This is a genomic window from Sphingobacterium sp. BIGb0116, assembly GCF_024808035.1.
GTDB lineage: Bacteria > Bacteroidota > Bacteroidia > Sphingobacteriales > Sphingobacteriaceae > Sphingobacterium > Sphingobacterium paramultivorum.
Genome location: NZ_JANUDT010000005.1, coordinates 57,672 through 173,014, shown reverse-complemented (window position 1 = coordinate 173,014; position 115,343 = coordinate 57,672). Strand labels below are relative to the sequence as shown.

General features: G+C 40.1%; 101 protein-coding genes, 1 tRNA gene and 1 riboswitch (2 of these 103 cut by a window edge). Of the genes, 51 read left to right on the top strand and 51 right to left on the bottom strand.

Annotated features, from left to right (window positions below; genetic code table 11):
- The 4 genes in view from M2419_RS13775 to M2419_RS13760 are tightly spaced (at most 40 nt apart) and all read left to right on the top strand, a layout consistent with a single transcriptional unit that may run on beyond the window.
- A protein-coding gene (locus M2419_RS13775) for a hypothetical protein (RefSeq protein ID WP_153847383.1) crosses the window boundary here: on the top strand, positions 1 to 656 show its final stretch. 736 nt of this gene lie to the left of the window's left edge; the window shows 656 of its 1,392 coding nt (coding positions 737-1,392); its start codon lies beyond the left edge, outside the window; its stop codon occupies positions 654 to 656.
- Complete coding sequence (locus M2419_RS13770) at positions 637 to 2,202, top strand: SLC5 family protein (RefSeq protein WP_153847384.1); 1,566 nt, start codon at positions 637 to 639, stop codon at positions 2,200 to 2,202. The genes M2419_RS13775 and M2419_RS13770 overlap by 20 nt, the downstream gene beginning before the upstream one ends.
- A 40-nt stretch (positions 2,203 to 2,242) precedes the next feature.
- Positions 2,243 to 3,454, top strand: a complete 1,212-nt coding sequence (locus M2419_RS13765) for a M20 family metallopeptidase (RefSeq protein ID WP_259255258.1) — start codon at positions 2,243 to 2,245, stop codon at positions 3,452 to 3,454.
- Entirely contained in the window at positions 3,447 to 4,418 is a 972-nt protein-coding gene (locus M2419_RS13760; RefSeq protein ID WP_227550280.1) for a Gfo/Idh/MocA family oxidoreductase, read from the top strand. The genes M2419_RS13765 and M2419_RS13760 overlap by 8 nt, the downstream gene beginning before the upstream one ends.
- A gap of 13 nt (positions 4,419 to 4,431) precedes the next feature.
- On the opposite strand, the gene M2419_RS13755 is transcribed toward M2419_RS13760, so the two are convergent.
- Genes M2419_RS13755 through M2419_RS13745 form a run of 3 tightly spaced genes read right to left on the bottom strand, consistent with a single transcriptional unit; the run spans position 4,432 to position 6,575 of the window.
- On the bottom strand, positions 4,432 to 5,109 hold the full coding sequence (locus M2419_RS13755) for a YiiX family permuted papain-like enzyme (RefSeq protein ID WP_153847386.1): 678 nt from the start codon (positions 5,107 to 5,109) through the stop codon (positions 4,432 to 4,434).
- Between the two features lie 15 nt (positions 5,110 to 5,124).
- On the bottom strand, positions 5,125 to 6,081 hold the full coding sequence (locus tag M2419_RS13750; RefSeq protein ID WP_153847387.1) for a hypothetical protein: 957 nt from the start codon (positions 6,079 to 6,081) through the stop codon (positions 5,125 to 5,127).
- A gap of 2 nt (positions 6,082 to 6,083) precedes the next feature.
- Positions 6,084 to 6,575, bottom strand: a complete 492-nt coding sequence (locus M2419_RS13745; RefSeq protein ID WP_153847388.1) for a hypothetical protein — start codon at positions 6,573 to 6,575, stop codon at positions 6,084 to 6,086.
- A 704-nt stretch (positions 6,576 to 7,279) separates the two neighbouring features.
- On the opposite strand from M2419_RS13745, the gene M2419_RS13740 reads away from it, so the two are divergent.
- The 5 genes from M2419_RS13740 to M2419_RS13720 all read left to right on the top strand — a co-directional run bounded on the left by M2419_RS13740 (position 7,280) and on the right by M2419_RS13720 (position 12,171).
- On the top strand, positions 7,280 to 8,092 hold the full coding sequence (locus tag M2419_RS13740; RefSeq protein WP_153847389.1) for a ribose-phosphate pyrophosphokinase: 813 nt from the start codon (positions 7,280 to 7,282) through the stop codon (positions 8,090 to 8,092).
- Positions 8,093 to 8,102: 10 nt separating this feature from the next.
- Positions 8,103 to 9,593, top strand: coding sequence for a nicotinate phosphoribosyltransferase (locus tag M2419_RS13735; RefSeq protein WP_227550281.1), 1,491 nt, complete (start codon positions 8,103 to 8,105; stop codon positions 9,591 to 9,593).
- Positions 9,583 to 10,365, top strand: coding sequence for an NAD(+) synthase (nadE, locus tag M2419_RS13730; RefSeq protein WP_153847391.1), 783 nt, complete (start codon positions 9,583 to 9,585; stop codon positions 10,363 to 10,365). The genes M2419_RS13735 and nadE overlap by 11 nt, the downstream gene beginning before the upstream one ends.
- A 186-nt stretch (positions 10,366 to 10,551) precedes the next feature.
- Positions 10,552 to 11,463, top strand: a complete 912-nt coding sequence (locus tag M2419_RS13725; RefSeq protein ID WP_153847392.1) for a hypothetical protein — start codon at positions 10,552 to 10,554, stop codon at positions 11,461 to 11,463.
- A 3-nt stretch (positions 11,464 to 11,466) separates the two neighbouring features.
- Positions 11,467 to 12,171 (top strand): NrtR DNA-binding winged helix domain-containing protein, encoded by a 705-nt coding sequence (locus M2419_RS13720; protein WP_153847393.1) that lies wholly within the window; start codon positions 11,467 to 11,469, stop codon positions 12,169 to 12,171.
- A 121-nt stretch (positions 12,172 to 12,292) separates the two neighbouring features.
- Here M2419_RS13720 and M2419_RS13715 read toward each other — a convergent pair whose 3' ends face one another.
- Both M2419_RS13715 and M2419_RS13710 read right to left on the bottom strand, forming a co-directional pair.
- On the bottom strand, positions 12,293 to 12,853 hold the full coding sequence (locus M2419_RS13715; RefSeq protein ID WP_159728789.1) for a hypothetical protein: 561 nt from the start codon (positions 12,851 to 12,853) through the stop codon (positions 12,293 to 12,295).
- 48 nt (positions 12,854 to 12,901) lie between these two features.
- On the bottom strand, positions 12,902 to 13,459 hold the full coding sequence (locus M2419_RS13710; RefSeq protein ID WP_153847395.1) for a hypothetical protein: 558 nt from the start codon (positions 13,457 to 13,459) through the stop codon (positions 12,902 to 12,904).
- Positions 13,460 to 13,633: 174 nt separating this feature from the next.
- Here M2419_RS13710 and M2419_RS13705 point away from each other — a divergent pair, with 174 nt between their 5' ends.
- From M2419_RS13705 to M2419_RS13695, 3 genes are read left to right on the top strand one after another with little or no spacing between them, the layout of a single operon-like run.
- Entirely contained in the window at positions 13,634 to 16,111 is a 2,478-nt protein-coding gene (locus tag M2419_RS13705) for an SEL1-like repeat protein (RefSeq protein WP_259255257.1), read from the top strand.
- Positions 16,112 to 16,136: 25 nt separating this feature from the next.
- Positions 16,137 to 18,686, top strand: coding sequence for an SEL1-like repeat protein (locus tag M2419_RS13700; protein ID WP_153847397.1), 2,550 nt, complete (start codon positions 16,137 to 16,139; stop codon positions 18,684 to 18,686).
- A 3-nt stretch (positions 18,687 to 18,689) separates the two neighbouring features.
- Positions 18,690 to 18,917, top strand: coding sequence for a hypothetical protein (locus M2419_RS13695; RefSeq protein WP_153847398.1), 228 nt, complete (start codon positions 18,690 to 18,692; stop codon positions 18,915 to 18,917).
- Between the two features lie 77 nt (positions 18,918 to 18,994).
- On the opposite strand, the gene M2419_RS13690 is transcribed toward M2419_RS13695, so the two are convergent.
- Positions 18,995 to 19,525 (bottom strand): YfiT family bacillithiol transferase, encoded by a 531-nt coding sequence (locus M2419_RS13690; RefSeq protein WP_153847399.1) that lies wholly within the window; start codon positions 19,523 to 19,525, stop codon positions 18,995 to 18,997.
- Between the two features lie 202 nt (positions 19,526 to 19,727).
- Between M2419_RS13690 and M2419_RS13685 the strand changes: the two genes are divergently transcribed.
- Positions 19,728 to 20,393 (top strand): DUF2625 domain-containing protein, encoded by a 666-nt coding sequence (locus tag M2419_RS13685; RefSeq protein WP_153847400.1) that lies wholly within the window; start codon positions 19,728 to 19,730, stop codon positions 20,391 to 20,393.
- Positions 20,394 to 20,505: 112 nt separating this feature from the next.
- On the opposite strand, the gene M2419_RS13680 is transcribed toward M2419_RS13685, so the two are convergent.
- Both M2419_RS13680 and M2419_RS13675 read right to left on the bottom strand, forming a co-directional pair.
- A complete protein-coding gene (locus M2419_RS13680; protein WP_182332758.1) occupies positions 20,506 to 21,822 on the bottom strand; it encodes an NYN domain-containing protein in 1,317 nt (438 codons plus the stop codon).
- A 406-nt stretch (positions 21,823 to 22,228) separates the two neighbouring features.
- Complete coding sequence (locus tag M2419_RS13675; protein WP_259255256.1) at positions 22,229 to 23,002, bottom strand: AraC family transcriptional regulator; 774 nt, start codon at positions 23,000 to 23,002, stop codon at positions 22,229 to 22,231.
- 109 nt (positions 23,003 to 23,111) lie between these two features.
- Here M2419_RS13675 and M2419_RS13670 point away from each other — a divergent pair, with 109 nt between their 5' ends.
- Positions 23,112 to 24,320, top strand: a complete 1,209-nt coding sequence (locus M2419_RS13670; RefSeq protein ID WP_159728771.1) for an MFS transporter — start codon at positions 23,112 to 23,114, stop codon at positions 24,318 to 24,320.
- 84 nt (positions 24,321 to 24,404) lie between these two features.
- Here the strand turns inward: M2419_RS13670 and M2419_RS13665 are convergent, their stop codons facing one another.
- Entirely contained in the window at positions 24,405 to 26,264 is a 1,860-nt protein-coding gene (locus M2419_RS13665) for a CocE/NonD family hydrolase (RefSeq protein ID WP_182332756.1), read from the bottom strand.
- A 637-nt stretch (positions 26,265 to 26,901) separates the two neighbouring features.
- Between M2419_RS13665 and M2419_RS13660 the strand changes: the two genes are divergently transcribed.
- The 6 genes from M2419_RS13660 to M2419_RS13635 all read left to right on the top strand — a co-directional run bounded on the left by M2419_RS13660 (position 26,902) and on the right by M2419_RS13635 (position 32,643).
- Positions 26,902 to 28,230, top strand: coding sequence for an inositol-3-phosphate synthase (locus M2419_RS13660; protein WP_153847405.1), 1,329 nt, complete (start codon positions 26,902 to 26,904; stop codon positions 28,228 to 28,230).
- 182 nt (positions 28,231 to 28,412) lie between these two features.
- On the top strand, positions 28,413 to 29,123 hold the full coding sequence (locus tag M2419_RS13655; RefSeq protein WP_153847406.1) for a sugar phosphate nucleotidyltransferase: 711 nt from the start codon (positions 28,413 to 28,415) through the stop codon (positions 29,121 to 29,123).
- Between the two features lie 13 nt (positions 29,124 to 29,136).
- Positions 29,137 to 30,021, top strand: a complete 885-nt coding sequence (locus M2419_RS13650) for a hypothetical protein (RefSeq protein WP_227550282.1) — start codon at positions 29,137 to 29,139, stop codon at positions 30,019 to 30,021.
- Positions 30,002 to 30,952, top strand: a complete 951-nt coding sequence (locus M2419_RS13645; protein ID WP_153847407.1) for a CDP-alcohol phosphatidyltransferase family protein — start codon at positions 30,002 to 30,004, stop codon at positions 30,950 to 30,952. Before M2419_RS13650 ends, M2419_RS13645 begins: the two co-directional genes overlap by 20 nt.
- Positions 30,933 to 31,934: a lysylphosphatidylglycerol synthase transmembrane domain-containing protein gene (locus tag M2419_RS13640; protein WP_259255255.1), complete on the top strand. Its 1,002-nt coding sequence runs from the start codon at positions 30,933 to 30,935 to the stop codon at positions 31,932 to 31,934. Before M2419_RS13645 ends, M2419_RS13640 begins: the two co-directional genes overlap by 20 nt.
- A gap of 1 nt (position 31,935) precedes the next feature.
- Complete coding sequence (locus M2419_RS13635; RefSeq protein ID WP_153847409.1) at positions 31,936 to 32,643, top strand: HAD family hydrolase; 708 nt, start codon at positions 31,936 to 31,938, stop codon at positions 32,641 to 32,643.
- On the opposite strand, the gene M2419_RS13630 is transcribed toward M2419_RS13635, so the two are convergent.
- The 7 genes from M2419_RS13630 to M2419_RS13600 form a co-directional block, all read right to left on the bottom strand.
- Positions 32,626 to 33,507, bottom strand: coding sequence for a helix-turn-helix domain-containing protein (locus tag M2419_RS13630; protein WP_159728767.1), 882 nt, complete (start codon positions 33,505 to 33,507; stop codon positions 32,626 to 32,628). The two genes, M2419_RS13635 and M2419_RS13630, sit on opposite strands and share 18 nt — an antisense overlap.
- A gap of 11 nt (positions 33,508 to 33,518) precedes the next feature.
- On the bottom strand, positions 33,519 to 34,199 hold the full coding sequence (locus tag M2419_RS13625; protein WP_200845597.1) for a M15 family metallopeptidase: 681 nt from the start codon (positions 34,197 to 34,199) through the stop codon (positions 33,519 to 33,521).
- A gap of 124 nt (positions 34,200 to 34,323) precedes the next feature.
- Positions 34,324 to 36,393 (bottom strand): polyphosphate kinase 1, encoded by a 2,070-nt coding sequence (ppk1, locus tag M2419_RS13620; protein ID WP_153847411.1) that lies wholly within the window; start codon positions 36,391 to 36,393, stop codon positions 34,324 to 34,326.
- A gap of 247 nt (positions 36,394 to 36,640) precedes the next feature.
- Entirely contained in the window at positions 36,641 to 37,018 is a 378-nt protein-coding gene (locus M2419_RS13615; protein ID WP_153847412.1) for a hypothetical protein, read from the bottom strand.
- Positions 37,019 to 37,027: 9 nt separating this feature from the next.
- On the bottom strand, positions 37,028 to 37,606 hold the full coding sequence (locus tag M2419_RS13610) for a DJ-1/PfpI family protein (RefSeq protein ID WP_153847413.1): 579 nt from the start codon (positions 37,604 to 37,606) through the stop codon (positions 37,028 to 37,030).
- Positions 37,607 to 37,684: 78 nt separating this feature from the next.
- Positions 37,685 to 38,248, bottom strand: coding sequence for an NADPH-dependent FMN reductase (locus M2419_RS13605; protein WP_153847414.1), 564 nt, complete (start codon positions 38,246 to 38,248; stop codon positions 37,685 to 37,687).
- A gap of 188 nt (positions 38,249 to 38,436) precedes the next feature.
- A complete protein-coding gene (locus M2419_RS13600) occupies positions 38,437 to 39,384 on the bottom strand; it encodes a 1-aminocyclopropane-1-carboxylate deaminase/D-cysteine desulfhydrase (protein ID WP_259255254.1) in 948 nt (315 codons plus the stop codon).
- An 18-nt stretch (positions 39,385 to 39,402) separates the two neighbouring features.
- Between M2419_RS13600 and M2419_RS13595 the strand changes: the two genes are divergently transcribed.
- Both M2419_RS13595 and M2419_RS13590 read left to right on the top strand, forming a co-directional pair.
- On the top strand, positions 39,403 to 40,449 hold the full coding sequence (locus M2419_RS13595) for an RluA family pseudouridine synthase (protein ID WP_182332752.1): 1,047 nt from the start codon (positions 39,403 to 39,405) through the stop codon (positions 40,447 to 40,449).
- Between the two features lie 19 nt (positions 40,450 to 40,468).
- A complete protein-coding gene (locus tag M2419_RS13590; RefSeq protein WP_159728763.1) occupies positions 40,469 to 41,335 on the top strand; it encodes an aminotransferase class IV in 867 nt (288 codons plus the stop codon).
- A gap of 33 nt (positions 41,336 to 41,368) precedes the next feature.
- On the opposite strand, the gene M2419_RS13585 is transcribed toward M2419_RS13590, so the two are convergent.
- The gene (locus M2419_RS13585) at positions 41,369 to 41,944 is read right to left on the bottom strand and encodes an NADPH-dependent FMN reductase (protein ID WP_153847417.1); all 576 of its coding nucleotides are present in this window, start codon (positions 41,942 to 41,944) and stop codon (positions 41,369 to 41,371) included.
- 213 nt (positions 41,945 to 42,157) lie between these two features.
- Here M2419_RS13585 and M2419_RS13580 point away from each other — a divergent pair, with 213 nt between their 5' ends.
- Positions 42,158 to 42,700, top strand: coding sequence for a hypothetical protein (locus M2419_RS13580; RefSeq protein ID WP_259255252.1), 543 nt, complete (start codon positions 42,158 to 42,160; stop codon positions 42,698 to 42,700).
- 270 nt (positions 42,701 to 42,970) lie between these two features.
- Positions 42,971 to 43,897 carry a polysaccharide deacetylase family protein gene (locus M2419_RS13575; RefSeq protein ID WP_153847419.1) on the top strand — a complete coding sequence of 309 codons (927 nt, stop codon included), beginning with the start codon at positions 42,971 to 42,973 and terminating at the stop codon, positions 43,895 to 43,897.
- An 84-nt stretch (positions 43,898 to 43,981) separates the two neighbouring features.
- Here M2419_RS13575 and M2419_RS13570 read toward each other — a convergent pair whose 3' ends face one another.
- Positions 43,982 to 44,563 (bottom strand): alkylphosphonate utilization protein, encoded by a 582-nt coding sequence (locus tag M2419_RS13570; RefSeq protein ID WP_075991939.1) that lies wholly within the window; start codon positions 44,561 to 44,563, stop codon positions 43,982 to 43,984.
- A gap of 280 nt (positions 44,564 to 44,843) precedes the next feature.
- Here M2419_RS13570 and M2419_RS13565 point away from each other — a divergent pair, with 280 nt between their 5' ends.
- Positions 44,844 to 45,713 (top strand): neutral zinc metallopeptidase, encoded by an 870-nt coding sequence (locus M2419_RS13565; RefSeq protein WP_153847420.1) that lies wholly within the window; start codon positions 44,844 to 44,846, stop codon positions 45,711 to 45,713.
- Positions 45,714 to 45,841: 128 nt separating this feature from the next.
- On the opposite strand, the gene M2419_RS13560 is transcribed toward M2419_RS13565, so the two are convergent.
- Complete coding sequence (locus tag M2419_RS13560; RefSeq protein WP_153847421.1) at positions 45,842 to 46,822, bottom strand: acyl transferase; 981 nt, start codon at positions 46,820 to 46,822, stop codon at positions 45,842 to 45,844.
- Positions 46,823 to 46,988: 166 nt separating this feature from the next.
- Positions 46,989 to 47,732, bottom strand: coding sequence for a 3-oxoacyl-[acyl-carrier-protein] reductase (gene fabG, locus M2419_RS13555; protein ID WP_075991942.1), 744 nt, complete (start codon positions 47,730 to 47,732; stop codon positions 46,989 to 46,991).
- 512 nt (positions 47,733 to 48,244) lie between these two features.
- Here fabG (M2419_RS13555) and M2419_RS13550 point away from each other — a divergent pair.
- The 4 genes from M2419_RS13550 to M2419_RS13535 all read left to right on the top strand — a co-directional run bounded on the left by M2419_RS13550 (position 48,245) and on the right by M2419_RS13535 (position 53,248).
- A complete protein-coding gene (locus tag M2419_RS13550) occupies positions 48,245 to 49,744 on the top strand; it encodes a malate:quinone oxidoreductase (RefSeq protein ID WP_259255251.1) in 1,500 nt (499 codons plus the stop codon).
- A 14-nt stretch (positions 49,745 to 49,758) separates the two neighbouring features.
- Positions 49,759 to 49,903, top strand: a riboswitch (TPP riboswitch).
- A gap of 55 nt (positions 49,904 to 49,958) precedes the next feature.
- The gene (gene pnuC / locus M2419_RS13545; protein WP_159728759.1) at positions 49,959 to 50,576 is read left to right on the top strand and encodes a nicotinamide riboside transporter PnuC; all 618 of its coding nucleotides are present in this window, start codon (positions 49,959 to 49,961) and stop codon (positions 50,574 to 50,576) included.
- On the top strand, positions 50,563 to 51,642 hold the full coding sequence (locus M2419_RS13540; RefSeq protein WP_259255250.1) for an acyl-CoA dehydrogenase: 1,080 nt from the start codon (positions 50,563 to 50,565) through the stop codon (positions 51,640 to 51,642). The genes pnuC and M2419_RS13540 overlap by 14 nt, the downstream gene beginning before the upstream one ends.
- Positions 51,643 to 52,024: 382 nt before the next feature.
- Positions 52,025 to 53,248 carry a M1 family aminopeptidase gene (locus tag M2419_RS13535; RefSeq protein WP_182332749.1) on the top strand — a complete coding sequence of 408 codons (1,224 nt, stop codon included), beginning with the start codon at positions 52,025 to 52,027 and terminating at the stop codon, positions 53,246 to 53,248.
- Positions 53,249 to 53,503: 255 nt separating this feature from the next.
- Here M2419_RS13535 and M2419_RS13530 read toward each other — a convergent pair.
- The 23 genes from M2419_RS13530 to hutH form a co-directional block, all read right to left on the bottom strand.
- A tRNA-Arg gene (locus M2419_RS13530) sits at positions 53,504 to 53,575 on the bottom strand.
- Between the two features lie 201 nt (positions 53,576 to 53,776).
- Positions 53,777 to 55,066: a phenylacetate--CoA ligase family protein gene (locus M2419_RS13525; protein ID WP_153847424.1), complete on the bottom strand. Its 1,290-nt coding sequence runs from the start codon at positions 55,064 to 55,066 to the stop codon at positions 53,777 to 53,779.
- On the bottom strand, positions 55,063 to 56,730 hold the full coding sequence (locus M2419_RS13520) for a C45 family autoproteolytic acyltransferase/hydolase (RefSeq protein ID WP_227550285.1): 1,668 nt from the start codon (positions 56,728 to 56,730) through the stop codon (positions 55,063 to 55,065). The genes M2419_RS13525 and M2419_RS13520 overlap by 4 nt, the downstream gene beginning before the upstream one ends.
- Positions 56,684 to 58,225 carry an NAD(P)/FAD-dependent oxidoreductase gene (locus M2419_RS13515; protein ID WP_159728744.1) on the bottom strand — a complete coding sequence of 514 codons (1,542 nt, stop codon included), beginning with the start codon at positions 58,223 to 58,225 and terminating at the stop codon, positions 56,684 to 56,686. The genes M2419_RS13520 and M2419_RS13515 overlap by 47 nt, the downstream gene beginning before the upstream one ends.
- Positions 58,218 to 61,844, bottom strand: a complete 3,627-nt coding sequence (locus M2419_RS13510) for a 1-acyl-sn-glycerol-3-phosphate acyltransferase (RefSeq protein ID WP_259255249.1) — start codon at positions 61,842 to 61,844, stop codon at positions 58,218 to 58,220. Before M2419_RS13510 ends, M2419_RS13515 begins: the two co-directional genes overlap by 8 nt.
- A gap of 1 nt (position 61,845) precedes the next feature.
- Positions 61,846 to 63,018, bottom strand: a complete 1,173-nt coding sequence (locus tag M2419_RS13505; protein ID WP_259255248.1) for a DUF2062 domain-containing protein — start codon at positions 63,016 to 63,018, stop codon at positions 61,846 to 61,848.
- A gap of 2 nt (positions 63,019 to 63,020) precedes the next feature.
- Positions 63,021 to 63,398, bottom strand: coding sequence for a hypothetical protein (locus M2419_RS13500; RefSeq protein WP_259255247.1), 378 nt, complete (start codon positions 63,396 to 63,398; stop codon positions 63,021 to 63,023).
- Between the two features lie 132 nt (positions 63,399 to 63,530).
- The gene (locus tag M2419_RS13495; RefSeq protein WP_153847430.1) at positions 63,531 to 64,142 is read right to left on the bottom strand and encodes a hypothetical protein; all 612 of its coding nucleotides are present in this window, start codon (positions 64,140 to 64,142) and stop codon (positions 63,531 to 63,533) included.
- Positions 64,123 to 64,755 (bottom strand): outer membrane lipoprotein carrier protein LolA, encoded by a 633-nt coding sequence (locus M2419_RS13490; protein WP_153847431.1) that lies wholly within the window; start codon positions 64,753 to 64,755, stop codon positions 64,123 to 64,125. Before M2419_RS13490 ends, M2419_RS13495 begins: the two co-directional genes overlap by 20 nt.
- Positions 64,745 to 65,488: a polysaccharide deacetylase family protein gene (locus M2419_RS13485; RefSeq protein ID WP_194932911.1), complete on the bottom strand. Its 744-nt coding sequence runs from the start codon at positions 65,486 to 65,488 to the stop codon at positions 64,745 to 64,747. Before M2419_RS13485 ends, M2419_RS13490 begins: the two co-directional genes overlap by 11 nt.
- A 20-nt stretch (positions 65,489 to 65,508) precedes the next feature.
- On the bottom strand, positions 65,509 to 66,504 hold the full coding sequence (locus tag M2419_RS13480; protein ID WP_159728734.1) for a beta-ketoacyl synthase chain length factor: 996 nt from the start codon (positions 66,502 to 66,504) through the stop codon (positions 65,509 to 65,511).
- Complete coding sequence (locus M2419_RS13475) at positions 66,497 to 67,678, bottom strand: beta-ketoacyl-[acyl-carrier-protein] synthase family protein (protein ID WP_259255246.1); 1,182 nt, start codon at positions 67,676 to 67,678, stop codon at positions 66,497 to 66,499. The genes M2419_RS13480 and M2419_RS13475 overlap by 8 nt, the downstream gene beginning before the upstream one ends.
- Positions 67,679 to 67,681: 3 nt before the next feature.
- Positions 67,682 to 67,939 carry a phosphopantetheine-binding protein gene (locus tag M2419_RS13470; protein ID WP_075991965.1) on the bottom strand — a complete coding sequence of 86 codons (258 nt, stop codon included), beginning with the start codon at positions 67,937 to 67,939 and terminating at the stop codon, positions 67,682 to 67,684.
- Positions 67,940 to 67,942: 3 nt separating this feature from the next.
- The gene (locus M2419_RS13465) at positions 67,943 to 68,542 is read right to left on the bottom strand and encodes a 3-oxoacyl-ACP synthase (RefSeq protein ID WP_145328533.1); all 600 of its coding nucleotides are present in this window, start codon (positions 68,540 to 68,542) and stop codon (positions 67,943 to 67,945) included.
- Positions 68,543 to 68,544: 2 nt separating this feature from the next.
- Entirely contained in the window at positions 68,545 to 69,699 is a 1,155-nt protein-coding gene (locus tag M2419_RS13460; protein ID WP_159728729.1) for a beta-ketoacyl synthase N-terminal-like domain-containing protein, read from the bottom strand.
- On the bottom strand, positions 69,696 to 70,145 hold the full coding sequence (locus tag M2419_RS13455) for a thioesterase family protein (RefSeq protein ID WP_200845595.1): 450 nt from the start codon (positions 70,143 to 70,145) through the stop codon (positions 69,696 to 69,698). The genes M2419_RS13460 and M2419_RS13455 overlap by 4 nt, the downstream gene beginning before the upstream one ends.
- A gap of 2 nt (positions 70,146 to 70,147) precedes the next feature.
- Positions 70,148 to 70,606, bottom strand: coding sequence for a hypothetical protein (locus M2419_RS13450; protein WP_259255245.1), 459 nt, complete (start codon positions 70,604 to 70,606; stop codon positions 70,148 to 70,150).
- A 136-nt stretch (positions 70,607 to 70,742) separates the two neighbouring features.
- Positions 70,743 to 71,624, bottom strand: a complete 882-nt coding sequence (locus tag M2419_RS13445; protein WP_182984258.1) for a lipid A biosynthesis acyltransferase — start codon at positions 71,622 to 71,624, stop codon at positions 70,743 to 70,745.
- Positions 71,625 to 71,638: 14 nt separating this feature from the next.
- Entirely contained in the window at positions 71,639 to 71,875 is a 237-nt protein-coding gene (locus tag M2419_RS13440; protein WP_075991971.1) for an acyl carrier protein, read from the bottom strand.
- Between the two features lie 9 nt (positions 71,876 to 71,884).
- Positions 71,885 to 73,111, bottom strand: a complete 1,227-nt coding sequence (locus M2419_RS13435; protein WP_259255243.1) for a beta-ketoacyl synthase — start codon at positions 73,109 to 73,111, stop codon at positions 71,885 to 71,887.
- Positions 73,112 to 73,115: 4 nt separating this feature from the next.
- Positions 73,116 to 73,847, bottom strand: coding sequence for a 3-oxoacyl-ACP reductase FabG (fabG, locus tag M2419_RS13430; RefSeq protein WP_259255242.1), 732 nt, complete (start codon positions 73,845 to 73,847; stop codon positions 73,116 to 73,118).
- A gap of 15 nt (positions 73,848 to 73,862) precedes the next feature.
- Positions 73,863 to 74,978, bottom strand: a complete 1,116-nt coding sequence (locus M2419_RS13425) for a WG repeat-containing protein (RefSeq protein ID WP_159728715.1) — start codon at positions 74,976 to 74,978, stop codon at positions 73,863 to 73,865.
- A complete protein-coding gene (gene hutH / locus M2419_RS13420) occupies positions 74,971 to 76,500 on the bottom strand; it encodes a histidine ammonia-lyase (RefSeq protein ID WP_159728713.1) in 1,530 nt (509 codons plus the stop codon). Before hutH ends, M2419_RS13425 begins: the two co-directional genes overlap by 8 nt.
- 127 nt (positions 76,501 to 76,627) lie before the next feature.
- On the opposite strand from hutH, the gene M2419_RS13415 reads away from it, so the two are divergent.
- Positions 76,628 to 77,872 carry an NAD(P)/FAD-dependent oxidoreductase gene (locus tag M2419_RS13415; RefSeq protein WP_259255241.1) on the top strand — a complete coding sequence of 415 codons (1,245 nt, stop codon included), beginning with the start codon at positions 76,628 to 76,630 and terminating at the stop codon, positions 77,870 to 77,872.
- Here M2419_RS13415 and xerD read toward each other — a convergent pair whose 3' ends face one another.
- Positions 77,873 to 78,775 carry a site-specific tyrosine recombinase XerD gene (gene xerD, locus M2419_RS13410; protein WP_159728709.1) on the bottom strand — a complete coding sequence of 301 codons (903 nt, stop codon included), beginning with the start codon at positions 78,773 to 78,775 and terminating at the stop codon, positions 77,873 to 77,875.
- A 248-nt stretch (positions 78,776 to 79,023) separates the two neighbouring features.
- Between xerD and M2419_RS13405 the strand changes: the two genes are divergently transcribed.
- Entirely contained in the window at positions 79,024 to 81,879 is a 2,856-nt protein-coding gene (locus tag M2419_RS13405) for a pitrilysin family protein (protein ID WP_259255240.1), read from the top strand.
- A gap of 136 nt (positions 81,880 to 82,015) precedes the next feature.
- Here the strand turns inward: M2419_RS13405 and M2419_RS13400 are convergent, their stop codons facing one another.
- Entirely contained in the window at positions 82,016 to 82,876 is an 861-nt protein-coding gene (locus M2419_RS13400; protein ID WP_028068906.1) for an RNA polymerase sigma factor RpoD/SigA, read from the bottom strand.
- A gap of 390 nt (positions 82,877 to 83,266) precedes the next feature.
- On the opposite strand from M2419_RS13400, the gene M2419_RS13395 reads away from it, so the two are divergent.
- On the top strand, positions 83,267 to 83,488 hold the full coding sequence (locus tag M2419_RS13395) for a helix-turn-helix transcriptional regulator (RefSeq protein WP_046675813.1): 222 nt from the start codon (positions 83,267 to 83,269) through the stop codon (positions 83,486 to 83,488).
- On the opposite strand, the gene fmt is transcribed toward M2419_RS13395, so the two are convergent.
- The gene (gene fmt / locus M2419_RS13390; RefSeq protein WP_259255239.1) at positions 83,485 to 84,402 is read right to left on the bottom strand and encodes a methionyl-tRNA formyltransferase; all 918 of its coding nucleotides are present in this window, start codon (positions 84,400 to 84,402) and stop codon (positions 83,485 to 83,487) included. The two genes, M2419_RS13395 and fmt, sit on opposite strands and share 4 nt — an antisense overlap.
- A 150-nt stretch (positions 84,403 to 84,552) precedes the next feature.
- Between fmt and M2419_RS13385 the strand changes: the two genes are divergently transcribed.
- From M2419_RS13385 to M2419_RS13330, 12 genes are all read left to right on the top strand, one after another.
- Entirely contained in the window at positions 84,553 to 85,770 is a 1,218-nt protein-coding gene (locus M2419_RS13385; protein WP_120334705.1) for an ABC transporter permease, read from the top strand.
- 115 nt (positions 85,771 to 85,885) lie between these two features.
- Positions 85,886 to 88,009 (top strand): cation:proton antiporter, encoded by a 2,124-nt coding sequence (locus M2419_RS13380; protein WP_259255238.1) that lies wholly within the window; start codon positions 85,886 to 85,888, stop codon positions 88,007 to 88,009.
- 25 nt (positions 88,010 to 88,034) lie between these two features.
- Positions 88,035 to 89,297, top strand: coding sequence for an NADP-dependent isocitrate dehydrogenase (icd, locus tag M2419_RS13375; RefSeq protein ID WP_259255237.1), 1,263 nt, complete (start codon positions 88,035 to 88,037; stop codon positions 89,295 to 89,297).
- 56 nt (positions 89,298 to 89,353) lie between these two features.
- Positions 89,354 to 89,611 (top strand): hypothetical protein, encoded by a 258-nt coding sequence (locus tag M2419_RS13370; RefSeq protein WP_182984269.1) that lies wholly within the window; start codon positions 89,354 to 89,356, stop codon positions 89,609 to 89,611.
- Between the two features lie 186 nt (positions 89,612 to 89,797).
- Positions 89,798 to 90,868, top strand: coding sequence for a 3-phosphoserine/phosphohydroxythreonine transaminase (gene serC / locus M2419_RS13365; protein WP_259255236.1), 1,071 nt, complete (start codon positions 89,798 to 89,800; stop codon positions 90,866 to 90,868).
- A 144-nt stretch (positions 90,869 to 91,012) separates the two neighbouring features.
- Positions 91,013 to 91,960 (top strand): D-2-hydroxyacid dehydrogenase, encoded by a 948-nt coding sequence (locus tag M2419_RS13360; protein WP_075991985.1) that lies wholly within the window; start codon positions 91,013 to 91,015, stop codon positions 91,958 to 91,960.
- 125 nt (positions 91,961 to 92,085) lie between these two features.
- On the top strand, positions 92,086 to 93,399 hold the full coding sequence (locus M2419_RS13355; protein WP_259255235.1) for an aspartate kinase: 1,314 nt from the start codon (positions 92,086 to 92,088) through the stop codon (positions 93,397 to 93,399).
- 15 nt (positions 93,400 to 93,414) lie between these two features.
- Positions 93,415 to 94,575: a diaminopimelate decarboxylase gene (lysA, locus tag M2419_RS13350; RefSeq protein WP_259255234.1), complete on the top strand. Its 1,161-nt coding sequence runs from the start codon at positions 93,415 to 93,417 to the stop codon at positions 94,573 to 94,575.
- Positions 94,576 to 94,712: 137 nt separating this feature from the next.
- Positions 94,713 to 95,465, top strand: coding sequence for a prolipoprotein diacylglyceryl transferase (locus tag M2419_RS13345; protein ID WP_182332723.1), 753 nt, complete (start codon positions 94,713 to 94,715; stop codon positions 95,463 to 95,465).
- A gap of 5 nt (positions 95,466 to 95,470) precedes the next feature.
- Positions 95,471 to 95,710, top strand: a complete 240-nt coding sequence (locus M2419_RS13340; RefSeq protein ID WP_046675824.1) for a hypothetical protein — start codon at positions 95,471 to 95,473, stop codon at positions 95,708 to 95,710.
- An 11-nt stretch (positions 95,711 to 95,721) separates the two neighbouring features.
- A complete protein-coding gene (locus tag M2419_RS13335; protein WP_182332721.1) occupies positions 95,722 to 97,125 on the top strand; it encodes a radical SAM protein in 1,404 nt (467 codons plus the stop codon).
- Positions 97,126 to 97,240: 115 nt separating this feature from the next.
- Positions 97,241 to 99,577: a mechanosensitive ion channel family protein gene (locus tag M2419_RS13330; protein ID WP_259255233.1), complete on the top strand. Its 2,337-nt coding sequence runs from the start codon at positions 97,241 to 97,243 to the stop codon at positions 99,575 to 99,577.
- A 55-nt stretch (positions 99,578 to 99,632) separates the two neighbouring features.
- Here the strand turns inward: M2419_RS13330 and M2419_RS13325 are convergent, their stop codons facing one another.
- A complete protein-coding gene (locus tag M2419_RS13325; RefSeq protein WP_153847458.1) occupies positions 99,633 to 100,463 on the bottom strand; it encodes an AraC family transcriptional regulator in 831 nt (276 codons plus the stop codon).
- A gap of 107 nt (positions 100,464 to 100,570) precedes the next feature.
- On the opposite strand from M2419_RS13325, the gene M2419_RS13320 reads away from it, so the two are divergent.
- Together M2419_RS13320 and M2419_RS13315 are read left to right on the top strand one after the other, a co-directional pair.
- A complete protein-coding gene (locus tag M2419_RS13320) occupies positions 100,571 to 101,485 on the top strand; it encodes an AEC family transporter (protein ID WP_153847459.1) in 915 nt (304 codons plus the stop codon).
- Positions 101,486 to 101,763: 278 nt separating this feature from the next.
- Complete coding sequence (locus M2419_RS13315; protein ID WP_075991990.1) at positions 101,764 to 102,210, top strand: DoxX family protein; 447 nt, start codon at positions 101,764 to 101,766, stop codon at positions 102,208 to 102,210.
- 38 nt (positions 102,211 to 102,248) lie between these two features.
- Here M2419_RS13315 and purL read toward each other — a convergent pair whose 3' ends face one another.
- Complete coding sequence (gene purL / locus M2419_RS13310) at positions 102,249 to 105,980, bottom strand: phosphoribosylformylglycinamidine synthase (protein WP_153846875.1); 3,732 nt, start codon at positions 105,978 to 105,980, stop codon at positions 102,249 to 102,251.
- Between the two features lie 510 nt (positions 105,981 to 106,490).
- Here purL and pheT point away from each other — a divergent pair.
- The 4 genes from pheT (at position 106,491) to rny (ending at position 111,486) form a co-directional block, all read left to right on the top strand.
- Complete coding sequence (pheT, locus tag M2419_RS13305) at positions 106,491 to 108,887, top strand: phenylalanine--tRNA ligase subunit beta (protein WP_153846876.1); 2,397 nt, start codon at positions 106,491 to 106,493, stop codon at positions 108,885 to 108,887.
- 40 nt (positions 108,888 to 108,927) lie between these two features.
- A complete protein-coding gene (locus tag M2419_RS13300; RefSeq protein ID WP_153846877.1) occupies positions 108,928 to 109,233 on the top strand; it encodes a hypothetical protein in 306 nt (101 codons plus the stop codon).
- Between the two features lie 54 nt (positions 109,234 to 109,287).
- The gene (locus M2419_RS13295; protein ID WP_046675831.1) at positions 109,288 to 109,578 is read left to right on the top strand and encodes a cell division protein ZapA; all 291 of its coding nucleotides are present in this window, start codon (positions 109,288 to 109,290) and stop codon (positions 109,576 to 109,578) included.
- A gap of 354 nt (positions 109,579 to 109,932) precedes the next feature.
- Entirely contained in the window at positions 109,933 to 111,486 is a 1,554-nt protein-coding gene (gene rny / locus M2419_RS13290) for a ribonuclease Y (protein WP_088161054.1), read from the top strand.
- A 235-nt stretch (positions 111,487 to 111,721) separates the two neighbouring features.
- Here the strand turns inward: rny and M2419_RS13285 are convergent, their stop codons facing one another.
- Complete coding sequence (locus M2419_RS13285; RefSeq protein ID WP_153846878.1) at positions 111,722 to 112,372, bottom strand: HAD-IA family hydrolase; 651 nt, start codon at positions 112,370 to 112,372, stop codon at positions 111,722 to 111,724.
- A gap of 141 nt (positions 112,373 to 112,513) precedes the next feature.
- Between M2419_RS13285 and M2419_RS13280 the strand changes: the two genes are divergently transcribed.
- Complete coding sequence (locus M2419_RS13280; protein ID WP_075991994.1) at positions 112,514 to 113,041, top strand: Mpo1-like protein; 528 nt, start codon at positions 112,514 to 112,516, stop codon at positions 113,039 to 113,041.
- Between the two features lie 143 nt (positions 113,042 to 113,184).
- Here M2419_RS13280 and M2419_RS13275 read toward each other — a convergent pair whose 3' ends face one another.
- Positions 113,185 to 114,510: an ABC transporter permease gene (locus tag M2419_RS13275; RefSeq protein ID WP_153846879.1), complete on the bottom strand. Its 1,326-nt coding sequence runs from the start codon at positions 114,508 to 114,510 to the stop codon at positions 113,185 to 113,187.
- A protein-coding gene (locus tag M2419_RS13270; RefSeq protein WP_153846880.1) for an ABC transporter ATP-binding protein crosses the window boundary here: on the bottom strand, positions 114,503 to 115,343 show its 3' portion. The gene runs 95 nt beyond the window's last position; only the last 841 of its 936 coding nucleotides appear in the window; its start codon lies off the right edge, out of view — the gene reads right to left on this strand; it ends in the stop codon at positions 114,503 to 114,505. Before M2419_RS13270 ends, M2419_RS13275 begins: the two co-directional genes overlap by 8 nt.

Genomic DNA, 115,343 nt, shown 5'->3' with positions numbered 1-115,343 from the left:
GCGCATCAGGTGATTTAGCTCCACGGAGACAGTATGTAAAGGATCCAGCACTGGTCGAAGCCAACGGAAAGCAGTTGGGTTATGCTGTTCTCGCGACGCTGGCGCAGGAACAGCATAGTCATAAAAACTGGGTTTTTAAGGAATCCTTGATTTCGGGGGCTCCATTGGCTTGTTGGGGATTTCGGGAACAGACCGCTCCAATCGATTTTAAGCAAAGGGTATTATCCGTCAAAGTGCCTTACAAAAAACTGCCTAGTCCCGAAGCAATTTTGAGTGAATACGAACGCTGTACGGATCGTGTTATGAAAGATCGCCTTTGGCGGAAATATAATACCCGTAAATCCATTGGAGATCAACAGGAAGCTATTATTCCGGTGTGGATCTGGAAAATGGGAGATGCTGTGTTGGTGGCGCAGGCCAATGAAGCCTATTCCCGTTATCAAATCGAAGTGAGAGCCCAATTTCCAGATCATACGATCGTTTTTATCAATATCGCGAATGGCTATGTGGGGTATCTCGCACCGAAGGAGCTTTATGATAAGGATATTTATGCTGTGTGGCAAAGCCCCTATGCCAGCGGCGGTCTTGAAATACTTATTGAACAAACTAAATTAGGAATTCAAACATTATTGACCGATGAAACTCGATTGGATTGATGTCGTTATTTTTGCCGTATATATTATTGGTATAGTGGTATTGGGCTTATACGCTTCGAAAAAAAACTCCGCCTCGAAGCGGGATTATTTTCTTGCGGGTGATAAGCTGCCCTGGTGGATGATTGGCGGAAGTATCATCGCCGCAAATATCAGCAGCCATCATCTCGTTGGCGCTATGGGGGCTGCTTATAGTCGCGGTTTTGTCGCGATTACCCTGGAATGGGGAGCGATTCTAATCGGTTTTAATGCATTATTATGGATCTTTCTCCCTTTTTATATCCGCAACGGTTTCTATACGATTCCTGAATACCTCGAAAAAAGATACGGCAACGCTACCCGCGTGTTGTACGCTATTTTGATCTTGTTTACCTATGTTTTTGTGGAGATTGGGGCCGTTCTTTATTTGGGCGGTCTGTCGCTGCACGCTTTATTCGGCATTCCTATTTTATACAGTATTTTTGGAATGGCAATTTTGACCGGTTTATATACCGTTTTAGGCGGCCTAAAAGCGGTGATATGGACGGAGATGGTACAGCTTGTCATTTTGGTGCTGGGTGGAATAGTGTTAACTTTTGCTACCATTGATGCGGCAGGAGGTTTTCAGTCTGTGGTAGAATCCTCCAAGGATTGGAAAATGTTTTATCCTGCATCTGACCCTGACTTTCCCTGGACCATGTATTTAGGCGGACTGTTGTGTATCAGCGTGTTTTATTGTGCTACGAACCAATTTATTGTGCAGCGCGTATTGGCGGCAAAAAATGAATGGCATGGGCGCATGGGTGTCATCTTTGGTGACTATCTTAAATTTTTGGTTCCCTTGATTATTACTATTCCAGCATTGGTGGCTCCAAAATTCCTGCCGCATCTCGATCAGCCCGATTTACTGTTTGCGACACTCGTGGAAATCTTATTGCCCAAAGGTCTTGTTGGCTTGGTGATGGCAGGGTTAATTTCGGCCATCATGTCCCATATTTCAGGAGCGATCAATTCCTGTACAACGATTCTGACCGTCGATATCTATAGCCAGTATATTAATAAAAATGCAAGTGACTACGAAGCAGTCCGTTTTGGTAAGCGCGCCGGAGTCGCTATTATCGTGCTCGGAATCATGAGTGCGGTTGTACTGATCAGTTATTCGGATAAACCAGTTTTCCTTTATTTGATGAATCTATACGGTCTTTTTACGCCAGGTATTGCAACGATGTTTTTAATGGGGGTGTTTTGGAAAAGAACCACATCGCAGGGTGCTTTGACAGCAGGTTTATTGACAATTCCCCTTTCTTTACTTTTGGAATACACCTTACCTGAAATGCCGTTTTTTAATAGAACAGGTATTGTATTCTGGACTTGTATGATTGCTTGCGCAGTAGTCAGTTTGTTGACACCTGCGGTCTCAGAAGCAAGGTTAAAAAATCTTGTGTTGACGGGCGAGTCTTTTCAGGTGCCGGATCAAGATAAAGCCGCTTACCGTGGATTTCGAAATCCGACCCTATGGTGGATAATTATAACGGTGTTGGTGCTCTATTTTTATGTACGTTATTTTTAGCTTAACTTGTTGAAGTGTTATACTTTTAAAACTTACCCAGATGATCGACCCAATACTGAAAGAATTAAATGCCAAGATAGAGAACATTTTTCCGAAAATCGTTGCAATACGCCGACATATCCATCAGCATCCTGAATTGTCTTTTCAAGAATATGAGACAAGCGCCTATATTCAGCAACAACTCAGTGAGTTGGGTATACCATTTGAGATTGTCGCTCAAACAGGTGTTGTGGCTGTACTGACCGGTCAAAAATCGGCGAGTGATGATATTGTGGTATTACGGGCAGATATTGATGCTTTACCGATAGACGAGCAAAATGATGTGGGATATAAATCGAAGAATAGTGGTGTCATGCATGCTTGTGGCCATGATTTTCATACGGCTAATCTATTGGGGGCAGCGTCTATATTAAATGATTATAAAACGGAGTTTTCCGGTAAAATTGTTTTGCTATTTCAGCCTGCTGAGGAAAAGATTCCTGGCGGAGCGATTCAGGTTTTGGAATCCGGGATTCTGGAATCTTTTGGTGGAACGATTAAAGCTGTGCTGGGTTTACATGTAAGTCCCCGTGTTTCTGTAGGAAAAGTCGGTTTACGTTCCGGGCGATTTATGGCCTCGAGCGACGAGTTCTATTTCACCATTAAGGGACGTGGCGGCCATGCTGCGGAGCCACATCGGGCTGTTGATCCCATTATGATCGGCGCGCAGTTACTCACCACATTACAGCAAGTTGTCAGTCGGAAAGCCAACCCTGATGTACCGTCTGTATTGACCTTTGGTCGTTTTATTGGAGATGGCGCTGCCAATGTTATTCCTGAGGAAGTTAAATTAGCCGGAACATTTCGTACAATGGATGAGGTATGGCGCAAGGAGGCGCTGGAAATGGTTGCTGAAATAGCGGCAACGCTTCCCGTGTCGCTTGGTGCAAAGGTAGAAGTTGAAGTCCGGCATGGTTATCCCGCGCTTTATAATGATCCCGCGTTAACGCAAAAAGTCAAAACAATTATCGCGGAGACGATGGGGAATAGTGTGCCACAAGATCTCGAAATCTGGATGGCAGCGGAGGATTTTGCTTATTATTCTTATCGTTATCCCGCATTGTTTATGTTGATAGGTACAAATAATGACGATTCTACCACACAACATGGCCTTCATAATCCACAGTTCAATCTGGATGAAAAGGCTTTCGAAACATCAATAGCTGTTTTGGTCAATGCAGCTATTTCTCTTTTGAATGAATCAAATGAATAGAAAAAAATTCTTGATGTCCTCCTTTGCATTTGGATTATCCTATGCCGTTAATGCGAATAACACGGTGTTCTCGAGGCATGATAACGTAAAAAAGATTGGGATCATTGGGCTAGACATTACACACGCTGTTGCTTTTACAAGAGCGATTAATACAGCTGCTAGCAATCATCCCTACGGAAAATACAGGGTTGTTGCGGCTTATCCCTATGGAAGCAAAACAATTCCCTTAAGTATCGAGCGTATTCCGAAAATTACAGCGGAAGTGCAACAGCTCGGTGTTTCGATTGTATCAAGTATTGCCGAGCTATTGAAAAAAGTAGACTATGTGTTTTTGGAGACAAATGATGGAAATCTTCATCTGGAGCAGGCACTTCAAGTAATCAAAGCTAAAAAACCTTTATTTATCGATAAACCAATAGCGAATTCCTATAGGGACGCTTTTAAAATTTTTGAAGCGGCAAAAAACTACGGTTGCCCTGTTTTTTCATCAAGCTCCCTGCGTTATATTACCGGTCTTCAGGAGTTGGATAGGACTAAGGTAATAGGCGCAGATGTCTATTGTCCGGCAGTAACGGAACCTTCGCATAAGGATCTGTATTGGTATGGCATCCATGGGGTCGAAATGTTATTTGCATTGATGGGACCGGGATGCCGCTCGGTAAAAACTATTCAGGAACAGGGTACTTCGTTTTATGTTGGGGAGTGGGCGGATGGAAGAATTGCCTCACTTCGGGGTATTCGCGAGGGGAAGGATGATTTTGGTGGAACGGTTTTTTTGAAAGATCAGATTGTCCATTTGGGACAATTTATGGGGTACGGCCCATTGTTGGATAAGATCCTTCCGTTTTTCGAAACGGGTGTAAGTCCGGTTGACGAAATGGAAACCCTGGCAATATGCGCATTTATAGATGCAGCCGAAGAAAGTAAATTTAATGGTGGAAATGCCGTTCAGCTTCAAAAATAGGAGGCGAGCTCGCTTAATAATTACTCGTCACCGTAATCAACAATGGACTATTAAAAATTGAGGCGGGTGATATGACCGTTTCATTCAGCGGAACATTGTTACCATAACGTTCTTTCAGCTTAGTTTTCACTTCGGGGCTGCTTAAATCAAAATCTTTCAGTTTTTCAAGCTTCCCAACTTCGATGCCTACTCCACGCTGGTATATTTTCCAGATCAATTCCGAGCAGTAGATCTTATCGTCTGACCATTCGAATGTCGCGTCGTAATTTTTTCCGAGAAAATCTTTGCCGATTGCTTTCATTTTGGCTAGTTTCGAATTGGTCAGTACCTGGTCAGCATTTTTGAGGCGCTTGACCGCGTAATGCTGCTTTTCGCCACGCTGAATCCAGTGTTCTAACTTAGTTACAGTTACGGGCTGTACGGCTTCCAGTACGTAAGGTTTGCCCTGCTCGTAAAAAATAATCCCACAATGGGAATACGGAGAACGCGTTGCTAATTGGATGGCCTTGCATTGCGGTGAAATAGAAGACTGAAAGATCATATCGCCATCGTTGAACTGGGGTAGTTTTGAATTAGCATTCGATTGCTTGGGAACCACTGGCTTTTTTTGCGCATGAACTGGCAATGTCAGCGCTGCGGTGATCACAAGATAACTAACAAGAGATATCAGGTAAATAAGTGTCTTTTTCATTGTTTTATTTATGATTTACTGAAATAGTTTAATGATTTTCTTTGATTTGCTCCTTTCGGCGAGTTGAAAAGCAGATAATACGTCGGATTCATACTGATATACTTTATCTTTGGCGGCACCTTTCTGCAAAAGATACTCTATGGCTATGTTGTTTTTCATTAAGATCGCTTTTCCTAGTAGTGTACATTGTGTGAAGCTATAATCCGCTTTAACTTCATCTATACCCAGACGGTTCAGACTATTTAAAGAGCTTTTACGGATAAAATCCATGTCGTTTTTTTCTATTGCCGCCTTCAGTATTTCGAAATCATCGACTTGTCTGTTTCTGGTCAGAAATAAGTGATGAAATTGTTTGGCAATAGCATACTGATCCTTTTCTAAAATCCGATGAATGGCATTGCTGCTAAATTCTTCTACCGTGGAAAATCCATGCAGCTGACTAAAAAATAAAAGTATATTTTCAAAAGGGAGCTTGGTTGCTTCCACCTGCATTAGGCCGTCCAAATCGTTCGTGTCGAATAAGTTCTCCATGTGTCTGAGACTGTCCAAAGCGATGAATTGAAATTCAGGTTGATAGTCCGCGAGCCAATTGGAGGATTTGGATATGACAAAGTTGTTATCAGTAACCCTATAGTTGATGGCGGTAGCCGGTTCGGCATAGTTGATTATTGTTATTGTGCTGTCTGATAGTTCATAATATTTTGAACGAAGATGCTCTGCCGTTGCGGTCGGGAAAAGTCTGTTGAGATTGATCTGTATAGCGTATACGCCCATCGTGTCGACAGGCAAATTATAACAAAGCGTCCCTTGGTCCGTAATGTAAAAGGGTAGTCTGTTTCCTGTCTGCTGCTGTGACTGAAAAGAGATCTTGTTTTGATATGCAAACAACGATGTTGCAAGACCGGCTAGTAAGTAAAGAAGGCAAAGACCTGTTTTTAACCCTAAGCGATTCATTGGATAAAATGATAGCATGACTAATCGTGGTATTGTTCTAAAAACTGATTGATCTGATTGGTTAATCCAAACGATTCGGTTTCCAGTAAGTTGATCTCAGCTTGTATCTCAAGTGTAGTCGGCGATAAGATTTGTTTTTGATAGACCTGAATATCCAGTTCCAAAACCGCTAATTGTAATGCTAGAAGCTGTTTGCCTTCTGTTGTATGGAGTTGTAGTTCATTAAAAGCATGTTTTAATCGTTCTAATTCAGCGATTGATTTTTGGACGTCATTTTCATCGGCCTTGCCAAAGTTTGGATAAGCTTCTCCTAATGTACGAAAAGCATCCAGGTATTCTTCCTCCGACATTTCGTAAATATTCGAATATAACATATTGTACGCATCGATGGCGTCATAGGTCTCCGCATCCATTAAGTCTTCGCGATAGTCCTCGACCAATTGTCTGATGTCTTGAGATTCAATCTGTAAAATTGACTCAATATCCTGTTTGATAAGATTGGCTAATTCCATGCTTTATGCTTAAGTAATTCAAATTCTTTGTTAGCACATTGTGGGCTGACAAAGAATTTTGTGACTTTGGTATAGACAAAGATCATGTTTTATCGCAAAATTTCAATCCCTATAATCAGCTAATTTTTATTGAAACTGTCTCTCAGCGGTTTTTTATCACCTGAACATTTCCTATAGGCCTGTGCAGTCAACATTTCCATCACATTTTTCTGTCTTGTAGTACGTGTTTTTCTTTCTACCCGTTAATCAAACAAAGAGCGGGAAGCTGTACTAGCAAACAGGGATCCGAGTGGTATCAAATTTTACTTTTTAACATTGTTTGTTCAGTGCTTGTTCAGTGATCGTTCAGTGCTTGTTCAGTGATGACTCAGTATATACTGTATAATCAATGAATGATCACTGTCTAAGTATTGATTAAAAATTGTTATTAGATACAACTTGGTATGCGTATGTTTCGATCTAATACTTATCTTGATTAGCTATACGCTAATCAGGAAATCAGTTTCATGTTCACTATTTAGAAATGGGGGATGAATTTTGCGTCACGCAGTTTTATTTAAATTATTTAACTTATAGTCAGTATTTTATGTATTGTTTTTTGATTTTATGAGTAAAAAGTACTCAATATATTTTGCAAGCTTAAATTTAATCTTCATATTTGTTGAGTAAAAAGTACTCAATAGTAGAAAGCAAAATTAAAAGCTATGATTGTATTAAATAAGCATCAGATAGTCACAGAGCAATTTCCAAATGGGGAGACAAAAGTGAAAGATTTTGATCAGTTGATCTTAAAGAACAATCTCATTGAATTTACTTATCAGGAGGATGGGGATTTAATCCGCTTGCTTTTTGTCAAAAAGCGATTGGATGAAACCGAAGCTGAAACTTGTCGGTTACTGATCCGTTATATGCCTTATAGCCGTATGGATCGCAAAATTGAAGGTGATTTATTCACATTGAAATATGTGTCGGAGTTTATCAATAGTTTGCAATTTGATACGGTATCTGTTGTCGAACCACATTCCAATGTGACGCTGGAGCTACTGGCGAACAGTGGTGGGCTTTATCCGGCATTGGACTGGTTGCCACAATTAATGGAAAAACTTGATTTTTCGGAATCAGATCGGATTGTTTTCCCGGATAAGGGAGCCGCGGCACGTTACATCAACAGTGGCTATGAAAATAGCTGTGTTTTTGAGAAAAAGCGGAACCCACAAACAGGCCGGATCGAAGGGATGGAACTTAAGGCCGGAGATATTCCGCTCGGCGCAAAATGTATTATTGTCGATGACCTGTGTTCGGCAGGGGGAACATTTCTTTGGGCCGGGAAAATATTGAAAGAAATGGGAGCCAGTGCAGTCTATCTTTTGGTCACACATTGCGAACCCCGAATTTTTAAAGGGAATCTGCTGGATGATGATTCACCGATAACCAACGTCTTTACCACCAATTCTATGATGGATACCAAGCACCCCAAAATAAATTATATCAACTTAACGACTGAAAGCTATGTTTAAATCAATGAGCATGAATCCAATACTTTGGACAGATGGTTATAAATTGTGCCATAAGGATCAATACCCTGCGCATACGCAATGGGTTTATGAGACTTGGACGCCACGCATGTCCCGCATAGAAGGCATTAGTCATGTTGTATTTTTTGGATTACAGGGGGCCTTGGCCGAAATCACGAATTCATTTGATGCAAACTTTTTTGCTCAACCGGAAGAAGAGGTCGTGGCGGCTTACGAAGAGGCAATCGCAGCCGTTTTTGAAAATACAAACGCAAAGTTCGCATCGATGCATGAATCGAAACATATTCGCGACTTACATCGGCTGGGGTACCTTCCAATTAAAGTAAATGCTTTGCCGGAAGGTAGCCTGGTGCCTATTGGCGTGCCAATGTTTACCATTGAAAATACACATCCCAATTTTTTCTGGCTTCCGGGTTATCTGGAAACACAATTATCGGCCTATATCTGGTCACCGATGACAGCAGCGACAATCGCAGATCGCTATAAAAGATTATTGACGGGTTTTGCCGAGAAAACGAGCGACGTCAATAAAGTCTTTACCCAAGCTGGTGATTTTTCCATGCGTGGCATGGGCTCTCCTGAAACGGCTTATCGTACAGCTGGGGGGCATTTATTGAGCTTCGGTGTCTCAGCTACGCTTTCCGTTAGGGAATATCTGAAATCCTACTATCATGCAAAAAGTGATGTGATGATGTACACCCCGTCTACGGAGCACAGTGTGATGTGTTCTTATGGCGAGGATGAAGTGGAAGCATTTCGGCATCTGATCACCAAGGTATACCCAAGTGGAAATATTTCCATCGTATCGGATACCTATGACCTCTGGAATGTAGTTGACAACGTATTGCCGAAACTGAAAGATCTTATTATGGCTAGGGAAGGAAAAGTTGTTATTCGACCCGATAGTGGCGATCCTGTAAAAATTATCTGTGGTGATGTGGCATCTGATCGCAGTACCGTTCGGAAAGGTATCGTCGAACGTTTATTTGAACTTTTTGGCGGTACGACCAACAGCAAGGGATTTAAGGAGCTGGATCCACATATCGGAGTGGTTTATGGCGATTCCATTACGGTGGATAGAGCCGACAAAATATGTCAAGGTCTGCTCGATAAGGGCTTTGCTTCCACCAATACCATATTGGGAATAGGCTCTTATACCTATCAATATGTTACACGCGATACTTTTGGTTTTGCGTTAAAAGGAACTGCCGAAATTGTCAATGGAGAATTTAAAGCAATTCAGAAACGTCCGGCTACAGATACCGGAAACTTTAAGAAGTCACAAAAGGGTATGGTGGCTGTGGTATTCGAAAATGATGAATTTCGTTTAATAGACAACCTGAATCCAAAAACTATAGCTGAACTGGAAAGTAGAAACCTACTCCAAACCTGTTATTTGGACGGTGAATTTACACACACAACGCGTTTTGAAGAAATAAGGAATAGATTGAAAACTGAAACAATTCGAGTATATGGAAAATAGCGTAAACAAACCGTTTTTCATCCAGGATGAAAACGTTGCACAGTATGCACAATTGATGGCATCCTGGATTGCTCAGAAAGTGAAATCTGCAGGCCGTCAGGGACTTGTATTAGGAATGAGCGGTGGTATCGACTGCAGTGTTGTGGCCTGCTTATGCCGTCTGGCACAAGTAGATGTTCACTTGGTCATGATGCCCTATGGCAGCGATATGAATAATAGTAAAAGTCATCATCATGCGATGGAGCTTATTCAGAAGTTTGATTTTCCGTTTCATGTGTTTGACATTCAGTCTGCTGTTGATGCGTTGGCAATTCATCAAGAACAATTTGTCGCAGAAGCCACAGCCGCTAACCGCGCCTTGAGCCTTGCAAATATTCGCCCACGTGTTCGCATGACGTATTTGTATCAATTTGCGCAACTGGGCAGCAGATTTGTTATTGGTACGGGAAATATGGCCGAAGCTACAGTCGGTTATTTTACGAAATGGGGCGACGGCGCCTACGATCTGAATCCGTTGGCAATGGTTACCAAACAGGAAGTATATACCTTGGCAAAATACCTGGGCGTACCCGAATCTATTCAGTATAAAAGTCCGTCTGCAGGCCTTTGGGAAGGACAGACAGATGAAGATGAACTGGGAATGACTTATGCGCAAATCGATGGGTTTATTTTGAAAGGTACATCGGGCAACCCGGTTATAGATGAACTTATTCGTAAACGTATACAACAATCTGCGCACAAGTTTGCAGCAGTGCCTACGTTCAAGGGTTAATTTTAACTAGTTAAGGCAATCGGCTAGTTATGGCAATCGACGCAAGCACTCCATAGCGGCTAACAGGAGACAAAAACTATGCTTTAATGAAGATGATTTTTAACTGGAAGAAAAGTTTAATGGCTTCATCGTTTTGCGTAATAAATGCGGCGTTGAAATAAATATTGATGAAAGAAAATGAATAGCATGATAACACCATTTGATCAGATTGTCGATGTGCAGCATATTGCCAGCGGCAAAAGTGATAATATCCCGGCAATGCTGGCATTGGCAGAAAAGGAGCAGGTCCGGCCTGCAGCTTTGGACGTGAAACGGACGCTGCTTTTGGCAATAGATGTTCAGAACGATTTTATGGAATCTATTGGGAGTCTTGCGGTCAATGGTTCCAAAGCAGATGTTCAGCGTCTAACACAATGGATGTACCATAATTTGGGCTCCCTGACACAAGTGATGTGCAGTCTTGATTGTCATTCGATGATGCAGATTTTCCATGCCGACTGGTGGCTGGATACGGAAGGAAATCATCCGGAGCCATTTACCATCATTCGCTATGCTGATGTCCGCGACGGTATCTGGCGTGCTGTGAATGGCCATACAGCCTTAGCGCTGGATTATCTTCAGCATTTGGAAGCCGAGGGAAAAAAACAATTGTGTATCTGGCCATATCACTGTCTGGAGGGGACCTCTGGCGCACAGCTTGAGAGTCAATTTACGAATATGCTCTATTTTCATAGTGCTGTGCGTCAGGTAAAACCGATCTTGGTTTACAAAGGACAGGATCCGAATACGGAAATGTATGGTATTATTAAAGCCGAATATGATGGTAATAAATTCGTAAACCATGCTGTACTTGAAGCAATACGGGCACACGATGCCATTTATATCGCGGGAGAGGCATCAAGCCATTGCGTATTGGCTTCGGCGGTGCAGATTTTGGAATATTTTGAACATGATCGGTCCATCACCTCCCGTATTACCTTATTGATAGACTGCATGTCGCCAATTGCCGGATTTGAAGAGCAAACCCTCCTGCAGTTTGATGCTTTAAAAGAAAAATATGGGATACAGATCAAATTGTCAACCGAAGTAAATTTGTAGCACATGACTGCCTCTGTAAAAAAATATGTATATGAATATCCGAGGCCTGCGGTAACGGTTGACTGTGTGATCTTCGGCTTTGATAAAAACCAACTTAAGGTATTATTGACCAAACGGGCAATAGAACCTTTCTTGGGAAAATGGGCTTTTCCTGGCGGTTTTATTCAGGAAGAAGAAACCGCCGACGACTGTGCGCTTCGTAAACTGCAGGAGGAGGCCGGTCTAAAGGATATTTTCCTTGAACAGCTTTATACATTTTCAGACTTAGCACGTGATCCGCGCGGAAGAGTGATCAGCATTGCTTATTATGCGCTCGTCAAGCCTGAAACGTATATCTTGGAAGCGGGTGCGGATATTGAAGCTGTAAAATGGTTTGGCATTGATGAAAACAAAGACCTCGCTTTTGACCATAAACAGATCTTGAATACCGCCATCGAAAGGCTCAAAGGGAAAATACGTTATCAGCCGATCGGTTTTGAGCTTCTGCCCGAACAGTTTACCTTGCCCGATTTGCACAATTTGTATGAAACTGTTTTGCAACGGTCAATTGACCGTGGGAATTTTCGAAAAAAAATCCTCAGCATGGGTTTATTGATCGACCACAGCGATAAGCAGAAAGATCGGCGTGCCAGGGCTGCGAAGATTTATAGTTTTGACAGGGTAAAATATAAAGAACTTACTGAATCGGGGTTTTATTTTGAAGTATAAGTAGAACAGGTGGAGCAGGCAGAAATGAAATAATTCGTATAAGGTCATTTATTAATAATCGGGATTGTTTTATTCTCCTGATCTGTTGCTATTCGTGAACAACAACGAAATCAAGCCGGTGCTAACCCTGAAAATCACCACAATCATGTACTTCAAATTGATCGATCAAAGATTTCTGGGTGTAGTATTTTGCGATACGTTTATTCTTTAGCAACAACGAATCCCCTTTGATTTGTAATTCGAAAATAGGCTCTTTCTCTACTCGCTTGAAGATAAATTCATTGTGCTGGGTCTTTATGATTAGGCCTGTGTCGTTGCTGATAGCGGTAAATTCTTTAATCTGATAGATTTCATTGGAATCACAGACATTGACCAAAAGCAGCTGTTTTTTATTTATTTTGATTTCTGCAAGATCACAGGCATAACATATTCCTGAAAATTCGATACCATATTTCTTGAAACTATTTTTGCTCTCCGGCTGAAGAATATCAATCGGATAAAGCTGATTAAAAAGAGCCAAGTCATCATTGGATGTGGATTTCATCGCCTCCTTTTTCTGTAAAGTGTCTATACTGGCGGGGGTACTAACTGCAATGGCTGTTTTTTTAGCCTCATTCTTTTGTTGGCAGCTAAAAAGCAATGCTATACAGGGTAGAAAAATAGTTTTTATAGTGAACTTCATGGTTATTTTAGGTTAGTTGTACTTTTTTGAAATTGGTTATACTTGTTTTTATTCGATCTCGACCCATTTTTTTTCGAAATAGATCGTGCATACCGGTATATCGGTCGAATCGATGAATTTAGCTTGCACAAAATCACCCTTTGTGTCCACATATTTTAGTTTTGAGCCTTTACTGTCTAAGCCAGAGGTATCGTAATATGCACCCAGTTTGAGTTGAAATGGATTGTGTTCCACATCGTTGGTAAAGATAGAAAACAAAAGCAGCTTCTTAGCCTGTGTGTCTGCCCGCTCATAGCCAAAGAAGCGATGGTCTAAACGTATATTGGAATGTAGGCGTATGATGCTGTCTCGAGAAGTTAGGTTTACATAAGCTGTGGTGACTTCATCAGATTCCAGTACACTTTGCGCATTGGCATGGTCAATGCTATCCAGTTTGGCGTGTTTTGGCAATGCGGTGTCTTTTAAGACAGTATCTTTGACTGGCCTTTCCGTCGTTTTTGCGGGTGCTAGGTGTGCTTCCTGTGGCTTTGATTTTTCCTGACAGGCAATTTGCAATGAAAGAAGTATCAATGCGCCGATATAATAACTGTATTTGAAATGATTCATTGTTCTTTCTGTTACAAAATCCAAACCAAAGTTGCCTAAAATAGGCTGAGAAAAAAATCCCTGTTTTCCGCTAAATAAAAAAAATGATAAATACGGTATTTTTACAGCATTCGCATGATTCTTGTCGTATGGAATGGATTACTGCGATACAACGACAAACAGAAAAATTAGCGCATGGGACATCGTATTTATATCTATAATGTAAATCTCAAAACCAAAGAAACATATCCTTCTTATCTGGCCGAATGGAATTATGAAATTCCTATCCTGATGCTACCTTTATTTTCTGCTCATATTCGTTCCAAAGGCTCACAGCTTTATGCAAACAAGGAAGATGGGATCGCACGACTGCGCTATTTTTATGCGTTGTTGGCTGATAGGTATCAATTGCATTATAAAAAAATATATTTTGAGCCTGTCAACCGGATGTTTGAATTTTTGGAAGAGCTACCTTTTGATGCCTTTCAGATCGATGGACGCGATGTTTTTACCATGAATGAAGAAAATGACGCGGAGCAGGCCAAAGATTGGGTGGCGGAAATAAGAATGAAGACCGCTTTGTATGAACAAGCGGTCGAAGAACAGTCCTTAGATCCGCTGGACCCGCTTGTGAAAGAATCTGGTTATACTTCTTTTTTAGATGCTCTTCAAACCGATTGGATTGATTATGGCTTGGGCTTATGGGCAGAAGGGCTTGTGCAGGAGAAAGGAGCAGAGGTTTTCGAAGCGGAAGGAAAACAAGGATTAAAAAATGCCAAAGGTGATATTTTGGTTGAGGCGATTTACGATGAGATATTTGAATTCAATGACCAGGGGATTGCGGTAGTTCAATCAAATGGACAATATGGCTATATCAATGCTAGCGGCGCTGAACTGCTGTCCTGTCAATATAGCGACGCTTTCGATGCCCGGCATATCAATGGGAACAATTACGCTGAAGTAGAAGTGGCAGGAAAACGTGGGGTACTGCATATGGATGCCAAACAGCTGAGTATACCTGCAATCTATGATGAACTCGACTGGATCGCTTATGGTTTTATAAACGCAAGACAAGGGGATAGCCACATTCTCCTTTCGGCTGAAGGACGATTGATTATTTCAGAACCTGTACCCGAGCCGTTTATGTATGATTATAACAAGTTGTTCTATAACCAACAAAAAGGAACGATAAAAAGGAAATATTACCTAATGGACGGTCAGTATTTAGGGACTTTTCTGGAAGGTAGCCTGGAGCCACTAGCCAATCGATATTTTTGGATTAAACCCAATAAGCTACATCCAAAAATTGCCGTCATTCAACCCGATGGTAATATCTTGGATGAAGGAATTGATCGGATTATAGTCTTGGATGGCTATCAAAGTATTGCCTATCTCAAAAATAAAAGATGGCAGATTTACTCGCTTGAACAGGGGGTATTTCGACTGATGGATAGCCGGATAGATAAAGTAGCTGTAGATAGCATACAGCAATACCGTAAAGATATTTTTGTCGTAGGCTGTGCTCAAGGACAGGGGATTTATGATGCTCATCGAGGGGAATGGTTACTTGAACCTGCTATTGACCATCAGAAAATCGAACATTGCTTTTTGGATTTTATGCGCATACACTGTCCTGCGGGAATGCGCTATTTCGATACGAAGCTTAACTTTTGCAGTGAGCATTACGATTATATTTGTTCGCCTTTTCATTATCCAGCACCTGAGGCAATCTCAGGCGAACTCCTGTTGCTTTTTAAGGGAGAGAAGATCTTTCATCTCGACCTAAGTCGGAATGTGATAGAGATACCCGAAACAGCATTCGGGCATTTATATACAGAACGTTATCAGCTACAGGGGCGTGATCAAAGCTATTTTGTGCAATTTTATCAAGCCTGGACGAAACGCACGGGTGATGGATATGAACAGTATTTCGATAATGACACACTGCTTGAAAGGGGGAAGAAGCTCGATGCTGAAGGGAAGGTCCCCGAAGCCATTCGGCTGCTCAAGATAGCGGCCGATCGGGGCAGTGCAGACTGCCAATATTTCCTTGGAAATATATATACAGATGCAGGCTACGATGGAATGGATATCGCAAAGGGAATGTTCTTCTATGAACAGGCAATGGCGCAGAACCATGCTCAGGCATGGAATAACTGGGCCTTTCTATATGCGACAGCGCATGGTGTTGAATTGGATATTTCGAAGGCCTTAAAAGGGTATCAGCAAGCTGTTGCGCTTGGAGAGGCGCAAGCCATGAGCAACTTAGGGAATTGGTATTACGAAGGAGCCTATGTGGAACAGGACTATGCCTTAGCTTTAGATTACTTTAAACAAGCTGAAAAAGCGGGTATCCCCAACGATGCGCAAATGGCAGAAATCTATTATCAAAAACAAGATTACGCGAACTTATTACGTTATTTAAAAAGGGATACCACAAATCAATTTGCCGCTATCTATTATGGGATTTTGTATGAGGAAGGACTGGGTGTTAAACAAAGTTTGCCAAAAGCCATCCGTTACTATGAACAAGCCAATGAAGAAAACGTGTACGCCTATGCTGTCAATCGTTTGCTGCAGCTGTATGCTGCGCATGGAGCTGCAGCAAACGCGGATAAATACGAGTTTTGGTTAAATTTTGCTAAAGAAAATACTGTTGAAATTGATCAATAGTAAGAGAATTATTATCGCATAGAAAATGGCTCATCGCATATATATTTACAATACAGATAAGAAGGATCAAGATTACTTTCCGCATTATTTAGGGGAATGGAATTATGTGATTCCGCCGCTTTTTTTACCCTTATTTGCTGCTAATCCGAAGGCAAAAGGTACCTTAGTTTATTCCGAAAAGGAGCCTGGAATCCGTAAGCTTCGAGCTTTTTATGATTTGCTCATTCATGAATATAGGTTAAATTCAGAAGCGTTGGCCATGGCAGCTATCGGAAAACTGTTCGATTTTTTGGAGGGTTTGCCCTTTGATTACTTCCAACTGAACGCGAGTGATGTATTTAACATGAGCGATGTTAAACATAGTCAACAGGCAAAAGATTTTGCATTTGAAATCTATGAGAAGAATTTGCCCTATGAAAAAGCAATCGAAAAACAGTCCATAGCTGAGTTCGAATCTATTTTGGCACCCGCTGGTTATACTTCTTTTTTAGCGATGCTCGAGCTAGAATGGGGCAACTATGGCTTGGGCTGGTGGAATAGAGAAGCGATTGATAGTCTGGATAATCAATTTTTTGAAGATCAGGGGCTTTGGGGGATACGCAATGCAAAAGGGGAGGTGAAGGTCGAAGCAAGCTATCAGGAAATTGGTGATTTTGACTATGAAGGGATCGCAGTCATAAAGAAAAATGACCTGTTTGGCTATTTGAATAGGGGCGGAGAAGAAACTATTCCCTGTATTTATTCATCGGCAGCGCCAGCCCAATATGGAGTTGGATCAACCGTTGGTAAGGTGAGCTTAGCTAAAAAATACGGATTGATCAACGTCGGGAACGGAGAAATAATCATACCACTTGAATATGATGAACTCGAAGATTTTGCTTACGGTTATTACCAGGGAAAGAAAGATCAGCAATACTACATTATCGACGCCCAAGGTCAGTTCTTTAATGTTGTTGGTACAGACAAACCGTTTGGCATAGATTATGATGGATTTATCTATCAAGATATTCCCGAAAATAAACTGCGTCATTATTATTCCAACAGAGGTATTTTACTTGGTGCTTTTGCCAGTGGTGCACTGAGCGAACTGCTGTTTGATTTTTATGCGGTCAATTTGAATAACAAAAAGAAAAAATCCGTTTTGTCTCCCGATGGAACTATTTTGGTCAAAGATGTTGATATACTCAATGCTGGAAACGGTCGAGGTGCATTATTCTTTGCGGATTCCGGTAGCATTCGTTTGTATAATCTGGAAGCCCGGGCCTATGTACTGCAAGACTTGGTAATGCAATCCGTTAAAGGGGGGACTGATTTCGGTAATGGTGCCTGGGATTGCTATGTCATCGAAACAGCCACCGGTAGTGGTATCTATCAGGCTGCTGAAAAGGCCTGGCTTATCCCGCTCTCAACGCACTATGTGAAGATTGTATATGCTGCTGTGATGGATTATTTTATTCTGAAAGACCATGCGGGAAGATATTACTATTTTGACGCAGTGCAAAGGGCCCTCAGCTCCGCCTATGATTATGTCTGTGCAAGCGTTAATCACTATCAGGATCTGATGTTATTGCAAGGTGACCTCTTGTATAAAAAAGGCTACGATGGTGTGGAAGTAATTCAGGAAGAACAATATGGGCAATTTCTGAAGAAGCTGGATCAATTGTCAGGGGAAGATTTTGATGTATGTAGTCGTTTTTTTGAACGATGGAAGACTGCAAAGGGCGATAATTTTGAATCCAGCTATGATAGTTATACCTTGTATCATATGGCCTTAGACTGCTACCGACAGGGCGATGTTGAAAAGGCGATGCGCTATTTTACCTTTTCTGCCGACCAGGGAAATGAAAGCAGCATGCATGAACTTGGGAATATCTTTACGGATACCGATAGCGAAGACAATCGTTTTTTAGATTTGGACAGGGGAATTCAATATTATGAACAGGCCGCCCAAAAAGAATATGCCCCTGCCTGGAATGCAATTGGCTACCTCTTTCAGTATGGAATCGGCTATAACAAAGACTTGAAAAAGTCATTTGACGCTTACATGAAAGGAGCCAAATTGGGGAATGGCTATGCTTTGTCCAATTTAGGTTACTTTTATTCAAGTGGGACCTATGTTGAAGAAGATCTGGAAATAGCCCTCACTTATTATCAGAAAGCGGAATTAAAATTAGTTGAAAACAACAGCAATATAGCCTCTATCTATTACAGTTTGGAAGATTACGATCGTCTATTGGTTTACTTGAAAAGAGATAAGGACAATAGTTATTCCAATATTTATTATGGATTGCTCTATGATCAGGGACTGAAATTTAAAAAGGACAGTAAAAAAGCGATCCACTATTTTGAGCGTGCCAATGATTATGGCGTTTACGAAAGCGCCACAGCTCGCTTATTGGATTATTACAAGAATGATCCTACATTTAGAAATCAGGAAAAATTTGTCCATTGGTTAGGTTTTGCAAAAACCAATGAACTGGATATCGAACAGGATTTATTGCAATGGGATAATCAGTCCGAAGATTCACATGCAAGTTCTTCCTTTTTTAGTAAACTATTTAAAAAGAAAAAGTAAATCATGTTATCATCAGCAAATATAGATTTTAGTGGCATTCTGATCGACTTGATCATGATTGTTTTTTTTGGATTTGGAACGATTTATACATTAACGGTAGGTATTGTTCATTTCGTAAAGAAAAAAACACGAACCGCGGGGTATTATTTTCTGTCGTTTTTTCTGTCGGGCCTTATTGGACTCCTGATTGCAGGATTGCTGGCCTTTTTGTGGGCGATGTCATTGTCGTAAAGTGAAGGCAATAAAGTGAATTTAGCACAATGATCCTTTGACTGCCAGTCAAAAGATCATTGTGCTATGTAATTCCATCAATGGTTTTTGGCGTTGATAATATGCATGAGGTGGTGGTTACAATGCCATGCATACAGGCCTATATTGACCTTTAAAGAAATTAGTCTTTTGGTAACGGGGTGGATAAAACCCCTTTCAAGTTGTTCGGCTGAAAGGCTTTTCAGCAGTATGACCCAACGTTCATGTAGACCTTCAAGCAATTTTACCGAACTTTCTATGGGAATTATTTTGGCGTCGGGAAGTTCGGCCCACAATTTTTCTTCATATAATTTGATGGTTGGATCTTCTTCCGTTAGGGCCAATTTGAACCGGACAAAGCTATTCATATGGCTGTCGGCACAATGGTGAACGACCTGACGTATCGTCCAGCCGTCAGGACGGTAGCGCTTCTCTAGCGCACTGTCCGTAAGGTCGCCGACTTCGGATTTTAACCGAGCCGGAAAATCTGCAATTGTCTTGATCCAGTCATTCAACAGGGAGCTGTCAATTACATCGGGTATCGCGAAACGACCTATGGGGTATCTGAGTTTTTCTAATTCATGTTGCATAACCTAAAATTACTTAAAATAGATGCAAGGTTCCTAATCTTTATGTTCATGTTTTCGATGAATATTTTTTTTCGATAGGTTCTTGTGCAAGCTGTAATTTGGATGCGATAAAGAATTGTGTTAATTTCGGCAAAAATGCTAAGATCAAGATCCTCCCGTTTGTGTGGAGGATCATTGATCTTAGCATATAAAAGCACAAGAAATGAAAAGTCTAAAAGAACTGATTGATACAAGTAATTCGGCGTGGAAGCTGGTTGAGGGCTGGTTGAAGGAAGCGACAAATTCATATGAAGTGCTCCCTCAAAACCCTAAGCGGGCTGATGAGGAACTTTTAAGGGCACAAATTACGACAAAATCTCCGATGGGGGCCATTATTTATCAAAGCGGTGGTATACTGATCGATGGTGGCTGGTTACGGATTTTAGGCTCCGGTTCGCCGCAGCTGAATCGCGGAATTATGGAGTGGAATAAGGGTAAGAGCTTTGACAAGGAAGGCGAAAAAGGAGGATTTCTACTTATAGCTGATGATGTTTTGGGTGGTTATTTTGCCATCAATGCCGGCGCTCTGGGAGATGCAATTGGACAGGTCTATTATTTTGCTCAAGATACCTTGCAATGGGAAAGTTTGGAATGTGGCTATTCGGACTTTGTTTTTTGGGCTTTGAAAGGGGATATCAGACAGTTTTATGAAACATTTAAATGGAAAGACTGGAGTGAAGACGTCAAATCCTTGACTGGTAATCAAGTTTTTTCGTTTTATCCTTTTCTATGGACTGAAGAAGCTCGGGATTTTCGTAAAGTAGATCGCAAGCCAATGGCAATCGATGAGAACTACCACTTTACGATGGAATTTGCAGGCAGACGCTAATCGTTATTTTAATACGACAAACCTTCAGCTTAATGCTTTAATAAGGTGATAGGACAATATGTATATTGTCCTATCACCTTATCGTAGCGGGAAGAATAACCCTGAATAAGATTTAAACGGATTTATTTTGAAGGCTAAAGCTAACTTCATTCAGTTTGATCAGTTGTATTTGTATTCCTTCTGCAAGACCAAGCTGCGTAGCGGCTTCTTTTCCCAGTTTAAGTACATGAAATCCTCTGCCTCGGTAGGTAAAATTGCATTCATATTCTCCGGCATTGATCATAATCCTTAATTTTTGGGATTTAGTGGGAAATAAAGGTTTAAATTCTTTTGTAATCCTTATTTGCGATTTCTTAACATCATCTGCAGTAATCTTGTTGCCCTCTGAAGGAAAAAGCATGTTTGTCGGTAGTGTCTGTACTGTGGAGGCTTGGGACTCGGCTTTTTGCTCCTGAATTTCCTGAACTTTTGGAGACTCATTTTGTATCGGTTCAGAACTTGTTTTATCTTGACGTTGCTTCTCTTGGCGCCCTTTCTTTCTATTGTTTTGATTTGCAGTTTTTCCCGCAGTTTCTGTAGGAGGTACGGAAGGAGTAGAAGGAGTTTTGTGCTCGGTTTCCGCTGCTGTAGCCGGGCTGGTCATTGCTAAAGGCCGTTTAATGATATTGCGGATGTAGTAGTGTTTTATACGCGATTTGTCGGTGTTCCGCTCTTCAATTTCAAAATCTTCCTTGTAGGCTTTAAAAAGGTGGGACATCTTGTCGTATCCGTAATTTCGCGCATCAAAATCAGGTTTCCTTTTATTGAAAAGACTTCCGATTTCGCCTAGGAAAGCCCAGCCATTTTCATCAGCTGTATCATCGACAGTGTCTTTTAAAAGTTCCAGGGTTTCTTCATCCAGTACCGCTATACTTGCCGGGTTGTCAACCGGGGCAGGTTTGGGTTGATTTTGCTGTTTTTTCTTTGTGACTGTTTCCTTCTTTTGATTTTTTTCAAAAATTTCCACATAGATAAACTTGTCACAGGAGGCGATAAAAGGCTTAGGTGTCTTTTTCTCACCTATACCGATTACGAGCTTGCCTGATTCCCGGAGGCGCGTGGCCAAGCGGGTGAAGTCGCTGTCGCTCGATACAATACAAAACCCGTCCACTCTGTCCGAATGCAGAATATCCATGGCGTCAATAATTAATGCGGAATCAGTAGAATTTTTGCCTTGGGTATAACTGTATTGTTGTATGGGGGTAATCGCGTGGGTAAGAAGTTTGTCCTTCCATTTTTCAACATAAGGGTTGGTCCAGTCTCCGTAGATGCGTTTGATGGTTGGAATCCCGTATCTTTTGACTTCATTCAAAATCTCTTCGATCTTTCGATAAGATACATTATCCGCATCGATTAGTATTGCGATTTGCAAATCCCCATGTTCTGCCATATATGTTTAGATTATTTTTTCAATATTTGAACTCTTTTCTATTCGTGTGACCTTTCTGATCTGAATATATTCGTTAAAAATACAGTATTGTTAAAGAATTTCTTGAATTTTTTAGAATTAATTTGAATGCTATTTTTTTAGAACATGCTATCTGCTGCTTTTGTTTGGGTGTAGGGGGGATTTATTACGTTTGTGGAGCGGTGAAATGATTTGAGGGGCGGTGAAAATAAAAAAAGGTTTTCAAACGGGGAGAATGAAAACCTTAAATAACCAATTATAAACCTAAATTATGATGATACAAAGATAGTGTAAATATTACACCTGTGCAAATTTCAATACTATTTTTTTTAAAACGTTCTGAATTTTGTAGCTGTTCAGCTACAAGTTACCTGTAGCTGTGCCGAAACTAGTCCATCATGAAGCTCGAAGGTCTATATTTCATCACAGCATAAAAGCTATTGGTGAACGCTTGCACGCTTTTATAACCGACTTTATATGCAATTTGGGAGATGGTGAATTGTTTTGTGCTAAGAAGTTCCAAACTCTTGATAATGCGGAGTAACTGCTGATATTTTGCAAGTGTCATTCCGGTTTCCTTTTTAAAAAGACGCTCAATAGTTCGGAGCGAAAGATTGGACAACATGGCAATCTCGTCTAATGTGAAGGCTGCTGTGTAATGGTCATGTAGGTGATTTAAGAGGGCTTGAAGTCTATTCTCCTGAGGAAGGGTGATCCCAAGTTGGAGCAATTGTGCGGCGAAATAGGGGAGTTCATGGAGTAAAGCACCCAGGAAAACTTTTTCATGTTCATCTTCTTCAATCAATTTCGACCATTTTTCAGTATATAAAATCATTTCCCGTAACACTTTTGGGGCAGAAAATACCTGCACCTGACTGAAAAACAACTGGTCTTGTGCGCTGTCAAATTGTGGAGTATCAAAAAAAAGCACCATAAGTTTGATGCGCTCAGAGTGGGAGTTGGTCTTATGTAATGCACCAGAGGGAATCCAGGCAACGTGATTTTGGGGGAGTAGATACATTTTTCCTGCGACGGTAAGGTATTGGAAACCCTGTTCGACATAAATCAACTGACCTTTCCGATGATTGTGCAACTCGTTGTCGTGTATCCAGTTTTCTTCAAACCAGACAAAGGTTGATTTCTGGATACGTTCAATTGTCAATGTATGATTTGTTTGATCATGTCGTTTTAAATTAAATTAATGGCAAATTTAATTAAAATTTCAGGTATATCTTTGCAGGCGATCATTACATGTATAGCGCGATTTTATTATGAAAGAAAATATAAAAGTATCCACAGCTGTTTCTTGGACCTGGTTATCCATATTGGTTGTTGTTATGGTCTCAACCAATCTGCGGTCGCCAATTACAGCCGTTGGCCCTGTACTGGGGCAAATCAGTGAAGATTTACAATTAAATAGTTTTCAAAGCAGCCTATTGACGGCAATCCCCCTTTTTATGTTTGCGAGCTGTTCTGTAGCAGTAAGTCGATATTCGCATAAACTGGGCATGCATCGTTTTTTATTGTTTGGTTTAATGCTGTTGAGTGTAGGGATTGTGCTTCGGGTCTGGGGCAATATGCCAACGCTGTTTGTGGGATCTTTTTTAATTGGACTTGGGATCTGTGTGGGCAATGTCGTTACACCTGGCTATATAAAAACCAGTTTTCCAAAGCAGATTGGGCTGATGACAGGGATTTTTGCGGTAGCAATGAATCTGACTGCGGCTTTTGCTTCGGGTTTTAGTTTACGATTGGGTGAATGGACTGGTCTTGGGTGGCAAGGCTCGCTGGGTGTTTGGGTGATTTTAGCCTTGTTATCACTTATTGTTGTTTTTTTTGATGGTTTAGGCCGAAAGAAGGCTCAAGGTATTACTGAAAATAGACAAACAACAAGTGGAATCGGGCATATCTTTAGGTCAAGATTGGCCTGGTATATCAGCCTATTCATGGGTATTCAGTCCCTAATTTACTACAGCTTGATTTCTTGGTTGCCCAAAGTATTGGTGGATTATGGTATGCCAAAGGAGGATACGGGCTGGTTGCTGTTTTTGATCCAAATTGCCATGATTCCCATTATGTTCATTGGACCTATTTTGGCTCATCGGATGAAGGATCAACGTTTAATGGCAACTGCTGTTGCGATAGGCATGCTCGGAAGTATATTTATATTCTGGCATTACAAGCTTCAGGGAATTTATGTTGCCGCCATATTGTTGGGACTTTCCAATGGACTGTCTTTCAGTTTGTCTATTCTCTTCTTTACCCTGCGGGCTAGATCAACGGCAAATGCGATCAAAATATCGGGCATGGCGCAGTCTGTCGGTTATTTCATTGCGGCTTTTGGCCCGCCGGTCTTTGGTAGGCTGCACGAAATAGATGCTACCTGGAATTACTCGTTCTACTTTTTGGCGGGGAGTATCGTACTTTTATTGTTTGCGGGATGGAAGGCCGGCGAAGATAAGTATGTAGCGGAAGATTAAAGATAAGGCTACATCAGGCATAGGTGTTTAGCTGATGTAGCCTTATTCAACTAGCTCTTAAGCGCTAGCTTTCGAATTTACCTGCTAATCTTTGAGGACAGAAAATTCGATGTATGTGGCATTGTTCACATCGTGAAAAATACGTTGGGTAGCTTTGCGGAAATCAGCTTTCGTAGCTGTATAAGGTGCTAAAAACACCTGTGGATTTCGTTCTGCCAGCGGAAACCACGAGTTTTGTACCTGGACCATAATGCGATGTCCTTTTTTGAAGGTATGCGCAACGTCTGGCATTTCAAAATTCACCTTTTCGACCATTCCTGGAGTCAAGGCCTGTGCTTTATCAAAACCATTTCGGTATTTCCCCGCCATGATCTCACCACGTACCATCATTTGATATCCAGCCATTGTTTTTCCTTGATAACTTGCGGCATCATTCGGGTAAACATCAATCAGTTTGACAACATAGTCCGCGTCTGTTCCTGTTGAAGAGACTTTGAGGAAGTTTTTGATTGGGCCTACAATAGTTAAGTCCTCCGTCAACGGTTCTGTTTGATAAACCATGACATCAGGGCGACTAGCTGCGAAACGTTGATCATCTACCATATATTCCCGTGTTCGGTTTTGAATTAACCCACCTTGATGCGGAACAGGTTTATTAGGGTCTGTTACATATTCATCCCAGGAATCTGTACGTTGAACTTTGTCAAATCCAAGTTTCCCCTGCGGTTGGAAGTATAGTTTTTTTGTCTCTACATTTTTTGGTGGCCACTGTTCGAAATGTTTCCATTCGTTGCTTCCTGAGACAAAAATGTTGGCTTCGGAAGGGGCGAAGTTTCCTTCATCTTTTAGGTAATATTTGAAAAACGGTTGTTCAAATTGTTCCTGATAAGTAATACTGGTTTTTTTCTCAAATTGGATATCACCTAGATAGTTTCCTTCTGCACGAACCCAGCCGCCATGATACCAAGGTCCCGCGACTAAAATCGAGTTGTTTTTTTTGCTTTTATCCTCAATCGATTGGTAGGTCTTAAATGTTCCATATGCATCTTCCGCGTCAAAGAAACCACCGACCACCATCACAGCTGGTCTTACCTCCTGTAAAGAATTGGTGATCACACGCGATTTCCAAAAATCATCATAGTCGGGATGTTTAAACAGGTCATTCCAAAATTGTACGGAGTCACCAAAATACTTTTCTTTGAGTTCCCGCGCTGTTCCTGCTTCTGCAAAAAAGTTATATTTATCGGCTTCTTTGATCTGAATTTTGCCCTTAAATTGATCCGGTGTGATGGGTTTTGGACGAGGGACACCAAAGGTTGACATGAATGTAAACGCATCCTGAAGAAACAATACGCCATTATGGTGGAAGTCGTCGCCGATATACCAGTCTGTTACGGGAGCCTGTGGGGAGACTGCCTTCAAGCTAGGGTGTGTTTTGACCAATCCGACGGTAGAATAGAAGCCTGGATAGGAAATCCCATAGAGCCCGGCTTTGCCATTATAGTTTTTGAGATTTTTCTGTAACCATTCAAGCGCATCATAGGTATCCGTACTTTCATCGATTGCTTTTTTATCTTTGCTGTACGTGGTCGGACGTATATCTTCAAAATCACCTTCGCTCATCCACTTGCCACGGACATCCTGGTAAACGAAAATATAGCCTTCATGCATCATTTGGGGGAAGTTTCCCAAGCTTTTTTTGTATTCGTTCTGCCCATAAGGAGAAACTGTGTAGGGTGTTCTATTGAGCAAAACTGGATATTTCTTGGATTTGTCTTTTGGACTGTAGATCGCAGTAAATAATTTTTTCCCATCTCGCATGGGGATTGCTACTTCGGTCTTTTCATAATGATCTCTAACATAAGCCGAGTCGGCAGCTGTTTGAGCATGTAACTGGCTTGCGCTTAAAAGCGCTAAAGTTAGGTACGAAATTGTATTTTTCATTCAGATAATTATTTGTTCAGTACATTCTTTGGTGTAAATTATAATTTTACACTTGGTTTCATTTTTTGCAATGCTATGGATACTCTTATGCACCTTGGGCTCTATGCGATACAGTTAAATTTGTCATCGCGTTATCGTTTGGCAGACTATTTCTCCAGCTACAGTGAGCGGATCAACAGCTGTTGGTTTATAAATTGAACGATAGATCCATTGCCTATATTTAGATTTAAGGCTAAAGTTAGTGCTACTAAAACCATTTTCCAATTTTATTGTCATATTTATAGCGAATAGAAAAAGAAAAATTGACCAATTTTTAAGAAAGAAAAACTTTTTTTGGATGGAATTTGGATTAGTTTTCGAATCTTAATATATTGAGTAAAATTAAGGAGAATTATTTTTGGGGTTAACAACTTTAGCTAAAAACGTTAAATTTCAATCAGATGGATTAGTAGAGCACTAAATAATAATTCATTTTCAGATTATTTCTTTAGGTTTCGAATGGGGTTTGTATTGGTATTTGTCACGATTTTATAAATTAAGTGGGGGGTGGTATGAAATATGTTTTTTTAAGCTAATTTTAAGAATTATTTTATCATAATACATCAATTAAATAACAATTTAAGTATATAGAATTAATATGGGACAACAAGTGAAAGATGCCAATGGAAAATTGGGTATTCTTATTCCGGGATTAGGTGCTGTGGCTACAACATTAATCGCTGGTGTGGCATCTATAAACAAAGGTTTTTCAAAACCAATCGGATCTGTTTCTCAATTGAGCAGAATCCGTCTGGGTAAACGCACTGAGAACAGAAATCCATTAATTAAAGATTTCGTCCCTTTAGCAAAATTGGAAGATGTTGTTTTTGGTGGATGGGACGTATATGAGGATAACGTATACGAGGCTGCATCAAAAGCAGAGGTATTGGAGAAAGGTCAATTGGATGCTGTTAAGGCCGAATTGGAGGCAATCCAACCAATGAAAGCTGTGTTTGACCGTAATTTTGTGAAAAATTTGGACGGAACGCACATCAAATCTGAAAAAACTCGCCGTGAATTGGCAGATGCAGTGCAACGTGATATTCGTGAATTTAAAGAGAAAAACGGATTAGACCGTGTTGTATTGGTATGGTGTGGATCTACTGAGCGTTATATTGAAACAAACGAAGCTTTTTCAACTTTAGCTAAATTAGAGGAAGCATTAGACAATGATGATCAACGTATTCCACCAAGTATGATCTATTGTTATGCGGCATTGAAAGAGGGAGCTCCGTATGTAAATGGTGCACCAAATTTAACATGTGACGTTCCAGCTATTGTGGAGTTGGCGCATCAAAACGGTGTGGCAATTGCAGGTAAAGATTTTAAAACAGGTCAAACATTGATGAAAACAATTGTGGCACCTGGTCTTCAAGCGAGAGCTTTGGGTGTTGAAGGTTGGTTTTCGACGAATATCTTAGGTAACCGGGATGGATTAGTATTAGATGATCCTGAAAATTTCAAAACAAAAGAGGTCTCTAAATTATCGGTATTGGAAGAAATTCTGGATGCGAAAAAGAACCCTGAGTTATACGGTGATCTTTACCATAAAGTACGTATCAACTATTATCCTCCACACGGCGATAATAAAGAATCTTGGGATAACATCGATATCTTCGGTTGGTTGGGTTACAAAATGCAGATTAAGATCAATTTCTTGTGTCGCGATTCAATTTTAGCAGCTCCGGTTGCGTTGGATTTGGCTTTGTTTATTGATTTGGCTCAACGTGCGGGTATGTCAGGTATTCAAGAGTGGTTATCATTTTACTTGAAATCTCCTCAGACAGCTCCGGGATTACCTCCTGAACACGATATCTTCAAACAATTGATGAAATTGCAAAATACATTGCGCCACATTATGGGTGAAGATTTAATCACACATTTGGGATTGGATTATTACCAGGAGCTAGTAGATAGTATTCAATAAACTGCCTTAATAAGAGAGGGGAAACAATTGTTTAAAAACAGTTTTTCCCCTTTTTCTTCAAAATCTTTACGATATTGAAGATTTGTGATATAACCCTCTGTAGACTTTTGCGCTTACGAACGCTGAGATAGTGACGGGGGTTTTGCTTTTTTATAAATGATTTTATTTTGCAATTAAAAGAAATGGAATTTGCAATTATAGCGGCGGGAGAAGGTTCTCGATTGCGAAAAGAGGGATTTAATTTACCGAAACCCTTGCTACCATTACATGGAGTTCCATTAATTGAGCGATTGATTCGCGTGTTTGTTAAAGAAGGGGCGCAAAGAGTTCATGTTATCATCAATAAACAATCTCCGGAGCTGAAATTGTTTTTGGAAAAAACAACGTTTGAATTACCTATTGTGCTAATAGAGGAAGATACTGCAAGTTCATTGCATAGTTTTGCCTTGCTTGTTAAAAATAACCCCGATTGGTCGTCCTGTTGTCTGACAACAACAGATACGGTTTTTAGACCACATGAATTTCATGCCTATTTGGAAGCATTTCAGCAACATCAACATGCAGATGCTTTTATGGCAGTCACACCTTTTGTCGACGATGAGAGTCCGCTCTATGTGAACACAAATTCACAGCTTCGGGTGGAAGCTTTTTTGGATACAGCGACCGCAGAAACGAAGTATGTTTCTGGCGGAATTTATTGCTTCCGAAAAGCAGCTATGGATTGTGCATTAAGCTCCGTTGAAGCAGGTAATTCCAGAATGCGTAATTTTCAGCGTGCTTTATTGGAAAACGATTTACAAGTAGAAGCATTTGTATTTGACAAGGTGGTCGATATTGATCATTTAAAAGATCGTGTCGTCGCAGAACAATTTTTGAGTGAGGAGGTTAGTTAGTAAAATGAGCGATATGATTTCTATTTTAGGCGTAACTCGAAAAAATCGCTTTTCACCCAATCATGTGGGGAATGATGCCGCTATATTTAATGAAGTAGTTTTAAAACTGACTGAAAAAGGTGCTTCGGTGGAGGTGTGTAATGAAGATGAATTTTTGTCTTCACCATCGGTGAAGCAGGATAATATTCTGACTATGGGGAGAACAAAGACTTTAGTTAAAAAGTTGCAATCTCTTCAAAATAATGGGATCAATGTTTTGAATTCAGGATTTGGAATTGAAAATTGCTTTCGGAAAAACATGACCCTTAAGCTTTTGGAAGGTGGAGTTCCTTATCCGAAGAGTATCGTGATCTCTACCGTTGCAGATATTCAATCTATTTTCGAAAAATTGAAAGGAAAGGGTGTATGGATCAAGCGTGGCGATTTTCATGCGATTCATAAGGAAGATGTTACCTTTGCTGCTAGTCTGAAAGAAGCGCAACATATCTTGAATGAATATGCACTTCGTGGGATTAAAGAGGCTGTGATTTCTGAACATCTTGCCGGAGACTTACTCAAGTTTTATGCCGTGCGGGGAACGGATTTCTTCTTTTATTTCTACCCATATGAACACAATCATCACAAATATGATTTGTATGAACAAATTAATGACGAGGTAGTACATTTTCCTTTTGATCTCGACAATCTAAAAGAAGTTGCTAATCGTGCTGCGGAAGTCCTGGATGTACATATCTACGGCGGCGATGTGATTATTGATGCAAATGGAGACTTCCATATTATTGACTTAAATGACTGGCCAAGTTTTGCGCCATGTCGGGCAGAGGCTGCTGAGGCCATTGCTCAAATGGTTTACCATAAATTTACTGAAAAGAACCACAATGCAGAAAGAACAAGTTAATGTAATCGAAGAAGATAATTTGAGTGCATTCGAACAATCTTTAAAATCTAATGATACAGAAGAGCGAATTGATATTTGGTTTTATCGACCTATAGGTTATCGCATCGCGCAAGTCTGTGCCAAAATCGGTATTACACCCAACGCTGTGACAATTATTAGTATTTTCTTTGGTGTTGCGGCGGGTATTTTATTCTATTATCCTGCATTATGGATTAATGTGATTGGCATGCTTTTATTGGTTTTTGCCAATTCTTTAGATAGTGCTGATGGACAGCTGGCAAGAATGACAGACAATAAAAGTCGCTTTGGTCGTATTTTGGATGGTTTTGCTGGAGATTTTTGGTTTGCTTCTATTCATATTGCGATCTGTTTACGCAGTATTAATGAAGGATGGCCACAATGGCTATGGGTATTCTGTGTACTTGCAGGTGTATCGCATATGCTTCAGTCGGCAATGGCTGATTATTATCGTAATGTACATTTGTATTTTATAAAAGGTAAAGCTGGAAGTGAGCTGGACAATACACGTGATTTGAAAGTTGACTATGATGCTTTGTCTTGGCGCAAGAATTTTTTTAGCAAATTTGTGTTGAATGGCTACATGGGCTATACACGTAACCAGGAAAAGCTTTCTCCAAAACTGCAAAAGCTGTTGCATATTGTGAAGAGTCGTTATAAAGATGAATTGCCAAAACAATTGATGGTCGACTTTAGAATTCAAAATAAACCATTGATGAAGTATACAAATATTGTACAGTTCAATACAAGGGTGATTTTCCTATTTGTCTGGTTGTTTATCGGTCAGCCTTGGATTTACTTTTTCTTTGATATGTTTGTCCTAAATCCGATATTGATATATATGTGTAACCGACAAGAAAAAGTAAGTGGTTATTTTGTTGATAAATTAACAAATGATCCAACCTATGGGTAGTAAGGTCTATAAAGTACTCTTTATGCTAATCGGTATAGGTACACTGGCCTATATGATTCATGCAATGGGAATCGATGAGATTTGGAACAACCTCGAAAAAATTGGCTGGTGGTTTTTGCCTGTACTCGGTAGCTGGGCAATACTCTACTGGATGAACGCAATGGCATTTAAGGCAATTATTCAGGAACCCGAATTGCCACAGACGGATGTACCCTTTTGGAAGGTCTTACAATTGACTATATCGGGGTATGCCATTAATTATATAACGCCATTTGTGGCGTTAGGTGGTGAGCCTTATCGTATTATGGAGCTTAAAAACTATGTCGGTGGTTCAAAGGCAGGTTCTTCCGTGCTGTTATACGGTGTCATGCACATCTTGTCGCATATTTTATTCTGGGTCGCTTCTGTTTTTCTAATTCTTTGGTTTGTTCCGGCAAGTACAATGGTTGATGTGGCCTGTGCTGTGATTTTTGTGATGGCTATCATTTGTACTTGGCTATTTACGAAATTTTATAAGAAGGGGATTACAGTTTCACTATTGAAAGCTTTGTCTAAACTACCTTTGGTAGGCAAGAGAGTCGGTAATTTACTGGAGACGAAGTATGAAACGTTGAATGACGTCGATCAGCAGGTGAAAAACCTCTTTCAAAATCGTCGCGATCGTTTCTATACGGCCCTTTTTTGGGAATTTGTAGCACGTGTTGTGGGCTGTTTTGAGATTTATTTTATTGGTTTAGCCTTAGATATTAATATTGATTTTATTGATGCTATGATCATTAGCTCCGGATCTTCCTTATTTGCCAATCTTGTTTTTTTCTTTCCAATGCAATTGGGAACGCGGGAAGGTGGATTAGCAATGGCTGTGATGAGTATAGGATTGCCTGCGAAAGTCGGTATTTTTATGGGTGTTGTGACACGAATTAGGGAAATTGTCTGGATTATGATCGGTTTGGGGTGGATGAGTTTAGTAAAAAAGAAATAACATGAATAAGTTTAATATTAAAGGGATTATTTTTGATTATGGTGGAACCTTAGACACTAACGGGGGCCACTGGGGAGCTGTTATCTGGTCGGGTTATGAAAAATATCAGGTTCCTGTAAATTTGAACGCTTTTCAGGAGGCCTATACCTACGCGGAACGTCAGATGGCTTTACAGCCTATCATTAAACCGCAGTTTAATTTTTTAGAAGTACTTGAAGCAAAGCTCAATGTACAATTTGATTATCTTATTGCTGCAGGGTACGACCTAGATCGGTCATTAGCTCATAAAATAGCCTTTGACGGTTATTCGCTGGCAAAGAATACAGTTGAGCAGGTAAAACCACTGTTAAATTCACTTCATGCAAAATATCCAATTGTCATGGTGTCCAATTTTTATGGTAATTTAAAATCAGTACTTGACGATTTTGGTATCCTGCCATATTTTCAGTCTGTTGTGGAGTCTGCTGTCGTCGGTGTACGCAAACCTGATCCTGCAATCTATGCTTTAGGTGTGACTAAAATAGGTCTTCCTGCGCAAGATGTATTGGTTGTGGGTGATTCCTATAGTAAAGATATGGTACCTGCCAAAGCCGTTGGCTGCCAGACCTTATGGTTGAAAGGGCAGACTTGGGGCGAGGATAAATTGCAAGATACTTCAGCTGCAGACCAACAATTTACAAGTATCTTTGATTTAATCGACTTTGTTTAAATAAAGATTCTGACGAAATTCTTTAGGCGAGATTCCAACATTTCGCTTAAAGAATTTACCAAAAAAGGATTGATCCGAGAAATGCAATTTCACCGCAATTTCTCCGATGGAAAGCCCCTGGCAAAGTAACGATTTTGCTTCCTCCACTAAGACGTTCTGAATAAGTTCTATTGCTGATTTTCCGGTTAGTTCTTTCGTAATTACGGATAGGTGTTTTGCTGTGATACCAAGTTCCATCGCATAAAATTGCACCATGTGTTCTTTATGAAACGACTTTTTTAGGAGCAAATGGAAATTGGCAAGTATCTCTCTTTTCCGAGAGGGAATAGCTGGTGTATTTCGCATATTTTGGCTTCCTAGACGGGCTATTTCGCAAAATAATATTTCCGTTAATGACTTTATAATCTGATTCTTGAAAAGATAGCTAGACCCTTGTCGATCGTAATGAATAAACTGTTTAAATAAGTTGGATAAGTTAGTTGAATCTTGGTTCGATAGCGACCAGATGTAGCTGTCATTTAAGGCAAGAGACTTCTTGGTGACCTCGAAGAAATCCTCCTGGAAATCCAGTTTGAAGCTAAAATCCAGCGTAAAGAAAATCAAATATACCTCACAATCCCAAGATTTGACGACCGAAGAGCCATTAACTCGCGAAGAAGGATTGGTTAACAATAGGTGATTTTGAGCAACTTGTACCCGTTCATTATTAATGATGAAGGAAGTTTCACCTTTTTTTATTAAACAGAGTGAATAGAGCTCACCTTTTGATAAAATGTGCTGTTGCTCGGAACTAAAGACGGGTTTTGATTTGTTGCCTTTAAAATGAAAAACATAAAAGCCCTTGTGTTCGATGGAAGTTTCCATTACAGACATGTTTATTTTACGATAAAATCAAAATAGGTTTTACGATAGGGTTCATCTTGCAAGGTGTAATGCCACCATTCCTTATCATAAGCTTTAAAGCCAAATTTAGCCATCGCTTCTTTTAAGATCTTTCGGTTCTCTTTCTGTTGGGCTGTCAGATTCGCGTACTGATGATGTGAGACTGCCCCGAAAAAATCAAAAGGTCCACCCATGTCAATCTCTTTTTGATCTTTTAAGCTAATGAGCGTTAGATCTACTGTACTGCCCCGGCTGTGGCCCGATTTGGACGCAATAAAGCCTAGATTGAACAAATTCTTCTTATTGATAAGCGGGTAGAATTCTTTTTTTGCGATCGTATCATTGGTGTTTAAGGACCATGTTTTAAAGTTGTCAACAGCACGTTGCGGGCGGTAGGCGTCGAATATTTTCAAGCCAAGACCTTTTTTATTTAAATGGTTCTCGACCTGCTGCAGTGCTAGCGCTGCGCGTTTAGTTAAAATAGCGACTGGTTTTTCATAACCTTGAATCGGCCTTCCGGTGAAGTTGTGACTGCCGAAATAACGCATTTCTAAGCTTATCGTAGGGATAATGTCCTTGACGTATACAAAATCTGAAGGCATGATCTTTTCCTGCCCACGGAGGCAAAGTGTGAAAAGGCTTAAGCCAAATGTAAGACACAAGTTGAATTTCATGGAATGAAGATACAACTTGTGTCTTAATTAATATAATAAAAACGTTGATTCTCGTCTGTATCAATAGGTATAAAACCCAGTTCGGTTTATTGATCAATTTGCGCTCCTATTGATAGACAGGCCACTAATGATCAGCTAATTTTTTTTTCAGGTAATTGTATATTTCTATCTGTGAACGACATGGGGCCTCTTTATTCTCGACGTAATGATTGCTCAGGGAATTATTGAGTATCCGCGCTTTGACATTATCTTTGAGCTGGATCTGAAGCATTTCTTTTAAATCCTCCTTGATTTTTTTGCTTGTTATTTTTACTGCTGCTTCAATACGATGATCCAAGTTTCTTGTCATCCAGTCCGCAGAGGAAATAAATAGCAGCTCTCGGCCAGCATTATAAAAATACATCACACGTGCATGCTCCAAATATTCATCCACGATTGAAATGGCATTCATTTGCAATTTAAACGTTTTTTGATTTGTTGCGCAGTAGATTCCCCGGATAATAAGATCTATTTTGACACCAGCTGTAGCTGCGTCATAGAGCTTTTTAATCATTTCTTTATCGCTGAGTGAATTTACCTTGACAATGATGTATGCTTTTCGGCCAGCCTTTGCTTCGGTAATTTCCTGGTCGATATAGTGTAGAAGTTCTCTACGCATATCCGTTGGGCATATCAAAAGACTTTTGCAATTTTTGATAATTTCAGCCGGATTTGATTTGGGACGTCTCAGGTAATTGAAAACCTTATTTATATCGGCAATAACATCCCTATTACTCGTTAAGAGGCAATAGTCTCCGTATAATTTCGCCGTTTTTTCGTTGATATTTCCTGTGCTGACAAAACCATATTGGATCGTTTTCATCCCAATACGTTTTTTTATCACACATAGTTTTGCATGGATCTTTTTATTTGGAATACCGGTCAGTACTTTAATGCCTTCCAGTTCAAGTTTCTCTTTCCAGTCCAAATTGTTTTCTTCATCAAATCTTGCACGAAGTTCAAGCATCACGGTGACTTCCTTTCCGTTGCGGGCTGCGTTAATCAAGGCATTTGCAATTTTTGAACTCGAGGCTAAGCGGTATGCCGTAATCTGGATCGTTTTTACATCGGGATCCATTGCTGCTTCCCGAAGTAAATCGATGATCGGTCTAAACTCATGATATGGAAAGGAGAGCAACACATCTTTTTTTAATATGGTATCCGTTACACGTTCGTAATTTTGGAAATAAGGATGTGGAAAGGACGTTCGTTCCAAGGGCTGATTGTAGGATTTAAACACATTGGGAAAATCCATGAAGTGTTTGAAGTTGTGTATTTTTTGCCCTGGAATGATGCTGTCTTTTTTTGAAAGGTTAAGTTTCTTGATCAGGAATTCTACCAATTTATGGTCCATCTCTTGATCGAAAATAAACCGGGTAGGTTTACCTTTTCTTCTGTTTTTTACCCCTTTGCTTATCTTCTCAACCAGCGTCGTGTTGATATCATTGTCAATGTCAAATTCGGCGTCTTTTGTTACTTTAAAGACATGTGCATTGAATACATCAAAACCGAAATAGGAAAATATTAATGGAAGATTAAACTTGATAACGTCCTCCAAAAGTATAATATGCTTTTCATCTTTTGGCGAAGGTAATTGTACGAAGCGTCCATTTTGACTGGTAGGGATTTCGATGAGCGCAAATTTGGTTTCATACTGCCATTCCTGTTTTCCCATCGCAATACCCAAGTAAAGGCTCTTATCCCGAATATAGGGCATAGGTCGTACATCGTCCAATATCAAAGGAATGACGTTCGATTCCACCTCATCCTGATAATAATCGCTCACAAACTTTTGTTGTTCGGGGTTCAGTTCCTCACTGGTCTTAATATAGACACTCTGTTTGGCCATATCTTTTTGGATACGATTCCACGTACTGTCAAATTTCTTTTGCTGCTTGATTACCCGGATATTGAGCTCTTCTAATATGAGCTGTGGATCTTCGTAGAAGGATTGGTTGGCACTTTTGTCTTTCAGGTCTATAGCCCGTTTTAGACCTGCAACACGCACACGGAAAAATTCATCGAGGTTATTGGAAAATATACCTAAAAATTTGATTCTTAAGGGTAAAGGGACCGTCTCGTCCGCAGCTTCCTGAAGTACTCTGCCATTAAAGCTCAACCAACTAACGTCTCTAGGAATAAATTTTTTCGCCATAGCTAAATATACGTAAATTTAAAAAGCAAAACTATAGCTCTACAGGGGATAATCGAACTTTTTTGTGTTAAAGAATTATTAAGTTATTTTTTGTTCATGTGTGTAGACCGGAATTTTAAAGGTGCATTTTTACCACTGCTCTTCTTCCCTGGCAATGACCGCTACAAGGTGTTGCACTGCATGGCAAAAAAAATCCCCCAAAGGTCTATTCAGACTTTGAGGGATATGTCATTATGTTTGGTTTCGTCTATTTCTTCTTTCCGTACTTTTTGGAAATTTGAAGAGCTTTGTATTTCGTCGTGTCAAAATGTGGCGTGTCAATTGACAAGCTTGTCGGATAAGGAGCACTTCGATCGAAGAAGTACACTGTTGTTGTACTTCCGTAATCATTAACAGGCATTAAATCAAGACAGGCAGAATAATCCGCATTCAACAGGTCGCCCACAGTAACGGCATAAATGCGTATGATACCACCTTTATTTTGTTCATTTCTGACGAAAGCGACTTCCTTAAAACCTCCAGGTAGATCTTCAATACTTTTCTGATTGAAGCTATCTTTTAAAATAAAACCCAACAGCACTAAAATCGGTATGACCAAAAGCCATAGCCTTTTATTCTTCTTCATTAAAAATACTTAAATTGTAATTGTTATACCTAATAATTTGTAAAACTCTTTTAAAATTGCCTGGTGTCCTGGCCAAGCAGGAGAGGTGACCAAATTGCCGTCTACGACCGCTTGATCCGCAGGGATGTTTTTCCATGTGCCGCCTGCTAGTTCAATGTCGGGACCCACAGCAACATAAGCTGTCAATGTGCGACCTGCGAGTACTTTTGCTGCTGTCAACACTTGGATGCCATGACATATTGCTGCCACAGGTTTATTGTGCTCAAAGAAGTGTCTCGTAATCTCCAAAACACGTTTGTTGAGTCGAATATATTCTGCCGATCGCCCTCCAGCAATATATAGACCGTCATAATCTTCGACATTTACCGCGTCGAAATCTTTATTGATTGCGAAATTATGCCCGCGCAGTTCTTTATAAGTCTGATCACCAGTGAAATCATGCACTGCTGTGGGAACTACATCTCCACTTTTGCGGTCCGGAGCAATTGCATCTACCGTTAATCCTATTGAACCCATTGCTTGAAATGGAACCATTGCTTCGTAATCTTCTACAAAGTCACCTACAAGTAGTAATATTTTTTTTGCCATATCAAAAAACCTCTTTTAATAGGTTTTCAATTTACATATTAAAAGAGGTATTCACAATGATTATTTGTTAATCTTTTGTTAACCTTGCACGGCTAATTTTTCGGCAAGTGCACGTTTTGTTTTACGCACTTTAGCTTCTAATTGACTTCTTAAAGTGGGATCGATAATACCTTTACCTTCTTCAAAGTTTTTGTGGAATTCAGGAAGGGAGAAGGAGTCTAATATATCGGCGCCATCCCAAGTGATTCGGTTTACTGCGGTGTTCAATACCGTGGCACCTCCCATTGGACCAGGGGCAGTAGCCAATAAAAAAACAGGCTTGCCATTGAATAATTTGCGGTTAGGAATACGCGAAACCCAGTCAACAATATTTTTGTAAGCTGTAGTATATGACCCATTGTGTTCGGCCAAAGAAATCAAAAGGAAATCTGCTGCGTCCATTTTAGCTGCAAAGTCATGCGCCAATTGTGGAATGCCCAACTCAACTTCTTTGTCGTAAGAATAGATAGGCATTTCAAAATGGTTTAAGTCTAGCAATTCGATGATATCGTCTGCTTCTTTATAGTATTTGGAAGTACTTGTGACGAACGTTTTGTTGATTGAATTTTTGTTGCTTGTTCCTGCAAATGCTAATATTTTCATCTTTATATCATTAATTTATGAGGTGTTGAATAGGGGCAAAACTACCCTATACTGACCTCGTTTTTACCTTTAGAAAATCATGAATTTCGCATGTTTTCGCTATGTTTTATTTTAAAATCTGGTCAAACTTACGATATAATTGCTGAATAAATGTCAATCAAATGTCTCTGTACGGCGTTCTAGCGTATTTATTGATGTAGATCAATAAAATTGAAACGTTCGTACATACCAAGCAGGCCTGTAAGTCCGCCAGTATGAATAACGAGTACCTGATCTGCGGGGGTAAAGTAGTCCTTTTTGATCAGATCATCTACGGCATAAAGTAATTTGCCGGTATAGGTGGGCTCGATCATGATTCCTGTAGCAGCTATAAAATGCTGCACAAAGGCGAGCAAGTCGGTATTGGATTTTGCATAACCACCAAAATGATAATCAAGATGTAAAATAGGAGGGGTGATGTTGGGGTAAAGTTGATCGACTTCCTGCTGAATAAAGCCCCCATTTTTTAAAACAGGTATGCCGTGTACGCGGGTAAATAGATCTCGTTTTTCTATAGCATTGGCTATTCCAGCTAATGTTGTTCCTGTGCCGCAGGCGGTAAAAATATGCTGGTATTCATGTTGGAGTTCATCAACGAGTTCGGAGCAACCTTTTGCTCCTAGCATGCCGTAACCACCCTCGTGTATATAGAACGTCGTTGGATCCTGACCAAAATAGGTGTTGTATAAATTTTCTTTATCTCGGTAAGATTCGCGGTCGACGTAAATGAGCTGCATCCCAAAAAGGCGGCACATCGCTAAAACAGGGTTGTTAACCCCTTCTTCACCTCGAACAAAAGCGGTTGTTTTAAACTTGAAGGTAGCTCCGGCGCAAGCGGTAGCTAAAAGATGGTTGCTCCATGCTCCACCAAATGTAACAAGATGATTTTTCTGAAGCAGCAGGGCTTCTTCCAGATTATATTTTAATTTTCGCCATTTATTGCCTGAAATAAAAGGATGGATGAGGTCATCGCGCTTAAGTGTTACTTTAATATGCTTCTTCTCCCAGGCTGGGAGGCACAATTCAGTTTCGGGGCTATGGATTTTGAAGGGCAACATAACATTAAATGAAAACAAATTTAACGAAAATTGTTTCATTTGGTTTATTTTTGTAGCATGACAGAACAAATAGGATCGCAAGATCAGGAAGAACAAGAATTATTTGAGCATCTACGTATTGAGGTGGATAAGGGACAAGCATTACTCCGCATTGACAAATACCTGATGAACAGGGTAGAAAATGCTACGCGGAGCAAAATTCAGCATGCTATTGAAGCAGGTTCTGTCATGGTTAACGGTAAGGAGATCAAGGCGAGCTATAAGGTTAGACCTGATGATGTGATTACATTGGTGCTACCTGATCCACCACGGGATAACGAAGTTTATCCTGAAAACATTCCATTGGATATCAAATACGAGGATGACGACGTGCTGATTGTGAATAAAGAGGCGGGAATGGTCGTGCATCCAGGATATAATAATTATACGGGAACCTTGGTAAATGCATTAACTTATCATATACAGCAGCTGCCACAGCTCCCAGGAAACTCCGATCGCCCGGGGTTGGTGCATCGAATCGATAAAGACACTTCCGGACTATTGGTTATTGCTAAAAATGAAAAATCAATGGCCTTTTTGGCAAAACAGTTTTTCGATCACAGCATTACCCGTAAGTATATTGCATTAGTTTGGGGTGATTTAAAGGAGGACGGAACAATTACAGGTTATATTGGACGTCATCTAAAAGACAGACGCATCATGGCGATGTATGATGGTGAAGACAAAGGGCGTTGGTCAGTGACACATTACAGAGTTTTGGAGCGACTGGGCTATGTTACTTTAATAGAATGTCAGTTAGAAACAGGGCGTACACACCAAATTCGTACGCATATGCAATCTATTGGTCATCCGTTATTTAATGATGCAATGTATGGTGGAGATAAGATTTTAAAAGGTACCGTGTTTTCAAAGTACAAGCAGTTTGTGGATAACTGTTTTTCATTACTGCCGCGACAAGCCCTTCATGCGCAAGTATTGGGATTTATCCATCCTTCTACAAAAGAAAATATGTATTTTGAGGTACCATTTCCGGAAGATTTTCGTTTAGCTTTAGAAAAGTGGCGCGGATATGCGGCAAATTCAATGGCTATAGAAAATGATTAAAATTTAGAACAAAATTAAGATGCCAACAAACTATATCAATTTCAATGGAAGTGTAGTGCCGGAAGATCAGGAAATATTTAGCATTGAGAATAGAGGTTTCCGTTATGGGGATGGATTATTCGAAACGATGCTGTATAAGGATGGTGATATCCGCTTTCTAAATTTTCATGTCGAGCGTTTACAGAAAGGAATGGAGTTGATTCATTTGGATGATGCGAACCTGTTCGATGAATTTTTTATTCGTTCGAGATCCGAAGAATTAATCCGTAAAAACAACATGTTGGGGCAGCAGGTTCGTATCCGATTGATCGTGTTTAGATCTGGAGGCGGATTGTATAGTCCAACGAGTAATAAACCTGGTTTTGTTTTGCAGGTGCAGCGCATAGAACCTAATCTTCGCGATAAGAAGGTCGGTTTGATTGTAGGGCTGTACAGTGAATTCAAAAAACCGTATAGCGATCTTTCAAAGATTAAATCTTTAAATGCGCAGATTTATGTGTTGGCTGGCATCTATAAAAAGAAAATGGCTTTTGATGATGTATTGATTCTAAATCAGGAAGGTTATCTATGTGAATCCTTGATTTCAAATATCTTTGTCTATTATGAAAAGGTACTTTATACACCAGCGTTATCCGAAGGATGTATTGAAGGAGTAATGCGCCGGGTGGTTATGGACATGGCACAGGATGAAGGTATAGAGGTTGTTGAGGCACAGATAAGCCCCGAAATCATGAAACGGGCGGATGAGATTTTCTGTACCAATGCTGTACAGGGCGTACAATGGGTAATGGGCTATAAGCAAAAGCGCTATTTCAATAAGATATCGCGGATTTTGCAGGAAAAATTACAACATTGGAACTATGACGTCAGTGATGAACAGGACTAGAATAATTTGATTATACATACAAAAGGTCAGGATTTAATCCTGACCTTTTGTATGTATAATTCGCTCAGCCCATTGCTCAAAGGCATTTTTAAAGCTGCGTAGAAAATCTTTGGTTTTTTGTGATTCAATAGTCCCACTGGGACCAATACATGTTGTTATACTGCCCAAATAAGCTTCGGGTTGCTGCATCGTTAAGATATTGACGAAGACCAGTGATTGACGTAAATGGTGGTTGGCGCCAAAGCCTCCGTAAACTCCCGTTGATGAAGAAATTATTGCGCCAGGTTTACCATCCCATTTATTTTTTCCATAGGGTCTTGAACCCACGTCAATCGCATTTTTTAAAACTGCAGGAATAGAACGATTATACTCTGCAGTAATAAAAAGTACAGCATCCAGGGACGCAACCTCTTTCCGAAATCGCACATAGCTCGGAGGAGGATTTCCTACATCGTCAACATCCTGATTATATAGGGGAAGCTCGCTGATATCGATTATGCGATAGCCAAATTTAGATTCCTCTTGTTCAAGAATAAACTGCGCAATTTTTTTGTTGTAAGATTCCTTTCGTAAGCTACCAACCAATATTCCTACGTTATATATACTCATTGTGATTAGTTCATTAAAGTCTGTATGATCTGAACAACTGATCCTACTAAAAAGTTTGCGGTTTTATTGCTAACTATAATCATATTCAACCTGTTTAAAATGAAGCTCTTATTGTTGTGTTAACAAAAATTAACATTTGAACATTAATCTTTTGCACACTGTTTGTTGTCGTATTGTAAAGAAGAAATTACAAACTAGAGGGAGGAGCTACTTATGAAAAAATTGTTTTACGCGGCGGCGATTATTGCAGGCCTTTTTACAGCGGGAGCTGCACAAGCGCAAGTCAGTATTAGTGTCAATATTGGGAGTCAGCCAAGCTGGGGGCCAGTAGGTTATGATTATGCTCGTTATTATTATATTCCAGAATACAATATGTATTACGATGTACCCGCGAGATGTTACGTTTATTATGATAATGGCGGCTGGATAAGAAGAACAAGTTTACCGAGGAGATACAGACATTACGATTTTTATCGGGCTCATAAAGTGGTTATTAACGATCGCACACCATGGCATCACCACGATCGGTATAGAAGCCGTTATGGCGGTTACCGTGGAAGACAAGTATCTATCCGTGACAACCACCACGGTGGTAGCGGGTATTCATTTGCCAGCGAGCGTAGTGTAAGGCGCGAACATTCATGGGGAGAAAGCCGTCGATACGATAGAGGAAATGGACATGGACGTGGCAATAACCAAGGGCATGGAAACGGACATGGGCGTGGTAACGGTCACGGAGGAAGACATAGAGATTAATCGAGTAGTTGAATAACATGATAAAAAAGGAATCTATATAAATATAGGTTCCTTTTTTTTGGCCAGAAATAACACGCTGTTTGCATTCGTAGCTTTGGGTGCTTGCGGAATCATGAAGCTTTTAGTGTACATGCACAATAAATTAAATAACATAACAGCTTGATTAATGAAAAATATATTAATTTTGCGCTACACGGGACTGAGGTCAGCCTATTTTAGGCGATTTTGAGTTTTTGGGAAATAATTGTAATGTGTAAGTTAATTTTTGTGATGAGAAAAGTGGTTAATTCGGGTGTTGTATGGGTAGGGTTAAGTATATCTATTTTTGGATTTTACTCCTGCAATCAAAGTGGGACAAATAAGGTGCAAAATGTGGGAGCTGTTGACTCTATGCCGCCAAAAAAGGATAGTTTGCTTGCTGTGCAAGATTCTATAAGTAAAGTGGATTCGCTGCGTAAAGACACCATTACAAAAATGGAAGAAAATGTGGACTACAAAGGGACTAAAGATACGACAGTATTGTTGACTGATACAGTTTCTCCACGTTATATTTATCTCACTTTTGACGATGGTCCACTGAATGGAAGCCAGCACCTTGATTCCATTGCGACTGCTAAAGGCATCAAAATTAATGCTTTTCTGATTGGCAATCATGACAAAATGAGTAAAAAATTACACAGTTTTACAGAACGTTATAAGAATAATCCTTTAGTGGATTGTTACAACCACAGTTACTGGCATGCGCACAATAAATACAGTACTTTCTATTCGAATCCACAGACGGCTTTTGAAGATTTTGAACTTGCTGAGCAATCACTGGGTTTAACACATAAAATAGTGCGGTTGCCGGGACGAAATATCTGGTATATCGGAGACCGTAAAAAGGTTGATTTGAAAAGTGGGGCTTCGACGGCCGAGTTACTACACCAGAATGGTTATAAAGTAATTGGTTGGGACTGTGAGTGGAAGATTAATGGTGTTACAGGGAAGCCAGACCTATCGGTGAATCAGTTGTATACCCAAATGAAGAATTTACTTCGTAAAGGTACCTCTTATACGAAAAACAATGTTGTGCTATTGACACATGATAATATGTATCAAACGAAAAAAGGACAGCGGTTATTATCGGATTTGATCGATAGTCTCAAACAACATCCAAACTATCGTTTTGAATTTGTGCGGAATTATCCGCAATAGTGACAGCTATCTATCTAAATAGTTAAGGCTTAAACAGGAATGAACACCAGTTTAAGCCTTAATTATTTAGTCGAAAAGTCTATTTTAATTTTGTTTACGGAGATATTTGGTAAGTATAACGATTGTTTGACCTTCAATCTTTCCTTCAATTTGTTCGATATTGTCTGCTACTAGTCGAATATTCTTAACCACGGTGCCTAAAGTCGCTTTTAAGGAGGAACCTTTCACGTCAAGCGTTTTTGTCAGAACAACGGTATCGCCCTCCAACAGTCGTTGCCCGATGCTATCTTCATGAAAAGAAACATAGCCATCATTTTCATGATCTCCAGTTTTCTTAGCTTCCAATAGTGTTTCATCGTCGAGATAGAGGATATCCAGTGCTTCAGACGCCCAGCCTTCATTTTTTAATCGGTTTAACATACGCCAGCATACAATTTGCACCGATGGGTTTTCGGACCACATCGCATTTGGAAGGAATTTCCAGTCGTCTGGATTTAATTGCTCCGTTTTGTTGAGCTGATTGACCAATGTTTCTGAAATCAGTAAAGTATTGTCCAAATTTGATGTTATTTCCGGTGGTAATGTGTAGGCAATTAAAGTAGCATCTTCGCCTGTCAGCTCACATTTCCCGCCAGCTCTCGCTTGTAATTGTTCTTCTAATTTCATGTCAGTTTTTTTGAAAGCCCAAACTTAGCCAAATTTGCTTTGATGTGCAATGACGAATATCACGACTTAGGGAAATAATTCCTGTTTTTACTCTTATAAAGCATTGTTTTTGCTTATGACTTTCATTTGTTTGCTGGTAGATTTATTTATATGATGCGGGCTATGAGGTAAAGTGAAGTAAATTTTTTCTTAAAATAAATTTACTTCATGTAGAACATTGGTACCGAATTTGTGTTTAACCAACATTAGAAAAGATTATTAACTGTAATATAGGAATACTATGAAATGGCAAGGAGGCAAGCAAAGTGGTAATTTTGAGGACCGTCGTGGAATGTCGGGGGGAGGAAAAATTGCTTTAGGAGGAATTGGTGGAATTATTGTTTTGGTCATTGGATTTTTGATGGGTGGAGATCCGATGCAACTCTTACAGCAAGCCCAAAATATGGGGGCGCAAACTGAACAGTCGGGACAGCCGCGTGAGTTAAATCCTGAGGAAAAAAGACTAACTGAATTTTCATTAACTGTACTTCAGAGTACCGAGGATGTTTGGGCAAAGCTGTTTAAAGAGCAGATGCAGAAAAATTATACCCCTACAACACTCGTATTTTACGATGGGGGAACACAAACGGATGGTTGTGGTATGGGGCAGGCTTCTTACGGACCTTTTTATTGTCCGGGTGATCAAAAGATTTATCTGGATCTGAGCTTTAGTAAAGAACTGTCGGATAAATTCGGTGCAAAGGGAGAGTTCGCTATGGCATATGTAATTGCGCATGAAGTTGGACATCATATCCAACAATTGGTGGGATTATTGCCGAAGACCAATCAAGCCCGAGGGAAACTGAGTGAGCGTGAAAATAACAGGATTTCCGTTATGACCGAGCTGCAAGCGGATTTTTATGCTGGTGTATGGGCGCATTACATCAATGAATTAACAGATGTAAAAATTGATTATAATGATATAATGGACGGGATGAAAGCTGCAGCTGCTGTTGGTGATGATAAATTACAGACGGAAGCACAGGGCTATGCTGTTCCTGAATCATTTACACATGGTACATCCGCCCAGCGTATGGAATGGTTTAAAAAAGGATATGACTCAGGGGATATGCGATCGGGCAACACCTTTGAAGATCCGAGTCTGAAATAAGGATCGTAATTCGAATAAAAAAACACCTGGCCGTGCATTAAGACCAGGTGTTTTTTATTGTGGTATAGGCAATTTGCCTTGAGGGAACCAAGCCGTTTGGCAAATGCCGCGCTGATCATGTTAGATCATTACTGAACCAAGAGATTACAACCACGAATATCACTTTGGTCAAAACGTCCCAATATTTCAAAAGATCCATCCTGATATACTTTGCCTAAATCTTGTGTGGCTATAAATGAACACGAGTAGCGATTGGCGAGGTCGATTACATTGATACCGCCAGTTTTATTCAAAGGAATCAGGCTTAAAGGATCATTGGTATCTCGAATCAAGATTTTCATCCATTTGGGAAGATAGAATATTCCCTGACCTGAAGAGTAGCCTTGTGAGAGTAACTCTGTCATGCCATATTCAGAATGGATACCATGGACAGAAAAGGCTTCTTCCAGGAGTTTATGGATTTCCTGTTTCACCATTTCCTTACGCTTACCTTTCATTCCGCCGGTTTCCATAATGATCAGTTCAGGAAATTCAAAGGCATATTGTTCAATGAAGTCGAGTAGGGCATACGTTACGCCAAAGAGGATGGTCTTTGTGCCTTTATTTTTGAGCTTAATAAGTGTATCGTAAAGCTCTTGGTGGTTATAGAGAAAATAATTGCTTTCAGGTTGTTCACTTTGCTTCATGAGATCATCAATCATATAGATCAGCGACGAACCACTTCGCTCTAGGTAGGATGGGAGCAATGCAAGGACGGCGATGTTGCCGAGCGGACCATAGAAACTTTCAAAAATCTTCCGAAAAGTTCGCTCATATATACTCCGGTCAGCGACCAGATGTTTTGAGGTAACCATACCCGTTGTACCCGAACTCGAGAATACAATTTCAGCCTCCATTCCTTCAGCAATAACCTGTTGAGTCTTAAAAAATTCGATGGGCATGAAAGGAATATCCGTATAGTGCTGAATAAGGTCTTTTTCTCGCCCAAGGAGCCTGATATAGTCACGATAAACTTTGCAATGCTGGCTTTGGAATTGGTAGGTATCTAAACAATGCTGATTAAAATCATCCTCTGTTTTAATGTCAAAAAAATCCTTCCAGTTCGTCATAGCATTTAAAAATTTGATAGACAAAATTAACTAAAATTTGGAAAAGAACACCGTTAATTGTGGCGTGCATAGGTGTTTCGTAGAAATAGATCAGGATAGGCCGTGAAATATAACTAGAGAACAGGCTTAGGTCAAGTTAAGAAAACTTAACCTAAGCCTGTTTATTTTATAACATACCACCATCAACAGGAAGAACCTGTCCGGTTACGTATGCTGATAAATCAGATGCTAAATAAAGACATGCATTGGCAACGTCTTCTGGTTCGCCAGCACGTTTCAATGGAATTCCGGCTTCCCATCCAGCCACAACTTTAGGATCCAGTACATCTGTCATTTCGGTACGTATAAAACCTGGAGCAACTACATTTGCACGGATATTACGAGAACCTAATTCTTTAGCGATGGATTTTGTGAACCCAATAATACCAGCTTTCGATGCGGCATAATTTGCCTGACCGGCATTTCCTTGAACTCCAACAACTGAAGACATATTGATAAATGAACCTTTACGGTTTTTCATCATAATTTTCGAAGCAGCTTTTGTAACGTTAAAGACAGATTTTAAGTTGACATTTAATACATCATCCCAATTCTCTTCGGTCATACGCATTAACAAGCCGTCTTTTGTGATACCGGCATTATTTACAACGATATCTAATCCTCCAAAATCGGCAACGATCGCATTGATTAATTGTTCTGCTTCTTCGAATTTTGAAGCGTCAGAGCGATAACCAATCACTTTGGTGCCGAAAGCTTGAAGCTCCTGTTCCAGCGCCTGTCCTTTTTCGACAGAAGAAAGATATGTAAAAGCGACGTTAGCACCATGTTGTGCAAACACTTCCGCAATTTTCCTTCCGATTCCTTTTGATGCTCCTGTTACTAAAGCAATTTTTCCTTCAAGTATTTTCATCTGTATAAGTTATTTGTTCTTCAATTATTCACACTTAGGCATTTATGTCCATTTTCCACGCGCTGTCTTTCTCTCACAGCCCGTCTGTTATTGGAATTCAATACGAAACATGAACTCGTTTCCATTTGGTTTATCTTGGTTATGCCACAGTGCTTGTGTTTTTTCGATGCCGTCGTATTAGCGAATAAATGATCTTGTTTTTTAGCTATTGTGTACACTATTGCCTTTCGATGTTCTGCAAAAATGTTAAAACTATATTATAACACAAAATCTTTCGATAAATAACGGTTTAAAATAGAAAAACATTGTGTGCTGACCTTGTGTTTATCTTGGAGTGGGGGAGTGTTTTCAGGAAACAATTTTAGAATTTTACGGTAAGCGATCGCTCACTTAGGATTATTTTAATAAATCAATGGTATTTTTGAATAAGTGGTTCTAAAAAGTACAGTTTTTTGACAAAAGACTTGGACGTTTACCAAAAACTATATTAAATTTGCATCAATCACAAAAACATGAGCAAAAAATCAAATAAAGAAGTTGACGTTGTTCTGATCGGCGCCGGTATTATGAGTGCTACTTTGGGTACTCTAATCAATGAATTAAGCCCAGACGTTAATATTGAAATTCTTGAGCGTTTGGATGTTGTGGCTGCTGAAAGTTCTGACGCTTGGAATAATGCTGGCACGGGTCACTCTGCCTTATGCGAGTTAAATTATACCCCCGAACAGAAGGATGGTTCTGTAAAGATTGATAAAGCAGTTAAAATTGCTGAGCAATTTGAAGTGTCTAAGCAATTTTGGTCCTACCTCGTTGATAAAGGCATTATTGCCCAACCTGAAAATTTTATCCGTAGTATTCCACACATGAGTGCGGTTTTTGGTGAAAAAGATGCTAAATTCCTAAAGACAAGATGGGAAACATTGACGACCCAAAACTTGTTCAAAGGGATGGAGTATACCGAAGATACGGCATTGTTGAAATCGTGGATTCCATTGATGATGGAAGGACGCGAGGCCGACGAAAAAATCGCTGCAACAAAAATGGATCTGGGTACTGATGTTAATTTTGGGTCGTTGACACGTGATTTGATCGCTAATCTTGAAAATAAAGAAAATATTTCGATCTCCTTAAACCATGAAGTAACCGACATCGAACGTGAAGAAGATGGCCGTTGGGAAGTGGAGGTCAAAGATTTAAAGACAGGAACAAAGAGAGAAATCAAAGCAAAGTTTGTATTTATTGGGGCCGGTGGCCACTCGTTGTTATTGTTGGAAAAATCTGGAATACCGGAAGCGAAAGGCTATGGCGGATTTCCTGTAGGGGGCCAATGGCTACGTTGTGTAAATGAAGAAATCATTAATACACATCATGCGAAGGTATATGGAAAAGCTTCTGTTGGAGCTCCTCCAATGTCTGTACCGCACTTAGATACACGTTATATTGATGGCAAACAAGCGTTATTGTTTGGACCTTATGCAGGTTTTTCAACTAAATTCTTAAAACAAGGTTCTTACTTCGATTTACCCGCTTCTATCAAACTGTCCAATATCCGTCCGATGTTATCAGCCGGACTTGACAACTTACCTTTGACGAAGTATCTTATTACTGAAGTCATGAAGTCACCAAAAGATAAACTAGAGTCTTTAAAACAATTTATGCCTACAGCTAAATTGGAGGATTGGGTTATCGAGAAAGCAGGACAACGTGTTCAGGTCATCAAGAAAGATGAAAAGAAAGGTGGAATTTTAGAATTTGGTACAGAGGTCGTTTCTAGTGCAGATGGTTCTATTGCAGCGCTATTAGGAGCTTCTCCTGGAGCTTCGACCTCAGTTGCTATCATGATCAGCCTGTTGAAGAGATGTTTCCCTGAACGTGCGAAATCAGATGAATACCGTAAAAAACTACGTGAAATGATTCCTTCACACGGGAAATCATTGAACGATGATGCGCAACTATGTAAAGAAACGCGTACGCGTACGCACAAAGCGTTGAAATTGATTGATATAGAATAATCAATTCGACAGAAAATATACTTATGGGGTGCTTGGAATGACCATGGTCATTCTCGGCTGAGATTATACCCAATAAAAGCGATTGTACCTCCTTGTACAATCGCTTTTATATACCTGATCCAGGTAATGCTGGCGTAGGGATTTAATTTCAATAAAAACGTCCGTTTTTCTCCCATAGGTTTATTATGAATTACACGAAATAATAAACAAGGCGATGACTTCTGAAACAATTTTCGAAGCTTTTATAAAACAGATCCAACAGGCCACCATCGCGGAGTGGCTAGGGGTATCCTTTGGTGTTTTACAGGTTTGGTTTTCCCGGCAAAATAAATCGATCAATTACATTTTTGGGATTATTGGTATCTTAATTTCTGTTTACGTATTATTCCATGCGAAACTATATGCAGAAATATTACTACATCTTTATTATTTGATCATGAGCATCTATGGCTGGATCTATTGGAAATATAGTAGTGATGTTGCAGCTCCCATAACGCATTGTGAGCCGAAAGAATGGTGGATAGTAGGGGGAATCTGCGCTCTCGGTTTTCTGTTGTTTTATTTCGGATTGGTACATTTAACGGATTCTGATGTACCACTTTGGGACTCTGCAGTTTCCTGTACAGCTTGGGCAGGGATGTGGTTATTGGCAAAACGGAAGATAGAAAATTGGATATTGTTGAATATCAGTAATCTGATAGCAATTCCTTTACTGATCCATAAAGGGTTATTTCTTTATTCGGGCTTGACTTTGTTTTTATTTGTTATGGCATTTAGTGGATATTTTAATTGGAGGAGAATAATAAGTGAAGAAAGATATGCAACTCAGTAGCGAAGATATTGCTATTCTGAAAGATAATCAAGCTAAGGGAATCCATCAGAAAACATTGTCGGATGGACAACTGAAACTTATTTTTCGTCGGAAATGGTTTAAGATTTGGGTTCCACCTGCATTGGGTGGATTGGGGTTAAGTCTACCTGAAGGGCTCAATTTATTGGCTGATCTGGCTTATTGGGATGGGGGATTAGCTTGGACAGTAACGTTATGCTCAGGAGCAAATCTCTTTGTCGGTTTTATTGATCCGGTTTTAGGAGATCAGATTTTCAAAACGGATCGGGTTTGTTTTGGCGGCAGTGGACAGGCATCAGGTACAGCTACACGTGAAGGTGAACATTATCGGCTCCGCGGTTTTTGGAGATATGCTACCGGTGCTCCTCATTTAACCTATTTTACCTTAAATGCTGCAATTCAGGAGGCAGGAAAACCCGTGTTGGACGAAAAAGGTGAACCACTAATAAAATCATTTTTTGTGGATCGTGACCATGTACTGGTGCATTACGACTGGGATACATTTGGATTGGAGGCTACGGCTTCGCATTCCTTTTCGCTGGAAGACATACTTGTTGATGGTAGGCAGTCTTTTGAGATTGATGCGGCAAAAAGTACACGTAGCGAGCTGTTGTATCAATATCCCTTTATGCCTTTTGCGGAATTGACTTTACTGGCCAACTTTACGGGAATGTATAAGCGCTTTTTGGATTTAATCGAAAAACTATTTGTGTTAAAAAGCAATCAATCCAAATGGGAGAAGACTGAAAGTAAAGAAGCGTTTAGGGTACTCGATGACTTTCAGCAAGATTATGTTAATCGGAGGGAAGCAATAATGAATTTGGCCGCTCGTTCTTGGGTAAATCTTCATGATGGCAATGATAATGCAGCAATTTATGAACAGATAGGGATACAAAGTCGAGATTTTGTGGAATCTATCTTGACAAATACAATAAGACTCTATCCACATACCGGAATTTCGGGGGCCGCCATCGAACATGAAATCAATATAATCTTCCGGAACATTTTTACGGCTTCGCAACACAAGTTATTGCAAAAGAGCTTATAAACAAAAAAGACTATCCTAGGATAGTCTTTTTCGTTTATAAAGTGAAGTGCAGGTAACACGAGATTTCCTATGCAATTCTATCTGTTTGTTTTGTTTGTCTAATCCTTAAAGATAGGAGAAACATTATAAAAATCACATATCTGTATAAATCTAATGTAATGAATACTCTTTCATAATTGTCTTTTATACGTCTGCCTTCTGCTTTTTGAACGGAAAAAAGGAACAATCAAGAGGTTTCGGTCGGGTATAATTTTTCGCATGCTGAGAATCTATATAAATGGAAACATCTTGATTTAACAGTTAGCTGATTCATTTATCGTTATAGGCAGAACGGATTATTTATATTTAAGTATTAACTCATTATAATTATGAATCAAAACTTATGTCAAATACTTTAAAATTAAAAAATGTCATGTCAATAATGTGCATGCTAATTAGCAATTTAGTAAATGGGCAAAAGATAACACATTATGAGGGAAGTGTATATTTAGATTCTCTGAAAATCATTAATGCATCTTTCAAGATTAAATATTTGAATACCGGAACCAATGATATTCAATTCTATATCAATAAAAATTCAGAGATAAGGAGCCTCGATTATGGAAACAAAGCTATAAAATATGAGATATTAGAAGTTATAGAAGACTTAAAAAAGGTTTCCATTCAAAACGGTTTTCCTTCGAAATTTGATCTCTATATTTCCTACTCATACCCGCTGGACAGGATTGAGAACAAGGTATTTGCATATAATCCCAATTGGATCGAATTGAGCCTCTACACAGGTTGGTTTCCGGTCAATATCGAAGATAAGAACTATTCGTATCGACTGGAATTTAGTGTTCCGAAGAATTATGAAATTATTGGTAACGGTGACATCAAAGAAGAAAGCCAGAATACGATAATCGTTAACAACAACAATCACTTTGACATACCTCTTGTCTTATCCAATAGATTCCAGCGTTTCAAATCGTACAATACGAAAATCAAATTTTTCTCGGTACAGCTTTCATCTGAAAAAATAAGAGAAATCAAAGAGTCATCTTCTGCAATGTACAATTTCTATCAAAGTAATTACGGAAACAGTCTTACGGAAAGCTTAGTCATTACCGTAAATCCCTTTGAGCACGATATGTCTTATGCAAGGCGCGGATTCATTTCTTTGTCCTTATTGGATGGATATGGTCTGATTGATAAAAAAGTACTTGCTCATGAGATTGCACATCTGTGGTGGCAGAATGCTAAAACAGGGGTATGGGAAGACTGGCTTAATGAATCTTTTGCCGAATATTCTACATTGAAATGGTTAGAAAAGACATTTTCACCTGAGATCTTTGCAAAACAATTGAGAAAATATGAAGAAGCCTATAAAAAAACGACCAAAATTTCTCAGACAAAGACAGGAGATAGTAACTGGCATTCGGTTGCTTATTATAAAGGGCCTTATATCCTATATCAATTGGAGAAGAATATAGGAGAAGAAAAAATGTTGAAATTTATGAGAATGGTGCACGAAAATAAGATCTCAACGACGGAGAAACTTATTGATGTATTGGTAGGATTTGCTGATGAAAGGGCACTGAATCAATTCAGAAGCGAAATCTATTAAAGAATATATCTCAAATCTTTTATATTGTGGGTCAGATATTACATTGTCAATCTATATAGCCAGTACCGAATCCCTAAAGAGAAATCGAACTCTACAAAGGGGGAAAGAGATGCTGTAAACCTGATTTTTTTAAGTGATTGGTAACCAAAAGGCTAAATAATTTTATTGAAAATTTTGAACACTAAATGGATATGCTTTAATGGTGTTTTTATGTGCATAAAAAAGGAGACAACTTCTATGAAGTGTCTCCTTTTGTGTCCCCGACGAGATTCGAACTCATATCGTCAGAACCGGAATCTGAAATTCTATCCATTGAACTACGGGGACGTGTCGCAAAGATATACTATTTTCTAGATCTTACAAATAATCTTTGCGATAAAATTCAATCTTTTAGCAGACTATTTTTAATGCCTTTTGTCGTCAGCATTTTTATGTTTCACACTCGTCAATTCTCTGTTTTTTTACACTGGGGCTAATGATTTGTATATGAATGCTTAGCATTCGGATGGTAGTACTGTGGGCTACTTACTATTCCCTTTTATCCACCAGATAAATGGGTTTTCTGCTGAGCGGATTATAAATCCGGCTGATCAAAATTTCTTCGCGTTCGAACTCCACATTGGGAATTACGCGCAGTTTCGCCTGAAAACTATCTTTAATTTCTTTTAATAATGCGCTGTTTTGTTGTTTGGAGGATATTAAAATCCGAATGTCGTCTGTACCGACCGCGGTGCTGGAGATCTCGATCTGATAATGTTCAATTGCGGTGTAGCTGGCCAATACATCAAACATAGCCGGGGGAAACAGCGTCGTCCCCTTATACTTAATCATCTGCTGTTTCCGGCCTTCAACAGGGCCTATTCTATAGGAGTTCCGACCACATGTACAAGGGTCAGCATGTCGTCTGACCATATCGCCAGTTTTATAGCGCAAAAGGGGCATAGCCTCTATTCCTAAGGTTGTGACAACTAATTCTCCCAGTTGACCATCGGGTACAGGATGGTCATTATCGTCCAATATTTCGGTAATGATTAATGCTGGATGTTGGTGACCACCGGCAAAAGCTTCACATTCTGTGAATGCTGAGCTCATTTCGGTGGAGGCATAAGTGGAGTAGAGGGCAATATTCCATTTTTCCTGAATTCGTTTTGCCAGTTGGTTGTTCTGCAGTTCAGCAGTTCTGAGATTTTCACCGATACAAATGGCGACCTTTACAGAGCTGCTGTTGTAGTCTATGTTATGTTCTTCGGCATAAGCAATCATTTTGAGCAGGAAGGAGGGGACGACAACAAGAAATTTGGGTTTAAACTGCTGGATTGAATCCCATTGCATTTGTGGTATGCCAGCCCCAATACGAAGGATTCCGGCTCCAATTTTACGGAGTCCAAGAAAGTAAGCTAATCCCGCCATAAAACGACGATCCAGGGTCGTCATAATTTGTACCCGGTCGCCTTTTTTAATACCTACCCGTTGGAAGGAAATCATCTCATTATAAGCGAGACGCTCCAGATCCGCGTCTGTTAATCCAAATACAACAGGTGTCCCCAGTGTACCGGAAGTTGTGGAGAAGTCGACAATCTCCTCTTCGGGGACGCACAGAAAATCCCAGTTAAACTGCTGCAGCTGTTCTTTGGAAGTCGTCGGCAGAAGGGGGAGATCCTGAACACCGCGGATGCGTTGTAAGTCAACTCCTTCACGTTGAAAAAGACTTTTGTAGTAAGTTGAATGTGTATTCAAATAGTTTAACACATATCTTAGCTTTTCATCTTGATAATGGGTTATTTCTTCAAGACTGGCTTGTTCTATCGTTGGGATCATCGATTATCTCCTTTCTTCTCAATTTTATGAATATATGAGGCAATGTTTTTGCGGTCAACCAAAGTGGTCACTTCGCAGGAGTCGGCCTGTTGCAATTGCTTTAGTGCTTCTTCATAGCGCTTTTGCTCAAAATAATACGTTCCTCTCTTGTAATAGACTGCCCAAAACAGGGGATTGAGCTTTTGATATTCCTGCCATTCCGATTCAGTAATTTCTTGGTCAGACTTCAGTTTGTGGTCTATTATTCGATCTCGTTTACGATATTCCTCATAATCGCGGTAGGCTTTACTATTTAAAAACGTATCTTGAGGAATATTCAATGCTGTATTGGCCAATGTAGAAGCTGGTTGATGTGCCTTGTTGTCGAAGATTTTATTTAAATCATAACAGACAAATTCCCCAAGCTGATAGGGGTTGGCTGAGATCCATACAAGGCGTTTTTTTGGTTGGAAAATGACGCCATGATGAGCCAAGAGCTGATTTAAGGCCTTTTCATTGCCATAGCCTATTTCCTTATTTTTTAGTCCATTGCGATCTCTTAGTATAGCCGCAACTTTAGGGGCTGTAAGCTTATCCTGCTGTTGCAACTGCTCTGTCAGCAGTTGGTGTCGATAAACACTGTGGCTTTCTTCAATCTGTTTTTGATTGCGCTTATCGGATTGATAGGTACTGCTCTGAAAATGATTTGTGCATAGCAGGTAATTTGCATTGTCTGATTCAAAAACAGCAAATTTATGTGGCGACATCTCAATTAAGATGGCACGGCCTTCATCTGCAGAACCGATCATAAGTGATTCTGAAATAAAAATAGGATGTTTTTTTGCAATGGCGATGGCTTCCTTAAAATTTCGGGCATATTGGAGTATTTCTCGTGCAACAATAGATATAGGCGTTTTAGCAGCCCAGGGAATAGATGATTTTCCTGCATTGAGTGTGACTGTCAGGCCAGCACTGTTCATACCGGAGACGACACCAATCATGCCTGCCCAGCCCACGGAAAGAAATGAATAACCCGAATCGGGTTTCACAATAGTGATTAATTTGTTCTGACTAAAATCGTCGCCCGCATAAAAGTCAAAATTTCGCCCGATAATAAGTTCGCCATCCGCAGATTTTGGTCCCCATGCCGCTAAGGAAGAACAGCCAACCAAAGCGAGGTCCTGGAAAGCATGACCCAAGTCATGGGCCCCATGAAGAAAAAGATTTCGCTGATAGGGATCCATAAGGGAGTCGTAGCGGGGAGAAGCATACCGTGATAATCCAAAAATCTCTTTTCTATACGCTATCGGGATATATTTATGGATGTTTCGATTATAGACTTTAGTCAATTTCATCATCCATTTCTGCTTGCGCTGAGAAGGGATAAACTCTTGAATTTTAGAAAAGAAAGCCTTCTCTTGATAGGCATAAAGCGATTGTGTCAGTATACCCGTTTTTAATCCGAGTTCCATCGGGTTACCGCTGACGTAGAGTTCCCATAAACCTTGTGCGTTATGAAATAGGAAGTTACTGCCTATGCTGAGATAATTGTCCGTAGAGTCGGTCAACCTTAATGTCGGAATCGTCTGCTGTTCGAATTTAGCTTTTTCTTTCAGGGCGCCATTTAGCGCACAAGAGCTAAATAGTGATGCTATCCAAATCGCCAACCAATACTTTTTCATCATTCTCTTTAAATAGATCATCTTCAAATTCTTTTCCAAGCATCATTAAGCAACAGGAGAAGGCTGTAATTGTAACCCCCAATACACCGTGCATCTTGACATTTTGGCCTGTCAGAAACAAGTTCTTAACTTTTGTCTTCGTGGAAATTAAGCTATTCAACGGATGCTTGTATTCTTTCAAATAGCCATACATATTACCTTCCTCGGCCCCGATAAAATCACGGTAGCTTAATGGACTGGACGTGTGAACAGATCGAGCGGCAGCTTTAATATTCGGAAACAATTGTTGGAGTTCTTCGATAATTTCTGCAGCCTTCGCAGCTTTAAAGGCTTCATACTCTTCACCACGGCTACTTAACTGCTGGATAATGGACCGATTGAAAGTCTCATTCCACTGTTGCACTTCGTCCGCAGTCATATAACACATCACGGTCATCGTGCTACAATAGCGTTGATTTTCGCTGTTACAGCTCATGGAAACGACTAAGGGAGATTGCTCCTGATTATACCAAACGGAAGCGATGTTTTTATAATGGTAAATATTATAATTTTGATAGGGGATATAACCTTCTTTACAAACAATGTAAACGGAAAAAACCGAAGGGCTCAACGGTAAGCCTTGTATACGCTTGACATAAGCTTGCTTTTGAAATCTTTCAGGCAGCATGGCAAAGGTATGCCGGAGATTGATATTCGAAACAAATTCCTTTGCATAAATCAGCTCCTGGTCATCGGTGCGTACTGCTTTGATCAGCTGATCGTCCATTTCTACAGCAATGACTTCTTTATTTTTGATGATGTCACCACCATATTTGCGCAATTGGCGGATCAATAACTTGGCAATTTGGCTACCGCCGTTTACACAACGCCAAGCGGACTGAATATAGGAGTTTATGGTAAGCGCATGTACATAGAGTGGTGTACTTTCTGCTTTGGCAACATAAAGGAAGTTCGAACCGACGAGTACAGCCTTAAGGAGTTCGTTATCGGTCAAATCGTCTAAAAAAGACTTCAATGAAATACCGAGTACAGCCTCATTGAATCCAAAACTTTTGCGGAGATTATACATGGGAAATGAATTACAGATGTCCTGTATCTTCTCACAATATACGGTTAAGGCCTGCTTTTCTTCAGGAAAGTAATGCAGCAATTGCTGCACAAAATTTTCATATCCTTGTGCATGTGGATAATTGATCGGATTTCCATCAAATGAAATTCGATCATATTCATCGATTCCCATGCGTTGGATCGATAGATCCTTCATAATCCCCAAATACTCAAAATATTTATACAGATTTTCACCTTCACCCAAACCACCAATGTAATGTACCCCTGTGTCTAAGATTTCTTTGTCTCGCACAAAAGTCTGCAGATTGCCACCATATTGATTGTTTTTTTCAATGACACATACTTTGCGTCCAAATTTAGCAAGGAGAACTGCGGTAACAAGGCCTCCTAGCCCTGAACCAATGATGACGCTATCGTAGACTTTATCCATTCGTTCTTCTTTTTAATACGCAACTGTATTGATCTTTAAATACTTCTTCAAAACCAATGTAATGCGGCTTTTCTAGGAAATCATAACATACAATAGTATGTATCGAATCGCTGATTTCAACCTTTTCATCGTTACTGCCCCAGATCAGTACATCGAAACGCAATGTGGTTTCGGTCGGCTGATTTAGATAAGTCAATTTACGTTTATGCTTTAGATACGTATTGGCCGCAATAGCACGTTTTTCGGGATCACGGATATAAGTCTCTACCTGTCGCTGCGCCTGTTGCATGGTCAACAAAAAATCAATATGACCAAAATCGTTTCCAATATGCAAAATTTTTGCATTTGCTGCAATGAAATTATTCCAGGTTGTATAAGACTCTTGATGAAGGTCAAAATCATTTAGGCTTAATTTTTCGATTTCCGTTTCTTTATACCGATAGTTTAAGCTTATTTTTTCTCTAAAGTAAGTCGGACCCTCAAATTGCTTTCTGATATCAGCGAACTGTTGTTTGAATAAGCGACTGATCGTTTTACAGCGTGCAGAATAATTGTCCCCAAACTGTTGGTCGGTAGGTCGAATTCTTTCGCCTATGACCGTACTGAGTGTTCCATCATAAATAACAAAATCTCCTTTTGGACAAACATTGGCAGCACCGTGTATATAAATAGGGAGTATATCCAACTGCAGCTGTTCGGCAATATAGAATGCGCCTTTGTGAAATCGTTGTACATCATTTGTTGCCGATCGCGTTCCTTCTGGAAAAATCGCAATCGAATACCCTGCATCGATACGTTGCTTTAAGATGTTTTTCGATTTTTCTAAATCGTCGTCGAGCATTAAAAAGCCTGCACGCCTAACCACACGACCAAAGACCGGTGATTTGTAGACCCATTCGTTCGTAACAAATACGCACTTTGGCAATAAACGCCCAATAAGAAGTGTATCTAATAGCGAATTGTGATTGGCTATAATAATCGCGGGTTTTTTGAAGTCTTCGTCGTGCGCGTTGAATTGCTGTTTCTTGACAAAAGGGTTGGACTTCAATACAGAGTCTCCAAAACGAGACATTACGCGTGTCATCCAAGCTCTATTAGAGATCAAACTAAAGAGAAGGCCTGAAAGCATACTTCCGATGATATAGTAGCTGAACGAAAACGCTGAAATCAAGCGCAGACGCAAACTAAGCGGAGATAAGCCTTGGGAAGGCCTGCGGCGAAATACAAACCTAAAAACGAGCGGGTAAAGAACAAAAGTGTTTAAAACCGCTGCTGTAACACCGAGTAGGGAAACTGCTGAAATGGACCTTAATGCCGGGTGTTTAGCGAAAATTAAGGCACCGATGGCTAAAATTGTCGTTAATACGGCAAGCAGAATAGACGTGCGGTACGTAGGCATTTCATCTTTGCCGGTACTGTATTCTTTTTGTAGGGCTGCGGTCATAAATATGGCAAAGTCTACACCGTGACTGAATACCAGTGTGCAGACAATGGTACTGAAAATATTAAATTCGAGGTGAAACAGGCCCATGAGGCCCCCCGTAACCAAGCCTGTTAACACAATAGGTACCATGCTTATCAATGTCAGCTCGATGCGGCGAAATGACAACCAAAGAATAACAAATATGGCTACAAAGCTATAATTGACCAAGGTGTTGAAGTCATTGACCAGCTGTCCCAAAAAGGTTTCATTCATTTCTTTGCGATCAATGACAACGGTGCTGCCATTATTGAACTGCTTAATCAATTTTTCCCGGTTTCCTTCTGCCGTTTTTACAATGGTATTTGCGGTGAAAAAGCCATCTTTGGAACTGATATACTCGCTTAATATTCCATTGTTGAGTTTCTGATAATCATCCCATGTGACTGTCGAAAATTTTTGATCCAAAAGAGAGAAGAAAGCTTGATAAGCAGTTGGTTTGAAACCAAAAGCAGCGCTCGAACGGATAAGATTCTCCCGGATTTCCGTTTTACGGACATCTGTCCAAAAGGAATTCCACTGGGCAATTTTCGCCTCCTGATCTTTTTTCGATAGGACAATTTCACCAATGGAATTGATAGCGATCATACCTGTATCTTGTTGTAATCTGTTATACAATACAGAATTAGCTGAAAGAACCTTGTCGATATTGTTACCATAGTTTATCAGAAATAGCGACTTGTTTTGCTGTTGTGCTGAATTTTCAAGTTTGTATTCGGCTTCTTGCAGTTCTTTTGGGAAGAAATTTAGTGCAGATAAATCTTTGTTGAATCCGACTTTCCAAAAGGTAAACAAGCTCACTATTAACAATAGGTAGCTGAATATTTGTAAGGGTTTATTCCGTTCAAAACTAAATGCGGAAATCCGATCGATGAGATGGTTTTTATCATCCGAGGTTTTTATATTCGGTTTATAGATATGAGGGATAAGAATCAAAGAGAATATTCCCGAGAATAGGATGGCAATGAACGCAAATATTCCCAAATCTTTTAAGGCCTCCGAATTGACAAAGAGTAGGCAAAGAAAAGAAACGGCTGTAGTGCCCGCACTCATCAAGATTGGCTTAGTGATTTCTTTATAGAGGTGTTTGATATCCTGAGTTTGCTTGAAATGCGTCATGATATGCAGTGCATAGTCAATGGTAATGCCAATTAATACTGCAGCAATGGAGATTGAAATAGCAGATATTGTGCCCCGCAGAAAGTAAAGAAATGCGAGTGCTAGTAAAGCCCCAAAAAGCGAGGGAATAAAGATGATGACCGGAATTTGCACTTTCTTGTAAAAGAGAATCAAAATAAGCATCAATAAACTCATCGAGATAAGGATGGTCGTTTGGATATCTGTTTTGATTTGCTTTGCATTGGCGACAGCAACCAAAGATGATCCGAAGTAGCTAAGTTTTGTTTTTTTTAAGTAGACCTCGTTTAACTCACTTTTCATTTTGTCAAGCCTGTCGACGAAAATCACATTATGCGCTGTTTCCGAGCCTGAATATTTGGGATTAATAAACAATAACAGCTTGCTTGAATCTTTTGTAATAATGTAGCCATTGTAAAGTTGAAAATCGCCGGCAATACTGAGCTTTTGGAATTTTTTAAGCGCCATAAAGCCAATCCCTAGGGGATCTCGTTGTATAAAAGATTTTGCAACGATACTCGTAGGCGAAATTAATGCAGCATAATTGGCTTCAACTACTTGTGCTATGCTATCACTTGGCAGGTGGCTTGCTATGGTTTTGTAATCGTTCTCGTCCAATAATGTCGGCAAATACTGGTAAACAAACAGCATGGTACTTTCCATTTCCGCATCACTAATTTGCCCTTGTATGCTATGATAGTAGGGGGCAAGCGATACGATGCTATCGGAAAAGGAATTAGCCATTTCAACCATATCGTCAATTGAAGCATCTTTTTCCCGTTCAATAATGACACTTATTTTATCCGAAAATTTAAGTTGGGTCAATATTTTGGCAACCTCATTTGTCCGTTCATTTTGAGGTATAATCCGTGTAATATCTTCTTCAAATTTTAGTTTTAGCGCGAAATATCCTGTTGCGACCAAAAAGAGCAGGGCAACTAACCAGGCGATATAAGGTTTCTTCTTGAAAAATAGATAAAGCTGATAAAAATAATGCTGCATATTAACGTCGTTGATTAAACCGCAATAGTGTAAAAGAGGAAAGTCCAAACAGGACTGCAGCCACTAAAGCCAAAGCGAGACTACCCAGTACATATTGTAAAAAATGTTCGGATATAGCTTGAAAATCGATGTGGCTATAATCCAACAAAGGTTTAGCACTGGATATAAATAACTTTCCTGTTTGTATCGATCCCCAAATAATCAATGGGATCATAGGGGGGATACTGACATTTGAAAAGGCAAAACAAAGACCTTTATTAAGCCTAAAGACAGAGGCGAGAAAAATTGATAAAAAAGACTGAAATCCCCACAAGGGGGCAATCCCAATAAACACACCCAATGCAATCGAAATGGATTTAATAAAATCCGAATCGTGTGTTCCTAGAATATCTTCTTTTAGAAAATCCTTAAAGCTTTTTTTTTTGAAACTTCGAAAAGCGTCTCTTGGAAATATATAGAGTAGACTAATCAAAACTAAGAAGGTGTTAAGGATGCTAATTCGTGTGAAGTCCTTAAATGGTCTAAAATGCGAAACTCGCTCTATCGGATCGTAAAGTATCTTGATCGGTACATTCTTCACGGCAATGTCTTTCCATGCTGAGCGTACAATTACTTCAATTTCTAGCTCGAATTTGTTGGTATATAGTTTTTTAGGTATGCGGTCAAGAGGGTAAAGTCTGTATCCTGATTGCGTGTCAGCAAGTTTTATCCCTGTTTCAAACCAAAACCAAAAATTGGAAAACTTATTACCGAAACTGCTTTTTTTGGGTATGCCGGCTTGATCCATTTGGCGCTCACCAATCAATAAAATATTTCCGTCACTTTGGTTGAGTGCGTCTATAAAAGTTGGAATGTCATCGGGAAAATGTTGCCCATCCGAATCGATGGTGATTGCATACTGAAATCCCTGTTTTCTTGCCGTATCAAACCCTATTCGTAAAGCTTTGCCCTTACCTGAATTCTTTTCCAGGTGCAGCACTGTAATGGAAGGGTAATTTGCTAAAATCTCTGCTGTTGCATCCGTCGAACCATCATTGACTACAATAACCTGTGTGGTATTGGCCAAAACCCCATCTAACACTCTTTTTAGCGTTTTAGCATTGTTGTAGGTGGGTATGAGTACACATACAGCTGTAGGAATAACAGATTGGCTGAAGCTTGGCGAATTGATCATGGTTATACAACAGGATAAGTGCGGCAAAAATTGAGTTCCATTTTAAGTGCAAGGGTATCATCGAAAGAACAATTGGCCTTGATCTGTATGGTTTCGGTTTCTTGAACCGCCAATTCCAATGTCAGGATGGGATGAACGGAAGGATCTATAATGGCATAAAAACGAATGTTTTTGGCAGACCGCATTCGGAGTTTTGCCTGCAGTAAATCTTCGGTTATATTTTTTATGATCTGTAACATACATACACCTGGTGTTACTGGTCGCCCCGGAAAATGCCCGTTAAAAATCGGATGATCGGGATGAATACCTATCTCAGTTAAATATTTCCCATCTTCACGTACCTGACTATTGTGTATCGTATAAAAGTCTGTTAAAACCATGTTTCAAACTTAGATAAATTACCTTTTATATGCAATATAATAGCATAGCATAATAAAAGTAATTGAAGAACTTAATATAGCGGAAATACGGCTTTGTTTATTTTTTATATATAGTCTTATGTATCATGTCGCTTAAAATGGAATATTTACAAAATCCATTTTTAGCTTGATACCATGATGTTTTATATTAAAGCTGTCAAGTTTCCCCAGAGAATCTGGTTTGAATTGAATTTCAAAAGCTGTTTTGTACTTGGATGCCATTTCGATTTTGGTTAAGGTGCCTTGGTCATCTATCTTAAGAAAATATCGTTTGCCGTTATAGATACTTAAAAATTGATTGGCTATTGAGTTTTGATAATCAGCTCTATAAGTTGTTTGTGTTAAAGCTCTGAAATCCCTCACTAAGGTGTGAAGGATTATCTTTCTGTCGAGATCTTGCATGACATAATTGACCAAATGTTGGTCTTTGGAAATCGTTATATCAAATAAGGTATTCCCCAGATCAGAGGTAAGTACAATACGATGATCGTCCTGACTGATTCTTTTGGCAACAAACATTCCTGTCATCTCTTTTCCATAAAAGCGAATTGTAGCCCGATATAAGCGCTCTTCATTTAACCTGGCAAAATAGGGGTTTTGAACAAGAGTGTCGATTGCACCATAGTTTTGTTTACCATTTGGGTAGTAAACCTTACATCCTGTCAGAAGAACTAAAAGTAACAGACTAAAAACTGAATAACGCATCGCTGATTGGTTGGTTGATCTGCTTGTTTTTGAAAACTATTTTTGTATAATCTTTAGACGGTTCTATCAACTGGACTTCCGAAACTGTAGATTGTTGATCATTAAAATACAATACGATCGTTTGAATATAAGCCGATAGCTCTTTTGTTTTAGGTGAAAGCTTCGCTATGCGTTGATTTCGATTTTTGTGAAAGGTGATCGTAAAGTCGTCGGCAGCAAAAAGATCTCCACTAATGCTGCCAATAATCATTTTATTGATTTTCTCGAACTTTTTATTGTTGCCAAGGTCGACCTTATTTTTTTTACCTTGATCATTTACCAATACTTTATTGTCTTTAAAAAGAATAGCATATTGGATCGGTGTATTGTATTTCCAAAGCAGCTTGTTTGGATTTTTCAATAACATGGATCCACTGGAGGTAATCTCTTTAGAAAGAAAATCCAAGTGCTTATATTGGACAAAATCTGTTTTTAAGGTTTTTATTTTTTGTGCTTCCGCTACGACGGTTTGTTTAAAACTAATTATTTCAGCGCTTGACATAGCTGTTTCTTGTGCTTTGGTCAGCGCAATGTGAAATACAGAAACAAGGAGTAGAATGAGCTTAGTTTTCATATACTTTTTGATTTAAGAAATCTTCTAAATTTACGGCTTCTAATTTGTTAACCTTTAATGCTATTAATAAACTTTTAACGATATGTACTGTTTTCTCCGATGTATCATGTAAGAGAATGATACTGCCGGGACTTAGTTTTTTTGCAATGCGTGCAAAAATCTGATCTTCAGTTAGACTTAAAGTATCCAAGGAGCGGATGTTCCAACCAATGGATTTCAACTTGCAATCGTGCAATGCTTTTGCAATATGTGGATTGCTGACACCAAATGGAGGCCTGTAAAGCAATACTTTTTTTCCTGTTGCTGTTTCAATGGCATGATTAGCTTCATTTATCTCTGCAACAACTTGTCCGCTTGGCAGAAACCCCATCTTATTGGGATGATTCATGCTATGATTGGCAATGACATGGCCCCTTTCAATAATTTGCTTCGCTATCATGGGATACTTGACTACCTGTGTGCCAATACAAAAAAAGCTGGCTTTTGCTTGATATTGATCCAGTAAGTCTAATATTTCCAAGGTAAAAGGCGTAGGACCGTCATCAAAAGTGATCGCAACTTGCCGCACATTTTTTCTTACGCTTGTTGTCGATTGCATAAAGAAATTTAGGCGGAGATCAAATGCTCCCCAGGAAACTATTCCAACATACAGAATCAGCACAATAATCAAAGGAGAATACAGTTGATCGTTTTTCCAGATGAATACCGTCATCAGAAAAAGGGCAAGACTCACGTATGTTGTGTTTTTAAAATTTAGCATCTCGATAACAGCATTAGACTGTTTTGGTCTCCAAAATTACAAATCAGTACATGTTGAAAAACACCAGTCTTATTTTCAGTTGGACTCTCCATCGATCGAAAGGTTTGATTATCCAATTGCTTTAAAGCCAAATCGAATGCAAATACAATATCTGTGTCAAAGTATCCTACCTGCGATTGATAATTTATTTTAGCTAACTCGTCGAAGGCCTCAGCCTCCATTTCCGATGGGGTTTCCGGCTTTGCCGAACCATAAATGACCAAGTCAAGCTGCTCGGGAGATAGCTTGTTTTTTTTTAGAAATGTAGCTAGTTGAGTTTCTGGCCGTAGCTCTTCTGTTGGATGATAAATTACCATGTCAACCAATTCGCCAAGGGTATGTTGATTCTTTTGATTGGAGAAAATAAAGAAACCGGCACCTTCCGTCTGCGGGATTCCTGTTGTTGTCGGTTGATCTGTTGTATTGGCTATGGTCTCGCTGATGTCGATACTGATGTCTGAAAGTTCGTCAACGGCACCGACCAATAAAGTTTTCCGTTCGTTCAGCACAAGTTGTAGGTAGGCATCAAATACAGTCGATTCAAATGATACACGGCCCTGTGAATAGGTCATATTATAACCTGTATTTTTGATCAAAAGGGCAATTTGACCGGCAACGGTATTGTGCGTCGACTGGATAAATGCAGTCGGTGATAAAAACTCTTCTTGTTGAACAACAATGGACTGTAAGAATTTATCGGAGTCTATTAGACAGCCTTTTCCACTTCCAACGAGGATACCGTCCAGCTCACTGTGATCAATCTGTTGCAGTGCTTCCATAGCACATATAATTCCCATTTTTACAGCTTTGGACATTCGCCTTGCACTGTTGGGCGATAGGATCTTACTGTCTATTTTAGGTAGATCAACCTTGATCCAATTTTCTGGACTATTTGGTAGGCTAAGGTTGTTAACGCATATGCTTGCGGCATTAATATATACTTTATGCATGCGAAAAAATTAAGCTTGAACAATTGCCACCAAATCCAAAGGAATTGCTGAGTACATGCCGGATATACATACGCTGGTGTTCAGCGAGCGGCGGCAACGCAGGCTGTTCCATGATATTTTCAAATCTTAAATTAGCAAAGGCCAGTTGATGCTGAATGGCGAGTAGTGCATATATTGCCTCAATACCAGCTGAAGCTCCCAATGTGTGTCCAGTATATGATTTGGTTGAACTAAAGGGTGGTATCGTATCGTTAAATAATCGCTGTATCGCTGTTGCTTCTGTTCGATCATTATTTTCGGTCGCCGTTCCGTGCGCATTGATGTAATCAATTTCGCTAGGTATCAACTCTGCCATTTTTAGAGCCTCTTGCATAGCGAGATAAGCACCTTCACCGTTATCTGAAGTTGAGGTTTGATGAAAGGCATCATTGGCGTTGCTGAAAGCGTTCAGGTAACCTAATATGGGCTTCTTTGTGTTTTTTAAGGATCTTGTAGATTCAAGTACTAAAAAACCTGCACCTTCACCCAAGTTTAACCCCTTTCTATTGCTGTCAAAGGGGCGATTAAGTTGGTCGGACAGGAGCATTAAGCTGTCAAATCCATTGATTGTAAATTTTGATAGCGCATCCGATCCGCCTACTAAAACCCGATCTGCACGTCCCGAGCGCAAAAGTCGAGCCCCAAAGCCTATGGCATTAGCTGCCGAGGAACATGCTGTACTAATAGCCGTCACATAACCATTTCTGCCCAATATTTTGGCCAATATGGCACTTGAATCCCCAACATCCCGGCGTTGTATGAGTGTGCCGGTCTGTTGTAAATGCGGGAAATGCTGTTCAAAAATATCCATTCCTGCAACGGAAGTCCCCAGAACAATTGGCATATCAGCTGCTGCTGTAATACCAGCCTGAGACATGGCTTCTTTTGCAGCAATTGCGGCAAGTAGGCTGGTTCGGGAACAATAGTGGGGTACTTCAGTACCTAATTTTTCAATTAATGCTTCGTTCGTTAACGACACTTCACCAACAAGCGTGTGATGTTGATGTTTTCCCGAGATATGTTGAAGCGGTTTGATACCATGCTGTTTCTGGAGCAAAGAATGATAGTTTTGCGCGACATTATTTCCAATGGCGGTAATCATGCCCATTCCAGTAACAGCAATAGCATTTTTCATGTTTTATTTCGTTCTATTTTCTGAAATATAGGTTGCCAATGTTTCAATGGATTGAAAAATAGTCTTTCCGATTTTTGGATCAGTGACTTTAATACCATAATCCTTATCCAATAAAACAGTCAGCTCCAATGCATCAATAGAGTCTAGTCCTAGGCCATCTCCAAATAATGGCGCCTGATCTTCAATTTCATCTACAGTGACTTCTTCTAAGTTTAAGGCTTCAATGATTTTCGTTTTTAATTCCGATTTCAACTCTTCCATTCTTTATTGTGTTAGTTGTCTTACGACATTTAAATTATGTGCTACAATGCCTGTTTTTTCCACAAGATACAAAACCAATTTATAGTTTCCTTCCATATAATCGACCCAACCGCATAGTACCTTTTCCACTCTGCTGGAATTTAAGAGGTAATTGCAGTAATTTACTGCAAGTTGACTGTCGAATTGCGCTGAAACAAAAAAGATATTTTCCGTTTGCAGGTTATGCCTAATCGCAATTTCACCCATACAGACATTGGGAAGAGTATATACAAATATAGCAGGACTGGGATAGTACTGCTCCTTGTCTGCGATGGTATTGAGGTGCTTTAAGTCGGTATCAAGGCTACTGTGCCTATTCGACAAGACAATACCGATATTCTTTGTTTTTTCCTCTTTCAATAGTAATTCAGCCCCTAGCCAAGCTAATTTGCTGAGGTTATCCATCTTGAAAAACTTCGGGTAAGTCGTTTCTAGTGAATAGTAAAATGCTTTTGAAAAAGTAGCAAAATCTGAGGATATTGCTGCTGAAATCTGTTCACCATTAACATATACGCCTTGTGTATCGATGCGGCAATGCCTGCTGATTTGATAGTGTTGTTCCATGCTTATCGTAACTCCCTTTCAAATAATATGGCTGTATTTGTACCAGCAAATCCCGATGCTGTTTTTAAGCAGCGAATAAGAGGTTGGGGTTGTTCCAATAGTTCAGTGACAACCGCTAGAGGTAATGAAGTGCCTTGTTTTTGATAGCCTAAACTGGGGAGTAGTACATTATTTCGTAAGCATTCCAAGGAAATAATACTCTCGATGAGCCCAGCGGTTCCCAAGGTATGACCGAAGTACCCTTTTAAGCTATTGATCGGTTTAGTGGCTAATCCGGAATGATGTATGGCCATAGCTTCCATTTCATCGTTGTAAATTGTGGCTGTTCCATGTGCACAAATAAAATCAACAGATTTTGGTTCTAATTTGGCTTCTGCCAATGCAGATGCGATGCTAAGCCTCAGTCCTTCGCCTGTACGCGATGGTCCTGAAATGTGATTTGCGTCGTTGATTGAGGCCTCGCCGGCGATAAAGAATTCTTGATCTGTTAATTGTTGGCCCGTGACATGAATTGCTGCCGCTGCTTCGCCGAGATTTAGGCCCTGTCTAAATTCGTCATAGGGTTTACATACTGTGTTACTTAAGGCCTGAAAAGACTTAAATCCTGAAACGACAAATTCACTGACCAGGTCTCCAGCAACGATAATGGCATCTTTACAATAATCCATCTGTATAAGTCGTTTAGCGGTCGAGATGGCCTGTATACCCGATACACAGGCATTGCTAATGATTATCGGAGGCCGTTTAAAATCAAAAAAATCGGCTATTTTTTGAGCGAGTACCGGTAGGCTTGCTGCAACAATATCGTTTGCTCCGCCTGCGCATTGCGCGATATTGCCCTTGGTTGTTGAGACGATTAATTCAGTCTCTTGTGTAATAACAACTGCTTTGACAAGAGGTACTAATGCGGCTATCATGAGCTTTTCTAGTTTTGAGAATGCCGCATCGAAGGGGAGCTGTGTGTCCTGCAGCAACTTGTTTAAATGCTGATCCAATTGTTCTTCTTCAACAATAGCGGCGTAAACCTCTCTATGCAATTCAGCGAAGTCGGTCAACTTGATTCCTGATTTGCCGCGAATAAGGGCATTCCAGGTGTCTTTCAGATTATTACCTATGGGGGATACACAGTTGTATGGGCCTAAATACACCTTTTTCATTTGCTGACAAAATCAAGCCGATTTTTCCATTGCTGAAAAAAGTCCGGCGTATACAACTGTAAGTTTCCTGAAGAATCTAAAAATACCTGGATCGTTTCACCTAGGCAGACAACCTGATTGTTGTCATTTAGGATGCGGTAACGATAAATAATCTTTGCTGCTTTGGTATCCAATAGGGATGTTTCAATACGCGCATTGTCACCATATTTTAATGGGAGTTTATGTTCGCAGGTACTCTTCACGATCGGTGTTGTATAGCCATGGCCATGAATATCTAGATAGGTCATTCTGTGTTCCATGCCGAAAGATTCTCGGCCATCTTCAAAATAACTGATGTAATGGCCATGCCAAACTATCCCCAACGAATCGACTTCATTGAAACGTATACGTAAGGGGCTTGTCCAAGTAATTTGATTGACTTGTTCAGTTCGTTTATTTTTTGCCATAATCATGAAGAAGCTATTACACTTTTTATTTCAGCTTGAGCGATCTGTCGATCTCCTACAAAGCTTTCTACGGAAACGAGCGTAACCCCCATAAACTCTTGTAGAATCGTTGCTTTGGTCAGCAATTTGTCTCCAACCTGAGGGAAGGAATCTATTGAAATACTTTTTATTGTACCGAGATAACCTATAGGTGCAGTTTGTTGTTTGATATAAAAGCTATAGCCAGTATGTAAAGCAATGGATTGCGCCATGTGTTCAATAATACCCGCTTCCAATAATACACCATCTTCCACAAAAATATTATCTTCTTGAACAGTTAAACCTGCTGCCACTGTCTTTTCGGTGAAATCGTACAGGCAGTCAATCATAACCATCGGAGCACGATGAGGTAATAATTCCTGTAAAAATATGTTATCGACTATTGGAAATGGGGCAGCTGTCATTTGTCTAAAAAAGTTCACCCAAAGGTACTAATTAAAAGATAAAATCATAGGTTTCAAGTGGCGCAAAATTGCTTTTGATCGGTTTTAGTACAGCGCCTCTGCTGTATTTTTTTTTGTTCCTTCGGATAAATAATATAAACAGAACTGTGGATGTTTATTGGGAATAGTCCTTCCAGAAATCGTAGAAGTTAAACCACTGCATTGGATATTTTTTGATCATATAGGTTAGCGACTGACAATAGGTTTGTAGCAAACCCTGAGCGTCACGGTGTTTCACTTCCACTTCACGTGCATAGAGATGATAGTGGAGCTTAGGTTCTTTCATAACATAGACAAAAATAACAGGAACCCTGAGCCTGGAAGCGATTAAAAATGGGCCAGCTGGAAATTGTGTGTTTTTGCCCAGTAAATCTGCCGAAAGAGTTTTTGTGCCTTCTAGATAACGATCACCTGTAAAGACAATTAGTTCATTGTTTGTAAGTGCTTCATTGATGGCAAATACGTGGGAGAGGTCTTCTTGGATAACGATGAATTTTACGGTCGATTTACGCGATACTTTTGCCAAGTATGATTTGATGGCTTGATGTTCGCGGTCCGAAATAACCAGATTAATCTGATTCTCGATATTGATGTCCTCCAGGAAATAAGAGGCGATTTCAAAGTTACCGATATGTGCTGATAACAGGATACCACCATTTTTTTTCTCCAAGGCGGATTTTAAAATCGCAATACCGTCAAATTCATAGCTGAATCTGTTGCGCATCCCCGCAGCTATTGCTGTTTTATCGATCAGGATTTGACCGAAAGTAAAGTAACTCCGGTAAAGTCCAATGAGCGTTGAAGAAAGTGAATATTTTAGTCGATATCTTAGGTAAAAATAGATAGACCGGTTGCTACTCCAAGAAGTCAGGAAATAATAAAAAGCTACAAATACCAGCAGCAGATAAGCTGTACGGATTCCTAGCTTTTGAATACAGAATACAAAAATTCGATATCCTAAGACACTACCCTTCGATTGTCCTTTCCACTGACTCATTGGTAAACATTGACTTAGTTATGAGCTGTCTTACGTTTGATGAGGTCATAAAAATCTTGGAAGGTTTGGATATTTGTGAAATCGGCTTCAACCAATTTGACACCAAAATTGGACTCAATGATAACGACAAGATCGACATAATCCAAACTGTCTAAATTTAATGTATCTTTTAAATTTAGATTCGGTTGGATTAAATCAACATCCACTTCAAACTCATCAACAAGTATTTCGTTAATCTTTTCAGAAATCATTTTTATAAGTTAATCGTTTATTTTTTTAATGACTAATGCAGAGTTTGTTCCCCCAAAGCCAAAAGAATTGGACAAATATAGGTCAAATTCTTTAAATACGGTTTGTTTAACGATATTTAATTTGGCTGAATGTTCGTCCGGATTTTCAAAATTAATGTTTGGAGCCATAAAACCATTTAACATCATGATGTTGGAATAGATGATCTCACTGGCGCCTGCCATCCAACATTCATGGCCTGTCATAGATTTTGTGGAGCTGACAAAAGGTTGGCTTTCACCGAATACCTGCAAAATAGCCTGTGCTTCATTGGCATCGCCTACAGGGGTGGATGTGGCATGTGCGTTGATGTAGGCAATATCGGAGGGTTTAACGCCAGCTTGTTTAATCGCGCGTTCCATGGCCAAGGCCGGTCCTTCGACATTTGGTGTAGAAATATGCCCTCCGTTGGATGAAAATCCATAACCTACGATTTCCGCTAGGATAGGGGCTCCTCTACGTACTGCGGATTCATAACTTTCTATAATTATTGTAGCGGCGCCGCCAGAAGGTACCAATCCGGACCGATCTTTGTCAAAGGGACGTGATACTGTTGTAGCTGGCAGGGTATCATTTCCAAAAACACCTAAACCATCAAAACTTGCCATGGCATATTTATTGATTTCTTGCGCGCCACCACAGATAATCATATCTTGCATGCCACTTTTAATCAGGTTGAATCCAAGTCCCAATGAATGAGATCCGGAGGCACAGGCGGCGGATATCGTCATGTTAATGCCTTTTAAACGGAATATCGTGGAGAGATTCATGGTTACCGTAGAGTTCATTGATTTAAAAATCGCTCCGGAACCTATCAGGCTGGTATCCTTTTTCTCCCGTACAATATCAACAGCTTCAATAATGGCTTTGGAGACCGAATCATTTCCATAGAGAATTCCAATTTCATGTTCATCGAGAAAAGCATCGTCAATGGCTGCATTTTTTAAGGCTTCCATCGTAGCCAAATACGCATATTCTGTTTCTTCGCCAATGGATATTCGCTGACGGCGGTTCAATTCATGTTTTAAATTTGGTTGTGGAACGGCACCGGTTAATGCGGAACGAAATCCAAAAGTTTTTCGTTCTTCATCGAAGATAATCCCTGATTTTCCTTGTTGCAGAGAATCTTTTACTTCTTCCAATGATGTCCCCAAGCAGGAATATATTCCCATCCCCGTGATCACTACTCTTTGCTCCATAGATTTACGAATAAATTCCTCCATTTATATTAATTACTTCCCCCGTAATATAGCCTGCTTTTGAAGAAGCTAAAAAGGTGACGAGGTCTGCGACTTCCTCAGGTTCTCCAAATCTATTGGCCGGAATCAATTTTTTCAGTTCCTTTTCATCCATATCGGCAGTCATGTCACTATGAATAAATCCAGGTGCCACAGCATTGACCGTGATATTCCGTTTGGCAACCTCCTGAGCCAGCGCTTTAGTTGCACCTAGCAAAGCCGCTTTGGCCGCCGAATAGTTGGTTTGACCAGCTGTACCTTTTACACCGGATACTGAAATCATATTGATAATACGGCCATAACGCTGGCGTAACAGTTTCTGTATAAAAAATTGGGTAACATGATAGAATCCATTGACAGTTGTGTTGATTACCGAGGACCAATCTTCTGCTGGCATCCACATAAACAAGCCATCTTTGGCTATACCGGCATTGTTGACGATAACCTCAAGCTGAGCTTCGGGATGGCTCGATTCCCAGGTAGATAAGGCCTTGTCGACGGCGGATTTATCTGCGACGTCGAATTTTAGGAGCGAACCACTACCGCCGTTTGCTTCTATAGCAGCAAGTGTTTCTAATGCTGCAGTTTCATTATGCTGAAAGTTGATCAACACATGATAGCCCAATTCTTGAGCCAGTTTAAGACAAATTGCCCTGCCAATTCCCCTTGATCCTCCTGTAACTAAAGCGCATTTCATCCTACAATATGTATATTAATTTTGAAATAATTCTGCATTATCAAACCATTTGTTTCCTAAAAGGTTTCCTTTGGTATCAATAAATCCCCATTTGCCATTGAGTTTAACTCGCGCTAAACCATCGATAAATCCCTTCTCCTGTTTCTTAAACGTTAGCGCCGCAGTAATCTCATACTGAAAGGGGATGACAACTTTGGCATCTCTATCGATAAAGCCCCATTTGCCTTCTTTTACAGCAGCGAGACCTTCGGGAGAAAAGGAAAGCGCATCCTGATAGGCAGTAGGGATGACCATTTTACCTGTAGTATCAATATATCCCCATTTCCCATTTAATTTCACGGGCGCTAGACCTTCCTGAAAATTTCGCGCATCATCATAAGTTGCAGGTATCACCCATTTGCCATCCGATGCCATAAACCCGATTTTATTTCCTTGCTGAACAAGGACAAAGTCGGGGTTTTCAATATTTTCAATTTTTGAAATACCGGGGAGAGCAATTTCTTTTTGACTAGATACGAGAAACCAGTTGTTCTGTTTTTTTGCCCATACCAATCCAACATTAAAATCGCCGATATCATCATAATTTGGAGCGACGACCTCTTTTCCCTGATTGTCAATGACACCCCATTTTTTATTTTTGGCGACTTTAGCGTAGCCATCCTTAAATGGACGGATGACATCATAAGTTGGTGGAAGCACAACCTCTTGTTTGTTGTTGATGAGACCGACTAAATTGGTCGCATCACGATAAAAAGCAACACCATCATTGAATTCATAAACCCGCTTGCTAGAGATCGACTTCAATTCCTGCCCGAGAGAGTCGATGTAAAGCCAACCGCTTGCAGATTTCACCATCGCCATTCCCTGACTGAAGGATTTGGCATTGACGTATTGAGGTTGGATAATATAATTCGCATCTTTATCTACAAATCCCCACCTGCTACCATCATAAACAGCAATCTTTCCTTCGGATTGATCTTGAGCATTTTTGAATTGAGGTGTAATCTGAAACGATCCATCTTTATTGATAAATCCGACAAGTCCCTTTTCTTGTACCCGCGCCAATTGTTGCGCAGATGCGAAGGTGCATAATAGTATAAATAATCCGCCGAATGCGAGCCTTTTAATCATGATTTTTATTGATTAAGTATTCTTTTACTTTTTTAATGATCGGATACATCACTTGATCCTCGGCAAAGGCCGGAAACAAATTACGCAGGTCCGTATACCAAGATAGTGTTTCTTTGGCTAACTTTTCCTGACAACTTAAATGGTCAATTGCCTGTGCTAAAGTAATAAATTCTATCGCCAGCACTTCAAAGGAATTTTCGATGACCTGACTGCATGACATTGCTGCATTCGTACCCATGCTCACAATATCTTGGTTGTCATTATTGTTGGGAATGCTATGGATGTAGAGCGAAGTGCTTAGCGCTTGGGATTCCGCTGTTGTGGAAGTTGCCGTAAATTGGACACCCTGCATGCCAAAATTTAGCCCTAATGTGCCTAAATTTACGAAAGGCGGGAAAATCTCATTGATCTTGCTGTTGAGAAGATAATTCAATTGTCTTTCCGCAAGCATTGTCATCTTGGTCATAACCAATTTAAGTTTATCCATTTCCAGTGAAATATAGTCGCCATGAAAATTGCCGCCATGATACACATGTTGATCGTTTAGATCAATGATGGGATTGTCGTTGGCTGAATTTAGTTCATGCTCAAGCACGGTGCCCACATTGTTAATGGTATCCGAAACCGGACCTAATATTTGCGGAACACAACGGACGGAATAATATTCCTGTACTTTGTCTTTGAAAATATCCTCTAGATTTTCACCGGTATATAGGTGCTCCTCGCGTTTTCGAATCAACTTACTGCTTGCAAGGTGACTGCGCATCTTTTTGGCAATAGCTTGTTGTCCAGGATGCTTTTTGCTTTGATTTAACGCTTCTGAAAAATGATCGTCATAAGCTTGAACGATTTCATTGATTGCACAGGCTGCTTTGATGGACCAAGATAAGGCCTTTTGCGCATGGTTCCAGTTTAGTATCCCTATCCCTGTCATGACCGAAGTCCCATTGATCAGTGCCAAGCCTTCACGTAGAACAATCTGAATAGGGGCCAGGCCTTCGGCATCAAAAGCCTGTTTGGTTGGAATTCGTTCATTTTTATACATCACTTCACCCTCACCAATTAATACGAGCGCCAAATGTGCGAGCTGTACGAGATCACCACTAGCACCGACACCACCGTGTGCAAAAATAATTGGATAAATATCGCGGTTGATCAATTCTCTCATCAAAGCAATGGTGGATTTATGGACTCCTGAATAACCGAGGGTTAATGTATTTAAGCGTGCTAAAATCGTGCTTTTTACCTGAAGCGGATCGAGAAGTCGTCCTGTTCCTGAGGCGTGGCTGCGAATTAGGTTGTATTGAAGTTTAGTGCGGTCTTCGTCTTTAATCCGATATTGAGCCATGGGGCCAAAACCGGTATTGACACCATAAATTACTTTGTTTTCAGCAAATTTCTGAAGAAAATTGTGGCTAGCATCTACTTTTTCCCAAATATCGTCATCGATATCCAATTTTTCGTTTCCGTAGGTTATTTGGATAAACTGTTTTAAATCTAAATGGTTGGTGAGTAAGCTCATGATTTATGGGGTAGCAATTTTGAAAAACTCTCGAAATTGTTTTTTTTATTTTATTTTTTGTGAATAGATTTGGCAATTATTAATCAGGCACGAAATTAATATTTTTTTCTTTTAATCAAAGCGTATAATGAACGTTGAACAGGTTGACATTTTGATCATCGGGGCGGGACCTTCCGGTTCGGTTGCTGCTGGGTATTTACAAAAACAGGGGGCAAGGGTAAAGGTTGTCGAAAAAAGCCAGTTTCCGAGAATCGTGGTAGGAGAGAGTCTGATACCGCGCGTGATGGATCATTTTGATGAAGCCGGGCTGTTTGATGCGTTGGATGCACAAGGTTTCGAAAAGAAATTTGGAGCGCGGTTTATACGCGGGAAAGAAGTCTGTATTTTCGATTTTTCAGATAAATTTTCCGAAGGTTGGGATTGGACCTGGCAGATTCCGAGAGCTGATTTTGATCAGGAAATGGCGAATGAGCTTATGCGTAAAGGGGTAGATCTTTCCTTCGGTACAGAAGTAACTGACGTACAATTTGATAGTGCAAAATCGATCACTACGGTATGCGATAGCCAAGGTGTTGAAACAAAAGTAGAGGCAAACTTTCTGATCGATTGTTCAGGTTATGGTCGCGTTTTGCCTCGCATGCTAAATTTGGACCAACCCTCACGTTTAAGCCCTCATTCGGCGATATTCAGCCATGTCAATGACGTTAATCGACCGCTAGGGCAAGAAGGTAGTCTGATTTCTTTTGATATATTGGAAACGCAGGTTTGGTTGTGGGTAATTCCATTTTCCAATGGCAATACTTCTGTTGGAATTGTGGGGCCAACTTCGTTCATCGAAAACCTGGGCGAAGATACCACTACAGCGCTAAATAAGGCTATTCAGCTGTCCGATTACTATGTCAAGCGGTTTGGTGATATCCCTTTTATTTTTGAACCCCGTAAATTGAGTAATTATTCTACAGCGGTGAGCAAAATGTATGGGCCAGGGTATGCCCTGACCGGTAATAGTTCCGAATTCCTGGACCCTGTTTTTTCTTCCGGTGTGTGTTTCGCTACAGAATCTGGTATTTTGGCAGCGAAGTTAGCTTTAAGGCAGATCGAGGGTGAAACAGTGGATTGGCAGTCAGAATTTGAAGACTATATGAAAGATGGGATTGCAGTTTTTACAACATATATACAGGAATGGTATACAGGCAATCTGCAGGAGTTATTTTATCATCAACCCGAAAACCCGGAGGTGAAACGTAGCATTTGTGCAATATTAGCGGGATACGTGTGGGATAAAAACAATCCATTCGTTTTGAAACACGATCGTGTGGTGAAAAATTTGGCGCATCTTATCCGAATGTCCAAGCAGGAAAAATCGATATAGTTAAGATCTGGGGTGATATTGTGTAATAATGGAATGAAGGTAGTCCCTATCGATGTGTGTGTATATTTCGGTCGTGGTAATACTTTCATGACCGAGCATATCTTGTACAGCTCTTAAGTCGGCACCACCTTCCACCAGGTGTGATGCAAAGCTATGTCTAAAGGTATGTGGGCTGATGGTTTTTTGTAAGCCGATTTTTGAGGCAAGTTCCTTAATGATCAAGAAGATCATAACCCGCGATAATGCGGCGCCTCTTCTGTTTAGGAATACAATATCTTCATTTCCGCCCTTAATCTTGATATGTGGTCTGACCGTTTCTAAGTAGATGCGAAGGTGTTTAATGGCGTGTTGGCCAATTGGAATTAGGCGTTCTTTGCTTCCCTTGCCCTCAACTTTGATAAATTCTACATCTAAAAAAAGGTTTGATATTTTGAGGGTGACAAGTTCGGAAACACGGAGACCACATCCGTATAAGATTTCGATGATCGTTTTATTACGTTCACCTTCGGGTGAAGAAAGATCGATTGCCGAGATTAATTGATCGATTTCATGTATGCTCAAAACGCTGGGCAGCTTGCGTGCCAAGCGTGGCGCCTGAAGGAGATCGGTCGGATTGTTGACGAATTCATGCTCGATCATCAAAAAGCTAAAGAAAGTCTTAAGGCCAGATATCAACCTGGATTGTGTGAAGGGCGAAATATTAAATTCCTGCAACCAAGCCAAAAACTCCTGTATATTCTTTCTCGTTACGGTATTTAAAACCAAATGATTGTCTTCACAGTAGATCTGAAATTTGGATACATCATTTAAGTAAGCATCAATTGAATTAATGCTCAAGCCTCTTTCGAACTTTAAGAATTGTTCGAATTCCTTTTTTATATCACTCCAGTTTTCAAAATCCATTTGCAACAAAATTACAATTAACTGTTGTTCTTTTCGAAAGTTATTCTGTATTTTTAGGTGAAATTTTACAGATTATAAGTAACACAAAGAGATGTTCCCTAATGGAGGTACCCGATTCCTCCTTGGATAATGAAAAAAGTATTGATCTGTATTTTACTATTTATCGGGACAATTGATCTCCAGTTCCGTTTACCCTAATATAAAACAATTAGCAAAAATAACTGACTAAAAAAAAGATATTTTTTTGTATGAAATTCATTAAACCACTCGCATTAGCTTTTCTGTTACCGGCTACATTCTATATAGCAGAAGCAAAAAAGCCAACCACGTTAACCGCGGAAGCACGAGCGATTCTATCCCAAGATAGTTTGGCCCTGAATCAAAAATTACCCTTCGACAACGAAGTCATCACGGGGAAACTGAAAAATGGATTTACATACTTCATTCGTAAAAATAGCGAGCCTAAAGGTCGTGTTACCATGTATTTGGGCATGAAGGCCGGCTCTATTCTGGAAAATGAAAAACAGCTTGGTTTGGCACATTTTTTAGAACATATGAACTTCAATGGCCTGAAGCATTTTCCAAAGAATGAATTGGTTAACTATCTCCAGAAAGCGGGCGTTCGATTTGGCTCGGATCTGAATGCCTATACCAGCTTCGATCAGACAGTTTATCAGCTACCAATTCCTTCTGACGATCCTGAACTTTTAAAAAATGGTTTGCAGGTGATGCGCGACTGGGCTCAGGATGCTTTGTTGGATGGCGAAGAAATTGATAAAGAGCGGGGCGTTATCCTTGAAGAAAAACGTGGTGGAAGAGGAGTACAGCAGCGTTTACAAGATCAATACTTTCCGATGTTGCTCAATGGCTCCCTTTACTCCAAACGTTTGCCTATCGGAACTGAACAGATCCTGAAGACATTTCCTTATACAGAAATACGCAAATTCCACCAGGACTGGTATCGCCCAGATTTGCAGGCTCTAATCATTGTTGGGGATATTGATCCTAAGGAAATGGAAGAAAGGGTGAAAGTTTTGTTTTCCGATATGAAAATGCCCAAAAAAGCATTGGAGCGTAAAAAATATCGTGTTGATTTGTTAAACAAGAACCAGTTCTTGGCAATTTCAGATCCGGAACTGCCTTATACCGTCGCGCAGATTTTGATCAAAAGTGAAAAAGAAAAAGTTTCCACCGTAGGAGATTATAGAAACGAGTTGTTGAAGAGTGTTTTCAATCAGATGATCGCAGGTCGTTTTTCTGAATTGATGCAGCAACCGAACCCTCCTTTTATGCAGGCAGGTGGAAGTATCAGCGATTTTGTTGCTAACCTCAATACTTTTTCATTGCTGGTGGTCCCAAAACCGGGCGAGTTAGAATCCGGATTTAAAGCGATGCTAACAGAATTTGAGCGCATTCAAAAATACGGTTTTACACAGACGGAGTTGGATCGTGCCATCGCAGATATGAAAAAAGGTAACGAGATGTCTTTTATCGAGCGTGATAAAAAGAAATCGGATAGTTACGTCAATCGCTATCTGAATTATTTTATTGATGATGAACCCGCTTTAAGTAATGAAAACGCTTATCGTTTGACTAAACAGCTGTTACCAACGTTGAAGCTGTCAGAAGTAAATGGCTTGGTAAAAAAATATTATACTGATCTGAACCGCGATGTTTTGGTTATGGGGCCAGAAAAGGATAAGGCCAGTTTACCGGTTGAGTCTACCGTAATGAGCTGGGTAAAAGCAGTTGAAGAGACTCCTGTGACAGCTTATGAAGATAAAGTTTCCAATCTTCCCTTGCTTTCAAAAGAACCGGTGAAAGGCGCTGTTGTATCGTCAAGAAATATTGACGCCGTTCAAGCGAAAGAATTGACCTTAAGCAATGGCGTTAAAGTGATCTTAAAGCCTACGGACTTTAAAAATGATGAGATACAGATTATGGCGTATAGTCCAGGTGGAACATCAGGCTATAACGATGCAGATTACTTTTCGGCCTCCAATGCATCCTCTTTAATTGATGCAAGCGGCGTTGGACAAATGAACAACGTTGAGCTTACGAAGTATCTTTCGGGAAAAGATGTTTCCATCTCTCCGTACATTTCTGAACGTTACGAAGGTATCTCAGGTAGCACAGATAAAGAAGGATTGAAGAATGCTTTTGAATTGATTTATGGTTATTTTACCGAACCTCGATTGGACGAGGATATTTTCCAGAGTACCATGACCCGGGCAAAAGGATCTTTGGAAAATAGATTGAGCAATCCAAATAATGTATTCTCGGATAAAGTGAAAGAAGTGCTTTATGGCAACAATGTCCGTCGGCAAAACCCAACGGTAGAAACGATCAATAAAATTGATCGGGAGCGTGCTTTGGCAATCTACAGAGAACGATTTGCGGATGCTTCGGATTTTGTGTTTACAATTGTAGGGTCATTTGACGAGAATCAGATCAAGCCTTATTTAGAAACCTATCTTGCCTCATTGCCGGCCCTCAAAAGAGGGGAGAGCTACAAGGATTTAAATATTCTGGAGCCGAGCAAGGGAGAGCGCGTGGTTGTTCATAAGGGAAAAGAAGAAAAGGCAAGTACGCAATTGGCCTACTATGGGGACTATACCTATAATGAAACTGAAAATGTTAATATGGAAGCCTTGGAGAGTGTTTTGACGATCAAATTGCTTGAAAGACTCCGTGAAAAAGAAGGTGGTGTTTATGGAGTGGGCGCTCGGGCAAGTTTTAGTAAGCTTCCAAAAGCGCGTTATGCTTTCTCCATTGGTTTTGGTTCCGCAGTAGATAAGGCTGATGCTTTAATCGCCTCGGCATTGGATGAAGTAAAAAAGATTCAGGAACAGGGCCCCGAAAATGGAGATATTGAGAAGTTCCTAGCAGAACAACAGCGACAAAATGAGTTAAATCTTCGTGAAAATGGCTATTGGCTGAATTATATATCAAGTTCATATCAAAATGATCTTGATCTTACGCGATATACACGAAGAATAGACAATTTGAAGAAGGTAACTTCAAAGTCGGTGCAGGACGTTGCCGGGAAATATTTGAAAAGAGATCGACTTTTTGAATTTATTTTGATGCCGGATTCTAAATAACAGGAGTCTTGGAAAATAGAAAAAGGGTTGCCTGCTCAGTAGGCAACCCTTTTTCTATTGGACAAAAAATTATGGACAAAAAAAATCCCAACCATTTCTGATTGGGATTGCCAAAATGTCTAATAAGTATCTCTTGTTAACCCAAATAGGATTTTAAGATTTTGCTTCTTGAAGTGTGTCTCAAACGCTGAAGAGCTTTATCTTTGATCTGACGAACACGTTCACGTGTCAAATTGAATTTCTCTCCGATTTCCTCTAACGACAATTGGTGATTGGAACCTAAGCCAAAGAAAAGTACGATAATTTCACGTTCTCTTTCTGTCAATGTTGCCAATGATCGTTTGATTTCTTCTGATAGAGATTCATCAATCAAAGAACTGTCTGTGTCTGGATCATGGTTCTCCAAAACGTCCAAAAGTGTGTTTTCTTCACCTTGAACAAAGGGAGCGTCCATAGATACGTGACGGCCAGAGTTGCTTAGGGTATCCGAAACCTTGTCTACTGTGGTTTCAAGGATATCCGCCAATTCTTCTGGAGATGGTTCCCGTTCGTATTCTTGTTCTAGTTTTGAGAAAGCCTTACTGATTTTGCTCAATGAACCGACTTGGTTCAATGGCAGACGTACGATACGCGATTGTTCAGCAATTGCTTGAAGAATAGATTGGCGAATCCACCAAACGGCATAAGAAATGAATTTAAACCCCTTTGTCTCGTCAAAACGTTTAGCTGCTTTAATTAAGCCCAGGTTACCTTCATTGATTAAATCACCTAAGGTTAAACCTTGATTTTGATATTGTTTTGCTACTGATACTACGAAACGAAGGTTGGTTTTAGTCAATTTTTCCAAGGCAACTTGATCGCCCTCGCGGATACGCTGTGCTAATTCTACTTCTTCTTCTGCTGTAATTAAGTCTACTTTACCAATTTCGTGTAAGTATTTGTCCAAAGACTGTGACTCACGATTGGTGATAGATTGTGTAATTTTGAGCTGTCTCATTAATTTTTATTAATTCTCCTCTCTAAGAAATGTTTGCGAAAATACGAAAAATTTTTGAATTATTAATGGAAAATTGATTATCTAGCCACTCATATTTAATGAGTTAGGTTTTTTTGAGTTTCAATTTTTAATCATCAAAAACTATTCCATTTTAATATTTTTTTTCTTCTTATCTGTTGCTGTAATATTCAACTGTTTGATATTTAAAGTGCTAAAGGGTTTAATTTTTTTTTCTTATTCTAGACAATTTAACTCGGTAGTAGCTGATTTATTATGCAATATGCATTCCTCAAATTTATTTTAAAATGATAATTTTATGATAAAACAAAAAGATGGATCTTTTGTTTTATTAGTGACATTAAATAAATTTAAAAGAATAAAAATTATATTATGCCAATCTTAATTCACTTGGATAAAATAATGAAAGAGAAAAAGATGTCGCTTAACCAATTGAGTGACAATGTCGGAATTACCCTTTCCAATCTTTCAATCATCAAGAATCAAAAGGCGAAGGCATTGCGATTAGATACCCTTGAAGCAATATGCAAAGCGCTAGACTGTCAGCCTGGTGATCTGCTGCAATATTATGATGGTGGTGACGAAAAAGGCTAAAATCGATAACCTTTTAAAAAATCGACTACATTCATTCTTTTCTTGCCTTCGAGTTGAAGGTCAGAAATGACAATATAGCCGTCTTGCGCCGCAATTTTTAAGAAACTTTTCTTGTCAGTTTCTATGGTTCCCGGTATTGTAGCTGTATTGACAAGTTCTTTTTCTGTGCTATAGATTTTTAGTACCTTATCATTTAAGAGGGTAAATGCCGCTGGATAGGGGCTTAAACCGCGAATGAAGTTATAAACTTGCGCAGTGGGCTGATCCCAGTTTATTTTACAGTCTTCTTTGAAAATTTTTGGAGCATGTTTGAGCGGCTCCGTTGTGAGAAGAACTTCCTGAGGTTTGGGCTGCAAGGTTCCAGCCTTTAAATGCTGGATGGTTTGCAGCAGAGTTTCTGCTCCGGCCACCATGAGGTTGTCGTGAAGATCACCGGCGTTGTCTGTTTCTTTGATGGCAACTTTTTTCGACAATAAGATGTTTCCTGTATCGATTTCGTGCTGTAGTAAAAATGTCGTTACGCCCGATTCTTTCTCTCCATTGATGATTGCATGATTTATCGGTGCTGCACCCCGGTACTGTGGAAGGAGTGAGGCGTGGACATTGATTGTTCCAAATTTAGGCATATTCCAGACAATTTCAGGAAGCATGCGGAACGCAACCACAACCTGTAGGTCCGCCTGAAAACTTTTCAGCTCATCTAAAAATGCCTCATCACGGAGTTTCACTGGTTGAAGAACTGGGATGTTATGTTGCGTAGCAAATATTTTCACAGCAGATTCATGTATTTTTTGTCCACGTCCTGCAGGTTTGTCCGGTACCGTAACCACAGCGACAACTTGTTCGCCAGACTGAATCAGTGCTTCAAGTGAAGCTACAGCAAAATCGGGAGTACCCATGAAAATAATACGCATAATACTTGTAATTTTTATAAAACCCTTTAAACCAGTACAGGGGCCTCCTCGTTGAATAGCCTACTGAAAAACGCCTAATTATTTGTCATTTCAGTTTTGTAAATAACAAATTTTTATAACTTTGCGAAGTTACATAAATATATTGAAAGCTTGAATTTTCCTTATTTTTTAGCAAATCGGATCGCATTTTCTGGAAAAAGAACGTTCTCAAAATTGATCGTTCGGGTGACTATTGGTGCAATTGCTCTTGCTATTGCAGCGATTATCATATCTATTGCGGTATTGCGTGGATTTAAGGGAGAGATTATCAGTAAGCAACGGAGCTTTTTTGCCGATGTATTGGTTTTACGTTACGACCTGAATAAGTCTTACGAAAATTCACCCATAACACTTACACCGGAGGTTCGTAAGTCCATATTGGCGATTCCCCAAGTCAACTCAATCAGTTCCTTTGCGACCAAGGCCGGGATTATTAATGTCAACGATGAAGTTGAAGGAGTGGTTCTTAAAGGTATTGATTCCTTGTATAATCAGCAGCCCTTTCAACGTATGCTGGTGGAAGGGAGTATGATAGACTTTAAATCGGATAATGCGGATAATCAGATTTTGGTGTCCAAGTATCTCGCAGATCGACTGCTCCTAAAAGTCGGTGACGATTTTATTATGTATTTCGTGCAGGATCCTATACGTAAACGTAAATTTGTCATTAAGGGCATTTTTAATACAGGCTCCGAAGAATTAGATAAGGTCTATGTGATCGGGTCTCTAAATGTCATTCGTAAACTGAGCAACCTCGATGATCATGAAGTAGGGGGCTATGAGATTCGGATTAAAGATTTTAGTCAGCTCGAACAGACAACGAACAAGGTTGAAGATCTGTTGCCTATCGATATGCAGGCAATCAATATCAAGGATCAGGTCCCGGATATTTTTCAATGGCTGGAATTGCTTGATATGAATACCAAAATCATTTTTATACTGATGACGGTCGTTGCTATTATCAATATGATCTCCGCCTTGCTGATCACCATCCTTGAGCGGACTTCAATGATCGGTATCTTAAAGGCATTGGGGTATCACAATGCCGGAATTCGCCGCGTCTTCATGTACAGTGCCTTGTACCTCATCGGTCTGGGATTATTAATCGGTAATCTTATTGGCTTAGGTTTTTACTTTTTTCAGGATTTTACCCATTTCTTTAAATTGGATGAGAAGACCTACTATATCTCCTATGTGGCCGTTCAACTTCAATGGTCTGATGTGATTTTGGTCAATTTGGCTGTCGTGTTTATCGGAATGATCTCATTATTTATTCCGTCAATGCTAATTACCAAGATTAGTCCGATCAAAGCCATTTCTTTTAAGTAACACTACTTTTAGGCCTCGCTTTCTTGAAAAAATCGTATTTTTAGTGCTGTTAACTATTTTTCGAGCTGTATAGAAAAATAAGTATATACATATTACGGCTAGTATACAAGCACTTATGAATAAAACTTTTGAGCATATTTCCCACGCTTTCGAAGCGCCTTTACAAAATCCTGTACTTATATTTTCGCTGGTACTTTTTATTATCCTGTTGTCACCGATCGTACTGCGACCGATTAAGGTTCCGGGTATTATTGGATTGATTATATCTGGCGTTATTATTGGACCACATGGACTCAACTGGTTGGAAAAAAACTCCGCTATCACGCTGTTTTCAACAATAGGCCTGCTCTATATCATGTTTATCGCCGGTTTGGAGTTAGATATGAATGAGTTTAAAAAGACCAAGAATAAGAGTTTACTTTTTGGCTTTTTAACATTTATTGTTCCGATCAGTATTGGCTATCCCGTTTGTCATTTTTTATTGGGCTACGGTGTTTTGCCGAGTTTGTTGATATCAAGCATGTTTGCTACCCATACGCTGGTTTCTTATCCCATCGTAAATAGCTATGGTATTTCTAAAATGGAGGCTGTTGCGATCACGATAGGTGGAACAATCCTGACGGATACGGCCGTGCTGATTATTCTTGCGGTGATTACCGGCGTTTCCCAAGGAAATATTGGCAATGAATTTTGGCTTACCCTAGCGATTTCCTTTGCTATCTTCCTGTTTATCATGTTTGGTGTTATCCCAAGGATCGCAAAATGGTTTTTTGAGCGCTTGGGGAGTGAGAAGACATCCAATTATATCTTCGTTCTCTCTGTTGTGTTTTTTGCTGCATTTTTAGCGGAAATTGCCGGCCTTGAGCCGATTATTGGGGCTTTCGTTGCAGGTCTGGCCCTCAACAAACTGATACCACATTCTTCCGCTTTGATGAACCGAATTGAGTTTATCGGCAATGCGATTTTTATTCCTTTCTTCTTGATATCTGTGGGGATGATTGTCGATGTCAGCGTGATTTTGAAGGGGCCGCAGGCACTTATTATTGCCGGGACACTGACCGTTGTGGCTATCGTCAGTAAATATGTGGCCGCTTGGTTGACGCAGCTCGTTTTTAAATATAGCCGTGGTCAGCGCAATCTGATATTTGGTTTAAGTAGTGCTCATGCTGCTGCAACACTGGCTGTAATCATGGTTGGACATAAAAACGGTATTATCGATGAGAATGTGCTTAATGGTACGATTCTGTTGATTTTGGTTACCTGTATTGTCGCTACAGTGGTTACGGGAAATGCCTCGCGTAAAGTGGTTATGGATGGTGAGCAGGACGAAGAGCATACAGATGTGGTGAAGGAAAAAGATGAAAACATCTTGATATCTATCGCTAACATGGATAATATGGAGCCGATTTTAGATTTTTCAACCTATATTAAAAGTAAGAAATGTTCCTATCCCGTCAATATCGTGTCCGTTGTGAAGGATAATGAACAGGCTCAATTAAACATGTCCAAAGCACGGAAGAACCTGGATAATATGGTCAGGTATGCTTCGGGGAGTGAAACAAACGTTAATATAAGTGCTACAATAGATTTAAACATCGCCAGCGGAGTTGCACGGTCGGCAAAAGAAGTTTCTGCCAATTGTATTGTTTTGGGCTGGCCAAGTGCGGCCAATTTTATGGATAAGTTTGTCGGAGAGAAAACGGAAAGTATTTTAAATAGAACCTCGGCTAATGTGATGTTATGTCATTTTAAAAAGCCTTTTATTTCTAATAAATCCATTGTCGTTTTTGCACCACCCATGTGCGAGGCAGAATTTGGGTTTGAGTATTGGCTGGAGAAGGTTGTTAAACTTGCGCAGGAGTTATCTGTTCCGGTAACATTTGTTGTCGATGAACGCTCTGCTGCCGCCATTAAAGAACATCTTGTTGAGCTGAAAAACTCTGTTCCTGTCACCTTTGAACATTACGATGCCTGGGACAATTTGCAGGGCCTTAAAGCGTTTAAGGAAGAAGATGCGATGTTTATTTTTGTTTCGGCCAGAAATGGAGAAGTTTCCTATCGTGATTCTTTAGATGGGGTAGCAAAGAAATTAGATCGAATTTATGCAAACGAAAATCTTGTTTTAGTGTTTCCTAGTAGAGTGGAAAACGCACACATCGACGAGTATGAAGATGTCGAAGCTGCTCCAATCTTTAGAAAAATTAGCAAAGAAATCGGAAATATGTTTAATAAGGGATAGTAATTGTCCGTTAAAATTGAAGGTTATGTCAAATAAGATTACAATGTCAAGTGAAGGAGCTTTACAGGTTCCAGATTTCCCAACAATTCCTTTTATTATCGGCGACGGTATTGGTCCTGATCTTTGGCATGCGGCAGTGCGTGTTTTTGATCAAGCGGTGGAGAAAGCGTATGATGGAAAACGGAAAATAACGTGGAAGGAGGTGCTGGCAGGTGAAAAAGCTTTTAACGAAACAGGCGAATGGCTACCAAAAGGTACCCTAAATGTACTAAAAGAATACCTTGTTGGAATTAAAGGGCCGCTAACCACGCCAGTAGGCGGCGGGATCCGTTCTTTGAATGTTGCTTTACGTAAGGATTTGGATCTCTACGTATGTCAGCGGCCGACAAAATGGTTTGTGGGCGTCCCTTCGCCAGTCAAACATCCGGAATATGTGGATATGGTGATTTTTCGTGAAAATACGGAGGATATTTATGCTGGAATAGAGTTTCAGGCGGGAACAGCTGAAGCCAACAGGTTTCAGGATTTCTTGCATGATGAGCTTGATATTGATTACAATTTTTCGGCCACAACAGGAGTCGGTGTCAAACTGGTTTCTGAGGAAGGGTCGAAAAGATTGGTCCGTGCAGCGATAGAACATGCTATTCATCACAATTTACCTTCAGTGACGATTGTTCACAAAGGAAATATCATGAAATTTACAGAGGGTGCTTTTAAGATTTGGGGGTATGAGGTTGCTGAAACGGAATTTGCCGACAAAACGTATACCTGGGGACAGTGGGAGCGAACGAAAGCAGAAAAAGGTGCGGAGGTTGCCAACCAGGAACAAAAGGAGGCCTTGGATTCAGGTAAAATTTTGATTAAAGATATTATTGCCGACAATTTTTTACAGCAGATCTTACTTAATCCACGGGATTTTTCTGTTGTGGCAACTTTAAATCTGAACGGTGATTATATTTCTGATGCGCTAGCCGCAATGGTTGGCGGCATAGGGATCGCACCGGGGGCTAATATTAATTTTAAAACAGGGCATGCTGTTTTTGAAGCTACTCATGGCACAGCACCTCGTTTTGCAAATACCAATACCATGAATCCTTCATCGGTTATTTTAAGCGGTGTTATGTTATTCGAATACCTTGGATGGACAGAAGCTGCGGCAGCAATTGTTAAGGCCTTGGGCGAAACAATAATTGCCAAGACCGTGACCGTAGATTTTTACAATTTGATGGATGATGCTACATTAGTCAAAACAAGTGAATTTGCAGATCGAATTATCGAAAAAATATAAGAATTTTATTTTCTGAGATATTAAGCAGAAATTTGAATAAAATTTCTGCTTTTTTTATGGATTACAATCAGCTTCCACCCTTTATAAGGGAATCGAACATTTTTACGGAGAACGAGAAAATTAAGTTGGCTCAGATCGAACGTTTACCCACGCCACAAGAGGTCGATGATATAACTAGTCTCCCTGAAATTTACGAATTGTTAAATGCCTTTATTGGCGATCAATCCGCCCGTAATACCCACCTTCAACTCAAGGCTAAGGAGTATTTACAAGATAATCAGGTAGATATGGCGTGGAAAGTGCTGCTTATTTGATGTTTTTTGCATTGAACTAGGTGTTTGTTGTGCGATCTTTTTATTGAAATCATTTAGAATTTTATAAATTTTCAATAAAAAAACAGATTAGTTGAAAAATATATAATTTTATTTTACCTTTGGTTTTTAAACAACGGATTGCTTAGCTAGGGTTAAAGAATAGCAATCAAACAAACTATAACATCAATGAAACATAATTTTGGAGCAGGTCCATGTATTCTGCCAAAGGAAGTATTTCAACAAGCCTCAGAAGCTGTAATTGATTTTAACAACACCGATTTATCAATTTTAGAGATCTCTCACCGTTCCAAAGAGTTTGAAGCAGTGATAGATGAAGCCACACAATTAGTACGCGAGTTATTGTCAGTACCTCAGGGATACTCGATTCTTTTCCTTCAAGGAGGGGCTAGTTTGCAATTTGCAATGGCGCCGTTGAATCTTTTACCTGAAGGAGGTAAAGCTGCTTATTTGGATACTGGTGTCTGGGCTACAAAAGCATTAAAAGAAGCTAAAAAATTCGGTACAGTAGATGTTGTAGCTTCGTCGATTGATAAAAATTATTCCTACATCCCTAAGGGATATGCCATCCCAACAGATGCTGCATATTTTCATTATACAGCTAACAATACCATTTACGGTACTGAGGTTTTTGATAAGCCTGAAACGGCGTTGCCAGTGGTTGTTGATATGTCTTCTGATATTTTCTCACGTGAGATCAATGTTGCTGACTATGATTTGATCTATGCTGGTGCTCAAAAAAATATGGGCCCTGCAGGTGTTACACTCGTGATTGTTAAAGATGATATCTTAGGTAAATCAGGACGTGTTCTTCCGTCGATGTTGGATTATCAATTGCATATCAATGGTGGTTCAATGTACAATACTCCACCGGTATATTCGATCTTTGTTTCGATGTTAAACCTTCGTTGGTTAAAAGCAAAGGGCGGTGTTTCTGTATTGGAGCAAGAGAATATCATCAAAGCACGTGCTTTATACGATGAAATCGACCGTAACCCACTGTTCAAAGGTACTGCAGCTGTTGAAGATCGTTCACGCATGAATGTTACTTTTGTAATGGATACACCAGAGTTGGAAGCTGAATTTTTGGCTTTGGCAAAAGAGCGTAATTTGATCGGAATCAAAGGTCACCGTTCTGTAGGTGGATTTAGAGCTTCGATTTACAATGCTTTACCATTAAGCAGCGTAAATGCGTTGATTGATGCAATGAAAGAATTTGAGGACACGCATACGGCCTAAGGGACTGTGCATGTTGCTGAAATTTAGTAGTTGACAAACAGATAATTAGTTAGATTAAGAATTATAGAGGTCGTATTGTATTCACCTGGTTGGATCTTCCGATGAGTTGAACGGCACTGATACCTTTAAAAACGAATTATAAAGATGAAAATATTAGCGAATGACGGTATCGATCCACTAGGAAAGAAAATGCTGGAAGATGCAGGTCATAGTGTAGATACAACTCATATTCCACAAGAAGAGCTGCCAGAAAAACTCCTTGCTTATGATGCAATCACGGTACGTAGTGCAACTAAAGTACGTCAGGCCCTGATTGATGGCTGCCCTAACTTGAAAGTTATCGGCCGTGGTGGAGTAGGCATGGATAATATTGATGTAGACTATGCCCGTTCAAAAGGGATTGCTGTTGTCAATACTCCTGCGGCATCTTCTTTATCAGTTGCTGAGCTGGTTTTTGCTCACCTATTGAATGGTGTACGTTTCTTATACGATTCAAATAGAAAAATGCCTGTTGAGGGCAATACAAAATTTGGCGCCCTTAAAAAAGCTTATGGAGCTGGTACTGAGCTTCGTGGTAAAACTATCGGTATCGTTGGATTTGGTCGTATCGGTCGCGAAGTTGCCAAAATCGCCATTGGTCTGGGGATGGATGTGGTTTACACGGATTTGTTCGAAGGACCAAAAACATTAACCATAACACTTTCAGGTGGTATACAAGTTGAGGTACCTATTCAACAAGTGGAGATGGACAACTTATTTAAAGTTTCAGATTTTATCTCTTTACACGTTCCATTTTTGGATAAACCAGCTATCGGAGCTGCAGAGTTCCCATTATTGAAAGATGGTGTTGGCTTAGTTAATGCCTCGAGAGGTGGTGTTATTGATGAATTGGAATTAGTGAAAGCATTGGATTCGGGTAAAGTTGCATTCGCCGGTTTAGATGTATTCGATAATGAACCTACTCCACGCGAGGAGATCTTAAAACATCCAAAAATTTCGTTGACGCCACATATTGGAGCGGCAACCAATGAAGCTCAAGAAAGAATCGGCGAAGAATTGGCCGGTCTACTGATCGAAAACTTGAAGAAGTAATTCTTCCGCATAACATCTAAGATATGCGGCACAAAACTTTCATGATTTTGTGCCGCATTTTTTTTAATATAAATTCATGAATTGCCTATATTGGCACACAGAAATTTAATAATTGTAACTTCAGTATGAAAGTTTTAAAATTTGGTGGTACTTCCGTGGGGAGTGCAGCACGTATCAAAGGGTTGTTGGATATTGTAAACCCTGCTGAACGTCAGATCGTCGTATTGTCCGCGGTTGCTGGAACGACAAATGCTTTGGTTGAAATAGGTCAAGCTTACACAGCAGGTAAGAAGGACGAAGCTAAAGATTTGGTCAAGAAGCATAAGGATAAGTACGAAGACCTCATTAAAGAACTTTTCAGCACTGAACAAGGATATAAAAATGGTAAAGAATTGATCGATTACCATTTTAATCTGATTTCTACCTTAGCCAATGAGTTATTTACACCTATTGAAGAAAAAGTTATTTTGGCGCAAGGAGAATTGATGTCTACTGCTTTATGGCATTTCTATTTGAATGAAATCGGCATAAAATCCGTGTTGTTGCCAGCCCTGGATTTTATGAAAATTGATGAAGATAATGAGCCTATGGTGGAATACATTGGCGAAAAACTAAGTCGTATTTTGGCACAGAGCCCAGGAAATACGTTATTTATCACACAAGGTTTTATTTGCCGAAATTCATTTGGTGAAATCGATAATTTGCGCCGTGGCGGTTCAGATTATACGGCTTCATTGATCGGCGCAGCAATCCGTGCCGAGGAAGTTCAGATCTGGACGGACATCGATGGGATGCACAATAATGATCCTCGTGTTGTCAAAGGAACAACACCGATTGCACATCTAAGCTTTGATGAAGCTGCGGAGCTGGCTTATTTCGGTGCTAAAATTTTACATCCACAATCGGTATTCCCCGCGCAAAAATATAACGTTCCAGTTCGTTTATTGAACACGATGGAGCCCAATGCAAAAGGGACTTTGATCAGTAAGGACGGTGCTCAGAAAGGTTGTATTCGCGCCATTGCCGCGAAAGACGGTATCACGGCAATTCACATCCATTCATCGCGTATGCTACTTGCCTATGGTTTCCTACGTCGTGTTTTTGAAATATTCGAGCGTTATAAAACACCAATCGATATGATCACAACTTCGGAAGTGGCGGTATCGTTGACCATTGATGATACAACCAATTTGGCTGATATTATCAAAGAAGTGGAGGATTTTGGTTCTGTAACAGTAGATGGTGATCAGACCATTGTATGCGTTGTAGGCGATTTTGGTTTGAATAGCCACGGTTATGCTGCTCGCGTACTTGACGCTGTAAAACACCTTCCAGTTCGTATGATTTCTTACGGTGGTTCAGACTTTAATGTGTCGATTCTATTGAATTCAGATCATAAAACAGAAGCATTACGTTCATTGCACAATCGTTTATTTTAAGAAGTAGGTTTTTATATGATAAATACAGGTATCGCGGCGAAGTTTGCAGAGAAAGAAACGCCGTTTTATTATTATGATCTGAATGTGTTAAACAAGACCCTAGAGGCTGCGCATGCTGCGTCCCACAAACGGGGATTTCATGTTCACTATGCATTAAAGGCCAATTTTAATGACGAGTTGTTGAAGGCGATTCAAGAGATCGGCTTTGGTGCGGATTGTGTGAGTGGCAATGAGGTAAAGAAAGCCATTGAATGCGGCTTTGATTCCAAGAAAGTCACTTTTGCGGGAGTTGGTAAATCCGATAAGGAAATCAATTATGCGCTCGATCAAAATATTTTTGCTTTTAATGTGGAATCCATTCAGGAGCTTGAGGTCATCAATGAGCTTGCCTCAAAAAAAGGTGTAAAAGCAAATGTGGCCTTACGGATCAACCCAAATGTGGATGCACACACCCATCATTATATTACAACAGGGCTTGACGAAAACAAATTTGGTGTGCCAAATGCCGATTTGGAAAAATGTGCAGCCGTGCTTAAAAAATGTGAATCTATTGAATTGGTTGGTCTTCATTTTCACGTAGGTTCACAGATTACGGATATGACCGTATTCAAAAGCCTGTGCGTGAAGGTCAATGAATGGAAAAACTGGTTTGAAGAACGCGGTACACAAATTCGTGTATTGAATGTCGGTGGCGGATTGGGGATTGATTATAAAAATCCTGATGGAAATACAATTCCTGATTTTGAAGCTTATTTTGATATTTTCGACCGCTTCCTGGAGCGTACAGCACAGCAAGAAGTGCACTTTGAATTGGGGCGGGCTTTGGTCGCACAATGCGGAAGTCTTGTTAGCCGCGTGTTGTATGTCAAAAATGGTGTCAAGAAAAATTTCTTGGTATTGGATGCTGGAATGACTGAATTAATGCGCCCGGCCTTGTATCAGGCCTATCATAAAATTGAAAATATCAGCGCGACAGACAGCGCCGAATCCATTAACTACGATGTGGTTGGGCCAATCTGTGAATCGTCCGACTGCTTTGGTAAGGAAGTGCCACTTCCCATTTCAAAACGTGGCGACTTAATTGCCATTCGTTCCGCAGGTGCTTATGGCGAAGTGATGGTCTCGCGTTATAACCTACGTGAGGAAATCCGATTTGTGTATAGCAATCAGCTATAAGCTCCCGTTTTTAAAATATTTATTTAAAAGCCAGTCTGTTCTTCAGACTGGCTTTTTGGTTTTAATAATTTTGTCCTATATGCAGAAACTTTTGTTTATCATTTTTTTGATCGTCTTTCGTATACTTGTTTATGCTTATGGCGATTGAATTTCCGGTTACGATAGATTTGTTTGGAAAAACATTTCTCTTACATCCTTTTATGGAAGGATTGGGGATGTTTATTGGTATGCGTTATTATCAGTTGCTCAAATGGAAGGATCAGGAAAGTTTAGGGCATACCAATTCCCTTCTTATTGTTATTGCTGCCGGCCTAGGGGCTTTAATCGGCTCACATGTCATCGGTTCCCTCGAGCGCCCGGCTGAATTGCTCAATGCGACACACAAATGGGCTTACATTTGGGTGAACAATACGATAATCGGTGGTTTGGCAGGAGGTTTGGTTGCCGTGGAAGGGATGAAAAAGATCATGGGTAAAAAAGAAAGTACTGGTGATCGGATGGTCTTTCCCTTGATTAGTGCAATTTCCATTGGTAGGGTAGGTTGTTTTTATACAGGTGTATTCGAGCAGACCTATGGTTTACCCACAACGTCTCCATTGGGGATGTATCTGGGGGATGCCTATAAACGGCATCCGGTAGCGCTGTATGAAATCGTATTTTTACTGCTCTTATTTGTAGGACTCCAACTTTTTAAACGACGATACAATTATCGAAATGGCGTGTTGTTTCAGCTTTTTATGCTTAGTTATTTTAGTTTTCGTTTCCTGCTGGACTTTATCAAGCCACGGGCAATTATACTTTTGGGGCTAAGTACCATACAAATTACGTGCATCGTGGTGATAATTTATTATATTTATTTATTAAAAAATGAACGTTTAATCAAAAAATAGAAATTATGTATTTGCTTGAGGGGTCATTTGGATCGGAAAGTACCGCGATGTTGGGACTTTTTCTACTTACTATAGGTGCTATTGTGATCGGTATTGCACTTTTGGTTATTATTATCGGCTCGATTATTAAAGCTGGAAATAAAGAATCAAAATTCAATGTCAATCCCTGGCTTAAAGTATTGTTGGGCGGAATTGGAGCAATGTTGGCAGGGGGACTTGCCTGTGGACTTACCTTTATGAACTAGAGATCAGCTTTATGCCAGTTAGAAACTATACATACTACGATTACACCATCAGCCTATGTCCAACATGCCTTTCGCGTGTTGGTGCCAAGATTATTATCGAGGATGAACAGGTATTTATGACGAAAAACTGTCCTGATCATGGCTTTTTCAAAACACTGATTGCAACTGATGTTGACTATTATAAGAACATTCGGAATTATAATAAAGCCTCAGAAACACCTTTGAAATTTGATAATGAAGTACATTATGGCTGTCCCTATGATTGTGGCTTATGCGTCGATCATGAACAGCACAGTTGTCTTTCTATCATCGAGGTGACCGACCGCTGTAATTTGACCTGTCCAACATGTTATGCCATGTCCTCGCCCCATTACGGACGACATCGCTCGCTGGAAGAAATTGAACGGATGTTTGACAAAATCGTCGAAAGTGAAGGTGAACCGGATGTGGTTCAGATCAGCGGTGGAGAGCCAACCATACATCCTGATTTTTTTAAGATTTTAGACATTGCGAAGACAAAGCCTATTAAGCATCTCATGCTCAATACGAATGGGATCAGAATTGCCAATGATCCTGGTTTTGCTGAGCAACTCGCGACGTATGCGCCTGAATTTGAAATCTATCTCCAGTTCGATTCCTTTCGCCCATCGGTGCTTGAGAAATTCCGGGGCAAAGATCTTACGGATATCCGAAAAAAGGCCATTGACAAATTAAATGCACTTAATCTAAGTACAACCTTGGTTGTCGTCCTGGAAAAAGGAACCAACGATGATGAAATAGGGGAAATATTGGATTACGCCTTACAACAGCGATGTGTACGGGGGGTAACCTTTCAACCGGTTGAAATTGCCGGTCGAAATGCGGCCGATGCACAGCAACATAAAATGACATTAACGGAGGTACGTCAGGAAATCCTGAATCAATATCCACTATTGGACCCACATGATATTATTCCTGTTCCTTGTAATCCTGATGCTTTGGCGATGGGCTATATACTGAAAATAGGAGCGGAGCGTATACCTTTGACCCGACATATTGATCCTGCTATTTTGTTAAATAGCCAATCGCGCAACACCATTGTATATGAACAGGATAAAGGTGTTCAGATGCAATTGCTGGATATATTTAGCACGGGAATTTCTGTGGATAAGGTAAGGCCAAAAGTAAACCAGTTGCTTTGCTGTTTACCCGAAGTCTGCGCACCTGATCTTGATTACGACAATCTTTTCCGAATTATCATTATGAATTTTATGGATGCCTACGATTTTGACGTTCGTGCAGTCAAAAAATCATGTGTCCATATCGTCAACAAAGACTTGAAATTAATTCCTTTTGAGACGATGAATTTATTTTATCGTGACGATAAAATAAAAAGGCTGGAAGAACTAAAACTATCGGATGCTATTCGATTTTAACAGGAGATAAGTTATTTTTGTCGAAGAAATACCTTTGGTCCTTTCTTTGCAAAATGTAGTGTTCATTGCATTTGGCTACACATTGCCAGGTAAGGAAATCAACAAAATTAGAAGTATGAAATTGGGCATTGTTAAGCGTTTTATTTTTGTCTTAAGTCTCTTGGCTTTTCAGTTGCATGTGTCTGGACAGGATTCAGTTCAGGTTAGAAAAAATCAGAGTAACGATCGAACCGCGGCACATGTTGGCTTCAATAAAAGGTCAGCTGTGGATTCCACACGTGTTGGCAATGACTCCTTACGTAATGACCTGAAGAAGGTCAATTTGACTTTTCTTGCTAATATTCGAACAGGTTCAATGGCGGATTTCGTTGCCCAACTGAATGAGAAATCCAATACGTATACTGCGACCAATACAGGATCGGCCAAAGACAGTATTGCCGCAATTAAAAATAGTATTCACGAAGAAATTAAGCAGCTGAAGTCTATTAAGGGCAGTATCAGTAATTATTCAAACAGTCTTAATGTTACCCAGGATCAGATCAGGAATTTGGTCAACCGTTATGATATTAGTACCAGTAATCATAGTCGAGCATACCAATACCTTGATAATGCTCAGCTCAAGCTGTCGTCAAAAATGGATTCTCTGGAGGCAATCAACCGGACGATAGATGAACTTATCGCCAAGAACCAACGCCATTTGCTGCGTCTGGATGCTGTGCATGAAGTGAAAAATGTAAGTAAAAAGGTCGATTCTACGTCGAGCAAAAGTTCGATCTGGAAAGCGAATACGGCGGCGATTTCAAAGGATGTAATTTTAAACAATATACGGAGTAATTATAGTAACAATACAGCGATAGACAAATATGTTAATCGGACCGATTGGGCGAGCCGTATCCTATTGATTGTATTGGGATTGGGCTATTGCTACTGGATTGTGCGGGTGTCCTATATCCTTCGACAGAATGATCCTGAACATAAACTTGCGATTGACGCTATCGTTGGAAAAACAATTATTTTTCTCTTGACACTGTTGCCTTTTGTAAACTTCTTTACACCAAGTTTCATTCTGCAGGCTTCCCAATTGGTCATTATGTTAATCTTCATGTTTTTGCTAAGGCATCGCATGAGCGGGTTACAGCGTAAAATTGCCATTATCCTCATTGTATTTTACATCCTGGATGTATTTGTCAATATGATCGTAAGCGATGACCTCTTTTTAAGGATCGTTTGTATCGCCTTTAATCTGATTGCACTGGGACTTGTTAGCTACACAAAGCGACGAATCAAAAATGCAGATAGTCCGGGGTATATCAGCAATTTTATTTATGTCGTTTTCGCTATCCTCAATATAACGGCAATTACCTTGAATGTGATTGGCCATGTTGAGCACTCGCGGAGCTTTAGTATTGCCTGTGCTGTTGGTTTAGTCCAATCCTTTACGTTGCAGTATTTTGCAGACATGATTAAGGCTGATGTACGTAATCAGTTTAAAAAAGATCGACTGACTGCAGGATTCTGGATGCGTTTTAACGAACAGCGTACATTGGCTATCATCACCGAAATTCTTCGGATCGTCTGTGTGCTTTTGGCAATTATTGTGTTGGCAAACAACTTACAGTTTATAGAAACACTATTGGCAGCGAGCGAAGTCTTTTTTGGCAAAGTGCGCAGCATTGGAAGCATATCTTTTACACTCGGCAACCTTGTTGTGGCTGTTTTACTGCTTCTGGTGGCCAACTGGTTTCAAAAAAATATCAGTTTGATTGTTCTCGGCGGTGAAGACGGTCAGCTTAGCCAGGTCTATAATCAGAAGATGACCCTATTTCCGCTCTTTCGTTTAGCGATTATTCTGATTGGTTTTTTTATGGCAATCTCTGCCCTGGGAATGAGTTTGGATAAACTTACCGTTGTCATCGGAGCGCTGAGTGTTGGTATCGGTCTGGGCATGCAGAATATCATCAATAATTTTGTATCGGGCATTATTCTGGTTTTTGACAAGCCATTTCGGGTGGGTGACCAAATTGAACTTGCCGACAAAAAAGGGCGGGTCAAAGAAATCGGTATACGTGCCAGTGTCCTAAAAACTGCAGATGGTGCCGATGTTATCATTCCAAATGGCGATTTACTCTCTGGAAGAGTCGTCAATTGGACTTTATCACAGGAATACAGCAAAACAAGCTTTGTACTCCATATCGATCGACAGGCCGATCTGGACAAAGCGAAAGAGTGGATTAAAGATGCGATGATGTCCAGCCCACATTATATACAGGATAGAGATAGCGGGATCAGCATACAGGATATCAGTGCGGAGATGATCTATCTAAGTGTTTACTGCTGGGTAAACGCCGCAGCCAATGCCTCGTCGCTTAAAAACGATGTGCTGCTTGTATTATACAAAAAGTTTGAAGCGGAGGGCCTGAAATTTTATAGTGTCATTCCACCCAAAAATTAGTTTATCAATTGACTTTTTCTGACGAGTATGCATAATGGATTATCGGGAGGGCTTATTATTTAGTCAGATGGGTTCGGAAATATAACGGGCTGAATCCCTTGGCGCGTTTGTAGAAATGGGAAAGATGGCTCTCGTCGGTAAATCCGAGTTCTGCAGCAATTTGTTTCAAGGTATAATCTTTGGATTTAAGTCTGTTCTCGATGAGTTCGATCCGGTAGCTGTTGATATAGGCTCTCAAACTAGTGCCGAAGTTCTTCTTAAAGTAGATTCCAAAATAGGATGGAGCAATATTAAATTTCTGAGCCAGCAGGCTGACCTGAAGTTTTTCGGGCGAAAAAATATAGCGATGAATATAAGCCGAAATCGATCGGTCAACATATAGTTCATGCTGCTGGGGTAAGCGTTGTGTTTCTGATATTTCTTTGTAGAGCCCAAAGATCGCAACGAGTTGGTCAAATAGCCAATCAGAACGCTCGTTGACAGTGGCATTACTATACAGTCGGACAGCTTCCAGGATATGTGAATAAATCAGGCGATGGTGCTCGTCCATATACAGTTTGCGTTCCTTCAATCCTTTATCGTTCATTAGCTCCATAATCCAGGCATAGCGCTTGAGATTACGTTTATTCTGCAGAAAGTAGGTGTCTGTAAATAAAATAAACAAAAAATGGGTCTTTTCTTCAATGTTAAAATAATGCTTGTCTTCCGGACTAATTAAGAACACATCGCCAGGTTCATAATTCAGTTCAAATTTGTTGATCACATGGGTTCCTTTGCCCGAACGAATATAAACAAGCTCATAATAATTTTGCTCGTGTGGAGGCAAATGAAAACTATCCTCAATAAATTCACTGATCCGTAAAGGTTCAAACTGTTTTTTGCGCATTGCTCTCCTGATATATATCTTTAAATGTACATAAAAATAATGTATTTGTACATGTTATTGCCTGCTCTACTATCGCACCTTTGTGTCGTATAAAATGATAAGAAAACATGATTAATTTTATAATGATTGCATTTTGCATCGCAGCGGGGATGTTGTTAAGGCGAACAAATTTAATTCATTCCGAGGCACATAAAGGGATCAATACCTGGATCCTTTATTTTGCCCTGCCGGCGGTGTCTTTCAAATATATTCCGAAGATCGTATGGTCATCACAATTACTGTTTCCCGTGTTTTCGGCAATCCTCGTTTGGGCAGGTAGTTGGTTATTTATGGAAGTATACTGTCGGCGTAAAAATTATAAGCAGCGCTCCCGCAGTAGCTTGGAATTGGCCGCAGGTTACAGCAATACGTCCTTTATAGGCTTTCCATTGATCATCGCCTATTTTGGTGAAGCCCAGTTGCCGATTGCGATTATTTGCGACCAAACTACATTTATTCTACTTTCTACAGCCGGAATCATCAATGCACTAAAAGCGAATGTCCAGGATGGCGAAACCATCGATGTCAAATTTATGCTTCGAAAGCTAATTAGCTTTCCACCCCTGATCGGTTGTATAACAGCCTTAATGCTGTCTCAATTTGTTGACCTTTCAGTTGCCGAGCCTTTTTTTGATAAGTTGGTGGCCACGGTTGGACCATTGGCCTTATTTTCTATTGGTTTACAGTTGAAGTTTGATGGTTGGCGACAACAGATTTCGCAGATCAGTACAGCGATGAGTTATAAATTGATTCTTGCCCCAGCATTGGTATTACTATTTGCATTACTACTTGGTGTGAAGGGAGCTGTTGCGCGGATCAGTATATTTGAAGCAGCTATGCCAACCTTGGTCACTTCGGGGATCATTGCCGAACAATACCATCTGAATACCAAGTTGGTCAATCTGGTTATCGGTTTTAGTATTGTTGTGGGGCTGCTAACAACTGCATTTTGGGATTTTGTTATTCGACTTTTTTTCTCCTAACCTACGGTTGCATTGATTGATTGATTGATTGATTGATTGATTGATTGATTGATTGATTGATTGATTGATTGATTGATTGATTGATTGATTGATTGATTGATTGATTTTGAAAACAGCGTAGGCCTGATTTGGCAGGGATTTGTCTTATCTGAAGTATTGTGTAGGCGTGGGGATGTATTCACTTCGTAACATTTTGATAGTGAATCATCTCATGCGAACAACTTTTTTGCTGTTCAACTGTTATTAGGCTATAACCATCTATAAAAAGGAGGTATATTATGAACCTGATACACAAAATTGAACATTGGGGCGATGCTCATCACCCACAATGGATTGATTACCTAAGAATTGCTTTAGGGGTCGTTATTTTTGCCAAAGGTGTAAGTTTCGTAAATGATAGGGATGTTGTTCAACATATGATTGAACAAAGTAGTTTCCACTTATCATCATGGGGTGCTGTTCACTATGTGGTTTTTACCCATTTGGTGGGAGGGTTGTTCCTAATTTTAGGTTTTCAAACCCGTTTGGCCTCACTACTGCTATTTCCGGTACTGGTAGGGGCTGTATTTTTTGTTAATATCACCCACGGCTTTAGTTATTTGAATTCCGAATTGTGGCTTTCTATAGTCGTATTCTTTTTGCTGATCTTTTTTATGGTCATGGGTTCTGGAAAATACTCCCTAGACCAAATGATGAACAAACCAGGATACAAAAGGGATATCTAAAAGAAAAGCTCCTTCATACATGAAGGAGCTTTTCTTTTTTATTTGCCTTGCTCGTCAATCCATTGGCGGGCATTAACGAATGCTTCAATCCAAGGAGAAACTTCGTCCTGACGACCTTTTGGATAATTTGCCCAATGCCATTGGAACACCGAGCGCTCAATATGTGGCATAGTAGCCAAATGGCGGCCAGTCTTATCGCAAACCATTGCTGTATTATAGTCCGAACCATTTGGGTTATGCGGATATTGCTCATACGCATATTTTGCAACGATATTGTATTGCTCTTCAGCATATGGAAGGTTGAATTTTCCCTCCCCATGTGAGATCCAAACACCCAATGTACTTCCCGCTAGTGTCGATAACATGACGGAATTGTTTTCCTGAACTTTTACAGATACAAAGTTTGACTCGTGTTTTCCGGAAGTATTGTGTAGCATTTTTCCGTGGATTTCATGCTCAGGATTGATCATCTCAAGTTCCATAAATAGCTGACAGCCATTACAGATGCCCACCGAAAGTGTATCCGGACGAGCAAAGAAATCGGTTAAGGCTTTTTTCGCTTTTTCATTGTAAAGGAAAGCTCCAGCCCAACCTTTTGCCGAACCCAATACATCTGAGTTCGAGAAACCACCTACAGCACCGATAAATTGGATGTCTTCCAATGTCTCGCGACCAGCTATCAAATCGGTCATGTGAACATCTTTTACATCAAAACCTGCCAAGAACATGGCGTTAGCCATTTCGCGTTCGGAGTTGGAACCTTTCTCACGAAGGATCGCAGCTTTCGGACGTGGTTTAGTTCCGTCGATTACTGGTTTCTTACCATCAAATTGACTTGGGAAAGTAAAGGCTAGGGGTTGATTTTTATAATTATCGAAACGTTGTTGTGCTGTTCCATTTTTAGATTGCTTTGAATCCAAAAGGAATGACGTTGTAGACCATACATCACGTGTTGCTGCGACATCAAAGCTGAATACCGCTTCTTGATTTTTAATCGTTACCGTATTACCTTCGATCACCTGACCAATTTTAACCGCGTCCACATCAGCTTTCTTGACAATTGCTTCAAAAGCAGCGTCGTCTTTCGCTTGCAGGACAAGTGCAATATTCTCATTAAAGAAGGCTTTTACGCTATCAGATTCATTTAATGCTGAAAGGTCATAGTTGGCGCCTAGATTCACATCGGCAAAGGTCATTTCCAATAAGGTAGTAATCAAGCCCCCCGATCCGACGTCGTGACCAGCTTCGATCTGTCCTTCGTTAATTAATTGCTGTACGGTATTGAATGCTGTTTTGAAATAAGCAGCATCTCGAATGGTCGGTACTTCAGTACCTAATTTATTGATGATCTGCGCAAATGACGAACCGCCTAATTTGAACTGATCTTTTGATAAGTTGATGTAATAGATCGATCCGGCCTTTTTGTTCAGCACAGGTTCTACCACTTTTGTGATATCAGTACAATTTCCTGCGGCAGAAATGATCAATGTGCCTGGGGCAATGACGTTTTCGCCGTTTGGATATTTTTGCTTCATCGACAAAGAATCTTTTCCCGTTGGGATATTGATTCCCAATGCAATGGCAAAATCCGAGCAGGCTTTAACAGCTTGGTATAAGCGGGCATCTTCCCCCTCATTATTGGCCGCCCACATCCAGTTGGCCGATAGGGAGATTCCTGCGAGGCCATTTTTGATTGGCGCAAATACGATGTTGGAAAGCGATTCAGCAATAGCCGTTCTACTTGCCGCCGCCGGATCCACCAAGGCAGCAACAGGGGAGTGACCTATTGTTGTCGCAATACCTTCTTTACCTTTATAGTCAAGTGCCATAACACCGACGTTGTTCAACGCCAATTGCAATGGACCTACACATTGTTGTTTGGCAACACGGCCACCAACACAACGGTCTACTTTATTGGTTAACCAATCTTTCGAAGCAACAGCTTCCAGTTGTAATACTTGGTTTAAGTAGTTTGGAATGTCGGTTGCATCATAAGCAAGATCCGCATAATTGCGAACCACGGTTTTATCGCGCATGAAAGTTTTTGGCGATGAACCAAAGAAATCTTCAAGGGCGTAATCCATTGGTTTTTCACCTGTACTTTTCGATTCGAAAGTAAAGCGGTGGTCGCCAGTGACATCACCTACAGTGTACATTGGTGCACGTTCGCGATCTGCAACACGTTTTAACGTGTCAATATCATCTTCAGCGATCACAAGTCCCATACGTTCTTGCGATTCATTACCGATAATTTCTTTTGCCGATAGTGTAGGATCTCCTACAGGAAGTGCATCCAGGTCAATTAAACCTCCGGTCTCTTCAACAAGTTCAGATAAACAGTTTAAGTGGCCACCTGCACCATGATCATGGATCGAGACAATTGGGTTATGATCGGACTCTACTAAGCCACGAACAGCATTCGCTGCACGTTTTTGCATTTCGGGATTGGAACGTTGAATCGCATTAAGCTCAATTCCAGAACCAAATGCTCCCGTATCTGCAGAAGATACAGCAGCTCCACCCATTCCGATGCGGTAATTTTCACCACCTAGGATAACGACTTTATCACCAGTTTTCGGCGTATGTTTTTTCGCTTGATCTAGTTTTCCATAGCCAACACCACCAGCTTGCATAATGACTTTGTCGTAACCAAGTTTACGGCCATCCTCTTCATGCTCAAAGGTCAATACAGAACCTGTAATGAGGGGCTGACCAAACTTATTACCGAAGTCAGAAGCACCGTTGGAAGCTTTGATCAGGATGTCAACTGGGGTTTGGTATAACCATTGACGTTCTTGCATCGCATTTTCCCATGGGCGAGTTTTGTTGAGTTCCTTTGCCGGCTCAGTTACTGTTCCTGCCTGAAGGTCCAATTTATTTTGTTCCAATCGCGAATAAGCAGTCATATATACGGCTGTACCTGCCAATGGAATCGCTCCTTGGCCGCCGGCCATACGGTCGCGGATTTCACCACCTGACCCAGTAGCAGCCCCCGAAAATGGTTCTACAGTAGTTGGAAAATTGTGTGTTTCCGCTTTTACTGATAAAACCGAATCAAATGCTTTCTCTTCGTAAAAATCAGGTTTGTCGGCAGATTTAGGTGCAAATTGTGTGACACGTGGACCTTTAACAAAGGCAACGTTATCTTTATAAGCAGAAACAATCTCGTTCGGATTGGTTTCAGAAGTCTTTTTGATTAATTTAAATAGGGAAGTGGGCTGCTCTTCGCCATCAATGATAAAGGTACCATTGAAAATCTTGTGTCTACAGTGTTCAGAATTTGCTTGTGAAAAAGCGAATACTTCCGAGTCTGTAAGCAGACGACCCAACTTGGTCGAGAGATTATTGAGGTAGTCGACTTCTTCTGGATTTAGCGCAAGGCCCTCAGATTTATTGTAGGCCTCGATGTCTTCAATTTCCAATATCGGTTCAGGTGTGATGTTGACGGTATACATGTCCTGTGTCAACATACTGAACTTTTGTGAAATCATTGGATCGAAGTCATTGAAATCCGCTGGTACCGGTTGAAATTCTTCTATACGAACAATTCCTGCAATGCCCATATTTTGTGTGATTTCTACGGCATTGGTACTCCAGGGAGTAACCATCGCAGCGCGGGGTCCTACAAAGTAATGGTTAAGGTTTTGGTCGTCTAGTTTTTTGGCGTTGCCGAATAGCCAGTTGAGTTTAGTAATGTCTTCTTGTGATAAAGAGTTTACGCTTTGAACACCATATACAGTGTTCGATGGGTTCTCAAAGAAATGAATCATTATAAATGTTTGTTTTGAACGTTCTTCAAATTAAAGCACAAAGTTACATATTTATTTTGATGGAAATGCTTGAATTTTCATTAAAAAATAGGCTCAGGTTGCGTTTACTGGAAAAGGCCAAAATTGCTGTTTTGTGTAAATATGTGTAAAGTTGTGTTAATTCATGTAAATAAAAGTTATAATTAATAATTGCATTCGTTTCGTTCGGGGAAAGCCCCTACATTCGCAGCATTCATCACCTATGAATAAATATGATTATCCTTGGGAAGGGGTTTATGAACTCCTTCATACGATCTCTTCCTTCGGTATAAATCTAAGGTCCAAATACCTAACTTGGTTCTATCGTATCAACTTTCCAAAAAAGATAAAATCGCTTGCTGCCTAGCTTAATGAAGTCTTTTGAGGAGCCTACCTACTGCATTAAATTCAGACCAACTGTTGATGAAGGGTAAATTGACGTTGGATATAAACTCAAATTTATCTAAGTTTGTGCATCAAATCAAATTCGAGATGAATATTTCATATAATTGGTTAAAACAACACGTTAATATAGATTCGACACCGGAGGAACTATCGCTTATCTTGACAAATACAGGATTGGAAGTAGAAGCTTTGGACGTCGTGCAGAGTATCCCAGGTGGATTGGATGGTTTGGTTGTTGGTGAAGTGAAAACTTGTGAACAGCATCCTAATGCCGATAAATTAAGAGTAACTACCGTTGATGTCGGTGGACCGGAGTTATTGCACATTGTATGTGGCGCACCGAACTGTCGTACAGGATTGAAAGTCATTGTTGCTACAGTGGGCACTACATGTCATCCGCTTACAGGAGAGCCTTTTAAAATTACCAAATCTAAAATTCGTGGTGAAGTTTCCGAAGGTATGTTATGTGGAGAAGATGAAATCGGTTTAGGTACATCCCATGCCGGTATTGTTGAATTACCAGCTGATGTTGCTGTGGGGACCTTAGTGAAAGATCATTTCAATATCCAGGATGATTACCGTTATGAAATTGGTTTAACACCAAATCGTGCAGATGCAGCTTCGCATTTAGGCGTTGCAAGAGATATTGCGGCACATTTTCGTACACAATTGTTAAAAGCAGATGTTTCTGCATTCAAGGCTGCTGAGGCTGAGGGAACGACAGTGGTCGTTGCGGACGCACAGGCGAGCCCACGTTATAGTGGTATCAATATTACTGGTGTTCGCGTTGGCGAATCTCCAGATTGGTTGAAAGAGAAATTAAATGTTATCGGTGTTCGTCCGATCAATAATATTGTCGACGTCACAAATTATATATTACACGATTTAGGTCAGCCACTGCATGCTTTTGATGCTGATAAAATTGCGGGAAATAAAGTCCTTGTTCGTCTTGCGACTGAGGGCGAGAAATTTGTTACCCTGGATGGTGTGGAGCGTACCTTGTCTGCAGAGGACTTGGTGATTGCCGATGCTGAAAAACCGATGTGTATTGCGGGGGTTTTTGGTGGAGCATATTCTGGTGTGTCAGCCGAAACGACCAACGTATTTTTGGAATCGGCTTATTTTAATGCTGTTTCTGTACGGAAGACCTCCAAAAGACATGGTTTAAAAACAGATGCTTCTTTCCGTTTCGAACGTGGTACCGATCCTAATATTACGGTTGAAGCATTGAAGCGCGCTGCTTTATTGATTCAAGAAATTGCAGGTGGAACGATTTCATCTACCCTAAAGGATGAGTATCCTGTTGTGATTAAACCGTTTTCATTTCATGTGAGCTATGCGAATGTGGTTCGTTTGATCGGTCAGGCGATTCCAAATGAAGAAATTAAATCCATTATTGTCGCTCTTGGCATTGAAGTCACTTCAGAAACTGAAACAGGCCTTGATGTGTTGGTGCCGGCGTATCGCGTCGATGTCACACGTGAGGTAGACGTTGTGGAGGAGGTGTTGCGTATTTACGGTTATAACAATATTGAGTTGAAGTCACAAATTAAGGCATCTTTAAATACGGTTGAAAAGCCAGATAAGGAAGTTGTCTTAAATCAATTGGCAGATCTATTGATCGCAAATGGATTTCGTGAGATTCTGTCCAACTCCCTAACAAAGCTGGACTATGCGGATGATAGCGAAACGGCAGTTAAATTGTATAATCCATTGAGTTCGGATTTGGATACGATGCGTCAAAATATGGTGTTTTCTGTTTTGAGTGCGATTGAATATAACCAAAAACGAAGAAACTTCGATCTGAAATTCTTTGAATTCGGTAAGACTTATGCGCTGGATGGTGAAGGCTATAAAGAAACGCAACACCTGGTTTTTGCCATGGCGGGTAAAAATGAAGCTGAGCAATGGAATAGCAAAAAAGATGCGGTCAATTTCTATAACCTTAAAGCAGCCGTAGATACTGTTATCAAAAGGCTGAAAATTGAAGGGATTCAGATACAAGATGCTGCAAGTTCACATTTTGCCTATGGTTTGAACTATATGAAAGGGCAGAAATGTTTGGTTTCATTTGGTGCAATTGCAAACGCAGATTTGAAAAAAGCAGATGTTGAAGGTCAGGTTTTCTTTGCTGATTTTGACTGGGATGTTTTGATGAAAATCATTCGTAAGAATAGCATTCAATATAAAGAAGTTTCCAAATTCCCGGCTGTACGCAGAGATTTGTCGCTCTTGATCGATGAAAATGTGAGCTTCGATAAGCTACAATTTGTTGCTCAAAAGACCGAACGCAAGCTTTTAAAGGAGGTAAATGTGTTTGACGTGTATAAAGGTGATAAAATTCCGGAAGGGAAAAAGTCTTATGCTCTGAGCTTTATCTTGCAGGATGAAGAAAAAACACTTACTGATAAGCAAATTGATGCGATAGTTCAAAAATTAATTGTTAATTTTGAGAAGGAACTAGGCGCGGAAGTGCGTGGTTAATTAGAGATACAACATTAATTGGTAATATTCAATTTTTATTATGGCAACATTGTCTTCACAAATGAATCTGATCGTTGAGAAAACGAAAAATTTAATTCAATTGTGCGAAGTCTTGCAAGAAGAAAATGATTTGCTTAAATTAGAGGTACAATCCTTAAAAGTGGCTTTCGATGCGAGCAACGATAAGAGCAAGCAATTGGAAGAGAGGGTCAAAGCGCTGGCAGTTGCCCGTACGTTAGATTCTGAAACGGATAAGGAAGCAATTAATGAAAAAATACTTGACACAAAACAAAAAATTAACGATTTTGTGCGGGAAATAGACAAGTGTATTAGTTTGTTGAAATAGTTGGGAGAAGTGTTATCGGATTCAAACTAATACAACGTTAAAAAGCTCAAAGAAATGGGAGAGATTTCCATAAAAATAAATATCGCAGATCGTGTTTATCCCCTTCGGGTGGAAAGCGCGGAAGAAGAAGTAATTCGACACGCTGCGAAATTGATAAATGAAAAAGTAAAGGAATTGCAGGAAAACTATACTGTGAGAGATAAGCAGGATTTGTTATCCATGTGTGTATTGCAATTTGCGACGCGTATGCTTAATGCAGAGCGGCAGTCTCAAAACCACGAAGTGGGTTTGGAAAATTCAGTACAGGAACTTGATCAGTTGTTGACGGATTTCTTTAAAAAATAAATTTACGTTCTTTATATTTAGAGCTTAAACGACGAATTTGCCGCAATTAAATTCGGGTTGTCACTATTTTAAACTTAACGCTTCAATATTACAGGCGCAAAAAGATATAGGCCATTTTGCGAAAGCCATCTGGGTCATAATCTAAGCCTAATTATGTAATCACGAAGTTTAATAATACATGAGACCTGTTTAAATTTAATTGCGGTTTTTTTTTGTCATGAAGCCTTGATGCGCTTATCGGGATCGCTACAGAGTTGGCGCATACCAAAGGTAAGGGAGTGGGCTGATTGATGATTTTACTGGAATTTGAACATAATTAATAAAAACAAACATAAATAATACAATTATACATACATGGACATCGCAATTTATAGCATAATTTCTCTGATTGTTGGTGTTGTTATAGGTCGTTATCTATTGGTTCTGTTATTTAAAAAACAAGAGCAGGAAGCCAAGGATAAGGTAAATAGCATACTGAAAGATGCAGAGCAGGAAGGGGAACACATTAAAAAGAAACGCCTGTTAGAGGCCAAAGAAAAGTTCCTTCAATTAAAATCTGAACACGAAAAGGAAGTCAATCAACGTAACAATACCATCAACCAAAAGGAAAATACGTTAAGACAAAAAGAACAGTCAATTAACCAAAAGCTGGAAAACATCAATCGCGATAAGCAAGATGTGGATACCAAGAAAAAGCAATTGGATAAATTGGTTGAACTGAATGAAAAGAAATCTGAAGAAGTAGAAACGCTCAAATTACAACAGATTAAGCAATTGGAAAGTATCGCTGGCGTAACTGCTGACGAAGCAAAAAATCAATTGGTGGACTCGTTGCGCGAAGAAGCCCGCTCACAAGCGATGATTCAAATCAAAGATATTGTGGATGAGGCCAAATTGACGGCAACAAAAGAGGCGAAAAAGGTTGTTATTCAGACTATCCAACGTACTGCTACGGAATCTGCGATCGAAAATACCGTCTCAATTTTCAATATCGAAAATGATGAAATCAAAGGTCGTATTATTGGTCGTGAAGGTCGTAATATTCGTGCATTGGAAGCTGCAACAGGCGTAGAAATCATTGTAGACGATACACCTGAAGCAATTATCCTATCTGGTTTCGATCCTGTACGTCGCGAAATAGCGCGTTTGGCTTTACACCGTTTGGTAACAGATGGTCGTATCCACCCGGCACGTATTGAAGAGGTTGTCGCTAAGACGCGGACGCAAATAGAGGATGAAATCGTTGAAATTGGTGAACGTACCGCAATCGATTTGGGAATCCATGGTTTGCACCCCGAATTGATTCGTATGGTAGGACGTATGCGTTACCGTTCGTCTTACGGACAGAATCTTTTACAACACTCGCGTGAGGTAGCTAATTTTGCAGCAACAATGGCGGCAGAACTGGGCCTGAATGTTAAACATGCGAAACGTGCTGGATTACTACACGATATTGGTAAAGTGCCTGATGATAATCCGGAGTTGCCACACGCTATTTTAGGTATGCAACTTGCAGAGAAATACAAGGAACACCCTGATGTATGTAATGCAATTGGTGCTCACCATGATGAGATCGAAATGACTGCCTTAATATCTCCGGTTGTTCAGGCTTGTGACGCGATCTCTGGTGCACGCCCGGGCGCACGCCGCGAGGTTGTCGAAAGTTATATCAAGCGCCTAAAAGAGTTGGAAGATTTGGCTTTATCGTATCCTGGGGTTGAGAAGACCTTCGCGATACAAGCTGGCCGTGAGCTACGTGTCATCGTTGAGAGTGAGAAGGTGTCTGATGCACAGTCGGAAATACTGGCTGCTGATATCTCTAACCGTATTCAAACGGAAATGACTTATCCAGGGCAAATTAAAGTAACTGTAATTCGTGAGACAAGATCAGTGTCTTACGCAAAATAGATCCTAAGGATCCATCATAAAAAAAGCTCCAAACGAAATGTTTGGAGCTTTTTTTATGCAATTCTACACGTTTCCCACGACTGGATCATTTCAGCCATTCCATTCTCCAAAGGGTTGACTTAAATTGAATCGACTCAAATGACTTGACTTGACTTGAATCGGCTTGACTTGAAGTGCTCGAATTGACTTGACTTAAATTGAATCAAATTTTGGATACCCTTTTTATTATCGGTAATTATTGGAAAAATTCCATCAGATCTGTCACTGTAGCCAATAGATAGGTCGGATCTTCCTGTTCGAGTTCGGCTTGGCTACCATAGCCATACAATACACCAACAGCATCCATGCCTGTTTCTCGGGCACCAATCAGATCATGTTTGCGATCTCCGATCATGAGGCAGTCTTGTGGACTTGTTAGCTTGGCCTGTTCCATGACATATTGGATGACACTGGTTTTGGTCGGTCTGGAATCGTCCAAAGCGCTTCCGCCCGCAAAATCAAAATAGGTATTTATTGCAAAGTGCTGTAATATTTTGTGGGCGAAAATTTCGGGTTTGGAGGTCGCAAGGTAGATGTTGTACCCTTTTGTTTTCAGCAATGCTAAAAGCTCAGGTATGCGATCAAACAGGATATTCTCATACAGCCCTATGGTTGAAAAGCGTTCCCGATATTTTTCTACACAGGCAATTGCTTCGCTTTCCTCAAATCCAAAGGTGTGTATGAAAGAATCTTTAAGGGGTGGGCCGATCAAGGGTTTGAGGCTATTCAGATCTGCTGTATGGATGCCTTTGGATTCCAAGGCATAGGCAATACATTTCGTAATCCCTTCTGCGGGGTCGGTCAGGGTTCCGTCCAGATCGAATAAGATATGTTTGTAAGACTTCATGCTGCAATATTACGGAATAGAATAGGAGTAAGCGAGTTTGTGTACTCTGAAAGCATATAATGACCTGCAGCAGACCAAAAAATAGGGAATATTATCATTTTTAAGGCCTAAGGCATGCCCAATATTTGTTAAATTTGCCGAATGAAACAAAAGAAGAAAGTTCAAGAAGTCGAACCTTTACGCCCCGTAGATAAGTATTTTGCGGAGCTGGATGCTAATTTTCAGGATCCGACCAACCGTCTGATTCAAGCCATCTTTTTACCATTATTGTTTTTTGGTATCATGGGCTGCATCTGGATGATCCCATTTCCACAGTTCGAGTTCTTGGTCAAACTCAATTGGCATACCTTTTTGAATTGGGGGTCTTTCTTCATCGCTATTGTCATTTATTATTATTTAAAGCTGTCTGCAACGTTGTCCTATGCGATATTATTCTCTATCGGGGGCATGAGTTTCTTTATTGTGCAATTGGAATACGCACAAAAGAATGGTGGCCCGGCTGTCATCTGGGTGTGTTTGGGGATCGCATTGCTAGCTATTGTCGCGCTGTTTATCGGTAAGGGAAAGGAAAAGAAGAAAATCACAGGACAGCAGTTTCTACAGTTTTTACTTGTCGGACCGATATGGTTGTGGCATTTTGTCTTTAAAAAATTGAATTTAAGATATTAACTGAGTGGTTTTTAGGTGCTGAGCATACTATTTATGATCGTAGCCTAATCGGGATGCTTGTATATAAAAGGAAAGGGCCAAATTGCTTGCAATTTGGCCCTTTTTATGTTGCTGTAGTTATGCACAGCTGGTTCAGAATACGGCTAGCTTTTGTAATTGAACCATTTGATGATTTCTTTGAGACTTGCTTTTTTACCATAGATCAAAATACCGACACGATAGATGCGGGCAGCAACCCAGGTAACAAATAAGAAGGTCAGTATGAGCAAGGTCAATGAGGTCAGAATCTGCCATAGGGGTACACCAAAAGGTATGCGAACGAGCATAGCGATAGGCGAGGTGAATGGAATAAAGCTTAACCATGTTGCAATCGGTCCATTGGGATCATTGATAATGACGCCAAAAGAAAGAATATAGGTCAATAGCAAAGGCATGGTAATGGGCATTGAAAACTGATTGGCCTCTGTTTCATTGTCGACAGCTGAACCAGCAGCAGCGAAAATAGCACTATACAGCAGATATCCGGCAATAAAAAACAGAAAGAAGAAAATGATGACTTCCGTGAAGTTAAAGCTTTGGATCGAAGTAAGGATAGAAGCAGAATCATTCTGGGCCATTGCTTTTGATACGGTACTCATATTACCCGCTCTAGGTTGGCTTGCGGCAACCTCCTGCATATCCTGAGGATTGACAAATAGGAGCGTTGCCGTGATAAATAGGCCTCCTGTAAGCACTAGCCACATGACAAATTGCGTCAGTCCAACCATACCGATCCCAACAATTTTACCCATCATGAGCTGAAAGGGCTTGACCGAGGAAATAATGACTTCGATGATACGGTTGCTCTTTTCTTCGATAATACCACGCATTACCTGGGCACCATAGAGAAACAGGGATAGGTATACTAAGATAGCCAAAGCGACACCAAGGCCCATTGCAATGGCTGTATTGCTGTTCTTTTCTTCACCGTCTGCTGTTATTTCTTTTGCATCGATGGAGACTTTGGGCTTAATGGACTGGATAATCTGCAGGTCGATTCCCTTGGCTTTATATTCCTTTTCACGGATGATTTCTTCCAACTGTCCACTAATGATCTCCTGTGTGACAAAACTTGTCTTGCCGCCGGTAATCAGTTCGGCTCTTTCACTTGTTAAAATATCTTTTGGAATATATAGGATCGACTTTTTTCCTTCGCTTTGTGTAAGCTGCGCTTTTTGGGCCTGGAGGTCTAATTTGGATACCGTATAACTTACATTTTTATTGCTTTGGAGTTTGTTGGCAAAGTCGCCTTGCTCATCTAAAATAAAGACTTCGGTGTGCGAATCTTTAAAGCTCTTTTTTGTCAGATAAAACATACCTGCATACAGTGCGAAAAAGAACAGGGGCACGGCGAAAGTCATGACAATAAAAGATTTTTTCTTGACCCGTGATAGGTATTCCCTTTGAATGATAAGTAATATTTTATGCATGATCTTGAGATAGGGGTGAGACTTGTGTGACTTTTTGGATGAAAATATCCGCCATGGAGGGAACGATTTCAATGAGTTGATTGAGCTGTATTTGGGGTATATATCGCATTAACACATCATTGATATGATTGTTGTTATTTAGCTGAATTGTAGTGATGTATGTTTTTTCATGCTTTGTTGACGTTATGACCTCAAATAGGGTGTCGTCGGACAGAAGAAAATTATCTTCGTTTGCTGTATATTCCAATTGATAGGTTTGATTTCGGTATTCTTTTTTAATCTCTTGTACAGAGCCATCCAGTATTTTTTTGGATCGGTTGATGAGGGCAATATTATCGCAAAGCTCTTCCACAGTCTCCATGCGGTGTGTGGAGAATATAATGGTCGCACCTTCTTGATTTAAGCGGAGAATCTGCTCTTTTATGATATTGGCATTTACGGGATCAAATCCCGAAAAGGGTTCATCTAAGATAATCAATTCTGGTTGGTGGATGACTGTGGCGACAAATTGTACTTTTTGCTGCATCCCTTTACTGAGATCTTCTATTTTTTTGTCCAACCAGGATGTGATATCCAGGCGCTGGCACCAATCTTGGATGCGTGCTAAGGCTTCTCGCTTGGAAAGTCCCTTAAGTTGTGCCAAATACAACATTTGATCACCGATTTTCATTTTTTTGTACAAACCCCGCTCCTCGGGTAAATAGCCGATTTGAGCAATATGCTGTGGGCCCAATGCTTCGCCATTAAACAGAATTTCGCCGGAATCGGGAGCGGTAATTTGGTTGATAATACGGATCAGGGATGTTTTTCCAGCTCCGTTTGGCCCCAATAGC

Coding starts and splice junctions, on each gene's coding strand:
- M2419_RS13770 (WP_153847384.1), top strand. CDS start 637: ATGAAACTCGATTGGATTGATGTCGTTATTTTTGCCGTATATATTATT.
- M2419_RS13765 (WP_259255258.1), top strand. CDS start 2,243: ATGATCGACCCAATACTGAAAGAATTAAATGCCAAGATAGAGAACATT.
- M2419_RS13760 (WP_227550280.1), top strand. CDS start 3,447: ATGAATAGAAAAAAATTCTTGATGTCCTCCTTTGCATTTGGATTATCC.
- M2419_RS13755 (WP_153847386.1), bottom strand. CDS start 5,109: ATGAAAAAGACACTTATTTACCTGATATCTCTTGTTAGTTATCTTGTG.
- M2419_RS13750 (WP_153847387.1), bottom strand. CDS start 6,081: ATGCTATCATTTTATCCAATGAATCGCTTAGGGTTAAAAACAGGTCTT.
- M2419_RS13745 (WP_153847388.1), bottom strand. CDS start 6,575: ATGGAATTAGCCAATCTTATCAAACAGGATATTGAGTCAATTTTACAG.
- M2419_RS13740 (WP_153847389.1), top strand. CDS start 7,280: ATGATTGTATTAAATAAGCATCAGATAGTCACAGAGCAATTTCCAAAT.
- M2419_RS13735 (WP_227550281.1), top strand. CDS start 8,103: ATGAATCCAATACTTTGGACAGATGGTTATAAATTGTGCCATAAGGAT.
- nadE (WP_153847391.1), top strand. CDS start 9,583: ATGGAAAATAGCGTAAACAAACCGTTTTTCATCCAGGATGAAAACGTT.
- M2419_RS13725 (WP_153847392.1), top strand. CDS start 10,552: ATGATAACACCATTTGATCAGATTGTCGATGTGCAGCATATTGCCAGC.
- M2419_RS13720 (WP_153847393.1), top strand. CDS start 11,467: ATGACTGCCTCTGTAAAAAAATATGTATATGAATATCCGAGGCCTGCG.
- M2419_RS13715 (WP_159728789.1), bottom strand. CDS start 12,853: ATGAAGTTCACTATAAAAACTATTTTTCTACCCTGTATAGCATTGCTT.
- M2419_RS13710 (WP_153847395.1), bottom strand. CDS start 13,459: ATGAATCATTTCAAATACAGTTATTATATCGGCGCATTGATACTTCTT.
- M2419_RS13705 (WP_259255257.1), top strand. CDS start 13,634: ATGGGACATCGTATTTATATCTATAATGTAAATCTCAAAACCAAAGAA.
- M2419_RS13700 (WP_153847397.1), top strand. CDS start 16,137: ATGGCTCATCGCATATATATTTACAATACAGATAAGAAGGATCAAGAT.
- M2419_RS13695 (WP_153847398.1), top strand. CDS start 18,690: ATGTTATCATCAGCAAATATAGATTTTAGTGGCATTCTGATCGACTTG.
- M2419_RS13690 (WP_153847399.1), bottom strand. CDS start 19,525: ATGCAACATGAATTAGAAAAACTCAGATACCCCATAGGTCGTTTCGCG.
- M2419_RS13685 (WP_153847400.1), top strand. CDS start 19,728: ATGAAAAGTCTAAAAGAACTGATTGATACAAGTAATTCGGCGTGGAAG.
- M2419_RS13680 (WP_182332758.1), bottom strand. CDS start 21,822: ATGGCAGAACATGGGGATTTGCAAATCGCAATACTAATCGATGCGGAT.
- M2419_RS13670 (WP_159728771.1), top strand. CDS start 23,112: ATGAAAGAAAATATAAAAGTATCCACAGCTGTTTCTTGGACCTGGTTA.
- M2419_RS13665 (WP_182332756.1), bottom strand. CDS start 26,264: ATGAAAAATACAATTTCGTACCTAACTTTAGCGCTTTTAAGCGCAAGC.
- M2419_RS13660 (WP_153847405.1), top strand. CDS start 26,902: ATGGGACAACAAGTGAAAGATGCCAATGGAAAATTGGGTATTCTTATT.
- M2419_RS13655 (WP_153847406.1), top strand. CDS start 28,413: ATGGAATTTGCAATTATAGCGGCGGGAGAAGGTTCTCGATTGCGAAAA.
- M2419_RS13650 (WP_227550282.1), top strand. CDS start 29,137: ATGATTTCTATTTTAGGCGTAACTCGAAAAAATCGCTTTTCACCCAAT.
- M2419_RS13645 (WP_153847407.1), top strand. CDS start 30,002: ATGCAGAAAGAACAAGTTAATGTAATCGAAGAAGATAATTTGAGTGCA.
- M2419_RS13640 (WP_259255255.1), top strand. CDS start 30,933: ATGATCCAACCTATGGGTAGTAAGGTCTATAAAGTACTCTTTATGCTA.
- M2419_RS13635 (WP_153847409.1), top strand. CDS start 31,936: ATGAATAAGTTTAATATTAAAGGGATTATTTTTGATTATGGTGGAACC.
- M2419_RS13630 (WP_159728767.1), bottom strand. CDS start 33,507: ATGGAAACTTCCATCGAACACAAGGGCTTTTATGTTTTTCATTTTAAA.
- M2419_RS13625 (WP_200845597.1), bottom strand. CDS start 34,199: ATGAAATTCAACTTGTGTCTTACATTTGGCTTAAGCCTTTTCACACTT.
- ppk1 (WP_153847411.1), bottom strand. CDS start 36,393: ATGGCGAAAAAATTTATTCCTAGAGACGTTAGTTGGTTGAGCTTTAAT.
- M2419_RS13615 (WP_153847412.1), bottom strand. CDS start 37,018: ATGAAGAAGAATAAAAGGCTATGGCTTTTGGTCATACCGATTTTAGTG.
- M2419_RS13610 (WP_153847413.1), bottom strand. CDS start 37,606: ATGGCAAAAAAAATATTACTACTTGTAGGTGACTTTGTAGAAGATTAC.
- M2419_RS13605 (WP_153847414.1), bottom strand. CDS start 38,248: ATGAAAATATTAGCATTTGCAGGAACAAGCAACAAAAATTCAATCAAC.
- M2419_RS13600 (WP_259255254.1), bottom strand. CDS start 39,384: ATGAAACAATTTTCGTTAAATTTGTTTTCATTTAATGTTATGTTGCCC.
- M2419_RS13595 (WP_182332752.1), top strand. CDS start 39,403: ATGACAGAACAAATAGGATCGCAAGATCAGGAAGAACAAGAATTATTT.
- M2419_RS13590 (WP_159728763.1), top strand. CDS start 40,469: ATGCCAACAAACTATATCAATTTCAATGGAAGTGTAGTGCCGGAAGAT.
- M2419_RS13585 (WP_153847417.1), bottom strand. CDS start 41,944: ATGAGTATATATAACGTAGGAATATTGGTTGGTAGCTTACGAAAGGAA.
- M2419_RS13580 (WP_259255252.1), top strand. CDS start 42,158: ATGAAAAAATTGTTTTACGCGGCGGCGATTATTGCAGGCCTTTTTACA.
- M2419_RS13575 (WP_153847419.1), top strand. CDS start 42,971: ATGAGAAAAGTGGTTAATTCGGGTGTTGTATGGGTAGGGTTAAGTATA.
- M2419_RS13570 (WP_075991939.1), bottom strand. CDS start 44,563: ATGAAATTAGAAGAACAATTACAAGCGAGAGCTGGCGGGAAATGTGAG.
- M2419_RS13565 (WP_153847420.1), top strand. CDS start 44,844: ATGAAATGGCAAGGAGGCAAGCAAAGTGGTAATTTTGAGGACCGTCGT.
- M2419_RS13560 (WP_153847421.1), bottom strand. CDS start 46,822: ATGACGAACTGGAAGGATTTTTTTGACATTAAAACAGAGGATGATTTT.
- fabG (WP_075991942.1), bottom strand. CDS start 47,732: ATGAAAATACTTGAAGGAAAAATTGCTTTAGTAACAGGAGCATCAAAA.
- M2419_RS13550 (WP_259255251.1), top strand. CDS start 48,245: ATGAGCAAAAAATCAAATAAAGAAGTTGACGTTGTTCTGATCGGCGCC.
- pnuC (WP_159728759.1), top strand. CDS start 49,959: ATGACTTCTGAAACAATTTTCGAAGCTTTTATAAAACAGATCCAACAG.
- M2419_RS13540 (WP_259255250.1), top strand. CDS start 50,563: ATGCAACTCAGTAGCGAAGATATTGCTATTCTGAAAGATAATCAAGCT.
- M2419_RS13535 (WP_182332749.1), top strand. CDS start 52,025: ATGTCAAATACTTTAAAATTAAAAAATGTCATGTCAATAATGTGCATG.
- M2419_RS13525 (WP_153847424.1), bottom strand. CDS start 55,066: ATGATCCCAACGATAGAACAAGCCAGTCTTGAAGAAATAACCCATTAT.
- M2419_RS13520 (WP_227550285.1), bottom strand. CDS start 56,730: ATGATGAAAAAGTATTGGTTGGCGATTTGGATAGCATCACTATTTAGC.
- M2419_RS13515 (WP_159728744.1), bottom strand. CDS start 58,225: ATGGATAAAGTCTACGATAGCGTCATCATTGGTTCAGGGCTAGGAGGC.
- M2419_RS13510 (WP_259255249.1), bottom strand. CDS start 61,844: ATGCAGCATTATTTTTATCAGCTTTATCTATTTTTCAAGAAGAAACCT.
- M2419_RS13505 (WP_259255248.1), bottom strand. CDS start 63,018: ATGATCAATTCGCCAAGCTTCAGCCAATCTGTTATTCCTACAGCTGTA.
- M2419_RS13500 (WP_259255247.1), bottom strand. CDS start 63,398: ATGGTTTTAACAGACTTTTATACGATACACAATAGTCAGGTACGTGAA.
- M2419_RS13495 (WP_153847430.1), bottom strand. CDS start 64,142: ATGCGTTATTCAGTTTTTAGTCTGTTACTTTTAGTTCTTCTGACAGGA.
- M2419_RS13490 (WP_153847431.1), bottom strand. CDS start 64,755: ATGAAAACTAAGCTCATTCTACTCCTTGTTTCTGTATTTCACATTGCG.
- M2419_RS13480 (WP_159728734.1), bottom strand. CDS start 66,504: ATGCATAAAGTATATATTAATGCCGCAAGCATATGCGTTAACAACCTT.
- M2419_RS13475 (WP_259255246.1), bottom strand. CDS start 67,678: ATGAAAAATGCTATTGCTGTTACTGGAATGGGCATGATTACCGCCATT.
- M2419_RS13470 (WP_075991965.1), bottom strand. CDS start 67,939: ATGGAAGAGTTGAAATCGGAATTAAAAACGAAAATCATTGAAGCCTTA.
- M2419_RS13465 (WP_145328533.1), bottom strand. CDS start 68,542: ATGGAACAACACTATCAAATCAGCAGGCATTGCCGCATCGATACACAA.
- M2419_RS13460 (WP_159728729.1), bottom strand. CDS start 69,699: ATGAAAAAGGTGTATTTAGGCCCATACAACTGTGTATCCCCCATAGGT.
- M2419_RS13455 (WP_200845595.1), bottom strand. CDS start 70,145: ATGGCAAAAAATAAACGAACTGAACAAGTCAATCAAATTACTTGGACA.
- M2419_RS13445 (WP_182984258.1), bottom strand. CDS start 71,624: ATGAGTCAGTGGAAAGGACAATCGAAGGGTAGTGTCTTAGGATATCGA.
- M2419_RS13440 (WP_075991971.1), bottom strand. CDS start 71,875: ATGATTTCTGAAAAGATTAACGAAATACTTGTTGATGAGTTTGAAGTG.
- M2419_RS13435 (WP_259255243.1), bottom strand. CDS start 73,111: ATGGAGCAAAGAGTAGTGATCACGGGGATGGGAATATATTCCTGCTTG.
- fabG (WP_259255242.1), bottom strand. CDS start 73,847: ATGAAATGCGCTTTAGTTACAGGAGGATCAAGGGGAATTGGCAGGGCA.
- M2419_RS13425 (WP_159728715.1), bottom strand. CDS start 74,978: ATGATTAAAAGGCTCGCATTCGGCGGATTATTTATACTATTATGCACC.
- hutH (WP_159728713.1), bottom strand. CDS start 76,500: ATGAGCTTACTCACCAACCATTTAGATTTAAAACAGTTTATCCAAATA.
- M2419_RS13415 (WP_259255241.1), top strand. CDS start 76,628: ATGAACGTTGAACAGGTTGACATTTTGATCATCGGGGCGGGACCTTCC.
- xerD (WP_159728709.1), bottom strand. CDS start 78,775: ATGGATTTTGAAAACTGGAGTGATATAAAAAAGGAATTCGAACAATTC.
- M2419_RS13405 (WP_259255240.1), top strand. CDS start 79,024: ATGAAATTCATTAAACCACTCGCATTAGCTTTTCTGTTACCGGCTACA.
- M2419_RS13400 (WP_028068906.1), bottom strand. CDS start 82,876: ATGAGACAGCTCAAAATTACACAATCTATCACCAATCGTGAGTCACAG.
- M2419_RS13395 (WP_046675813.1), top strand. CDS start 83,267: ATGCCAATCTTAATTCACTTGGATAAAATAATGAAAGAGAAAAAGATG.
- fmt (WP_259255239.1), bottom strand. CDS start 84,402: ATGCGTATTATTTTCATGGGTACTCCCGATTTTGCTGTAGCTTCACTT.
- M2419_RS13380 (WP_259255238.1), top strand. CDS start 85,886: ATGAATAAAACTTTTGAGCATATTTCCCACGCTTTCGAAGCGCCTTTA.
- icd (WP_259255237.1), top strand. CDS start 88,035: ATGTCAAATAAGATTACAATGTCAAGTGAAGGAGCTTTACAGGTTCCA.
- M2419_RS13370 (WP_182984269.1), top strand. CDS start 89,354: ATGGATTACAATCAGCTTCCACCCTTTATAAGGGAATCGAACATTTTT.
- serC (WP_259255236.1), top strand. CDS start 89,798: ATGAAACATAATTTTGGAGCAGGTCCATGTATTCTGCCAAAGGAAGTA.
- M2419_RS13360 (WP_075991985.1), top strand. CDS start 91,013: ATGAAAATATTAGCGAATGACGGTATCGATCCACTAGGAAAGAAAATG.
- M2419_RS13355 (WP_259255235.1), top strand. CDS start 92,086: ATGAAAGTTTTAAAATTTGGTGGTACTTCCGTGGGGAGTGCAGCACGT.
- lysA (WP_259255234.1), top strand. CDS start 93,415: ATGATAAATACAGGTATCGCGGCGAAGTTTGCAGAGAAAGAAACGCCG.
- M2419_RS13345 (WP_182332723.1), top strand. CDS start 94,713: ATGGCGATTGAATTTCCGGTTACGATAGATTTGTTTGGAAAAACATTT.
- M2419_RS13340 (WP_046675824.1), top strand. CDS start 95,471: ATGTATTTGCTTGAGGGGTCATTTGGATCGGAAAGTACCGCGATGTTG.
- M2419_RS13335 (WP_182332721.1), top strand. CDS start 95,722: ATGCCAGTTAGAAACTATACATACTACGATTACACCATCAGCCTATGT.
- M2419_RS13330 (WP_259255233.1), top strand. CDS start 97,241: ATGAAATTGGGCATTGTTAAGCGTTTTATTTTTGTCTTAAGTCTCTTG.
- M2419_RS13325 (WP_153847458.1), bottom strand. CDS start 100,463: ATGCGCAAAAAACAGTTTGAACCTTTACGGATCAGTGAATTTATTGAG.
- M2419_RS13320 (WP_153847459.1), top strand. CDS start 100,571: ATGATTAATTTTATAATGATTGCATTTTGCATCGCAGCGGGGATGTTG.
- M2419_RS13315 (WP_075991990.1), top strand. CDS start 101,764: ATGAACCTGATACACAAAATTGAACATTGGGGCGATGCTCATCACCCA.
- purL (WP_153846875.1), bottom strand. CDS start 105,980: ATGATTCATTTCTTTGAGAACCCATCGAACACTGTATATGGTGTTCAA.
- pheT (WP_153846876.1), top strand. CDS start 106,491: ATGAATATTTCATATAATTGGTTAAAACAACACGTTAATATAGATTCG.
- M2419_RS13300 (WP_153846877.1), top strand. CDS start 108,928: ATGGCAACATTGTCTTCACAAATGAATCTGATCGTTGAGAAAACGAAA.
- M2419_RS13295 (WP_046675831.1), top strand. CDS start 109,288: ATGGGAGAGATTTCCATAAAAATAAATATCGCAGATCGTGTTTATCCC.
- rny (WP_088161054.1), top strand. CDS start 109,933: ATGGACATCGCAATTTATAGCATAATTTCTCTGATTGTTGGTGTTGTT.
- M2419_RS13285 (WP_153846878.1), bottom strand. CDS start 112,372: ATGAAGTCTTACAAACATATCTTATTCGATCTGGACGGAACCCTGACC.
- M2419_RS13280 (WP_075991994.1), top strand. CDS start 112,514: ATGAAACAAAAGAAGAAAGTTCAAGAAGTCGAACCTTTACGCCCCGTA.
- M2419_RS13275 (WP_153846879.1), bottom strand. CDS start 114,510: ATGCATAAAATATTACTTATCATTCAAAGGGAATACCTATCACGGGTC.